The organism is Aminobacter niigataensis, assembly GCF_014200015.1.
In the GTDB taxonomy this organism is placed as follows: domain Bacteria; phylum Pseudomonadota; class Alphaproteobacteria; order Rhizobiales; family Rhizobiaceae; genus Aminobacter; species Aminobacter niigataensis.
The window spans coordinates 279,513-383,642 of the sequence record NZ_JACHOT010000005.1 but is presented as its reverse complement, the minus strand read 5'-3'; the positions used below and the strand labels follow the sequence as shown (position 1 = coordinate 383,642).

The window sequence follows — 104,130 nt, the reverse complement described above, 5'->3', positions numbered from 1 at the left end:
GGTCGCCCGTTGTGACGCCGAGCGAAACGAACAGCTGCTGCAGCTTCGACACCAGGGCCGCCAGCTCGTCCCAGGACAGCCGCCGCTCGACCTTGCCTTCACCGCGAAAGACGATCGCCTCGCCGGAGCCCGATCCGCGCAACAGGTTCTCGGCGAAGTTCAGCCTGGCATCGGGAAAGAAGGCAGCGCCCGGCATCTTGTCGCCGTCGACCAGCACGCGGCCGCCCTTGTCGCCGACGATGCCGCAGAAGTCCCAGACCAGGTCCCAGAACGCCTCGCGCTCGTCCACCGACCAGGCGTGCAGTTCGGCATAGCTGGAGAATGCACGCCCGGCGCGGGCAGACACCTCGGCCATGAACGCCGTCAACGGCGCTTCCGCGACCTGCTTGGCGGAAGGCACCCACAGCGGCGTTTCAACGGACATCGGCATCTCTCCCAGAACGGCATCTGGTTATGCATGTCGCACTGCAGCAGATCAAGGAGATGTCGAATAGCGCCATTGCGCTGTGCGCAAACGTCATCGCAAGGCCACAAAGACTTGAAATGCCGCGAGTCTCCGTTACACCCGTTGCCACAACCGCGCAGCACGGGCAGCACAAGGGCAACATGCCATCACCACTGTTCAGGCGCAGCATTTGGGCGATCGTCGGCATTGCCGTCCTGATCGCCGTGGCTGTTGCTGCCGTGCCGTTCGTCGCCTCCACCCAGATCGTCAAGGACCGCATCGCCTTTGAGATGAGCGCGTGGAGCGGCTTCCGTGTCTCGATCAACGGCACGCCCGACATTGAGATATGGCCGGTCTTCCGCGCCACGCTCACCGACGTGACACTCACAGATTGGGAAGATGAGCAGGGATCGCCGGTCATCGAGGCCGAACGCGTCGAGATCGAGCTGTCGGCATTCTCTGCCCTCAGCGGCAATGTCGACTTCTCCGATGCCCATTTCCTGCGGCCGACGGTGCGTCTGCGGCGCCTGGCGGATGGCGGCCTGGAGCTGCCCGAATCGCGCGGGGGCAGGCTGACGCGGGCGATCGAGCTTGCACGCGCTACGGTTTCCGCTAGTCCCGCTGAACCGGATCTCAGCCAGATGCCCTCGGATGAATTCGGCTCTGTCGAATTCGTCGATGGCCGAGTCGTCGCCGTTTCTGACGAGGGCGAAGACGAGCTTTTGACCGACCTCACGGGCAAGGCCAGCCTGCCGGCGCTCAACAAGGCTGGAAGCCTGACCGCCACCGCTATCTGGCGTGGCGAGCAGGCTGCACTCGAACTGTCGTCACCCCGCCCGCTGCTGCTCTTTGCCGGCGGCACCGCGCCCATCGTCGCGTCACTGAAGTCAGCGCCGGTGGAGGCGTCCTTTGACGGCGCCGCCAGCCTGTCCGGCGATGTCCATGTCGACGGCCAGGTCAAGCTTGCCGCATCCTCGCTCAGGCGGGTGCTCGAATGGTCACGCTCCGGCGTTTTGCCCGCGAGCCCGGTCGGCTCGATCTCCGTAGCTTCCAGCATCACGGGCGATCTCGATCGTCTCAAGCTCGACAGCGCCAAGGTGACGATCGATGGCAATCCCGGCATGGGGATTCTCGATCTGTCGCTGAACGGACCCGTGCCAGCGATCTCCGGCACCCTTGCATTCGACTCGCTCGACTTGATGACCTTTGCCTCGGCCTTCGCGCCGATGGCGTCGTCCAATGCCGGGACGGCCGAGATCGATACAAGCTTCGCGGAGCGTATCAACCTCGATCTCAGGCTTTCGACCAGCAAGGCAACTGCCGGTTCGATTGCGCTGTCCGAGGTCGCCGCTACGGCTCAGGTAAAGGGCGGCCTGATGGCGTTTGACATCTCTGACGCCGAAGCCTTTGGCGGTAATGTTCAGGCCGGCATTCGCTTCGATCGCAAGCCAGGCGGCACCCAGGCCGAACTGCGGCTTCTGGCATCGGACATCGATGGCGGCGCGTTCGGTACCGCCGCCGGCATGAGCCGCATCGTGCCGATCGGGCGGGGCACCGTGTCAGTCATCCTCAAGGGGCCGGGCATCAGCTGGAACACCCTGTTGCAGAATCCCAACGGCTCGATTGCCGCCACATTCGGCGCCGGCGCCATCGTCGGCCTCGATCTGCAGGCATTCCTCAAGCGTTCGTCGGAACGCGGCTTCTTCTCGCTTGACGAAGTCTCTGGCGGCACGCTGCCGGTCGATGGCGTCGAGTTGAAGGCGACGGTTGCCAACGGTGTCGCCAGGATCGACAAGGCCGAGGCGCGCACCGCTTCCAACCGCATCTGGCTGACGGGAATCGTGCCTTACGTCGGCCGCGGCTTGGCCTTGTCCGGGGCGATCGAAGCCAAGGACGCCACGGCCACCACTCCGCCGGCAATCCCGCCTGCGGCTTTCTTCGTCGGCGGATCGTGGAGCGCGCCCTTCATTTCCCCGCTCGTCGCTCCAGTGCTTGCGACGCCGTCCGGACCGACCTCGGACTAAAACAGGCTGCCCTGGTTGCCGGGTTCCTTGACCTTGCTCACCGGCTTGGCCGGCGGTCGTGGCTTGGCGTCGCCGCTGGTGGCGACGGCATTGGCCGTGCCGTCGGCAAACTCGATCGACAGTGCGGCCCCTGCGGAAATCTCGGCTGCACGCTTCAGCACCGCACCGTCGGCATCGCGCACGAGCGCAAAACCGCGCGCCAGCACCGCCTTGTGCGAAAGCGTTGCCATCAGCCGGTCTGCCTGCGAGAGCTGCGTCCGCGCGCGTTCGAGCCTGCGGCCAACGGCCAATGCGCCACGCCGTTCCAGGCTGGCAACCTGCAGGCGGCAAGCCTCCTGCCGCCTGGCCAGCGGTTCGGGCGACAGCCGTGCCCTGGTACGGTCGAAGCGGATATGCCGCTCGCGCACCAGGGAGCGCAGGGCCGCGTTGGCCCGCAGCATGTCGCGGTCGAGGTGGCGGCGGGTCTCGGCGATGCGCCGCGACAGGGTCGCCGGCGACAGTCGCACAGCTGAAAGCCGCGCGCGCTTGCGTTCGGTGGTGACCGTCAGCGCCCTGCCAAGCCGGCTGGTGGCCTCGTCGAAGCGCCTGCGGGGCAGCGCCAGCAACTGATCGGGTGTAGGCAGGGCGCGTGCCGCTGCGCGTACCGCCTGGCTGCGCCGGTCGATCATGCGCGAGACGGCGCCGCGCAGCCGCGCGCCAAGATTGGCCAGTGTCGCCTCGAGTTCGGCCTTGACCGGCACCGCAAGCTCGGCAGCACCTGTCGGGGTCGGTGCCCGCCTGTCGGCGGCAAGGTCGATCAGCGTCCAGTCGGTCTCGTGGCCGACGGCTGAAATGACGGGAATATGCGAGGCCGCCACCGCGCGGATCAGCGCCTCGTCGTTGAAGCCCCAGAGGTCTTCGAGGCTGCCGCCGCCACGCGCCACGATCAGAAGGTCAGGGCGACGGAAGTTGCCTTCTTCGGGCAGCTCGTTGAATCCGTTGACGGCCGCCGCCACCTCGGCGCCTGACGTCTCGCCCTGCACGCGCACCGGCCAGACCAGCACATGCAGCGGAAAGCGATCCTTGATGCGGTGGATGATGTCGCGGATGACAGCGCCGGTCGGAGAAGTGACGACGCCGATGACCAGCGGCATGAACGGCAGCAGCTGCTTGCGGCTGTCGTCGAACAGTCCTTCGGCGGCAAGCCTGCGCTTGCGTTCCTCCAGCAGCGCCATCAGCGCGCCGGCGCCCGCCGGCTCGAGATTGTCGATGACGATCTGGTATTTCGACGAGCCGGGGTATGTGGTCAGCTTGCCGGTGGCGATCACCTCCATCCCTTCCTCGGGACGGAATTTCAGCCGGCTCATCGTGCCTTTCCACACCACCGCCTCGATGCGGGCGCGGTCGTCCTTCAGCGAGAAATAGGCATGGCCAGACGAATGCGGCCCGCGATAGCCGGAGATTTCGCCGCGCACGCGCACATTGCCGAAGGTGTCTTCGACCGTGCGCTTCAGTGCGCCGGAGATTTCGCTGACGGTGTATTCCGCAGCGTTGGTTCGTGATTCGGTGGCAACTTCGCTCATGGCACGATTGAGGGCCGGCATGGCCCCCCCGTCAAGCACGCGGCTCAGCCTTTGCCTACCATCCCGGCATGATTTGGTTCGGCTTCAGCCGCCGGCTGCGCGTCGCCATCATCGCGGCGAAATCGAAGGAACCCGTTTCTTCCGGTGACGGTATCGAGATGTTGTCGAGGCTTTCCGAGATGTGGCGGGCAAGCGCATCGATGATCTGCGGTCGGCTGGAGTGGCCGCGCAGGATTCCTATCTTGCAGTCGGGCAGGGAGCCGAAACCGTCGGCCTCTCCCAGCACCCGCATGCCAGGCCGCAGTGCACACTCGGGCAAGACCGACACCGCAAGCCCGGCCAGCACGGCAGCCGTGATGACGGTCGCCGACCAACTGGTGAAAAGGATGCGATACCTGCGGTCACGCGCGTCGAGCATCTCGCAGGCGGTTCGCCGCCACTGGCAGTTCGGCCGGCCGAAGGCCATCGGCAGGGTCTCTTCCTCATGCACCATGTGGCTGGCCGAAGAAACCCACAGCAGCGGCTCGTTGCGCACGATCTCGGTCGGGTTGGTGCCTTCGCACTGGGTCACTAGGGCGATGTCGAGATTGCCGCGGCGGATCATGTCGGCGAGGTTGACCGTCGGCTCGCAGATGACCGACAGCTCGACGCGCGGGTTGGAGCGCGAGAAGCGCGCCATGATCTCGGGCAGGAAGCGGTCGGCATAGTCGTCGGGCACGCCGATGCGGATCGTGCCCTCGAGCGCGCGGTCGTCGAAGGCGGCAAGCGTTTCCCGGTTCAGGTGCAGCAGCCGCCGGGCATAGGAGAGCAGGCGCTCGCCTTCCTCGGTCAGCTTGTTCATGCGCCCTTCCTTTTCGAACAGCGCCTTGCCGATGCGCTCTTCGAGACGGCGCATCTGCATAGACACTGCCGACTGGGTGCGGTGGACCTCGTCGGCGGCGCGGGTGAAGCTGCCGGTGTCGACGATGGTGACGAAGGTCTGGAGCTGGTCAAGATCGAGCGGAGCGGCCATCGACGTTTCCATCATGAACTTTGATGATAAAGATTAGAAACATTCGTTGGATTAATCAATCCGCCGATGGCAATGTTTGATCGTCCACATGAGGCATGTGTATCGGAACCGGTGCGGCGGCAAGGAGCGTCGACCGGAAGGGACCCGTTTGTCCCTCAGGGAGATGACAATGACCACGCTCGACCATTGCACTGAGACGACGCATTCCGCGGCTCGACCGGTGAATGCGATGCGTATTGTCACCTATGCCGCCGATCTCATGCGCGCCTGGAAAAATCGCCGTGCGTTCTACCGCCTCGGTGAAATGACCGACACCGAACTCGCCGATGTCGGGCTCACCCGTGGCGACCTGCATGTCGCCGTCGACCTGCCGTTTGCCAGCGATCCGACCGCGCGTCTGCGCACGATCCGGCAAGCCCGCGCCGACAACATCGAGGCCATAGCCCGGCGCGTCGCCTGATCGATTTCTGCTTTCGCAGGCTCCCCACTCCCAGCCGGTCCCCGCCGGCCTTGCCTGCAGTTGCCCGGTCCTCCCAAGGACCGGGCTTTTTCTTGGGCAGGCAGTAAGGCAGCCGTCTCTGTTGCCCTACTTCCTTGTTGCCTTGATCCCCAAGTTCCCTACCGATACCTGTCCATACCCTTGCTGAACTGCTCGAAGATCGACTCGACGCCCTTCTGGTAGTCGTCGCGCTGCTGGCTGCCGGTTTCGAACATCTTGCCGAACAGGTCGTCGTATGGGTTTTTTGGCCTGCCGCTCGGGTTCGCCTGCTCTTGAGGGCGCTGGCGCGCCTGCGGCTGCGGAGCCGGTTGGGCACCGCCGCCTCCAAGCATTTCCTCGAAGATCTTGCCCAGTGGATTGTCGCCGTAGGGGCTCTGCTGCGGTGCCTGCTGGCGCGGCGCCGATTGCGGCTGTGCCTGGCCGCCGCCGAACATGTCCTTCAGCACTTTGCCGAACGGGTTGTCGAACGGGTCGGGCGCCTGCGTCTGCTGGGGCGCCTGCTGCTGCCCGCCGCCCATCATGCCGCCACCTTGGCGCATCATCTGCTCTATGATCTCGCCCAGCGGGTTGTTGCCGCCCATGCCGCTGGCCGCCTGCATCTGCCCGGTCGACTGCTTGAACAGCCCGCCCATGATCATCGATGCGATTACCGGCAGCATCTGCTTGAGCACGTCCTGGCCGATACCGGTCGCCTGCGCTGCCTGCCCGGCGACGGCTCGCGACAAGTCCTTGGACCCGAACAGGTGGCCGAGGATGCCGTTGCCTTCCTGCACCCCCTGGGGCGAGAAGGCGCGCGTGGCGTCTTCGAAATATTTGGCGTGCTGGCCGCTCGCCATGGCCTGCAGGAAGGAGCCGACGCCGTAGGGGTCGGAGGCATTGCGCTTCAGCCCCTGGCTGAAGGCGGGCATCAGCGCCTCGAGCGCCGATTGCGTTTGTTGCTGGCTGAGCCCGAATTGGCGCGCCAGTGCCTCCATGCCGTTGCCGTTCTGGGCATTGGCCAGCATTTCGAACAGTGGCAGCATGCTTTCCTCCTCAGGTCATTCGCCGGAGGAGGAGCGTAGTGCCTTTTAGCTGGAGGTTGAAGGGGCTTTCGCTGCCCTAGTAGGCATACTCCAGGAACGCCGGCTCGATCGATCCGCCCCAGCGCGTGTTGTAGGCGTTGAGCATTTCCTCGGCGCTCGTCGTGCCGCGTGCGACGACCTCGTCGAGCGTATTGAGGAAGCCGGCCTCGTCGAAGCCGTCGCGGTTCTTGCGGCCACGGTTGACCAGCCCCTGGCGCGACAGGGCAAGCACTTCGCGGCCGACTTCGCGCAACGTAGCATTGCGGAACGGTGCCGAAATGCCCTGCTCGGGCACCGTATCGCGCATCGCCCGCACGTCCTGGTAGCTCCAGTCTCGGGTGAACTCTTCCGCTGCATCGAGCGTTTCCGCATCATAGAGCAGCCCGACCCAGAAGGCCGGCAGCGCGCAGATGCGGCGCCATGGGCCGCCGTCGGCGCCGCGCATTTCGAGGAAGCGCTTCAGTCGCACGTCCGGGAACAGGGTCGACAGGTGGTTGGCCCAGTCGCCCATGGTCGGCATGCCGTCGGTGATTTCGTTGCGCGCGTCACCGGCCATGAACTGGCGGAAGGTCATGTGCGTCATGTCGTGGTAGCGGCCGTCGCGGATGACGAAATACATCGGCACGTCGAGCGCCCATTCGGCATAGTCGGCAAAGCCGAACTCGGGCGAGAAGCAGAATTCCAGCAGGCCCGAGCGCTGGTTGTCGGTGTCGCGCCAGATGTCGCCGCGCCAGCTCTGCATGCCGTTGGGCTTGCCGTCGGTGAAGGGCGAGTTGGCGAACAGCGCAGTGGAAAGCGGCTGCAGCTTCAGCGACACCTGCATCTTGCGGCGCATGTCGGCTTCGCTCTCGAAGTCGAGATTCACCTGGATGGTGCAGGTGCGGTACATCATGTCGAGGCCCTTGGTGCCGACCTTGGGCATGTAGGCGGTCATGATGTCGTAGCGCGACTTCGGCATGCGCGGCGTCTCGGCCAGCGTCCATTTCGGGCTGCCGCCGAGGCCGAGGAAGCGGATGCCCATCGGCTCGGCGATTTCGTGAACCTGCGCCAGATGTGCGTTGCCCTCGCGGCAGGTCTGGTGGATCGTCTCCAGCGGCGCGCCCGAAAGCTCGAACTGCCCGCCCGGCTCCAGCGAGATCGCACCCTGGCCGGTCGGCTCGACAAGGCCGATGATGCGGCCGGCATCGATGATCGGGTCCCAGCCGAGCTTGGTCTGCATTCCCTCCAGGATGGCGCGGATGCCGCGGTCGCCGCCATAGGGAACCGGCGCGTTGCCGTCGACATAGAAGGGAAATTTCTCGTGTTCGGTACCGATTCGCCATTTGTCGCGCGGCTTGTTGCCGGCTGCGAGATAGTCGACGAGTTCGTCCATCCCTTCGATAGGCCGGAAATCAGTGGTGTCGCGCGCCATGTATGCTTCTCCTGAAGGCGGAAGGACCGCGGGCGCTTGATGGACGATCGAGCGCTTGCCGATCAAGCGAAAAATCCTGAGCCTTCGTCAATAGATATTGAATGATTTCGCTGCACCCGCTGCGTCAAGCAAGTCCTTGTCTTGACTATCGCGCCGAAAGTGCCGCCTTGACCAGCGTCGATGCCGCTGCGCCTGCCGTTTCCATGTAGCTCGCATCGCGATTGAGCAGCACCACCGCGAAGGCACCGTCGAGCAGCAGCACGATCTGGCGGGCGAGCACCTCGGGCGACGCCGCGCCTGCTTCTGCCAGCACATCGCGCAGCCAGCCTTCGACGCGTTTCTTGTGAGCGATGCCGGTCTTGATCGCAGGATGGCCGGGCATGTCGGCAAGTTCGGCAGCCGTGCGCAGGAAACCGCAGCCTTTCCATTTCGGCTGGCGCGCGGCCCGGGCAAGATTGGTGAATATGGCCGCCACCTTCTCTGCCGGCCCGCCTTCCGCTTCTGCAAACCAGCGCTGGAACAGAGCGAGATTTGGCTGGTCGCGGCCGTCGAGATAGGCGGCGATCAACTCGTCTTTGCTGGCGAAATGGTAGTAGAGCGTGCGCTTGGTCAAGCCCGCCTTTTCGGCCACGGCATCGACGCTGACAGCCCTGATGCCGGCGCTGTAGAACAGTTTCGAGGCGGCGGTGACGATGCGTTCGCGCGTCGGAATGTCTGTCGGTTTCATCGTCTATGTATACCGACTAGTGAGTGTTTCCAAAAGGCAATTTCGCATATCCCTGCAGCAACTTGCACGCATGCGAGATTTTCCATGTCCATTGCCGTATCCGTCGCCGCCCCCAGCTCTGTCGAGATCGTCTGCGACGATGGCGTCGTGCTGCACGGCCATCTCTGGCCGCGGCCCTTCGGTTCCGGCTTCGGCACAGTCATCCTCAATCCTGCCACCGGCGTGCTGGCACGATATTATCACCGCTACGCCGCCTTTCTTGCCGGACACGGCCTCGATGTCCTGACCTACGACTACCGAGGCATTGGCGCCTCGCGGCCGGCCGACTTGCGCCGCTGCGGCTACCGATGGCGTGACTGGGGCGAACGTGATTTCGATGCCGCCCTGCGGTTCGTTTTCGCCCGCGATCCTGGCGCGCCGGTAATGGTCGTCGGCCACAGCATCGGCGGTTTCCTGCCCGGCCTCGCCAAATCTGCCCCGGTCATCACGCGCATGCTCACGGTCGGCGCCCAATATGCCTGGTGGCGCGACTATGCCGGGGACCAGCGCCTGCCGCTGTTCCTGAAATGGCATGTCGCGATGCCAGCGCTCACGGCCTTGCTGGGCTATTTCCCCGGCAAGCGCCTCGGCTGGCTGGAGGATCTTCCCTCTGGTGTGGCCAACGAATGGAGTTTTCGCCGCGCTCGCATGGAGCAGAGCCATCCCGAAGATGAGCGCGACGCTGTCCTTCGTCGCCTTGCCGCCGTTTCAGCGCCCATCCTCGCCATCGGCGTTTCGGATGACGAACTCGGCACGCCACAGGCCATCCGCCGGTCGTTGGCTTATTACTCCGGCTCCAACGCCACCCAGGTGCTGCTTTCGCCTGACGATTTCGACAAACAGGAGATCGGCCATTTCGGGCTGTTCCACAGTCGTCACGCAGCCGATTTCTGGCTCGACACGCTGCTCTGGCTGCGCGACGGCATCAATCCCTGGCCGGGCAGGGTGCTTGCCTGATTACCAGTCGCCGATTGCCGCCTGGATGACGGCCAGTGCTGCCACCGCCGCCGTGTCGGCACGCAGGATGCGCGGCCCCAGCGGAATGGCGGTCACGAAGGGCAGGGCGCGCAGCATGCGGCGCTCGTCGTCGGAGAAGCCGCCTTCAGGTCCGACCAGGAGGGCGAGCTTGCGTTCCTTGATGCCCTGCAGCGCTGCCATCGGATTGTTGGTCGAGGCATCTTCGTCGCAGAAGATCAGCCGCCGGTCCTTGTCCCAGCTGCCGAGCAACTGCTCCAGCTTCACCGCCTCGCGCACCTCGGGAATGGCCAGGATGCCGCATTGCTCGGCGGCCTCGACGGCATTGGCGCGCAGCCTCTCGATGCTCGGTTTCGCCAGCTGCGTGTGCTGCGTGATGACAGGCACTAGCGTGCCGGCACCCATCTCCACCGCCTTCTGCACGAGATAGTCGAGGCGGCCCACCTTCAGCGGCGCAAAGCAGTAGACGAGGTCCGGACGCTCCGGCTGCGGCCGCTGCAATTCCAGCACCTCGAGCTGCACCGCCTTCTTGGTGCGGCCGGTAATCTTCGCCGTCCATTCGCCGTGGCGGCCGTTGAAGAGCAGCACTTCCGCGCCTTCGCCGAGGCGAAGCACATGGGCGAGGTAGTGGCTCTGCTGCGGATCGGCATCGAAGGCCGCGCCGGAGGAGAGGTCATCGGGCATGAACAGCCGTTGCATCTTGTAGTTTGCGCGCATGGCCGAGCAATGCGGCAGGCCGTGGCGGTGGTCAAGGGGCAGCTGCGTGGCCTCTGGATATCCATGTTTGTTCATGTTATGTTCATCCTTTGCCGGGGGGCGGAGATGGCGATCTTTCGTGTCGTTGCTGCATGCCTTTTGTTGGCGGGTTGCGGTGCGCAGCTCGCCGCCGCCTACGGCATTCCAATCGTGCCAGCAGGGCAGAAGGAGCAGGTGTCCAAGAACATTTCGGCTGAACAGGATCCGCACACGGGCTTGATCAAAGTCTCGGGGCCGCTGATTTTTCATGACCGGAACCTGCTTGGAAACACCTACCTGATCCGCAGCTGGATCGATCCGAAGGGGCAGTCCGTAAACGACGACTTCCAGATCCTTGTCACCGGTCGATACCCGAAGCGCGTCTATCTCAAGCAGGCCTATGCCGATGGCGAAAAGGTAAGCACGATAGCAATCGATCGCGAGCGCGTCAGTTGCGCCGACTTCTGCATCATCAAGGAAGTAATTGGCCTCAACCTCACAGAAGACGAGATGGCGCGCCGCGCCGCGACCGGCATGTCCTTCAAGATCCTCGGTCGTCGCGCATCGCTGGTCATGACCATCCCGCCTGCCTATTTCGCGGCGCTGCTCGATGCCCATCGTGCCGCTCGCAGCGGACCTATGCCCCTGCCAAAAGCAACTCCGCGCTCGGGTGCCAGTCCGGCCGGTAGCCCTGATGCAACACGGCCAGCGTCGTCGCCGGCGTGATGATGCACATTTCGGCATCGGCCAGTTCGTAAAAGCCGAAGGCCGCGTCGTAGCCGCCGAAGCTCCAGCGCAGCGCCTTGCCGTCGTGCACCGCATAGTCCGAGGCCCCGTCCGAGAACATCGCCCCATAGGGCAGCAGCCGCAGCCCTTGCCGGTCTACTTCGACCGGCTTGCCGCCCGAGGCCAGCCTTTCCCGATGCAGCCGCCCGTCGATCTCGCCGACTTTCGGGTCTTCGGCGCCGAAGGCGCTGGCATAGGCTGCGCTGAAGGCCTGGGCGCGCGCGCGACGGCAATAGAAGCAGGGGCGGTGCCCGGCCGCCAGCGCCGTCACCTCGTCGAGGAAGAACAGCTCGGTCCAACCGGGCTTGCCACCGGGCCGGTTGCGCCCCATCGGCACGCGCCGGACGTCCTTGAACTCAAGCGCGCAGGTGATCCACGCCTTGGTCGCCCAGCGTTTATTCAGCAAGCTCTTTGTCTCGGGATCATGGACGATGCCGCGATTGCCGGTGAACAGGCCGCGCGCCGTGTCAGCATGGATCTCGCCGAATGGGTCGACCCGGTTCTGCAGTGGCATAGCTGTTCCTTCTTGGCTGCGTCGCGCGCCTCATGATAGGGCTCGCCGCAGCGTTGTCACTGTGCTGCTGAAAGGCTGAAATGCGCGTTCTTGTCGTCCAGAATTTTGCCAACACCGGCCTTGGCCAGGTCGGAGCCGCACTCGTCGAGGTCGGTGCCGAGATCGACCAGTGCAATGCCTATCTCGGCGACGCCCTGCCGGCCGATGCGGCAGGCCACAACGCCATGGTGATCCTCGGCGGCGGCCAGAATGCGCGCGACGACGCCCATTCCCCATATTTCCCGGCCTTGCTCGAGCTCGCTCGCGAATTTGTCGAACGGGACAAGGCGGTGCTCGGCATCTGCCTCGGCGGTCAGCTGATGGCGCGCGCCTTCGGCGGCCACAACCGCATCGGCGGCTCCACCGAATTCGGCTGGCACGGAATCACCCTGACCGAAGAGGCCCAGGACGACCTGGTTTTCAGCGATCTTCCCCAGCGATTCCCGATCTTCCAGTGGCACGACGATACCTTCACCTTGCCCGAGGATGCCGTGCGGCTTGCCGGCAGTTCGGTCACCGGCAACCAGGCTTTTCGCATTGGCCGCGCCGGCTATGGCATCCAGTTCCACTTCGAAGCCGACCGGCCGATGGTTCGCGACTGGAGCGAGGCCTTTGCCGAGACGATTGCTCAACGGCATCCCGATTGGCATCAGCGCCTCGACAGCGAGGCTGAGCTTCACGGCCCCGAGGCAGATGCCGTCGGCCTGGCACTGGCGCGGTCCTGGGTCGCCGCGATCTGACCGGTCGCGCCCCGCGTTTTCGTGACATTTTTGGCACGTCGAACAAAATCCGCCGGGGATAGTCATTTGCCTGCTGGATTGTGCCCCAAAGCCTTTCTAAAGACAGCTCCGCGCCAGTTGGCGATGGTATCGCGAATGAACCATCTCTGAGTGCCGCGCGACACAAGCCCGATACAGAACCACCCTAGAAGCACGGCCGTGAAGCCGCGCCTCGACGGCTTCGCTTAAACTTTTCGGAAACTTATTCGTAACTCTGCTCATGCAGAATGCAGGAAGCTCAACCTGAGATGACTCCCTTGAAAGCAGCGCTCCTGTCCTTCGCCATGCTGTCGGCAATCGTGCTCGGCGGCTTTGGGATCTATGCCGCCGATGCCGCGGCCGACCACCACGCCGTCGACGGCTACGGCGTCACCGCCTCCCGCTGAAGCCGGGCTTTTCCACTGAAAACAGACGTTTTTCCGCGCCCTCGATGAGGAGCGCGGTCAGCACGCCTGAATAGAACACGCCGGTGTCGATGTTGACCCGGTTGGCCAGCACCTCGGGCTCCGCCTGCGGTGTGTGCCCGTGCACCACCACCTTCGGGTGTAGTCCGGGATGGTTCAGGAACTGGTTGCGGATCCAGATGAGATCCTGCGGATCCTGCTGGTCGAGGGGAATGCCGGGTCGGATGCCGGCATGGCAGAAGAAGAAATCGCCGAAGGACGCCGAATAGGGCAGCGCGCGCAGGAAGCGCAGATGGCTGTCGGGCACTGCGGTTACGAGTTGGACGTGGCTTTGCCTGAGCCCCGACGCATCGCTCATGTTTAATCCGACGCCATAGGAGCGGGCCGTCTCTTGTCCGCCATGCCGGGCAAACAGCCCGTCCGCATCGGGCTTGGCAAGAAAATCGAGAAATCCGGTGTCGTGGTTGCCGGTCAAGACGATGTTGCGGCTGTCGCGCGCCATGGCCGCGAGGAGGTACTCGATCACGCCCCGGCTGTCGGGCCCGCGGTCCACCAGGTCGCCGAGATGGACGATGCGCCAGTCGCTGGGCTTGTCGCGCTCGATCTCCGCCGCGATCCGCCCATGCATTTCGGTGAGCAGGTCCAGATGCCCGTGAATGTCGCCGATGGCGTAGACCCGGATGCCCTCGGGGCCCCGGGCGTCGAGGAAATGCACGCCGGTCATGGCTTCCGGCCCGTCTCGGCGCTGTCGGTCCGCTGCCGCAGCCGCAGGCGCGAAATGCGCTGCCAGTCGCCGCTGCGCTCGGCCTCGGCCATGGCGCGCTCGAGATAGGTGATGTGGTCCATCGCCGCCTTGCGCGCGCCGGCCGGATCGCCAGCCACCACCGCGCGATGGATCGCCTTGTGCTGTTCGAGCAGCACGTCGCGCGTCCCGCTCACAGTGAACACCACAAGGCGGTTGTTGAACACGCCGTCCGACAACAGCCGGTAGCAGGAGCGCAGCGTGTGCAGCAGGATGATGTTGTGGGCGCATTCGCCCACCGCATGGTGGAACTCGACGTCGATTTCCGCTTCCTCTGTAGGGTCGGCGCGGGTATGTGCCGCCTCCATCCGCGCCATGATGCCGTCGAGCAGGGCGAGGTCCTCCGATGTCGCCCGCCGCGCCGCATACTCGGCCGCTAGTCCTTCCATCTCCCTGCGGTATTCAAGGTAGTCGGCCGCCGCCTTGCGGTGGTTGACGATCAATTCCATCACCGGCTTCGAAAACACCTGGCCGATGACATCGGCGACATGTGTGCCGCCGCCATGCCGTGTGACCATCAAGCCGCGCGCTTCGAGCGCCTTCAGCGCGTCGCGCAGGATCGGCCGCGACACGTCGAACTGCTTGGCCATCTCGCGTTCGCCGGGCAGCCGGTCGCCGGCGCGCAGCACGCCCTCGAGAATAAGGCTCTCGATCTGCTGCACCACCTCGTCGGCGGTTCGCGAATGCTCGATCCTGGAAAAGATGTCGCTCAAGGTCGTGTCCGGAGCCGTTGTCGGTCTGCAAGGATAGGTGCCCAGCCGCCAACTGGTCAAATTAATTATCCAATCCGTCGCATTCGTGCAGTCTCGATCACGCTCACCTTTATCAGCTTGGCCTAAAGTTCACGTTTGCCTGTTGCATTGAATTTCCCTAGAGGCTCGAAGCTTGGGCATCGAGGGAGCCATCTGTGACAGTCGATCCGTCGTCACTCGAATTCCTGCCGCGTTCCACCGGCAGCGTGATGGGATTCCCGGCGCATGAGGGCCGTCCCGGCGCTCTTGGCGAGGTGCATTCCAGGCCGCACCCGCTGGTCGAGAACCCGCGCGTGCTGGTCCAGCTCTCCTTCATGACCGAGGGCGGCTCGAGCGTCGACCACGCGGTGCTTTCCGAACTGTCGCGACGGTTGGGTATCGCCTCGCCCGATCGCCAGGCTCGCCACCACGCCATGAAGTGGGGGCAGGGCTCGCTGCGCTGGGAGCGGCACACCGAATTCTCGACCTATCTCTGGGAGGGGCCGCTGTCCGACAGCGGCCGGTCGCAGGAGGATTCGCCCTTCGGCAACGGTTTCAGCCCGCCCGGCACGGTCATTTCGGGCATCCGGCTGGAGATCCGCAAGTGGACCCCGGCCACCGAAAAGCTGATCGCCGGCTTCGATCCCACCAGCCTGTGCTATTCCATCGTCGAGAACGGTGCTGCCGCCATCGTCACCGACTTCCGCCAGGATGGCGACGGGCTGACACGCATCCTGATCCTCGATCGCGGTCTCACGCCGGCCCGTACCGGCGCACTGTCGCAGCGCCTGATCGACATCGAGACCTATCGCACGCTGGCCATGCTCGGCCTGCCGATGGCGCTGTCGCTTTCGAGCCGCGTCCGCCGCATCGAAGACCGGCTTGCCCAGGCGACCCGCGAGATGAAGGCGACCGAGACGCGCGACAGCCAGGCCTTGCTTGCCGATCTCACCGAGCTTGCCGCCGAGCTCGAGGCCGATGCTGCCTCCAGCCTCTATCGCTTCGGCGCCAGCCGCGCTTACGACGGCATCGTGCGCGAGCGCCTCGAGGCGCTCGAAGAGGAGGTTGTCGCCGGCTACGACACCTGGGCCGGCTTTCTCAAGCGCCGAGTCGCACCCGCCATGCGCACCTGCCGGTCGGTCGAGGAGCGCCAGGCCAACCTGTCGCGCAAGCTGACCCGTGCCACCACGCTCCTGCGCACCTGGGTCGATGTCGAGGTCGAGAGGCAGAACCGCGACCTGCTCGCCTCCATGAACAACCGCGCCCGCCTGCAATTGCGCCTGCAGCAGACGGTCGAGGGCCTGTCGGTTGCCGCAGTTTCCTATTATGTCGTCGGCCTGATCGGCTATGTCGCCAAGGGCGCCTCGACGGTGGACCATTTCTTCGCCCCGGAAGTCGTCACTGCAGCCTCGGTGCCGCTGGCGATCCTGCTTGTCTGGTGGGGTGTGCGACGCGTGCGCCGCGCCCACGAAGAGCCCAAGACAGCCCCGGGCGAGTAATTTTCCAATCGTGGCCTGCCCGAACGGGCAGCGCCTTCCCACCAGCGTCAGATTGACGCTGCGTGAGGTCGTTTGCTGGGCCGATCGGACCTCGACCTTCTTCCAATTTGCATCAGTTGGGCTTCACTGGTAAAAGCTTTTTACCAGTTGGCGACCGCAGGTGACCGATGTCCGGCATATCTATGCCCAAGCCCGATGCCGCAACCCTTGGCCGGCGCGACGAGATCGTCGCCGACATGCGCATCATCGTGCCGGGCGAAGGCGTGGTCGACGCGGTCAATGAGATGCGGGCGTTCGAGAGCGACGGCCTGACCGCCTATCGCCAACTGCCCATGGTCGTCGTCCTCCCCGAAACGGTGGCGCAGGTGTCGCGCCTGCTCAAATACTGCAACGATCGCAACATTCGCGTCGTGCCGCGCGGCTCGGGCACCTCCTTGTCAGGCGGTGCGTTGCCGCTCGAAGATGCCGTGCTCCTGGTCATGAGCCGGTTCAACCGCATCATCGAAATCGACTATCCCAACCGTGTCGTTGTCGCCCAGCCCGGTGTCACCAATCTCGGCATCACCACCGCCGTCGAACTGGACGGCTTTTATTATGCGCCCGACCCGTCCTCGCAGATCGCCTGTTCCATTGGCGGCAACGTCGCCGAGAATTCCGGCGGCGTGCACTGCCTGAAATACGGCCTCACCGCCAACAATGTGCTCGGCATCGAAATGGTGCTGATGAACGGCGAGGTCGTGCGTCTCGGCGGCAAGCATCTCGACGCCGAAGGCTACGACCTGCTTGGCATCATGACCGGCTCGGAAGGGCTGCTCGGCGTCGTCACCGAGGTCACCGTCCGCATCCTCAAGAAGCCGGAGACGGCGCGCGCGCTGCTGATCGGTTTCCCCACCAGCGAGCAGGGCGGCCAGTGCGTCGCCGACATCATCGGCGCCGGCATCATTCCCGGCGGCATGGAGATGATGGACCGGCCGGCGATCCACGCTGCCGAGGACTTCGTCCATGCCGGCTATCCGCTCGATGTCGAAGCGCTGTTGATCGTCGAGCTCGACGGGCCGGGCGTCGAGGTCGACCACCTGATCGGCCTGGTCGAGGCGATCGCCAACCGCAACGGCGCCACCACCTGCCGCATCTCGGCAAGCGAGCAGGAGCGGCTAACTTTCTGGGCCGGCCGCAAGGCGGCATTCCCGGCCGTCGGCCGCATCTCCCCCGATTATTACTGCATGGACGGCACCATCCCGCGCAAGGAACTGCCGCGCGTGCTCGCCGGCATGCGCGAGCTGTCGGAACAGTACGGCCTCGGTGTCGCCAATGTCTTCCACGCCGGCGACGGCAATCTGCACCCGCTCATCCTCTACGACGCCAACAAGCCGGGCGAACTCGAAAAGGCCGAGGCGTTTGGCTCGGACATCCTGCGACTGTGCGTCAAGGTCGGCGGCGTCTTGACCGGCGAGCACGGCGTCGGCGTCGAAAAACGCGACCTGATGCCCGAAATGTTCAACGAGATCGATCTCGACCAGCAGATGCGGGTCAAATGCGCCTTCGATCCCAACCACCTGCTCAATCCCGGCAAGGTGTTCCCGCAACTGCGCCGCTGCGCCGAACTCGGCCGCATGCACGTCCACCGTGGGCAGGTGGCGTTCCCCGACATTCCGAGGTTCTGATGCTTTTGAAGCAGGCGACCCTTGAAGGTATTAGGCGCGGCGACATCACGCTCGCCTTCCGCCGCTGGCAGCGGCCCACGGTCAAGGCCGGCACCGGCCTGCGCACGGCCGTTGGCGTGGTCCGTATCGGCGTGGTCGAGGTAGTAGATGAAGCCACGTTGTCCGAGGCGGACGCCCGTGCCGCCGGCTACAATGATCTTGGCGCGCTGACTGCCGATCTGCGCGACGGCGCCGATCGTACCCTCTACCGCATTTCCTTCGATGGCATCGAGGCTGACGCCCGGTTGTCGCTGCGCGAGGCGGTCGACCTCAGCGATGCCGACTGGCATGCGCTCGCCGTCCGCTTCGAAAGATGGGACAGCACCGCGCCGGGATATTTCCCGTCGATCCTGCGTCTGATTGGGCAAAATCCTGAGGTAGCGGCCGCTGTGCTGGCTGAACGCCTCGGCGTCGAGAAGCTCAAATTCAAGCAGGACGTCCGCAAGCTCAAGGAGTTCGGCCTGACCGAAAGCCTCGACGTCGGCTACCGCCTCTCGCCGCGCGGCACAGCCGCCCTCGAAAAGCTCCGGGAGCATCGGCTGTGATGGGCGCGCAGGATTTTGCGGGCTCGCAGGACTTGGGTTCCTCGCCCCCGCAAAGCGTAATGCAATTGCGTGCGCTTGCACTGAATGGTCCGGCCTGCGCTGTACCCCCACCCCTAACCCCTCCCCACAAGGGGGAGGGGGACCGCTGGGCCATTGGTTTCACCAAAACCGTCGAACGTTGGCTGAGGATGTCCGTGCCGAAAAGTTCCCCTCCCCCTTGTGGGGTGGGGTTAGGGGTGGGGGTGATTTCTTATGCGATTGCCTTGTGCCTTGCGGGGGCGAGGAACCCAAGGTTTTCCAGGTCATGACCACCTTCACGCCCACCACCTCAGCCGAAGTGCTCAGCGCCGTCCAATGGGCGCTGGCGGAAGAAGCGCCGCTCGAAATTCTCGGCCATGGTTCCAAACGCGCCATCGGCCGTCCGCTGCAGTGCGAGCATACGCTCGATCTGTCGCAGCTGTCCGGCGTCACGCTCTACGAACCCGCCGAACTGGTGCTGTCGGCCAGATCAGGCACGCCGCTTGCCGAGATCGAAGCACTGCTTGCCCAAAACGGCCAGCGGTTCGACTTTGAGCCCATGGATTACGGTCCGCTGCTGGGGCAGACGCCCGGGCGCGGCACCATCGGCGGCACGCTCGCCGCCAACCTCGCCGGCCCGCGCCGCCTCAAGGCAGGCGCCGCCAGGGACCATATTCTTGGCATTCATGCCGTCTCAGGCCGCGGCGAGGCCTTCAAGTCGGGCGGCCGCGTCGTCAAGAACGTCACCGGATATGACCTGTCCAAGGCCATGGCCGCATCGTGGGGCACGCTGGCCGTTCTCACCGACGTCACCTTCAAGGTGCTGCCCGCAGCGGAAACCGAGACCACGCTCGCCATCCGCGGCCTGCTCGACGACAACGCCACGGCCGCGATGGCCCTCGCCATAGGGTCGAGTGCCGAGGTCTCGTCCGCAGCCCATCTGCCCGAACGCATGGCCGCGCGTGTCACAGGCGGCAGCCTCGGCGGTGATCCCGCAACGCTGCTGCGCGTCGAGGGTTTCGGTCCGTCGGTCGCCTACCGCCTCGAACAGCTGAAACAGCTGCTTGGCAATGCCGGGGCGATCGAGGAGATTTCGGGCGAAGCATCGGCAGCACTGTGGCGCGACATGCGCGATGTCAGGCCATTCGCCGATGGCTCCGACAAGCCCGTCTGGCGCGTATCGATGCCGCCGGCGGATGCCCACAACATGGTGCTGGCCCTGCGCATGCAGGCAGCAGCCGACGCCTTCTACGACTGGCAGGGCGGCCTCGTCTGGCTGCGCATGGAGGGCGAGCCCGAAGCCGATCTGTTGCGTATGCTGATCAGGAAATTCGGAGGCGGCCACGCCACGCTGGTCCGCGCCCCGGCCGCCTGGCGCGCCGCTGTTCCGGTCTTCGAGCCGCAGCCTGCAGCATTGGCGGCACTTTCGGCCCGGCTGAAGGCCGAGTTCGACCCGAAGAACATCTTCAATCCTGGCCGCATGGTGCCCGGCTCCGGACCTGCTACCCTGACGGGTGCAACAGAGGGAAAAACACCATGAGCGACACACCTCCGCCCACGACACCGCGCCAGACCGACCGCTGGCTCGACCCCGGCCAGACCAATGTCCAGGTCATCTATATCCTCTACCTCGCTGGGCTGGTGATCGGCATCAGCGGCATAGTCGGCATTGTCCTGGCCTACATGAACCGCGGCAAGGCTGGCGGTTTCGTCGAGAGCCACTACACCTGGCTCATCCGCACCTTCTGGATTGGCCTGCTCTACGCGCTGGTATCCATTGTGCTGATGATGGTCTTCATCGGCTTCATCCTGATGTTCGCCGTCGCCGTCTGGTTCATCGTCCGCTGCATCGTCGGCCTTCAGGCATTGGGACGAGGCGAGCCGATCAAGAACCCCGACAGCTGGCTGATCTGAGAAAGCTCAAAACGCCGTGCAGACCAATTTCACCGCCGCCCAGCTTGCCGATCCGCATGTCGCAGAATCGGAGAAGATCCTGCGCAAATGCGTGCATTGCGGCTTCTGCACGGCGACCTGCCCGACCTATGTCACGCTCGGCAACGAGTTGGATTCGCCGCGCGGCCGCATCTACCTGATCAAGGACATGCTGGAAAACGGCCGGCCGGCCGACAAGGAAATCGTCACCCACATCGACCGCTGCCTGTCCTGCCTCGCCTGCATGACCACCTGTCCGTCGGGCGTGAACTACATGCACCTTGTCGACCACGCCCGCGCCCATATCGAAAAGACCTATCGCCGCCCTTTGATGAACCGGCTGACGCGCGGCGTGCTGGCCGCCGTGCTGCCATATCCCGGGCGGTTCCGCGCGGCGTTGCAACTGGCCCGGCTCGGCCGGCCCTTCGCCAACGTGTTCGACAGGGTGCCGGCGCTGAAACCGTTCGCCGCGATGCTCCGGCTCGCGCCCGCCTCGGTGCCAGCCGCGTCGGCCATGGCGACACCAGGCAGCCATGCCGCGAAAGGCACGAAACTTGGCCGCGTCGCCATCCTCACCGGCTGTGCCCAGCCGGTGCTCGAGCCCGGCATCAACGAGGCGACGGTGTCGCTGCTCACCCGGCTCGGCATCGAGGTCGTGGTGCCGAAGGGCGAGGGCTGCTGCGGCGCGCTCGTTCATCACATGGGACGCGAGGAGGCGGCGCTTGCCTCGGCGCGGCAGAATGTCGACGCCTGGACCCGCGAGATCGACAGTGGCGGCCTCGACGCCATCGTCATCACCGCTTCGGGTTGCGGCACGACGATCAAGGATTACGGTTTCATGCTCAGGCTCGACCCGGCCTATGCCGAAAAGGCAGCGCGGGTATCGGCGCTGGCCAAGGACGTCACCGAATATCTGGCGACCCTGGATCTGCCCGAGCCCCAGCGCAAGCCGGGCCTGACCGTCGCTTATCACTCGGCCTGCTCGATGCAGCACGGCCAGAAGATCACCCGCCAGCCCAAGGACCTGCTGTCGCGCGCCGGCTTTGTCGTCAAGGAGCCGCGCGAGGGGCATCTGTGTTGCGGTTCGGCCGGCACCTACAACATCATGCAGCCGGAGATCTCGGCGCGTCTGCGCGACCGCAAGGTCAAAAACATCGAGGCCACGGGTGCAGCGCTGGTCGCCACCGGCAATATCGGCTGCATCACCCAGATCGCCTCGGCGGCAAGACTGCCGGTGGTCCACACCGTCAAATTGCTCGACTGGGCCTATGGCGGCGACAAGCCGGCCGGGCTTGAGTGACCTGAAAGCCTCATCTCGCGCCAATCCGCTCTGCGCGCGCCGCGAGCAGGCAGGGCGCTGATTGAAACTTTGGCATGGAACATGCAAGGGTCCGGCGCGTTGCAAGCCTTCAATCACATGGAATGCCGATGTCGAAATTCACCCGCCGCAATCTTCTGGCATTGGCCGCAACCGGTGTCGCATCGGCTGCCCTTTCGGCATGCTCGACGACGCGCAGCGAGCGCGTGGCCGAACCGGCGTTTCCCGTGGCGCCGCCACCGCCCACCTTGCGCAATGACCCGTCCTTCACCGAGCCGCAGATGATGTATGCGCCGGTCATCGACAATGGCTATGACATTCCGGGCGTGCCGTTCAAGAAGATCGATCCGCGCTATTATCGCCAGGTCGTGGCCGACCCCACCGGCGAGGCGCCAGGCACCGTCGTCATCGATACCGCAGCCCACTTCCTCTATCTGGTCAGCGACAATGGCGAGGCCATTCGCTATGGCGTCGGCCTCGGCCGCGCCGGCTTCGAATGGGCCGGCCGCGGCGTCATCGAATGGAAGCAGACCTGGCCGCGCTGGTTCCCGCCTAACGAGATGATCGACCGCCAGCCGGAACTGGAAAAGTACCGTGCCCGCCAGATTCCCGGCAAGAACGAGTGGGAAGGCGGCATGCAGCCGGGCATCCAGAATCCGCTCGGCGCGCGTGCGCTCTACATCTTCCAGGATGGCAAGGACACGCTCTACCGCCTGCACGGCTCGCCGGAATGGGCCTCGATCGGCAAGTCCGTCTCGTCGGGCTGCGTGCGGCTGATCAACCAGGACATCATGGATCTTTACGACCGCGTGCCCGATGGCACGCCGATCGTTGTCACCAGCGGCCTGCAGATGGTTGCCAACCCCGCGACGCCGCAGGTCCAGGACGGCACCTGGAGGCTCTAGCGCGCCGTCGCTGGAGCCGGGTCGTCTACTCCGCCGCCAGCGTCGCTTCGGCCGTGCCGAACGTAGCGCGATAGACCGCACGCTGGCGGTTCAGCGCCACCATCGTGTTGCGCAGCAGGATCGCCACCGTCACCGGCCCGACGCCACCCGGCACCGGCGTGATCCATGATGCCACTTCCTTGACGCTCTCGGTGTCGACGTCGCCGACGATGCGGCTCGACCCGTCCGGCAGCGTTTCGGCATTGATGCCGATGTCGATGACAGCCGCACCCGGCTTGACCATGTCGGCCTTGATCAGCCGCGGTTTGCCCACCGCTACGAACAGCGCGTCGGCGCGGCGCGCATGGGCGGCCAACGAGCGTGTCATGTGGTGGCAGACCGTCACCGTCGCGCCTTCGCTCATCAGCAGGAAGGCGATCGGCTTGCCAACGATCTCGGAATGGCCGACGACCACGACCTCCAGGCCCTTGAGGTCGAGCCCGGTGGCCTTGAGCAGTTCCACCGAGGCAGCCGCCGTGCAGGGCGCGAGTTCGAGCTGGTTGTAGACGATGTTGCCGATCGAGGCCGGGTGCATGCCCTCGACGTCCTTCAGCGGATGCACCGCAGCCTGGATCGCCTTGATCGGAATGTGCGGCGGCACCGGCCGCTGGATGATGATGCCGGTGATACGCGGATCGGCGTTCATGCCGTGGATGGCTGCTTCGAGTTCGCCCGCCGTCAGCTCGGCCGGAAAGGGACGTTCTTCGAAGTCGATGCCGGCGAGTTCGGCCTTGGCGCGCTGGTTGCGGACATAGACATCGACCGCGGCGACGTCGCCGACGGTGATCGAAACGAGTTTCGGGCGGAAGCCTTCCTCGGTTGCCTTCTGCGCGGCAGCGCGCACTTCGGCGATGATACGGGCGGCCACGGGGCCGCCTTTCAGATAGCGGTTGTCATCGAGCGGCGGCATTCTTCTTCCTTCGGCGGTCGTCGATCCAGGATAGCCCCCGGATACGTCGGTACGCCTGGGGGAGGGTCGATCAGGTCAATTTTCATCCATGATAAACATTTTTTCCCAAGAGATCGAGCCGGAGAAGGCCAATTCGATCCCGAAAAGCGAAAAGGACAGCGCGATCTTCCGCCGCGCTGCCCTTCTGCTCGGGAGCCAGGCCTTTCGACCGGGCTCCGCCCCCGTAATCGAAAATTACCTGACGATGACCTTGGTGCCGACCGCGACCCGCTCGTAAAGGTCCATCACGTCCTCGTTGCGCATGCGGATGCAGCCTGAAGACACGGCGCCGCCGATGGTCCAGGGCTGGTTGGTGCCGTGGATACGGTAGAGCGTCGAACCGAGATAGAGCGCGCGTGCGCCGAGCGGGTTTTCCGGTCCGCCGACCATCATTGCCGGCAGCACGCGGCCCTTGGCGCGCTCGCGGGCGATCATCTCCGCAGGCGGGCGCCAGTCCGGCCATTCGCGCTTCGACGTCACCTTGTGCGTGCCCGACCATTCGAAGCCCGGCTTGCCGGTGCCGACGCCGTAGCGCCGCGCCTGGCCGTCGGCCTGCACGTGGTAGAGGAAGTTCTCATTGGTATCGATGATGATGGTGCCTGGCTTCTCGCCGCCATCATAGGCGACCATCTGCGGCAGGTAGATCGGGTTGATCTGCGGCTTGACGGTGCGCTTTTCCGGCGCGCGCAGCGCTGCGGTCTGTACCTGGGCAGCCTTGGGCTGGCGCGGCTGGGCGCTGCGCTGCTGCTGTACGGTGCGCTGCTGGACCTTGGGCGGCGCCTGCCTTGCCCGCGGTTGGACAGCCTGGCGCCGCTGCTGCCGCGGCATCGCCTCGGCCGGGCTGCGGCCGAGCTGCAGCACCCAGGGTGCGGAAAGGTCGGGGCTCACCACCACCGGTGGCCGCTCGGCGTAGCGGTCATAGGCAAGGGCCGGCGAAGCCAGCTCGGCCAGCAATGCGGCCGTTGCCAAAAGCATCAGACGTTTCTTCATGGACGCACTCTCAACACGTTCGTCGCTGCCGGGCAGGGCGATCCGTTCCCGGTTCCGGGTCATGTTGTCTTCGCGCCCCCACCGAAACGTGAATCGGGTTGCTTAAAATGCGCGTTTGTCAGGAAACCTTTTGGTGTGGTTACCGGCCGGTTCAGGAGTCTGGTAAAGCACGGGTAAATCAGCACTTCTCGCTGTTAACGAACGGATTTGAGATGGAAGAGAAAAAGACAGGCCTTATGCTGGGTGCAGACGGGGCGACCCGCTGCTTCTGGCCGGGCACGTTGCCCGACTACCTGCATTACCATGACAACGAGTGGGGTCGGCCGGTCACCGACGAGATCAGGCTGTTCGAGAAGATCTGCCTGGAGGGTTTCCAGTCCGGCCTGTCGTGGCTCACCATCCTGCGCAAGCGCGACAATTTCCGCGAGGCGTTTTCCGGCTTCGATTTCGACAAGGTCGCCGAATATGGCGAGACCGACATCGAGCGCCTGCTCGGCAATCCCGGCATCGTCCGCCACCGCGGCAAGATCGTCTCGACCATCAACAATGCCCGCCGCGCCCGCGAATTGGCCGACGAGGCCGGTTCGCTTGCGGCATGGTTCTGGAAGTTCGAGCCCGGCGCGGATGAGCGCCCTGAAGTGGTCGACTATCCCACGCTGATCGCCAACCCGACGACGCCGACCTCGACGCGGATATCGAAGGAGCTGAAGAAGCGCGGCTGGAGCTTTGTCGGCCCGACCACCGTCTACGCCTTCATGCAGGCGATGGGGCTGGTCAATGACCATATCGAAGGCTGCATGTGCCGCCCGAAGATCGAGGCCGAGCGGAAGGCGTTCAAGCGGCCGGTGTGAGGCCTTCCCTTCTCCCACAAGGGGAGAAGGGAGCAACACTCACCGCTCATACCGGCCCTTGTATCCGCTGCCGGCGATGTCCCAGACCAGCGCCCGGCCGGAGACCGTCAGCACCAGCCCGCCGAAACCGCGATCTTCCGGCGTGTGCCGCCGCGAGGCTGACGATCGTCCGGCGGGGATCACCTCGACGGTTCCGCCGCGCTTCACCCAGCAGCCCTTGCCGTACTGGTCGTTGGCGCCATAGGCGAGCATGAACTCGAAGCTGCCGTCCGGCCTGAGCAGCAGTTCGGAGCCGACCTCCATCACGCCGTTGAGATAATAGTGGCCGGCCAGCTTTGCATCGCCGGGCTTGCAACCGCCGCCGGCCAACGCGCCGCCGCTCGTGGTGCAGGCGGCAAGCACCAGCGCGCTCATGGCGGCGAGGGTCGCAATCGTCTTCGGCACCGGCGTCGCTTTCCAGGGGCGCATCGGCATCAGGCGCTCGTGCCCGTCAACAGCAGGCTGGCCGCGATGGCGCCCACCGTCGCCAGTGCCGGGTACAGCACCAGGACACAGGTCATCAGCGCGTCGCGTGCGGTCGCAGGCTTCCTGGCTGCGGGCTTTTCCGGCCCTGCTGGACGCAGCCGGGCCGACGTCTTGTCGATTTCTCCAGTGTTGCTGGACATGGCAGTCGTTCCATCGTTCGGTTGCGGCGGCTTATCGGGCGCGGCTGTTTCGGCACGATGTCGGCGCGCGGCCGCTTTGTTTCGGCCTTGCCGGTTGCGGCGCGCGCCAAACGCTTGCCGCTCCACCCCATTTCGGTTACGAAACGCCGCGCCGTGATCGCGGCCCAAAATTTCTGGAAAAGTGCGGAATTCGACCATGGCCGACAAATCGGAAAAGATGAAAGCGCGGCTGCCGCGCGGCTTCGTCGACCGCAGCGCGGACGACATCCGGGTCGTCGAGAAGATGATGGCGAAGATCCGCGAGGTCTACGAGCTCTACGGTTTTGAGCCGGTCGATCAGCCGCTGATCGAATACACCGACGCGCTCGGCAAATTCCTTCCCGACCAGGACCGTCCCAACGAGGGCGTGTTCTCGTTCCAGGACGACGACGAGCAGTGGCTGTCGCTGCGCTACGACCTGACCGCGCCGATGGCGCGCTTCGTCGCCGAGAATTTCGAGAAGCTGCCCAAGCCCTACCGCAGCTACCGTTCCGGCTGGGTGTTCCGCAACGAGAAGCCCGGTCCCGGCCGCTTCCGCCAGTTCATGCAGTTCGATGCCGACACCGTCGGCACGCCGGGCGTCGCGGCGGACGCCGAGATGACCATGATGATGGCCGATGTCATGGAAGCGCTCGGCATCAAGCGCGGCGACTACGTTATCCGCGTCAACAACCGCAAGGTGCTCGACGGCGTTCTCGAGGCCATTGGCCTCGGCGGCGACGACAACGCCAACCGCCGGCTGACCGTGCTGCGCGCCATCGACAAGCTCGACAAGTTTGGGCCCGAGGGCGTCAAGCTCTTGCTCGGCAAGGGCCGCTGGGACGGCGGCCAGGAAGGCGAGGGCGACTTCACCAAGGGCGCCGGCCTGGACGATGCGGCGATTAACACCGTTATTGCCTTCACTGAAGCCGGTGCTGCCGATTCCGACACCACGGCTGAGAACCTCAAGGCCATCGTTTCGGGCAATGTTCGTGGCACTGAAGGCGTGGAAGAACTGGCCCAGATCGGCGCGCTCGCTGCTGCGGCCGGCTATGACGACGGCCGTATCAAGATCGACCCCTCTGTCGTGCGCGGCCTCGAGTATTACACCGGTCCCGTCTACGAAGCTGAGCTGCTCGCCGAAATCCCCAATGACGAGGGCCAGGTCGTGCGCTTCGGCTCCGTCGGCGGCGGCGGTCGTTACGACGGTCTCGTCTCGCGCTTCCGCGGCGAGCCCGTGCCGGCCACCGGCTTCTCCATCGGTGTGTCGCGCCTGATGACGGCGCTGAAGAACCTCGGCAAGCTCGACACATCGGACGTGATCGCGCCCGTGGTCGTGCTGGTCATGGACAAGGACACCGAAAGCCTCGGCCGCTACCAGAAGATGGTCGCCGACCTCCGCCGCGCCGGCGTGCGCGCCGAGATGTATCTCGGCGGTTCAGGCATGAAGGCCCAGATCAAATATGCCGACCGCAGGGGCTCGGGCGTCGTCGTCATCCAGGGTGGCGACGAGCGCGCCAATGGCCAGGTCCAGATCAAGGACCTGATCGAGGGCGCCCGCATGTCGGCCGAAATCACCGACAATGCCGAGTGGCGCGCCGCGCGTCCGGCCCAGATCACCGTGTCGGAAGTCGACCTCGTCGCTGAGGTCAAGAAGATCCTCGCCGCGCAGGCGGAAGAGCGGGCGAAGCTGTAAGGCCATGAACGCGCGTTATCCGGCCATCGCGTCCGATATCCTCAAGCTCTTCGCCGCGCGGGGGGCCGATGCGGTCGACGTTCCGGTGCTGCAGCCGGCCGATCCGTTCCTCGACATGGCCGGCGAGGACCTGCGCCGACGCATCTTCCTGACCGAAAGCGAGACCGGCGCGTCGCTCTGCCTGCGGCCGGAATTCACCATTCCTGTCTGCCTCGACCACATCCACACCCAGTCCGGCACGCCGCGCCGCTATTCCTATCTCGGCGAGGTGTTCCGCCAGCGCCGCGAGGGCGGCAGCGAGTTTTTCCAGGCCGGTGTCGAGGATCTCGGCGACACCGACACGGCGGCAGCCGACGCGCGCTCGGTAGCAGACGCGCATGCGCTTCTGTCGCTTTGCCTGCCCGGCCATGACCTCACCGTCACGCTCGGCGACCAGGCGATCTTCGAGGCGGTGCTGGCAGCGCTTGGCCTGCCGCGCGGCTGGCGCATGCGCCTTGCCCGCGCTTTCGGCTCGGCCGAGCTTCTGGCGGCTGCCCTTGGCGATCTCGCGGCCCCCACGCGCACATCGGCGCTTGCCGAACCGGTCGCCTCGCTGGTTGCATCGGGCGACCATGACGCACTTGCCGCCCATATCGCCGCCGGCATGGAGCAGGCCGGCCTGTCGCCCTCGGCCGGCCGCACGCCCAACGACATCGCCCGCCGCCTGATCGAAAAGGCCGAACTGCGCAGCGTTCGCCTGTCCAGCGACGCCTTCGAGGCGCTGGAACGGTTCCTGGCGATCCATGTCTCGCTCGACGAGGCTCCCGCGGCCCTCAAGGAGTTCGCTGCCGGCGCAGGGCTCACGCTCGGTGCCGCCTTGGACAATTTCGCCGCCCGCGCCAAGGCTGTCGCCGGCCATGGCCTTGCTGCCGGTTCGGTGCGCTATGACGCCGCCTTTGGCCGTCCGCTCGACTATTACACCGGCCTGGTGTTCGAGATTTCCGGGCCCGATGCCGAACGCCCGCTGGCCGGTGGCGGCCGCTACGACCGGCTGCTGACGCTGCTCGGCGCCGGCAAGCCCATTCCGGGCGTCGGCTTCTCCGTCTGGCTCGACCGCATCGAAGCCTTGAGGGAGGCGCGCTGATGGCCATCTCGATCGCACTTCCCTCCAAGGGACGGCTCAAGGAGCAGGCGCTCGACGTGCTGGCCAAGGCCGGTTTTGTCGTCAACCTGCCCGATGACGACCGCCGCTACCGTGCTTCGATCGAGGGCAGGGCGGATATCGAGATCGCCTTCCTGTCGGCCTCGGAGATTTCGGGCGAGATTGGGCAGGGCAATGTCGATCTCGGCATCACCGGCGAGGATCTCATCCGCGAAAATCTCGCCGATTGGGAGAGCAAGGCCGAGATCGTCGCGCGCCTGGGCTTCGGCCACGCCGATGTCGTCGTCGCCGTGCCCGACATCTGGCTCGACGTCGATACCATGGCCGACCTCGATGATGTCGCCGCCGATTTCCGCCAGCGCCACGGCCGTCGCCTGCGCATCGCCACCAAATACTGGCGGCTGACGCAGCAGTTCTTTTCCCAGATGCACGGCATCCAGGTCTACCGCATCGTCGAAAGCCTGGGCGCCACCGAAGGCGCGCCTGCTGCGGGTTCCGCCGACGTCATCGTCGACATCACCTCGACCGGCTCGACCTTGCGCGCCAATCACCTCAAGATCTTGTCGGACGGCGTCATCCTGCGATCGCAGGCCTGCCTGGTGCAGTCGCGCAAGGCGCGCGGCGCCGCCGACGCGGCGACGCTTGCCGGGTTCAATGCTGCAATAGCGGCTGCAGTCCGCGGATAATCCGCGCAAGCTCCAGGCATTCATTGTGCCTGGGGCTGTTGCGGCGCCAGGCAAGGCAGATGCGCCGTTCCGGCACCGGTTCGGCGAAGGGCACGATCTTCAGGTCGCGCTGGTCGTGCGCCGGCCCTGCCGCCATCGCCGGGATGAGCGTCACCCCCAGCCCATGAGCAACCATCTGCAGCAGCGTGGTCAGGCTGGTCGCGCCATAGTTGGCCATTGCCACCGGCTTGACGCTGCCGCACACCGCCAGCGCTTGTTCGCGCAGGCAGTGGCCTTCCTCCAGCAGCATCAGCCGTTCGAGTGCCGGGCTTTCCGGCGGCACCGGTGGCGAGACGAAGTCAGGGTCGTCGGCGGGCACGGCAAGATAAAAGCGGTCCGAAAACAGCTCCTGTGTCGTCAGCCCGGAATAGTCGAGCGGCAGGGCGGCAACGAAGGCGTCGATACGCCCGTTCAGCGCCTCCTCGGCAAGCGAGCCGGTGATCGCCTCGCGCAGTTCCAGCCGGAGCTTTGGATATTCGCGTTTCAGCGCCGGCAGGATGTGCGGCAAAAGATAGGGCGCGACGGTCGGGATGACGCCGAGCCGCAACCGCCCCTCCATCGCCAGCCTGCCGCGACGGGCTGTCGTCTCGACCTCGCGGATCTGGGCCAGGATGTTTTCGATGCGCGGCTGTAGCTCGAGCGCATCCTCGGTCATCCGCACCGCCTTGCCGCCGCGCTCGAACAGGATGCATCCGAGCCTTTCCTCCATCTCGGCGATCTGCGCCGAGAGCGCCGGCTGGCTGACCCCGGCGAACTCGGCTGCCCGGCCGAAATGCAGCATCTGGGCCAATGCCGCGAAATATTCCATCTGTCGGATTGTCAGGCGTATCATAATCAAAGGTTATCAAGATTGTTTGAAAAGGCAATTTGGCTTTATCAAAATCCGATCCTAGACTGGAATGGTACCAATGAGGCGGCGCACCCTGTTGCGCTGCCCAGGACCGTCTAGCGAGTTGAAGCCACGAGGGAGGCGCAAGCCATGACAAGACCGACGATGACCACCAGTGCGGGCGCGCCGGTATCGGACAATCGCAATTCCATCACTGCCGGCGAATGCCGCCCGGCCCTGCTGTAGAGCTGCCAACTCATCAAGAGGCGGACCCAGGTCCGCAAGCACCTACGCAAAGACGTTTCGGAGAGAAAAATGGACGCAAAGACCGACGAAAACAGCGCGGGCAAATGCCCCGTCGCGCACACCACTGCCGGCAGGACCAATCGTGACTGGTGGCCGAACCAACTGGATCTCAAGGTCCTCCACCAGCACTCCAGCCTGTCCGATCCGATGGGCGAGGCGTTCGATTATGCCAAGGAGTTCGAGAGCCTCGACCTCGATGCCGTGATCAAGGACCTCACTGCCCTGATGACGGATTCGCAGGACTGGTGGCCGGCCGACTTCGGACACTACGGGCCGCTGTTCATCCGCATGGCCTGGCACAGCGCCGGCACCTACCGCATCGGCGACGGCCGCGGTGGCGCGGGCGCCGGACAACAGCGCTTCGCGCCGCTCAACAGCTGGCCGGACAACGTAAATCTCGACAAGGCCCGCCGCCTTCTGTGGCCGGTCAAGCAGAAATATGGCCGCAAGATCTCCTGGGCCGACCTGATGATTCTCGCCGGCAACGTCGCGCTGGAATCGATGGGCTTCAAGACCTTCGGCTTCGCCGGCGGCCGCGCCGATGTCTGGGAGCCTGAAGAGGACATCTACTGGGGCTCCGAAGGCAAGTGGCTGGCCGACGAGCGCTACAGCGGCGACCGCGATCTCTCCAACCCGCTCGCGGCCGTCCAGATGGGCCTGATCTATGTGAATCCGGAAGGGCCGAACGGCACCCCGGATCCGCTTGCATCGGCGCGCGACATCCGCGAGACCTTCGCGCGCATGGCGATGGACGACGAGGAAACGGTTGCCCTCATCGCCGGCGGCCACACCTTCGGCAAGACCCATGGCGCCGGCGATGCGGCCAATGTGGGCGCCGAACCGGAAGCGGCCGACATCGAGCAGCAGGGCCTCGGCTGGAAGAACAGCTTCGGCACCGGCAAGGGCGGCGACGCCATCGGCAGCGGCCTGGAAGTCACCTGGACCACGACGCCGACGAAATGGAGCGGCAACTTCTTCTGGAACCTGCTCGGCTACGAATGGGAGCTGACCAAGAGCCCGGCCGGTGCCCATCAGTGGACCCCCAAGCACGGCATGGGCGCCGGTACGGTGCCGGATGCGCACGACAAGTCCAAGCGTCACGCGCCCTCGATGCTGACCAGCGACATCGCGCTGCGGGCTGATCCCGCCTACGAAAAGATTTCGAGGCGCTTCTTCGAGAACCCGGACCAGTTCGCCGACGCCTTCGCCCGCGCCTGGTTCAAGCTCACCCACCGCGACATGGGCCCGATCGCACGCTATCTCGGTCCGCTCGTCCCCAAGGAAGAGCTGATCTGGCAGGACCCCATTCCCGCGGTCGACCATGTCCTGGTCGATGAGCAGGACATTGCCGCCCTGAAGGACAAGATTCTCGCCGCGGTACCCTCGGTGTCGCAGCTTGTTTCGACGGCCTGGGCATCGGCCTCGACGTTCCGTGGCTCCGACAAGCGCGGCGGCGCCAACGGCGCGCGCATCCGCCTTGCGCCGCAGAAGGACTGGGAAGTCAACCAGCCGGCGCAACTGGCCTCTGTTCTGGAAAAGCTCGAGGCGATCCAGCAGGAGTTCAACGCTTCGCAATCGGGCAACAAGAAGGTGTCGCTTGCCGACCTGATCGTTCTCGGCGGCGGTGCCGCAATCGAGAAAGCCGCCAGGGATGCCGGCCAGGAGGTGAAGGTGCCCTTCGCACCGGGCCGCATGGACGCCTCGCAGGAGCAGACTGACGTCGAATCCTTCGCGCCGCTCGAGCCGTCCGCCGACGGCTTCCGCAACTATCTCCGGGGCAGGCAGCGCCTGACCTCAGAGGAAAACCTGATCGATCGGGCGCAACTGCTGGCACTGTCGGCACCCGAGATGACGGTGCTGGTCGGCGGCCTGCGCGTGCTCGGCGCCAATGCTGCAGAGTCCGCGCACGGCGTCTTCACCGCGCGGCCCGGAACCCTGACCAACGACTTCTTCGTCAACCTGCTCGACATGGGCACGGAGTGGAAGGCGGTTTCGGATGCCAGGGACGTGTTCGAAGGGCGCGACCGCAACACGAACGAGGTCAAGTGGTATGCCACCCGCGTCGACCTGATCTTCGGTTCGCACTCGCAGTTGCGCGCGCTGGCCGAAGTCTACGGCAGTGCGGACGCCCAGGCGAAGTTCTCCAGGGATTTCGTGGCGGCATGGACCAAGGTGATGAATGCCGACCGCTTCGACCTCGTGCAGACGCTGAAGGCGGCGTAATAACCACTCGCGACAACCGATAGGGCAGGCGCGGAGCGATCCGCGCCTGTTTTGTTTTGCGGCTGGCCTTTGAGGTGCAAAGATTTTGCTCTGTGAGCGGCGGCCAGTGCTTGTGCAATTCGTCCCGGCTGTTTAGCTAGGCCCTATACGGGTCAACCGAAGACGGATCACCGAACATGCGACTTGGCGGAAGGCTGGCAGCAGCCATCGAAGTACTCGACGATATCGAGAGGCGGCATCGTCCCGCCGCCGATGCACTCAAAGACTGGGGACTTTCCCATCGTTTCGCCGGCGCTGGCGATCGTGCGGCCATTGGCAACATCGTTTATGACGCGCTGCGCCGCAAGCGCTCCGCCGGCTGGCTGCTTGGCGACGAGACCTCGCGCGCATTGGGCTTCGGCGCGCTCCTGCTCGAATGGGACCAGTCGGCCGAAGCGCTCAACCAGACGCTCGATGGCGACAAGTTCGCGCCCGAAGCGCTGAGCACCGCGGAGCTGGCCGCCATAGCCGAGCGCAAGCTCACTGATGCGCCCGATGCCGTCCGCGCTGACAGTCCCGACTGGTGTGCGCCGCTTCTCGAACGCGCTTTCGGCACCGACTGGGTGGAGGAGGGCGCCGCCCTTGCCGCCCGTCCGCCGCTGGATATCCGCGTCAACACGCTGAAGGCCGACCGCGACCGCGTCATCGCCGAACTCGAAGGCACCCAGGCCGCGCCGATGGCGCTCGCACCGCATGGCGTGCGCATCCCGCCGATCGACGGCAGCGGCCGCCACCCCAACGTCCAGGCCGAGCCGGCCTTCCAGAAGGGCTGGTTCGAGATCCAGGACGAGGGCTCGCAGCTAGCGGCCGAACTTGCCGGCGCAACCCCTGGCATGCAGGTGCTCGACTTCTGCGCCGGCGCCGGCGGCAAGACGCTGGCGTTGTCGGCGGCGATGGAGAACCGCGGCCAGATTTTCGCCCACGATTCGGAAAAGTCGCGCCTTGCGCCGATGTTCGATCGCCTGCGCCGCTCCGACAACCGCAACGTTCAGGTCGTCACCAAGCCGTCCGAATTGTCGGGTCTCACCGGCCATATGGATCTGGTGCTGATCGACGCGCCCTGCACCGGCAGCGGCACTTGGCGCCGCCGGCCAGATGCCAAGTGGCGTCTCACCCAGCGCCAGCTTGATGTCCGCAAGGCCGAGCAGTCGGCTATCCTCGACGCCGCCAGCGCCTATGTGAAGCCGGGCGGTCTCCTCGTCTACATCACCTGCTCGGTATTCGACGAGGAAAACGCCGACCAGGTCGACGCCTTTTTTCAGCGCGACAACGGCTTTGCGGCCATCGATCACCGCGCGCTGTGGCAGGCCCGTTTCCCCGGCCGCGACGATGCCGTGCGCCTTGGCGCGCAGGGCCTGTCGCTGACGCCGGCCAGGAGCGGCACCGACGGCTTCTATTTCGCCGCCATGCGCCGCAAGGGCTGACGGCGAAGTTCAAATCGCCTCAACCATTGACGATCCGGACTTGTCCTCCAGTTGAGAGCGGGGCGGCGCATCAGGCCGTCCTCTTGTTCTGGAGGTTCGATGAGCAGACTTCTCACCCTGCTTGCATTTGTCGTCGTCGTGCTCGGCGGCGGCACGCTGATCGGCTACGTGACGCTGCCGGGCGACTGGTATGCCGGACTGGCCAAGCCGTTCTTCAATCCGCCCAACTGGATTTTCGGCCCTGTCTGGTCGGTGCTTTACATCCTCGTGGCCATCGCTGGCTGGCGCGTCTGGCAGCGCGATCCCTGGGGTGGCGCCATGCGGTTGTGGATCGCTCAGCTCGTGCTCAATTTCCTGTGGTCGCCGACTTTCTTCGGCCTGCAGCAGCCCGGCCTGGCTTTGCTGGTCATCGTAGCGCTTCTCGGCGCCATCTCGGGTTTCATGGTGCTTGCGAGCAGAAAGGACGGCATTGCCGCCTGGCTGTTTGCGCCCTATGCCGCCTGGGTTGCCTTCGCCACGCTGCTCAATGCATCGATCTGGTGGCTCAACTGACGTTTGCGCTGCAGCATTTGCGATTGCCTGCATTTGCCTGCTTTGCGATAAGCAAGGCGAGAGGAACATCTAACATGGCAGCCAAGATCGTACCCACACCCGACTATGACGAGCGCGTCAGGGCCTCGTTCGCGCGTCAGAGCGCGATGCGGACCATCGGCGCCGAACTCACGCTCGTTACCCCCGGCATCATCGAGATCGAGATGCCGTTTTCGGATCAGTTGACCCAGCAGCACGGCTTTCTTCATGCCGGCATCCTCTCGACCGCGCTTGATTCTGCCTGCGGCTACGCGGCCTTTTCGCTGTTCCCGGAAAGCACCAGCGTCCTGACCATCGAGTTCAAGGTCAATCTCCTGGCCCCCGGCAAGGGCGAGCGTTTCCTGTTCCGCGGCTCGGTCACCAAGCCCGGCCGCACCATCGTCGTCGCCGACGGCCAGGCCTATGCTATCGCCGCCGATGGCGAGGCCAGGCTGATCGCCACCATGACCGGCACCATGATGGCCATTGCCGGCCGCGACGGCATCGAGGGGTAGACCATGCCGGGCATGACGCAATTTGCCGGCCGCAATGTGCTGTTCGTCATGGCGGCAGATGCCGAATACGGCCCGCACCTGCAAAAGCTGTTCACGCCGCTGATGACCGGCATTGGCCCGGTCGAGGCAGGCGTCAGGGTAGGCGCTGAACTTGCGCTGCTCGCCGCCTCCAACTATCTGCCCGATCTCGTCGTCTGCCTTGGTTCCGCAGGCAGCCGCCGGCTCGATCACACCGAGGTCTATCAGGTGACTTCGGTCTGTTATCGCGACATGGACGCATCGGCCCTCGGTTTCGAGAAGGGCAGGACACCGTTTCTCGACCTTCCCGCGACCCTGGACCTGCCGTTGCGCATCCCCGATGTGAGGCAGGCCAGCCTGTCGACCGGCAGCACCATCATTTCAGGTGCCGCCTACGACGCCATCCCGGAAGACATGGTCGACATGGAGACTTTTGCCGTGCTGCGCGCCTGCCAGATCTTCGGCGTCCCGCTCATCGGCCTGCGCGGCATTTCCGATGGCGCAAACGACATCAGCCATGTCGACGACTGGACCGAATATCTCCATGTCGTCGATGAGAAGTTGGCCCATGCTGTCCATCTTCTCGGCCAGGCGATCCAGAGCGGCACTCTCAAGCTTTAGCCGCCGGCCATGCGGCGCTGCGCTCTTTTGTCATAAGTTTTGCCCCGACGTTTGATGTATGCGGCGCACAGTCGTGCACACTCATCGACACTGACGCGCTTCCTCGATCCGGGTTCTTGCTCGGACCGGGCGGGCGCGACAGCGCCGAAGCGTGCGCGCTTTTTCAGGAGTAGCCTACGAAATGATGATCATCCGCATATCCAAGACCGCCGCTGTTGCCGCAACCGCGCTGTTTTCAACGCTTGTCGCCTTCGGCAATCTGACCGACTACGGCACCAACTTCGCTTTCGTGCAGCATGTGATGAGCATGGACACGATCTTCCCGGATGCGGCCATCAAGTACCGCGCCATCACCAATCCCGCACTTCACAACCTGTTTTACTTCCTGATCATCGCCGCTGAATCGCTGACCGCCATCCTGTGCTGGATCGGCGCCTATCGCCTCGCCACCAACCTTCGCAATGACGCACGCAGCTTCAACGCCTCCAAGACGCTGTCGATTGCCGGCCTGACGCTTGGCTTCCTGGTATGGCAGGTCGGCTTCATGTCGGTCGGCGGCGAATGGTTCGGCATGTGGATGTCGAAGACGTGGAACGGCGTCCCCGACGCCTTCCGCTTCTTCATCACCATTCTGCTGGTGCTTGTCTTTGTTGCCCAGCGCGACGAAGAACTCGCCTGACGAGATTTGGATGGTCGCCCCTTGGGCGGCCATCCTTGCCTACCGCGCCGCGCGCGGCAGCCCCTTGGCATTGCCGAAAAGGATGCCGGCAAGCCTCACCCTGACATCGCGATCCTGGTTCACATAGGTGATTGATCCTGCCTCGTGGTCGAGCGTCCAGCGGCCGACAGCCCCATTGTCCCAGTCGACCACGTAGCCGCCCTCGGCGAGCGCCCAGCTTCCCTTCCGCGTTTCCCCGTCGTCGAGCAGCATGTGCGCCCTGTTGCCGGTTTCGAAATAGACGTAGGCCTCCTTGCCGTTGCGGTCGAGCACATGGGTCGTGCCTGCTATCAACACCCTCAGCGAGGCCTGGTCGAGAATTGCCATGTTCGGTTCCTTCCACTATCAAGGTAGTCAAGCATCTTGACGATATGCATGATTGGAAAAATGGTCAAGCTACTTGACGAAAAAGACGCCAAGGCATTGCCCGACCATATCGGCTGGCGCCTGTGGCAAGCGAGCCGCGCCTGGAAGGCTGAGTTTGCCGAGGCGATGCGCGCGGCCGGCCATGGCTGGTTCAGCGAAGGCCGAGCCGGACTGCTCGGCCACATACCCCGCCGCGGCACCAGGCAGGCGGCGCTGATCGAACGCATGGGGATCTCCAAGCAGGCGGTGCAGCAATTGCTCGACGGCCTGGAGGCCGAAGGTGTCATCGAACGCACGCCCGACCCGGAGGACAAGCGTGGCAAGTTTGTGCGCTACACGTCAAAGGGGCTGGCTGCACTCGACGACGGCGACCATATCAAGATCGACATCGAGAAGCGCTACCGCGAGCGTCTGGGCGAGGGGTCTTTCGAGGCGTTGATGGCGGCCCTGCGCGGGCTTGCCGAACCGCAGGCGAGCTGATTGGCAGCCGGCCTTGGCCGGCCATTGCGCTCCCTGCCTGCCAGCCATGCAATCCAGCCCATTGCACAGACTCGAATCTTTCTTTAAACGCCCGCCATGAAGAACTCCGAGCACCCCGAAACCGTCCTCATCATCGACTTCGGCAGCCAGGTGACGCAGCTCATCGCGCGTCGCGTCCGCGAGGCCGGGGTCTATTCCGAGATCGTTCCCTTCCAGTCGGCCGCCGAGGCCTTCAAGCGGATCAGCCCCAAGGCGGTGATCCTCTCGGGCAGCCCGCACTCCACGGTCGACATCGGCAGCCCGCGCGCTCCTGACGCCGTCTTCGAGGCCGGCATCCCGGTGCTCGGCATCTGCTACGGCGAGCAGACCATGTGCGCCCAGCTCGGCGGCAAGGTCGAAGCCGGCCACCATCGCGAATTCGGCCGCGCCTATCTCGAGATCGAAGACGAAAGTGCTTTGTTCGACGGCGTCTGGGCCAAGGGTACTCGCCATCAGGTGTGGATGAGCCATGGCGACCGCGTCACTGCCATCCCCGCCGGCTTCCGCGTCATCGGCACCTCCAACGGCGCACCCTTTGCCGCCATCGCCGACGAGGCCCGCAAGTTCTATGCCGTGCAGTTCCACCCCGAAGTGGTACACACCCCCGACGGGGCCAAGCTGCTGCGCAATTTCGTCCACAAGATCGCCGGCATCGAGAGCGACTGGACCATGCGCGCCTACCGCGAGCATGCGGTCGAGGCGATCCGCAAGCAGGTCGGCGACAAGAAGGTCATCTGCGCGCTTTCGGGCGGCGTCGATTCCTCGGTCGCGGCACTGCTCATCCACGAGGCGGTCGGCGACCAGCTCACCTGCATCCTCGTCGACCATGGCCTGATGCGGAAGAACGAGGCGGCCGACGTCGTCGCCATGTTCCGCGAGCATTACAATTTGCCGCTGATCCTGGTCGATGCCGCCGATCGCTTCATCGACGCGCTCGAAGGCGAGTCTGACCCGGAAAAGAAGCGCAAGACCATCGGCCGCCTGTTCATCGAGGTATTCGAGGAAGAGGCCAAGAAGCTCGGCGGCGCCGATTTCCTCGCCCAGGGCACGCTCTATCCCGACGTCATCGAAAGCGTGTCCTTCACCGGCGGCCCTTCGGTTACCATCAAGTCGCACCACAATGTCGGCGGCCTGCCCGACCGCATGAACATGAAGCTGGTCGAGCCGCTGCGCGAGCTGTTCAAGGACGAGGTCCGCGTGCTTGGCAAGGAACTCGGCCTGCCCGACAGCTTCATCGGTCGCCATCCGTTCCCCGGACCGGGCCTCGCCATCCGCTGCCCCGGCGGCATCAGCCGCGAAAAGCTCGAAATCCTGCGCCAGGCTGACGCCATCTATCTCGACGAGATCCGCAAGGCCGGCCTCTACGATGCCATCTGGCAGGCCTTCGCCGTGCTGCTGCCGGTCCAGACCGTCGGCGTCATGGGCGACGGCCGCACCTACGAGTTCGTTTGCGCCCTGCGCGCGGTGACGTCGGTCGACGGCATGACCGCCGACTTCTACCACTACGACATGAATTTCCTCGGCGCCGCCGCCACCCGTATCATCAACGAGGTCCGCGGCATCAACCGCGTCGTCTACGACGTGACGTCGAAGCCGCCCGGCACGATCGAGTGGGAGTGATTCAGACCCATCCGGGCGTATCCAAAAATACACCAGGCTGCGATCTAACTAATTGAAATAAAAAATAAATCCTGTCTCTGCCTGTCGAGAGCAATCGATAGGCAGCTGACGGACCTGTCGTACGTTCTGACGGACCTCCTCCATATTGCTCTCCCCGGTTTTCGAAAGTACCGTCACAGGAAAAGAGATCGTGACGGTACTTTTTGACAACTAACGCATTGAATTAAAATACGTTTGTCCGCCACTAGCCTCTGAAATACCCTGACGGTACTTTCCGGTGGAAATGCTCGCATGTTGACGGACGTTCCCCTTAAGTCATTGAGACCAAAAGACAAAGTTTACAAAGTGGCGGACCGTGACGGCATGTATGTTCGCGTCATGCCTAGCGGCGCAATCTCCTTTCGCCTGGATTACAGGATCAATGGTCGGCGCGAGACGATCTATCTCGGCAGGTACGGCCGAGATGGAATCTCACTTGCGAAAGCGCGCGAGCTTTGTCTCGATGCCCGGCGGGCGGTTCGCGAGGGGCGTTCTCCGGCGCTGGAAAAATAGCGCGACAAGCGGCGCTTGAAGGAAGCGAGCTTTGGTGAGTTCGGCGCGAAGTGGCTGGAGGGCGCGCTTATGGCGGAGAGCACGCGCGCTATGCGCCGCTCAATCTTCGAGCGTGATCTGTTGCCGGTCTGGCGAATCCGCCTGCTCACCGAAATACGTCAGACGATCTGCGGGCGCATTGCGCAAAGATTGTCGAGCGCGGGGCGCCGGCAACCGCAATCCACGTTCGAGATACCCTCAAGCAGATTTATGGCTTTGCCATACTGCACGGGGAGAAGGTCTCCAACCCCGCGGACGATGTTGGCCCCGCTTCAATCGCCCATTTCGTACCACGCGATCGTTCGCTGTCGCCGGCCGAGATTCGAGCGATGTTGAAGACCCTGGAGAAGATCGCAACCCTTCCAACCATACGGTTAGGGATGAAGCTCTTTCTGTTGACCATGGTTCGAAAGAGCGAGCTGCAGGATGCGACTTGGGATGAGGTCGATTTCGGGAACGCCGTCTGGTCGATCCCGAAGGAGCGCATGAAACGGTCCAAGGCGTACAACGTGTACCTGTCGCGTCAGATGCTCGACATCTTCATCGCGCTGAAGACCTGCGCCGGCAATTCCCGCTATGTCTTGCCATCCGGCTATGATGCTGACGCGCCAATGTCGCGGGCCACCTTTAACCGGGTCACCTACCTGGTCGTCGAGCAAGCGTGCCCTTTTCCTGGCATAGAGGGAACGGCCTGGTGTCGTCGGTTAGGGTGACGAGATGGGGCTGGACGGAGGTGCCGCCGGCACTTGAGCCGGTGCCGCACAGCAGTTGGTACAGGTGACCGACATGGCCGCCGCGCCGTTCGAGGCGGACACCATCGCCGGCCTTGATGAAAATGGCATCTTCCTCGTCTTCGGAGCGACGCATGAGTGTGGACAGCGGAACCCCAAGTGCGCGGGACAGTGATTGCAGCTTTACCAGAGCCGCCGATATCGTACCATTTTCGATTTTGGAAAGCATACTTGGCGAGATATCCGCTGTGCTTGCCAGTTCGATTGCGCTAACGCCATGGTGCTTCCGATGGAAGCGGATCTCCCTGCCGATTGCCACCTGAAGCCTGGCCTTTGATGGAAAAGCGACAGGCGGGTCCTGGTGAGGTGATGCAGCCGCCACGCCATTTGAGACGGATCGCGGTTCGGACGACATTGAGCGAGGCTGTGGCTTGTGGCTTGTCATGCCGGCCCTGCGCCGTTCAATTTCCATACAGATCTGAGTAGGTCTGGCGCATCAACGCTTTCTGAACTTTACCCATGGCATTGCGTGGCAGGTCGTCGACGAACAATACCCTCTTTGGCAGCTTGAATTTGGCCAGGCGTGACTGAAGATGGGCAAGGATGGCGGCTTCGGTTGGAGGCGTTCCATTGCTCGCCACGACAATTGCGGTGACGCCTTCGCCGAAATCTCTGTGTGGGATGCCGATGACGGCAGATTCGACAACGCCTTCAATCAGATCGATTTCGGTCTCGATCTCTTTTGGGTAGACGTTGAATCCCCCGGTAATGATCAGGTCCTTACCACGGCCCACGATCGACACGTAACCGTTGTCATCAATGCGGCCGAGGTCGCCGGTGATGAAGAAGCCGTCGGCACGCATTTCCTCTGCCGTCTTCTCCGGCATCCGCCAATAGCCCTTGAAGACGTTTGGACCGCGTATCTCGATCATGCCGATCTCGCCGACTGGCAAGGGAGACGAATTGGCCGGGTCGGTGATGCGAATGTCGACATCAGGCAGCGGCTTGCCGACGGTTCCGGCAATCCGAGGTCCGTCATAGGGGTTCGACGAATTCATGTTCGTCTCGGTCATGCCGTAGCGCTCGAGGATGGCATGGCCGGTACGAGCGGCGAACTCTGCGTGCGTCTCGGCGAGCAGGGGAGCGGAGCCGGAGATAAACAGCCGCATGTGCGTCGTCGCCTTGCGGGTCAAGCCAGGGTGCTGCAGCAGACGTGTGTAGAAGGTCGGCACGCCCATCATCGTGGTCGCCTGTGGCATCAGCCGCAGTGCCTCTTCGGCATCGAATTTCGGGCGGAACAGCATGGTGCCGCCCGACAGCAAGAGCGTGTTGGTGGCCGTGAATAGGCCGTGCGTGTGGTAGACTGGCAGGGCGTGGAGCAGCGTGTCTGCCTCGGTAAAGTGCCAGGTCTCGACGAGGGCAAGCGCGTTCGACGCAAGATTGCCATGGGTAAGCATTGCACCCTTCGACCTTCCGGTCGTACCGGAGGTGTAAAGAATGGCGACAAGATCATCCCATCCAAGGCTGACATCGCGGAAGGCGCCATTCTGTTGGTTGGCAGCCTCCATCAGCGTGCCGTCTCCCGCCACACCCAACGAAAGCAACATCGCTCCCTTGTGCACGGCGAGGTCTACCAATTGGGATATGCGTTGCGGCGCGACGACGATGAGCTTGGGCTCGGCGTCGTCGACGAAATATTCGATCTCGGCCAGCGTGTAGGCCGTGTTGAGCGGCAGGAAAATCGCACCGGCACGCGCGCAGGCAAGAAAGAGCGCGATGACTTCAGGGCTCTTCTCCACCTGAACGGCAATCCGGTCGCCTTTGCGGACGCCGGCGTCAACGAGCGTCTGTGCAATTCTGCCGGAAACCTTCCAGAACTCGGCAAAGCTGAAATTGCGGCCGTCGGCGTTCTGGATGAAGGTCTTGTCGAGCGTGCTTATGCGGGCGCGCACGAGTTCGGGGAGCGAGTTGATCGACGGGTTCTCTTGATAGCGCCAGCTCATGGTTCGGTGTGGTTCCTCCTAGAAATGTGAAATCGGCTGCCGCGCCGGACGTTCGGAAGCCAGCAACTTGAGCACGGCTTTCGAGGCCGCGACCTCGCCCTTGTTGGCAAAGGCTTCGTGGTTGGCCTCGATCGACGGCAGATCGTAGAGATAATTCACCATCATGCCGTGCGATTGCTTGAGGCCCTTGGGCGACAGGTCGGCACTGGCGTTCAAACGCTCCAGGCGAGCACCGTTCCCCAGGTGAAAACGCGCGACCGGGTCGAGCGGTCGCGCAGCGGCATCTTTCGCGGCGGCGAGATAGGTGGCTGCCGCTTGAGTCAGCACGGGGGCCAATGTCTCGACAATGTCCGCATCGCCGTGCCAGTCCGGTTCGTCGAGCAATTGGAAGAGTTTCGCCTCGTCGGGGCTTGCTTGCTGGCGGTAGCTCGAAAGCCATTCCGCGAAGCCGGGAATGGGCGACAGTGTCACGAAAGTGCGCAAGTTGGGCAAGTCTCGGAGAAGGTCTTCGACCACCTGCTTGATCAGGAAGCTGCCAAACGAGATTCCTTTGAGGCCGACCTGCGTGTTAGAGATGGAATAGAAGACCGCGGTGTCGGCCTCCGCCTGATTGAGGGGCGAACGGTCCCCGGCGAGCAAACCGTCGACGCTGCCGGGCATGCCGGAAGTGAGCGCGACCTCGACGAAGATCAGCGGCTCGTCCGGCATCTGCGGATGGACGAAGGCGAAGCAGCGTCGGTCCGTGGGCTGTAGTCGGCGTCTCAAGTCGTCCCAGCCGTGAATTTCATGGACAGCCTCGTAGCGGATGATTTTCTCCAGGATCGACGCGGGTGAGGACCAGTCGATACGCGTCATCATCAGGAAGCCGCGATTGAACCACGAACTGAACAGGTGGACAAAGTCTCGATCCACCACCTCCAGTTCGGGTGCTTGTCGCAGATGCCGAACGAGCTCGGCGCGCATCGCGACCAGCGCAGCAGTTCCGCCGGGCGCCAGGTTGATGCGCCGAAACAACTCCTGCCTCAGCGGTTCGGCTGCGGTCGCCAGGTGTGAGGCGGCCTCCGCGGTGTGGCCGGAACGCCAGGTTTCGACGGCTGCTTCGAGACGCTTTTGGTCCGGGCCGAATGCGCTCATCAAGGTTCGGAACCACTCCAGGCGTGCCTCGTTGTCCAGCCGGCGCCATGCTTTGAGCAGATCGGCGGCAAGGGCCACGCCCGAGGCTTCGCCGCGGCTCGATATCAGCTTTTGTGCCAAGCCTGCGATGCCCTCCGCCGGCAGTGCCGCTTGCGATTGAGGTCGCCACAACAGACGTCGGCCGCGTTGGGCGATACCGTTGAACAACTCCCCGAAAAAGACGCTTTCTCGATCAAATGCGCGCATATCGACCTGTCTTCCTCCTGCCGGCGCTGTCCTGCTTGCAAAAAAAGCTGGTTGCTGTCGTTGCGATCTGATGCTTATATATTAGATATCGTATCCGTATTTTGAATATGGCGCGATTGTCGAATCGATGCAAGTCCAAGCTGAAGGAAGTCGCCATGGAACGCCGTATGTCATTCATGACGCAGATGGAGGTCGGGGAGGCGATCACTGCCAAGCGGGCGGTTATCCTACCCACGGGCGCCACGGAGGCGCACGGGCCTCATATGCCTACCGACACCGATACACACCAGGCCGATCATATTGCGGGGCTTTTGGCCGAGCGTATCGACGCCCTTGTAGCGCCGCCCGTTGCCTACGGTATTTCAAAGACCTTTGAATACTTTCCCGGCACCATCTCGCTGTCGATTCCGACCTACCAGGCAATGTTGTTCGAGGTCGGAGCGGCCCTTGTCCGCCAGGGTTTCGAGCATCTGATCATCCTGAATGGCAATCGTCCGAATGGAACGGCCAACGATGCGGTGGCTCGGCATCTGGTCGACGAACTGGATGCCAGCCACAACTTCAAAGTCTCGGCGGTCAGTTATTGGGAGCCTGCTGCGGCCAAGATCAACGCACTGCGCAAGTCAGTCCCGGGCGGCATGGGACACGGATGTGAGTTCGAAGCCTCTTTTCAGCTCGCAACGCGGCCGAATGTCGTCAAGATGGAGCGGCTTGCGGGCGCATACTACGGTCCGGTGGGGTGGGATCTCGTTGCGCCGACCAACCCGACGCGAACCTACTCACGCCGTCCCAGGCCAGAAGCAGGACACGCAGCGATATTCGGTGACCCGACGTTGGCCTCGGCCGAGGCCGGCGAGGTGTTCATCGACACTGTGGTCGATGCACTGGCAGAAACATTCAACGCACTGCAGGCGTCCTACGAGGAACGGAAATAGAGGCTCGCAGGGTGGATCAGAGGCTGTGCAATTGTGGCGCAGTCGCTCGGTCCAACCCTCCGATCGGCTTGTTTCGTCGTCATCCTTGGCCAGGGTGCCAGCCAAGGTCGATGCTGATCGAATGGGTAGCCTGTAGGAGCTTGTCGTTGAGATCGTCGAGACGCTTGCTGTTCTTGGCGAGGGTCTTTCTGAAGACAAAGGAGATACAAGCAATGGTGCGACCGTTGGCATCGCGGATCGGCGCGGCAATCGAGCCTGTGAAAGGTTGCACATCGCCTATGGTCAGCGACAGGCCTTCGTGGCGGATTTGCTCCAGCACCGTTCGCAGGCGGGCCGGGTCGGTAATGGTGTCTGGCGTCAGGCGCTCGAGATCCCGCTGCAGGTATTCCTCAATAAATTGCGGATCCTCATTTGCCAGCAGCACCTGGCCCTTGGAGCCGCAATGCAGCGGGAAATGGTAGCCGTAGTGGGCCTTGGTGATGTCCTCGTCGACACGCTGGTGCGAATAGATCGCCACCGAGTGCCAGCCAATGCGTTCTGCGACCTGCATGGCGATGCCTTCCTCGCCCTCGAGGCGCGCCAGGTAAGGCATGGCAACCCTCAAGATGCGGTGATTGGCGAGATAGGCGGATCCGATATGCCAAAGCCGAGGTCCGATCTCGTAGCGGTTGGTCTCCGGGTCGCGGCGGAGGAACTGCGCCTTTTCCAGCTGGATGATCGTGCGGTGCACTGTCGCCCACGGCAGGTTGAGACTGCGCGTCACATCAACGACGCGTCCCGGCGAGGTCGCAAGGAAATCAAGGACGGCGAAGGAGCGCGCCATCCCGCGCAGCGGATCTTCGGCGCTGTCTTCTTCGCCATTTTTCAGGTCGTTGTTCTTCGCCAATTTCTTGGTCGGTGTCACATCGGGCGAATTGCGAGGAGAATTGCTCACTTGGGAAGGCCGCTTTACGTTGAAGACACCCGCATACATAGGCAATAAAGTCTGTCCACTCAATGGATGCGATATTGAATATATGAAAGCAAGCCATAGAGGGGATTTGCGATGACCGACGCTCCTTGGACGTGGACCGCGGTGGCGGCTGTGGAGCGATTGAAGAAGGGAGAGATAACGCCCAGCGAACTGCTTGCGAGCACGCGTCAGCGGGTGGAAGCAGTCGACCCCATGGTCAATGCGCTGCCCACGCTCTGCTTCGATCGCGCAGAACGTTTCGCGGAACGGCTCGAGGAATTGCCCGTCGCCGATCGGGGACGGTTCGCCGGTCTGCCGTGGCCGATCAAGGACTCTGCCGCCGTCTCGGGGGTGCGCACCACTTGGGGGTCGCTCGCCTTTGCCGATCACATTCCGGAGATGTCGGACTATATTGTCGAGGCGATAGAGGCCGAAGGTGGGATCATCTTTGCCAAATCGAATACGCCCGAATTCGAAGCCGGCGCCAACACCTTCAATGAGGTTTTCGGTCGAACGCTGAACCCTTGGGACTTGTCGCGCTCAGCGGGTGGTTCTTCAGGTGGAGCCGCGGTCGCCGTCGCTACTGGCATGGCCTTCGTGGCGCAAGGATCGGATTTTGCATGTTCCCTGCGGTATCCAGCCGCCTTTTGCAATGTGGTGGGTTTGCGGCCCACGCCTGGCGTCGTGCCGCAGGGCCCAAGTCGGTTGCCCGGGCAGGTGTTGTCGGTCATGGGGCCGGTGGGACGCACTGTCGATGATGTGGCCCTGGCCCTGGACGGGATGGCTCGCTTCGATCCACGCGATCCGCTGTCACGGCCGTGCGGCGCCACGTCATTCCTGGCGGCGGCACAAGCGGCCCGCCTGCCCGCCCGAGCAGCGTTCAGCATGACCATCGGCATGGCGGCGGTGGATCGTGCCGTTCAGGCGACCGTCGGCCAGGCGCTGGACAAGCTGGTGGCTTCAGGACTGCGGGTCGACGAAGCCTGCCCGGAACTTGCCGCCAGCGATCCGGCCTTTCGCACCTTGCGCGCATTCCAGTTCGCTGCCCTGCGCCGCGATGTGCTGGAGCGGCACCGCGAGAAGCTGAAACCGGAGGTGATCTGGAACATCGAACAGGGGCTGAAGCTGACGGCACAGGAACTCGCTGGCGCGGAGGCGGACAGGGCCCGCGTGCGCCTGGCAATGCTGGAGTTTCTCGATCGCTACGGCGTGCTGATCACCCCGACGGCGCCGGTCGAACCGTTCCCAGTAGAACAGCGCTATGTCGAGCAAATAGATGGCCAAAAGCTGGCGACCTATCTCGACTGGCTTGTGTTGGGCTACGCCATCACCGTCTGCGGCTGTCCCGCGATCTCGATTCCCTGCGGCCGAACCCCCGCCGGGCTTCCGGTCGGCCTGCAGCTTGTCGGCAAGCCTCATGGCGAGGCGGAACTTGTTGCGGCAGCTGCCTGGTGCGAGAGCGTGCTCGGACAATCCCTGATCCGCCCGATCGATCCGATGGAGCAAGCATGACGCATGTAGGACGTGGCGCACGACTGGAGCCAGTGCTTCTGTTGTTTGCGGCGGGCATCTGCATCGGCTCGATCTTTCCCCTGGGCAAGATTGCGGTGGCCGGGGGCATACCTTCTCTCGTCTATGTTGGAGCTACCGCCGCCGGGGCAGGCGCAGTGCTAGCCGCAATCGCCCGGCTGGCTGGCCATTCGTTGCGACCCGACCGGGCTACCCTGAGCTACGCTGCGACTGCAGGGCTGCTGACCTTTGCCATTCCCTGGACCGCCGTCGTGACGGTGATGCCCCATCTTGGAGCTGGCATCCCGGCGATAATCCAGTCGCTGGCACCGATCGCCACGCTCGCCATCGTTTACGTACTGGCGCTGGAAAAGCCGAACCTGCCGCGCCTGGCTGGTCTCGGGATCGGCATGGTCGGTACGCTGGTCATCCTTTTCGCACGCAATGGCGGCGATGCTGCCCATGCTCCGTTCTATTGGTACCTGGCTGCCTTGATCACGCCGTTGGTGCTGGCGGCAGGTAATGTCTACCGCACAACGCACTGGCCGAAAGGGAAGAACCCGCTGCCGCTTGCGGCATGGACCCTTGTCGCTGCGGCGCTTGGCATAGCAGTCACGCTGTTGCTGCTCATAGCAATGTCGGCGATGCCAGATGTTGGCGCTGGCTTCGCAAACGGCTGGCATCTCATAGCGATACAATGCGTTGCCACCGGCGTTGGATACGGTCTTTTCTTCCGCCTTCAGCAGGTCGGCGGGCCGGTCTATGTCAGCCAGATGAGCTACGTGAACACCGCCGTCGGCGTCGGCTTCGGCGTTCTGCTTTTTGCTGAGAGCCTGTCGCTCTGGATATGGCTGGCGCTCGCATTGATCGTGATCGGCGTCTTGCTTGTGAATCGCGTGGGAGACGCCGCCAGACCCTGACAATTCAAGGAAAATGCAATTGCGATGACGGTCTGTCGCAATTGCTGTTGACATCGCGGACTATCGCTATTTAGGATGCAGTATCCAGATTGTGGATAGAGGAAAGCTCAGGAAATGAGCACTCCACACTGTCTGTGGGCGACGAGGGGTTGCCAAACATGGCGTCGGTCCTTGGGCGATCACTGTCCAGGGCAAGGGGCTAAAACATAACGGGAGGTAGCATGAAGCCACCGCTGTTCGAGTATCGCGCGCCTCGTTCGCTGAAGGACGCGATAGCTTTGCTGGCTGGCGATTCCGGCGCGATGGTGCTTGCTGGTGGGCAAAGCCTGATCCCGGCGTTGAACATGCGGCTCGCCAGTCCCAGCCGCCTTGTCGACATTCAACACATCGAAGGCCTCAAGGGCATCTCGGTGCAGGATGGGCGGATCGTCGTGAAGGCGATGACGCGGCATCGCCAACTCGAATTGAGCGAAGCGGCGCATCGTGCCAATCCGCTGATCCGCGAAGCGATGGCGCATGTGGCGCATGTGCCTATTCGCAACCGCGGAACGGTGGTCGGCAGCCTGTGCCATGCCGACGCTGCCGCCGAGATGCCGATGGTGCTGCTGGCAACCGATGGCAGCGTCGTTGCCGAGGGCCCGCGTGGTCGCCGCGAGATCGCTGCCGAGGACTTTTTCCAATTCCACATGACGACGACACGCGAGCCGGACGAGATCATCACCGAGGCGCGCTTCTCGGTGCTGCCCGCTGGTGCCGGCTGGGCCTTCGAGGAATTCACGCGCCGCCATGGCGACTATGCGATCGCGGCTGTGGCTGCGATCGTGGATCGTACCTCCGGTCACGTCTCGCTTGCCGCCTGCGGTATCTCCTCAAGGCCGGTGCGTTTGAGGCAGTCGGAGGAAATAATAGCCAAGGGCGGCCTGGTGCCGGATGTTCTGAAGGCTGCCGGCGAGGCTGCAAAGGAGGCGGTCACCGCCCCGGATGACATGCATGCCAGCACCGATTACCGCCGCCATCTGCTGGCGGGGCTGGTGAGGCGCGCGGTCGAAAAGGCCGCATCGAGGACGAAGTAGAGGAAATGCAGATGAACCGCGGAACGATCAGGCCGAAACCACAGGCAATTTCCATCGATCCCAAGGTGGCGGTCAATCTGAGCGTCAATGGCGAGACGGTTTCGGCAGAGGTGAGCGTGCGCATGCTGCTGTCTGATTTTCTGCGCCACGAGCTCGGCCTGACTGGCACACATGTCGGTTGCGAGCATGGCGTCTGCGGTGCCTGTACCGTGATCATCGACGGGGTCGCCGCGCGGTCCTGCCTGACCTTCGCCGTCCAGGCCGAAGGTACCAACGTTCGCACCATCGAGTCCGTTGCCGACGATGATGGCAGCCTGCATCCCCTGCAGGAGGCGTTCCGAAACTGCCACGCCCTGCAGTGCGGCTACTGCACGCCCGGCATGATCATGAACATCCTGAGCAATCTCGAATCCGACATGCCGATGGACCTCTCCGAGGAGGGCATCCGCGTCATGCTCTCAGGAAACCTCTGCCGCTGCACCGGCTATCAGAACATCGTCGCCGCCGTTCGTCAGGCGGCGGATGCACTGGCCTCTCGATAGGGATCGAAACCATGTCCACTCGAGCTTTCGGATCCCGTATCCAACGCAACATCGACCCCCAGCTGCTGCGCGGCGAAGGGTCGTTCGTCGACGATATTCCGCTGGCAAACGCTCTTCATGTGGCATTCGTGCGGAGCCCGTTCGCCCGTGCCCGGATTAACTCGATCGACGTGACGGCGGCGTGCACGCATCCAGGCGTTGCGGCGGTCTACACCTGCGACAACATTGGCGACCTCGATCTGGAATTGCCGCTGCTCATTCCGCATTCATCTATGACGGACGCTCGCACCCAGCGTCCGCTGGCGCGGGGCGATGTCTATTACGTCGGTCAGACCGTGGCGATGGTCGTTGCGGTGGACCGCTACACTGCAGAGGATGCGGCGGCGCTCGTCGATGTGGACTACGATCCGCTGGAGGTCGAAATAGACCTCGAAAAGGCAATCCTGGACGGCTCGCCGCTGGTCCATCCAACGCACCCGAACAACATCGCGGCTCATCTCGTGCAGGTGTCGGGAAACCCCGATCGGGCGATTGCCGAGGCCGAGCACGTCACAAGAGTGAGGGTCCAGGTGGACCGCTCCACGGCAGCGGCCATGGAATGCCGCGCGGTTGCCGCCATATTCGACCGGGTTACCGGCGAACTGACCGTCTGGGATGGAACACAGGCACCCTTGTCGGTGCGTGGCGGCCTGGCCTCGATCCTCAATATCGATGAGGACAAGGTGCGCGTGATTGCTCCCAACGTCGGCGGCGGCTTCGGCCAGAAGGTGCTCTTGTTCTATCCGGACGAGTTGCTGGTGCCGTTTGCCGCACGACATCTGGGACGTCCGGTAAAGTATATCGAGGACCGGCGCGAGAACTTTGTCGGCTCGACCCAGGAACGAACGCAGATCCACACCATCGAGCTCTATGCCAAGAAGACTGGCGAGGTCTTGGCCCTGCGCGACAGCTTCCTGCACGACACCGGCGCCTTCATTCCCTATGGCATTGCGGTGGCTCAGGTCGCATCGACCTCCATCGCCGGCCCGTACCGCATCCCCAATATCTGGGTCGAATTCAAGGCGGTATATACTCCAACCGTGCCGGTCACGCCCTACCGCGGCTGCGGACGCCCGCATGCCTGTTTCGCCATTGAGCGGGCGATGGACCAGCTTGCCGACGATCTCGGGCTTGACCGCTTCGAGATCCGGCGCCGCAACCTGATCGGCGACGACGAATTCCCCAAATTGCGCGAGGGGCTGCTGTTTGCCGACGGTCTGCCGGTCAGCCTCGACAGCGGCCAGTATCACAAGGCGCTGGAGATGCTCCACGACAAGCTCGACGTCGCCAATTTCGCAGCCGAACAACAAAAGGCGCGCGAGGCGGGCAGGCATCTCGGGCTCGGTATGGCCTTCTACGTGGAGGGCACCGGTCTCGGCCCCTATGAGGGCGGCCACATCAAGATCCACCCGATCACCGGCAAGGTGTATGTCAATACGGGCCTCACTTCTCAGGGACAGGGCCACGATACGGTGTTCGCACAGATCGTGTCGGACCAGCTCGGCGTGAAGGTGGAGGACGTCATCCTCGTCGAGGGCGACACCAAGGCGTTCGACTGGGGCGTCGCTACTTTCGCCAGTCGCGCCGCGGTGGTGTCGGGCAATGCCATCCACAAGTCGGCTTTGATCGTCCGCAACAAGACGCTCACGGCGGCCGCCAACATGCTCGAGGCCAGCGCGGATGACATTGAGCTACGCGACGGCGCAGCCTGGGTGAAAGGCACCGATCGCCAAGTGTCGCTGGCGGCAGTGGCGACGGCAACCAACCCGTTGCGTTATGCCTTCAATGAATCGGCCAAGGCTGCAACCCAGTTCGCCCCTGCCAGTCGCCACGATGGTCCCGCGCTTGGCGAGGGCCAGGCCCCGGGCCTCGAGGCAACGGACTACTACAGCCCGCCCTGCGCTACCTGGGCCTATGGAGTTCACGGTGCAATCCTTGAGGTTGATCCGGAAATCTGCTCGGTCAAGGTTCGGCGCTATGTGTGCATCCACGACTGCGGCAACATGATCAATCCGATGATCGTGGAGGGCCAGGTGATGGGCGGGATTGCCCAGGGGATCGGCGGCGCAATGTACGAGCGCATCGAGTTCGACACCGATGGCAACATGATCAACGCCAACTTCGTCGACTTCCTGGTGCCTTACGCAACTGAAGTACCGCAGGTCGAGATTCTGCATCTCGAAACGCCTTCGCCGCTCAATCCGCTAGGCGTGAAGGGGGTCGGAGAGGCAGGGTGCATCCCGGTCGGGGCTGTGATCGCCTCCGGAATCGATGACGCGCTACGGCCGTTTGGTGCAGCCCCGTTCCAACACATCCCAATCACGCCGAGCATGATCTACGCCGCCGTGACCGGCGGTTGATGCCCGCCCGTCGGGTGGGCGTCCGGAAATGCGCATCAATTGATTGACCAACAGGGAGACCAAGATGAAAGTGCATGTGGACATGGACAAATGCATCTGCTCCGGCATGTGCATCACCATTGCGCCCAGCCTGTTCGATCTGGATAAGGCCGGCCGCCTCGTCGTCATCAAGAGCTGCAAGCTCAGCGATACCGAACAAAAGGAAGCCCAGGACGCGGCAATGTGTTGCCCCGTCGAAGCCATCGAGCTCTTGCAGCACGAGGAACCGGCAATCGCCTAGCAGCTTAGCCTAGCAACCAACAAGCATCACCGGATTGCACTGGCAGCTCACGCTGCAACGGATTTGCTCGCCCTGCGGGCAGACAAACAAGAACGCCTAGAAGGCGTCATCTGGACGGCAGAGCCAAAAAGAGGAGAACGAGCATGGCTGTTACCAAACTCAAGCCCGTCGCCAGCATGCGTGCGAACGAACTGGATGTCGAGGGCGAAGCGCGTGTCTACCGATCGCTTCGCCATTTCTGGCATGTGGTTGCATACTCGCACGAGGTGACGGAAAAGCCGATCGGCTTTACCTTGTGCGATCAGGACATCGTCATCGTCCGCATGCGAGGCGAAATTTCGGTATTCGACGATCTTTGTCCGCACCGCGGAACGCGGCTGTCGCTCGGCAGCGTGAAAGAGACGAAAGACGGAAACTGCCGGCTGGAATGCCCCTACCACGGTTGGCAGTTTGACTCGAGCGGCGATCTGAAGCTTGCCCCTCAGCGGCCCGATCTGGCCGGGCACTTGCGTGCCAGCGTCCGCAAGTACCAGTCCGTCGAAAAGTACGGCATGGTCTGGGTCTGCCTCGAAGACAAGCCTCACTACCCGCTGCCCGAGTTTCATCTCTGGGACGACCCGTCCTTCCACTATGTCGCGGTGCCGTCCGAAGACTGGGCCTGCAGCGCGCCGCGGCGCGTCGAGAACTACACGGACTATTCGCACTTCGCCATTCTGCACGATGGTTTTCTCGGCGATGCAACTGTACCGGAGGTTCCGGCTCACGAAGTCTGGCGCAACGAAAACAAGCTCGAGAACAAGCAAGGTGAGGGTGCGTGGGTGCGTGTGCCCATCGACACGGCAGCCTGGGGTGGGAAGGAAATGCCGACCGATCCCTACATCCGGTTCCTGGTCGATTGGCGCGTGTTCATGCCTTTGACCTGCGTCTTGAACATCCTGTTCCAGGATGGAAACCGCTACAACCTGATCTTCCATCCAACGCCCATGAACGCGAAGAAGATTCGCAATTTCACGGTCGCGACGCGTGACTTTGGCGATCCGGCGCAGAAGGACACCGAACTCGCCGGGTTCGTCAAGTTTATCTACGACCAGGACAAAGCGGTCGTTGAATCGCAGCGGCCCGAAGAACTGCCGGAAGATCTGACTGTCGAGATGCACGTCAAGGGCGTCGACAAATACTCGGTCGAGTATCGCCGATGGCTCCTCGAACTGTCCAACCAACTGGCCAGGTAGGCCCCAGGGTGCAGGCGGCCGAAATGTTCCGTGAGTATTTCGGCTGCCTTCTAGCTGACTGAACTGACCTTCGGGTCACCGACAGGATTGAGCCGCCCAGCCCTTGGCTTCCAGTGCCGAGGCGGGCGCAAGGGCAAGTTGTGCCATGACACATGCAAGCGTTCGCCATCCTCCCCACCACCGCCGGCGTGTCGCTATCGCCGGCGGTGGCTTGGCCGGCTTGCGTGCTGCCGAAGAGTTGCGGCGCCAGGGTTTCGACGGCTCGATCAAGATGGTCACGGCCGAAGCAGTAGCACCCTACGACCGGCCGCAACTGTCCAAGAGCCTGCTCGTCGGGACCACCTCCGTCGAAAAGGCCATCTACCGCGATGCCGAATATTACAACAATCTGAGCATAGATTTGTTGCTGGAGCATCGGGTCGGCAGTCTCGATCTTCGCGAGCGTTGCTTGAAGACCAGCCGTGGGTCCGTTGATTTCGATGATCTGGTCATTTGTACCGGCGCCGCGCCGCGTCGTTTGGGTGGCATCGCGGATATGGCCGGCGTCCATGAACTGAGGACGCTCGACGATGGCGTCGCAATTCGAGACGCCTTCGGAAAAGCACCCCGTGTGGTTGTCGTCGGGGCAGGGTTCATAGGGTCCGAAGTGGCGGCAAGCGCCAGGAAGCTGGGTCTGGACGTTACGATCGTCGAGGCTTCGCCGGCGCCGCTGGCGCGCGCGCTTGGCAACGACATGGGTCTCGCATGCGCCGGGCTTCATGCCGACCACGGAACCAGGCTCCTCCGGGGCGTGTCGATCGAATCCGTCGAAGGTCACGGGCGCGTGGAACGGGTCCGGCTTACGGACGGGACGACGATTGATTGCGATCTCCTGGTGGTTGGCATCGGCGTTGCCCCGACAGTGGATTGGCTGGCCGGCTCTGGGCTGCCCATCGACAATGGCACGGTCTGCGATGCCACGCTCTCGACACCGGCCAAAGGCGTCTACGCGGCCGGCGACGTTGCGTCCTGGCCGAATGAACTGTTTGGCCTGCGCATGCGCGGCGAGCAATGGACCAACGCCGTGGAGCAGGGCCGGCACGTCGCGCGCAACATACTCGCCGACGCCGAGGAGCAGCGGCCATTCCACGGAAGCAACTATTTCTGGTCGGATCAATACGGCGTGCGCATTCAGTTTGCCGGTATCACCGCAGCCGATGAAATCCGCATCGTCGAGGGTTCGGTTGCCGAGCGCAGGTTCCTGGCTTGGTACAGGCGCGGTGATCGCTTGGTCGGTGCACTGGCTATGAACGAGGCAAAGAGCCTGATGCTCAGCAAGACGCTAATCGAGCACCGCGCCAATTGGAACGAAGCCCTGACCGCCTTCGAGAAAGCCACGGCATCGTAGGTTCCGCGCGCTCGCAGGGCGGCGCATCCCAAACAAGTCAAGTTTTGTTCAATCGGTCTGATGGAGGATCCGATGGTTGGAAGATATTGCAAATCGCTTACTTTGGGTGCCGTTGCTTTGGCGGCCGCAACCTCGATGGCAGACGCTGCCTTCAAGCTTTCCGGCCCTGCGAAAATCGCGCTGGTCATTTTCACGAACAAGAACGATGGCGGCTGGTCGCAAGCGTTGGACGAGGCGCGACAGCGAATGGAGAAGGAGATGGGCGTCTCCATTCCCGTCATCGAAAATGTACCGGAGAACGCTACCGCGGTCCGTCCAGCAGTCGAGCTGCTGATCCAGCGTGGCTACAACGTCATCATCGGCTCGGCCTTTGGCTATTCCGATACGTTCAAGGAACTCGCGGCGAAATACCCTGAAGTCGCCTTCTTGAATCCGGCAGGAACAACCAACGGTCCGAACCTCGAAAGCTTCTACGGTCGAACTTACGAGAGCCAGTATCTGTGCGGCATGGCGGCGGCCGGTGCATCGAAGAGCGGGAAGCTGGGCTTCGTTGCGGCCAATCCCTTCGGCCTGGTGAACTGGACGGTCAACGCATATGCAATGGGTGCCCGCCAGGTCAATCCGAATGCGACGGTGACCGTGGTCTTTACAGGCGCCTGGAACGATCCGGTCAAGGAGCGTGCCGCCGCTGAAGCGCTTACCGAGCAAGGCATCGACGTCATCGGCCAGCATGTCGACACGCCTGCGGTGCAACTTGTGGCGCAGGAAAAGGGCATCTACAGCACCGGCCACCATCGCGACCTGGCGGAATTCGCGCCGAAGGCGACGCAGTGTTCCTCCGTCTGGGTGTGGGACCGCTTCCTGGTCCCAGAAATCAAGAAGATCGAAGCCGGTAATTGGGAGCCTGGCCCCTACGGCGCGTTCCTGTCGATCAAGGAAGGCGGGACCGATGTCTCTTGCTGCGGCGATGCGGTGGCACAGGCGGTGGCCGACAAGGTCGTGGCCGCCCGCCAGGCCATCGTCGATGGCAAGCTGCAGGTCTACGCCGGACCGCTCAAAGACCGCGACGGCAAGGAACGTGTTCCCGCCGGTGCCGTCCTGAGCGACGCCGACCTCTGGGCGATGGACTGGTATGTGCCGGGAGTTGTCAGCCAGCAGTGAAGCGCAGCCGCGGCGGTCAGCGCCGCGGCTCTCCTCTGAAGTCGTTGTATCGAGGTTGCAATCATGATGGCGATGGAACTCTCCGGCGTGTCAAAGTCCTTCGATGGCTTCCATGCGCTGTCAGCCGCTTCGTTGACGGTCGCCGCCGGCGAGGTTCACGCCTTGTTGGGTGAAAACGGAGCCGGCAAGTCATCGCTGATGAATGTCGCTGCCGGCCTCTACCAACCGGACGAAGGACGCATCTGCATCGAAGGTCGCGACGTTCTGATCGACGGCCCGATTGCCGCCAAGCGGCTGGGCATCGGCATGGTGCATCAGCACTACAAGCTGGTGAAGGCGTTTAGTGCGCTTGAGAACGTGCTTCTTGCATGTGGGAAGGGGCGTTATGGCAAGAGCATTGCCGATGTCGAGGCATCGATCCGACGCCAAAGCGCAGCAATCGGATTCGAGGTCGACCTGAAGCGTCCTGTCGGCGCGCTTTCGGTCGCCGAACAGCAGCGGGTGGAGATTCTCAAGGTGCTGGTAGAGGGCGCGCGCATCCTCATCCTCGACGAGCCAAGCGCGGTGCTGACGGACAAGGAAGCCGAGGCATTGCTCGGGGTGATACGGCAACTGGCCGCTCGGGGGGCTGCGGTCGTCCTGGTGACCCACAAACTGGCAGAAGTGCAGCGTTTTGCCGACCGCGTGACTGTCATGCGCGGCGGCCGCACCGTCGCTTCTGTCGATCCGAAGTCGCGCTCGATTGCCGACCTGACAGCTTTGATTGTCGGCGAAGTCCAGACAGAGGTGCGCAAGCCGGCCGCAGCGCCGGGCGCGCCAATCTTGAAACTCACGGGTGTTGCCGGCTTGCGCGCCGACGGCCACCGCGCGCTCGCCGATGCAAGCTTCGAATTGCGCCGGGGCGAAATCTACGGCATCGCGGGTGTCGGCGGCAACGGACAGTCCGAGCTCGCCGAGATATTGATGGGCGTGCTTCGCCCTGCGGCAGGCAGTATCGAATTTGACGGGGTCGGCGAGATCGGTGGAGACGGCGCCCGTCGCCGCCGCGAGCTCGGGGTCGTTTCGATACCCGCCGATCGCCAGGCATATGCACTTGCCGGCGACCTTTCTGTCACCGACAACTACGCAGTTCACGGCATTCGTTCGCATCGGTTCGGCGGTTGGGCACGGGTCGACGGTCGTACCGCGCAAGCCGCAACCGCTGCAGCAGTGGCCGCATTCGAAGTCAACGGCGTTCAGGGGCCGCGTCAGAAGACGGCCCTGCTGTCTGGCGGAAATGCCCAAAAGCTGGTCATCGCGCGAGAATTCGCAACGCAGCCTCAGGTTGTCGTCGTGCACAGTCCAAGCCGTGGCCTCGATGTGCGCGCCACAGCGGCGGTTCACCGGAGATTGTGCGATGCGCGCGACAACGGCGCGGCCGTTTTGCTGATCAGCGAGGACCTCGACGAAATCTTGCTCCTGGCGGACCGCATCGGGGTGATGAGCCGCGGAAGGATTGTCCGGGAATTTGCCGCGCCAGTCGACCGTCAGGCGGTGGGAATGGCGATGGTGCACCATGACTGACATTGATCACAACATTCCGGCCGCGCTTCCGGCCGTTAACAACTCCGAATTGCGGGCCAAACGGCAAGGCTTCGGCCGCTTCAATCTTGAAGTTCGCCAGCATGCGTCGGCCTGGTATCAGGTGGTAGCGCTGGCTGGTGGTGTCGGCGCAGGACTTTTCATTGCCGCTCTGATCCTCGTTGCGTCCGGCGTCGGCTTCTCCGACCTCGCCAACGAGTTCATCTTTTCGATCTTTTCTACGCCGCGCAGCCTGTCGGATGTGCTGACACAAGCTGCGCCGCTGCTCATCGTCGGGCTGGCTGCAGCCGTGGCGTTCCGGGTGCGCTTCTGGAATATTGGTATCGAGGGGCAGATGATCCTCGGTTCGATTGCAGCAACAGGGGTAGCCATTGGTAATATCGGCCCTGCGCCGCTACGTGTCGCAACGATGTTCATCGCTGCGGCTTTGGGTGGCATGCTTTGGATGCTGATACCTGCGCTGCTGCGCATCAGGCACGGCGTCAACGAGATCATTTCGACGCTGTTGCTCAACTACGTGGCATTCAACCTTTTGTTGCACCTTCTCTATGGTTCCTGGAAAGATCCCAAGAGCGGCTTTCCGAATTCGGAGCAATACGAGGCGGTTGAGCGGCTGGCGACGGTAGGGTGGGAGAGCCTCACCTATGCATTGCCATTGGCGCTAATCTTGACCGCAGTGATCTGGTGGCTGCTGAACGTCAGTCGTTACGGCTATTTCACCCGCGTCGTCCAGGCCAATCCACGCATGGCTGCGGCGATGGGTCTGCCGGTCATCGCAGTCACGATGGGTGCCGCACTTCTGTCAGGTGCGCTCGCAGGCGTCGCAGGTTTTGCCATCAGCGCTGGTGTCGAATACCGCATGACGCAAGGTTTTTTTGTTGGCTACGGCTTCTCGGGGATTTTGATCGCATTCCTCGCGCGCAACAATCCGCTTGGCGCCGTGTTGGTGGCACTATGCGTGGCGACATTGTTCATCGCCAGCCAAAGCCTTCAGGTCTTCTATCAAATCCCCGGTTCGGTCGTCCAACTCGTTCAGGCCGTGGTGGTAATCTGCGTCGCGGCGTCTGAATTCTTCATACGCTATCGCATTCGCCGCATTCACAGGGGATCGTGATGGTTGACTTCTTCATCAACTGGGCAGCCAACGTTCCTGCGTTTGCCGTACCCTTCGCACTGGCCGCACTGGGTCTGATCGTCACCGAGAAATCCGGCGTCCTTTCGTTAGGCGCCGAGGGGTACTTGCTTATGGGCGCGCTAGCGGCGGCGGGGGCCTCCGTGGTGATAGGTGACCATTCGTTGGTAGCGTTCGCGGTGGGCGCATTGGCGGCGGCGGCTTTGTCACTGGTGTTCGCGCTGATGGCGGTGACGCTGAGAGCAAATCAGGTGGTGGCCGGCCTGGTCATGGTTTTTCTGGCGCAAGGTCTGACCGGATTGATTGGAACCCAGCAGGGATGGACCAATCGACCTATCGCCGGTCTCGATCGGATTCCGCTCGGCCCGCTCGCCGACATTCCTGTACTTGGTCCGATCCTGTTCCGTCAGGACATGCTGGTATATTTGACGTTGCCGATCTTCTTCGCTGTAGCATATCTGCTTTCGCATACGATGGTTGGGCTCCGGCTGCGAGCCGTCGGTGACGCCCCCGAAGCAGCTGATGCCGCAGGGACGAGCGTCACGATCTACCGCTATGGCGCGATCATCGCGGGCGCAGCGATCGTCGGCCTGGCAGGGGCCTATCTCTCGGTCGGGGTTGCCAAGATGTGGGTAGAAGGCATGTCAGGCGGTCGTGGGTGGATCGCGGTCGCGCTGGTGATTTTTGCACGTTGGCAGCCATGGCGGGCACTCGCCGGCGCCGTCTTGTTTGGCGGTATCGAGGCGTTGATCCCGCGCGTTGCGGCCGTTGGCCTGCAGGTGCCGCAGTACTTCATGCTGATGGCGCCTTACATCGTCACCCTAGCGGTGATGGTCTACGCGAACCTGAACAAGTCTACGGAAAGGCGATTTGATGAGCCTCGCGGGCTCGGACAGCCATATCTGCGGGAAGAGCGGCGGTAGCCGGACTTTGTTGCAGGCCGGTCGCGCGTGTTTGTTGGCATAACCGCCTGAAAGCCCCTTTCGACACCCCAATACGCTATATCCGAATAGAAGCGATAATATCCATATTCTGGTGAAAGTCGCTTGATCTGAGGGTCGCTTTCTGCAACATATGAATGCAATATCTATTATATGGATACGGAGGAGAACCAAATGGGCCTGCGAATTGCTATCGACACGGGCGGTACCTTTACCGATGTGGTTGCGATCAACGAAGCGACGGGGCAAATCACTGCGGTGAAAACGCCTTCGACGCCGGCCGATCCGAGTGTCGGTCTGCTGAACGGCGTCCGTCGCGTCCTCGAGGAAACAGGGTCCAAGCACGAAGACCTGCAGATGCTGCTGCATGGTTCGACGGTGGCGACCAATGCCGTGCTCGAGCATAAGTTTGACGGACTGGGGCTGATCGTGACGCGCGGGTTCCGTCACATGATCGAGATCGCCCGCCAGTCGGTTCCCGACGGCTATGGAAACTCCTTCTTCTGGGTCAAGCCGCCGCGTCTGGTGCCGCTTCATCTGGTCCGCGAAGTCGGCGGTCGCATGAACTTTTCGGGCGAGGAGTTGGAAGCTCTCGACGAAGCCGAGACGCTGGAGGCCGTGCGCGAGTTGATTGAGGACGGAGTGACTTGCATTGGCGTTTGCCTACTGCATGCCTACGCCAACGACGCTCACGAGCAGCGCATCGGCGCGCTGATCAAGGAGCATTTTCCCGATGTCTTCTTCTCGTTGTCGTCGGTGGTGCTGCCCGAATACCGCGAATACGAACGCGCCATGACGACACTCATCGATGTGCTGGTGAAACCCTATTGCAAGACTTACCTGCAGAATGCGGCCGATCGCATTCGCTCGCAGTCGGGCGATATTCCGTTTCTGATCATGCAGTCGAACGGCGGCGTGGTGAAGCACTCCACGGCCGGCGAGAAGCCAGTGACGATGCTGCTTTCGGGGCCAGCGGCCGGTATCCTTGGCTCGATCCACATGGCGCATCTCGCAGGCTACAAGGACATCCTCACGGTCGATGTCGGCGGCACCTCGACCGATGTCGCGATCATCGAGAACTACACTCCCATGTATACCTCGGCCTCGATGGTTGAGAGCTATCCGGTCAAGACGCCGATGCTCGACATCGTCACCGTCGGTTCCGGCGGCGGTTCGATTGCCTGGGTCGATCCCTATGGCCAATTGAAGGTTGGACCGAAGAGTGCTGGCGCGGACCCGGGCCCGATTTGCTACGGCAAGGGCGGCACAAAGCCGACCGTGACCGATGCTGCGATTTCACTCGGGCGCTTGCCGGCGGCGCTGATCGGTGGGGCGATCAAGCTCGATGCCGATGCGGCACGTGAGGCCTACAGGAAACTGGGCGCTGAGTTCGGCATGTCGGCAGAAGAGGTCGCCGCCGGCGCCCTCGAAATTGCTGCCGTCAACCAGGTGTTCGGTATCCGCCAGGTGACGACGACCCGCGGCCGCGATCCGGGTGCTTACGCCATGGTGGCCTTCGGTGGCGCCGGTGGGCTGTTCGCCGCAGAAGTGGCCGACTTCCTCGACGTGCGCACCATCGTGTCGCCGCCAAACCCGGGCAATCTCTGCGCCTTCGGCTTGCATGTCTCCGACGTGCGCCGCGACTACATACGCACGATGGTGCGCCGGCAGTCGACTGCCGATCCTGCCGAGATCTTGGCCGCTTGGGATGATTTGGTGCGTGGCGGTGTTGCAGATATCTCGGCCGAAGGTATCGCCAGGGACAAGATTGAGATCCGCCGCATAGCCGACGTGCGCTATTTCGGAGAAGGGCATGAGGTGCAGGTCGATATTCCCTCCGATGTCAGTGGGGAGGCGGCGATTGCCCATCTGTTCAAGGATTTCCACCGCGTTCACGATCAGACTTTCGGCTTTCACTACGAAGGCGAACAGGACGTCGAGGTGGTCAATCTGCGGGTCCAGGCGGTCGGCATTCAGCATCGCCCAAACCTCAAGCCGGACACGGTGACCCGCGATGCCGCCAAGCCATTCGGCTACCGGATGGCTTACTGGCGCGCCACCGGCTGGGTGGACTGCCCTCTCTACAATCGGACGGAACTCGCCGTCGGGCAGCAGATAGCCGGTCCGGTGATCGTCGAGGAATACGGCTCCACCGTTGTCGTGCCGGCGCAATGGAGCGTGCGGGCCGACGTCTACGGTAACCTTATTCTGGACAAGAACGCCTAAGCGGAGGACACCCCCATGCTTGACAAGACAAAGCGCACGACCCTCGGCCCGATCGAGCTCGAGGTGATCCACGGCACCATCCGAGCCGCGGAACTGGAAATCGAGGCGGCGGTGGAGCGCACGGCGCGCTCGCCGATGATCCGCGACCAGCACGACTATCGTGTTGCACTGTTCGACGCCAAAGGCCGCAAGCTGACAGGCCGGTCCTATTCTGCGATTGTCGAGCCGGTGTTCGAATATTTTGGTGCCGACAACATCCATCCTGGTGACGTCTTCTTCTGGAACGATCCGTACAATTCCTGCGGCGGTATCGGACACGTGCCTGACCTCTGCACGACCGTGCCGATTTTCCACGGCGAACGGCTCATCGGCTTCAGCCAGGTGTTCGGCCATCACGACGACATCGGCGGTGCTGTGCCGGGCAGTCTTCCAGTGCACGCCACCGACAGCTGGATGGAAGGCGTCCTGATTCCGCCTATCAAGCTCTATGACCGGGGCAAACTCAACGAGGCGGCATTCAAGATCATCGTGCGCAATTCGCGTTTGTCGGATCACCTGGCAGGCGACCTTGACGCCGAAATTGGTGCAGCAAAGCTTGGTTCCCGGCGCATTGTTACCCTTGCGGAGCGTTATGGTGTCGACACGCTGGAAGCTGCTTTCGACCAGATCTTGAAGAACACCGCAGAAGTCTTCCGCCGCGAAATCCTCCCGCGCATCAAGGATGGCGAGTATCATTTCGAAGACTACATCGAGGCGGACGGTGTCGAAGAATCCCGGCTGCACGCCCTACGCATCAAGATGATCAAGACCCCGGAAAAGATCGTCCTCGACTTTACCGGAACGGACCCTGAGGCGAAGGGCCCGATCAATTGGTCGCTTGACGAAATGGAAGGCCGCTACTTCCGGAAATGGTTGGCGCCAACGCTGCGCTCGTTGGCCTCTTCGCCCGAGCGGGCGGCGGAGATCGACTCCAATGAAGGAGTGCTCGACGTTATCGACGTGGTGTTCCCCGAAAAGGGGACGCTGATCACGCCGACCTTCGGGAAGCCGACGGGCATGCGTTTCTTTCTGATGCTGCGTACGCTTGGCTCATTTGCAGCGTGCCTTTCCAAGGCGACGGAGGGCAAGATGCCGGCGGACCACGAGACGATCCGTATCTGGGGCGTCACCGGCGGCAACAAGCAGGACGACTTCTTCCTCTTCCGCGAGGTGCTGGGCGGAGGCAGTCCGGGCCGACCCTGGGCCGATGGCTCGGACGTCGTCCATATCGTGCCCAATTCGAAGAACCTGCCGGCGGAGTTTTCCGAGACGCGCTATCCTATCCTGGTCGAGCGGCTTGGCCTGAAGCAGGGATCGGGCGGCCCCGGCTACCATCGTGGCGGCTTCGGCTATGACAAGCGCATCAAGATGCTGGAGGACTGTCGGCTGATCTCCAACGCCGACCGGTCGCTGCTTGGCTGCTACGGTGTCAACGGTGGCAAGGCTGGCGCCAGCTATCAAGTATCGGTCAGCGAAACTGACGGCAGCGAGACGGTCCATCCAGGGATGTGCGACACTGTTACCGTACCGGTTGGTGCCTCGATCACCATCGTGACGACCGGCGGTGGCGGCTGGGGCGATCCGTTGCAGCGCCCGGTCGAAAAAGTGATCGAAGATGTCCAGTGCGGGCTCGTGTCGCCGGAGTCGGCGCGGGACGATTACGGAGTAGAGCTCGCAGGATCCGGTCGCAAGTGGGCGGCTGATGCGGCAGCTACGGCGGCACGGCGCGGCAAGTTGGCGAAGGAGCGCGGCACGCCCCCCATGTTCGATCGTGGGCAATATTTCGACGATCTCAAGGTCGCCGGAAAGATCAGCCGGCCGGAAGGATGGACCGATCCGGATGCCGGCTGGTACGCAAGACCGGTGGCGTGATTTGGTCCACATGACAAGGGGAGTGAGGCATGAAGATCAGTCAATCCTTCGAAGTGGCACGACCCCTTCCTGCAGTCTGGGAATTGTTCCAGGACGTTCCCGCCGTTGCATCTTGCATGCCCGGCGCGGAGCTTACTGAGAACAAGGGGGACGGCCTTTACGCCGGTCGGGTTGGCATAAAGCTTGGCCCGTTTGGTGCTTCCTTCGAGGGCGAGGCCCAAGTGACTGTGGATCCCGCCAGCTTCGTTGGCCGCGCCGAAGGACGCGGTGTAGATAAGAAGGGCGGCAGCCGCTCCAAGCTGGTGATGGATTACCGGCTCAGCGAGGCCGGATCCGCAACTCTTGTCAACATCGACGCAGACATTCAACTGGCGGGGCCTATTGCTCAGTTCGGCCGGACCGGCATCATCACCGAGACGGCGAACGTATTGATTGGGCAGTTCGTCAAGAATGTGGAGGCCCGCCTGTCAGGTGAAGCTTCAGACGTGCCTTCCCAGTCGAACGAGATCAGCGCCCTGAAAGTGGCCGGTATGGTCGTCAAGTCCTACTTCAAGCGATCCGGCTCCTGAAGCAACTCGATCACTGGCGGCCCTTCCGTCAGGGCGGGGCCGCTTCCTGCACGAAAGTCCATCCTGTTCTGACCTGGCGTCTTGTGTCTCCCGGCCCACGGCAGCGGTCAGCCGGGCCCGCCAGCCGAAGCATGTCCCGGCAATGGAGGAGAACATGATATCCTTGCATCCCGCCATCGACCATGGTGTCAAGTCGGGAACGGGCAGCTTTGCCGGCGGAAACCTTGTCCGTGGCTGCGCCGACCGGCCTGTGAAGGTGAAGATCACGGGCGACGTTGCCCACAATCATGCCTGCGGCTGCACGAAATGCTGGAAGCCTGCGGGAGCGGCCTTTTCCATCGTCGCGGTTACAGCGCACGAAAACGTCGAGGTTCTTGAGAACGGCGACAAGCTTGCCGTGGTCGACCCGACAGCACTGATCCAACGGCATGCCTGCAAGGCATGCGGGGTCCACATGTACGGACCTGTCGAGCGCGATCATCCGTTCAAAGGACTCGATTTCATTCACCCCGAGAGGTTTCGGGAGGGAGGCTGGTCCGAACCCGGATTCGCAGCTTTCGTCTCTTCGGTCATCGAAGCTGGTGTCGATCCGTCGGCGATGGAAGGAATTCGCGCCAGGCTCAACGGACTCGGCCTCGTACCGTACGACTGCCTATCGCCGGCGTTGATGGATTACATCGCAACCTGTACGGCCAAGAAGAATGGGGCATTTGGGCTAAGCGCCTGGGAGCTGCAAGTGACCGCATCGGTCCCGGATAGGTGCCGACGCCGTTCGTACTGAAGCCCCCAGTGTCGAGCGTACCCTGCGCGGCCTGTAGCCGACTGAACAATGGCAGTGACTGCGTTTATGGAGACGATGTCGCTGCCGGCGATCTGGGCGCGGCATGGAGACAAGGCAAAACGGCATGAAGTTCGGTTCCGTTCCGGTCTCAGAAGCAGAAGGTGCGGTACTCGCCCACGCCACTACCGCCGGTGAGGTGCGCTACCGCAAGGGGCATGTGCTCGTCGCCGACGACATCGCTGCCCTGCAAGCTGCGGGGCTCGGGGAGATCGCTGTCGTCGTGCTCGAGCCAGGCGATCTTGGCGAAGACGAGGCTGCCGGGGCGATCGCAGCGGCCATGCGCCATTTTCATGTCGAGGTAAAATCAGCCGCGACGGGCCGCGTCAATCTGCATGCGAGGGATGCGGGCCTTTTCACCGTCGAAGCTGCTCTGGTCAACGCCATCAATTCGGTCCACCCATCGATCACTGTCGCCACTCTCGCGAACCATGCAGTGGTCGAGAAGGACCAGATGGTCGCGACTGTGAAGATTATCCCTTTTGCGGTTGCCGGCGCACTCGTGCGCAGGGTCATGGCCTTGTGCCACGAACGCGATATCTGCGCTGTGAAGCCTTTCACTGCGAAGCGGGTCGGCCTGATTCAGACGGTGTTGCCGAGTGTAAAATGGAGCGTGCTCGACAAGACCGTGCGCGTCACCGGACAGCGTCTTGCGCGATCCGGTAGCCAGATGAGTGCCGAGTATCGTACGCCGCATGAAACGGCGGCGGTAGCCGAGGCTGCCAAGTCGCTCGCCAGCGATCATGACCTGATCGTCATTTTCGGTGCGTCGGCGCTTGCCGATTTCGACGACGTCATCCCGGCGGCGATCCGCGCGGCCGGCGGCACAGTCGTCCGTTCCGGAATGCCCGTCGACCCTGGCAATCTGTTGGTGCTTGGCCATATCGGCAAGACTGCCGTGATCGGTGCGCCCGGCTGTGCCCGAAGCCCCAAGGAAAACGGTTTCGACTGGGTTCTCGACCGACTGACGGCGGGGCTCGAGGTGACGGCGGCCGACATTGGCAGTATGGGCGTGGGCGGCTTGCTGATGGAAATCCCTACGCGCCCGCATCCACGTGAAACCGCAGTTCTTTCTGCGGTGATGGAGGGGGCGACGGCGACAGCCTCGCTCATATGATGCGGTTGGTACACCGTAGGTTGCAGGGATACACCGAGAAAGACGCTGTGTCCTATGTCGTTTGCAAGCTCGATCAGCCGGTTGCGCGAAGCGGCGAAGATGTCGAACTGCTGGAGGCCGGCGATACCAAGCTTCAACGTAAGGGCCCTAGTCCGTAGTGGCCGGTGTTGGAGTCCTGATGCGCGACGCGGATCTCCAGTAGGCTTAACGAGATAGAAGTGGAGCCTGCTCGCCGAAAGTCCGGTTCCCGCGGCGATTTCCTTCAGGGGCAGGGGCGGCCTGCATTGACTAGGAAGTCGATGACCCGAAACCCGATTTCGATGGACTGGATAGCCTGTCGAGATCCCTTTTTCGAACCGCTTTCACGACCGAATGGTCGACGCCATCGTCGGGTGACCGAAACCAAACCATGCATGCTGACGCCGGCTGCAAGGGACGCCGGCGTAGGCATGCGATCTGGTAAGAGGACTATGCCAGGTAGGATTTCAGGATCGACGCACCCAGCGTATATTTCGGGTCCACCATGTTGCCCAGCCTGACGCGGCCGACTTGCGTCAAAAGCATGTAGGCATCAAGCTCCGTGAACTTGTAGTCTGCGGCCATCCAGCGAACCAGTTCGCGATAGGCGATGCGGGCGGCGTCTTCCATCGGACGGCCCGAACCAATCGTCATGATGACCTTTTCGTTCTCAAGCCGCACCCACTTGAAGTTCCAGTTCTTGATAAGGTCGACCTGGACGGTGGTGACAGTGGGGTGTTCGATGGCGACGCCGCAAAGTTCGCCATCCCCCTGGTTTGCATGGCAATCACCCAGATAGAGCAGGCCGCCGGGGGCGTTGACGGGCAGATAGATCACGGCGCCCGGCGCCACGTCGGGCAAATCCATGTTGCCGCCATAATAGTCCGGCTGCAGCGCCGAAATTGCCTCGATCTCTGGAGATGTACCGATAGTACCGATGAAGGGCTCGTAGGGAATGGTGATCTTGTCGCTCCAGGTCACACCCTTGACGGCGTCGATGTGAACCTTCTTGACCCGTTCGGGCAGTGGCGCATTGAGGATGGCGGTATCCCCCGTGCCGACGAGGCCGCCGAATTCCGGGATAAGACATGTGGTGCCGGAGGGTTGACTGCCGCGCGGGCGGATCTCCTTGATATATACGGCCAGGCAGTCGCCTTTCTCCGCCCCGTTCACATAGATCGGACCGTTCTGCGGGTTCAGGTAGGGGAAGTTGAGTATCTGACTCGGTACATCGGACTCGCTCTTGATAGCCCCTTCGAAGGCGTCATGGGTTTCGACGGAAACCTCTGAACCCGGGTCGATCCGAAGGACCGGTTCGACATAGGGACCATAGACGTAGTGGTACTTTCCTTGGTCGGCCTCTGTCATGCTGTGGACGCTGTTGACCTTACCCTTGGCAACACCGCGCCTGGTCATGATCGAATTTTGAAGCCAGGACATCTGGTTTTCTCCTTGTTAGTCTCGGCGCCTACACGGCCAAGTGCTTCCTGATGGTGTCGCGGTCCTCAAGCTCCCGCGGGGTCACATGGGCGACGATGCGCCCCTTGTCCATGACGTAGCAGCGCTGGGCGAGGGCCTTGATCATGTCGAGGTTCTGCTCGACGAACATGATCGTCATGCCGCTTTCCTGGTTCAGTTGCTTTATGATCCGGCCGATATCCTGCACGATGGACGGCTGGATGCCTTCGGACGGTTCATCAAGCAGCAAAAGTTGCGGCGATCCGACGAGCACTCGCCCGATGGCAAGTTGCTGTTGCTGGCCGCCGGACATGGTTCCGGCCTGCTGGGTGGCTCTTTCCTGCAGGATCGGGAAAAGGTTGTAGATGCGCTCGTAGACATCGGGAGCGATGCGCTCGCGCATGGACTCGCCAACCTGGAGGTTCTCCCGCACCGACATGCGTGGAAAGACGTCGCGTCCTTGCGGGACGTAGCCAATACCAAGCCGTGCGCGGCGAAACGGCGTAAGCCCGGTTAGCTCTGTCGAGCCTAGCTGTATCGTCCCTGCCATGCTGTCGACCAGTCCGATCAGGGATTTCATCAAGGTGGATTTGCCGACACCGTTGCGTCCGATCACAGCGACGATCTCACCTTTGGAAACGCTGAGATCGATCCCTTGCAGGACGGGTTTGCCCCCGTAGCCGGCCCGAAGTCCCTTTATGTTGAGCAAGGTCTCAGTCATGGCTCTGCCCCAGATAGATTGCGGCAACCCGCTCGTCCGCGACGATTTCGTCGATAGTGCCTTCGGCAAAGATGCGCCCGAAATGCAGCACGGAGACTCGGTCGGCCACCTGCCGGACGAAGGCCATGTCATGCTCGACAGCGAGCACGGTCATGCCTTGAGCGTTGAGTTGCTTGACGATCTCACCGGTCATGAAGGTCTCCTCGGGAGACATGCCCGCCGTTGGCTCATCCAGCAGGAGAAGTTTTGGCTTCAGGCTGATGGCCATCCCAATCTCGAGCCACTGCTTGAGGCCATGGCTGAGATTGCCGGCTTGCTGGTCGGCGACTTCCCTGAGCTGCAGAAAATCGAGCAGCCTTTCAACTTCGGCATTGAGGTCTAAGGAATCCAGCCTGTGCTGCAAGGCGATCTGCAGGTTCTGTTGCGCACTAAGCGCGCCAAAGATGCCCGGCACCTGGAACTTGACACTCATGCCTCGATTGATGCGCTGGAACGATTTCAGGCGGGTGATGTCTTGGCCGTCAAAGACAATCGTTCCGCTCGACGGCTGGTGCTCTCCCAAAAGCAACCGGAAGAAGGTGCTCTTACCGGCCCCGTTCGGGCCGATCAGGCAATGTATCTTGCCGGGCTCAAGGGAGAAGCTGACATCGGCGGTGACGTGCAGGCCGCCGAAGTGCTTGTTGAGGTTGTGTGTCTGCAGCAAGGCCATGGCTCATTTGCCCCCGTTCTTTCGGTCAAGCAGGGAACCAAGCAGGATGCCGGCATTGGCGATGAGGCCTTTGGGCGCCAGAAGAACCGTGAAGACGAGCAGCAGGCCCATCACGACAAGCGCGTATTGGCTGCCATAGATAGTCAGCGCCTGGAACGCCGAAAGCACGACCAGCGTCCCGATCAGGGTTGCGGTGATATCCGACCGGCCACCAACGGCAACCCATATGATCGGCAAGGCCGCGGCGGTGATGCTCATGTTGGATGGCGTGATGTATTGGCCCCAACTCGTATAGAGGACGCCGCTCAAGCCGGCGAGGGCGGCGCCGATAACGAACCCGCCCAGCTGGTATTTGCGGATGTCGTAACCGAGCATTTCGGCGCGTTGTGGGTTTTCGCGCAGCGCTACGAGGATGTTGCCGAACTTCGAGTTAACGAGAATGCGCAGGCCGAGATAGACGACTACCAGAAGGCAGAGCACGAGATAGTAGAGGCCGATATCGGGGTAGAGGGAAATCTCTCCGCCGAACCATGGCAGTGTGAGCGGCGGCATTCCGCTCATGCCATTGAAGCCGTTGAGGCGTGCCGAGCCGATCGTCCATTGCGGGCCGGCGGTCTGGGCCATGAAGCGCTCCAAAGCCAGGGTTACCGACAGCGTGACGATGCCTAGGAATATACCGCTGATCCGGCCGAAGAAGAGGAAGTAGCCGAGGACGGCGGCAAACAATGCCGCGATGGCAATCGCGATCAGCACCGAAAGCAAACCGAACCCGTAGGCGGTTCCGAAGTTGATGGTGAGGATGCCGTAGCTGTAGCCTGCAACGCCGAAGAAGGCGGTCTGGCCGAAGGACAGTGACCCGCCATAACCCCAGATCAGGCTGAGGCCAAGCGCCATGAACGTCCAGTTGAGGAAGTAGATGTTGTTGCCGACATCGTAGCCGTCGGCGAACAGCGGATAGGCGAGAGCGAAGGCCAGGACGACCACGAAGGCGCTCCAGAACGCGGGGCCGCGGCCCATGGTCTGCGGCCCTTCCAGCCGCTTGAAAATCCGTGACAAAGTCATGGTTGCTTACGCCCGATCTTTCAGGATGAAGCCCGTGATACCCTTCGGCAGCAGGCGGATGACGAGGATGACCGCAAGGAGAAGACCGATCTGCCCAGCCAGTTGACCTTGCCAGGAAGTCAGTGAGGCCTTGACGACCGCGAGCAATGCGGCTGCAGGCGCGGTGCCGAGGAACACGTCCGCGCCACCGACAACGACCGTAACGAAGGCTTCCATGATGAAGGTCGTCCCCATGGTCGGGATCATCGTCATGGTAGGCGCGTAGATGCCTCCAGTCAGGCCGGCCAGTGCCGCGCCGATGCCGAAGGTAAAAGCATAGACACGGTTGGTGTCGACGCCGAGAGCGTTGGCCATGTGAGGTGCTTGTATGGTGGCACGCGCGAGGACGCCGAAGCGCGTCTTGTTGAACACGAGATAGAGCAGGAGCAACACCGCCAGTGCTGTCGCAATCAGGACCAGCCGGTAATAGGAGAACGACAGGGCGCCCACCATGAAACTGCCCAGCGGGGTTCCGACGCCGCGCATGGTCGGACCGAAAAGGATCAGCGTGCCTTGCGAGGCAATCAGGCTGACGCCCCAGGTTGCGAGGATGGAATCGAGCGGACGGGCATAGAGCCTGCGCACGACAACGCGTTCGATGATCATGCCGACAAGACCGGCGAAAAGGCTCCCGCATAGGATCGCCAGCGGCAACGGAAGACCCCAGTTGACCGCGAAGACGGTCATATAGGCCCCGCACATGATGAACTCGCCATGCGCGAGATTGATGACGCCCATCATGCCGAAAATGACAGCGAGGCCACAGGCAGAAAGGACCAGAAACGCGAAGGCGTCGCCGAATTGATAGGCCGACGACACGATTGCTGTCACGAATTCCATGAGGCGCTCCGATTGGGCAGGCAGGCGATGGACCAGGCGGGCGCACGAGATCGCGCCCGTCTGGATTTTGGGTCGTTACTGCTTGGACGGAGGGTTGGACGGCGTGTACTGCGCGTCGGGATCGGCCTTAGTCAGATCGCAGCCGGCATCGCCCAGCCAGTATGGCTTGATGTTGTCCCAAACCTTGGGGAAGGAGATGGAGTGACCGTCGCCCACCTTTGCGAGGAAGATGGTGTGCGACATGTGCTGGCTCTTCGGATCGAGGCAGACATTGCCGGACGGGCCGTCGAAGCAGACATCACCCTGGGCGAGCACTTTGCGCAGATCCTCGCGCTTGGTCGAGCCATTCGCACGCTCGACCATCTGCTTGTAGAGGTTCATCGCGATGTACGAGTTCGCCGCTTCCTGGTTCACGTAGGGTTCGTTTGGGAACTTGGCGTGAAATTTCTCAAGGAAAGCCTTACTGGCCGGCGTGTCGACTTCCTCGATATAGTTGGTCGTCACATACATGTTTGCCAGGCTGGGCGGTGTGAAGCGCTTGTGCTCGTAGCCCTGGCCTACGTTGACCGACGATGCCATTGGTAAGCCGAGATTGGCAGAAGCTGCTTGTTCATAGTAAGAAGCTTGGGCGGCTCCGACGAGCAGGGTGACGACAAATCCCGGTTTGGCGGTCTGGATGTTCTGGATCGTCTGAGAGAACTGCGAAACGCCGAGCGGGATAAACTCCTCACCCACCATTTCACCGCCGTTTTCTTTGACGATGTTGCGGACCCATTCGGCCGAGATCTGGCCAAAATTGTAGTCGGCAGCGATGGTGTAGACGCGCTTGCCGTACTTCTCCATCATCCATGGAATAAGTGTTGAGAACTGCTGCTCAGGCACCGCACCGGTAACGATCATGTTGGCGTCGCACACGCCGCCTTCGTACTGATTGTTGTAGAAGGCGAGCCCGTCGAACTGGTTCACGATCGGCCGGTAGGCTTCACGCGAAGCCGACGAGAAGCCAGCAAACACAACATCGACTTTGTCGCGCTGGAGCACGCGGCGCATAAACTCCTGATATCTGTTGTTGTCGGACTGGGTATCGTAGACGACCAGTTCGATCTGGCGCCCTGCGATACCGCCGGCCTTGTTGATCTCTTCGGTTGCGAGTTCGATTGCGTGAACCTTGCCGATCGTCGCGGCAGCAAAGTCGCCCGACTGATCTTCGAGCACACCGATCTTGATGGGGTCGGCCGCAAAGGCCGTCCCAGATAGGGCGAGGGCGCAAGCCAGCGTCCCTGCCTGTAACCATGTTACAGTCATTTCGTTTCTCCTCCGTTTAGCGTTTCTTGGCGTAGGTCTTGTTTGTCCCGACGTGTATTTGGGGTTCATCCGATTCGGGACCGTTGGCCTGGATGAACGTTTCGCAAAAATCCTCAAGGCTCTGGCGAGCGCGCATGCTCTCCCGGCGCAGATGGTCGTAGGCCGCGGCGTAGTCGTTTCCCGTGCGCTGCATTACGATCAAGACGGCCTGGACGAGGCTCTTTCGCAAAAGTCGGCGCCGCTCGTGTTCTTCCACCCTGTCGGCGAGATAGCGGCGACGGCGGAATTCGTTGATGCCGACGAATAGCGCTGAATAGACTGCAGCCCTGTGGACGGGCTTGCGTAAAGTGGCTGTAGCTCCCACCTGCATCAGCGAGCGAAGCCGGCTGGGCGCTTCTACACCGATGATGCCGATGACTGGCAGGCATCGGCTTGGCTCCAGGGCACCGGTTTCGACGGCTAGATTGAGGTCGGAATCGATGAACAGCACATCCTTTTCGCCTGGATCGATCTGTAGCTTGCCGTCGCCAAATTCGGCCATGCCGAATGAGATGCCGAGCTTGGACAGCATGTCCTGAAGCTGCTCTACAGCCGCCGGCTGTTCCGTGGCGATAGTGGCCCGGTAGCCGACGAAGTTCTGGATGATCCGGGGTTCGCTCATTTGACCGCCCTCAGCTGCGGGACGCTGTTGCGGATCGCGTAGCGGGGGGTAGTTTTCACCAGATAGGGGTCGGGCCAAACGGGGTGGTTCGCCTCCCACAGGATTTCGAACTGGCCGGCGGAATTCGATTTGCCGATGCGCGGGGTGAGGAAGGCGTGGTTGGTGAGACCGTCTATGCTGACGGTGCCTTGCGGGGCATCGACCGTCAGGCTCGAGAGCGCCTTGCGCACTGCGTCCACATCGTCGGACCCCGCAGCCGCGATAGCCGCCGCAAGCATCTTGACCGCGACGTAGGACGCTTCCGCGTCCGCCGATGCAGCCGAGTCTGGCCAGCGCTCCCGGTAAGCCGATGTAAAGCGGCGGTTGGCCGGTGTATCGATGGATGAGAAATAGACACTGGAACTGATGTGGCCGTCCATTGCCAACGCCCCGATTTCCCCCAGTTCGGGTTCGGAGAGACTGCAACTGACCACAGGCATTTCCGCGGGCTGGTCGATGCCGCGTTCCTTGCAGGCAGTACGAAAGCCTTGGAAGAAATGATAGGCGCTCGTTCCGATCAAGGTGTTGAAAATGAAGTCCGGCTTCGCATCGATGATGGAAGCAATCGTTTTCGACAGATCGGTGTCGCCGACGGCCGTGTATCGCTCGGCCATCACTGTTCCGCCAGCCGCGGACAAGGCCTCGCGCAGGATACGGTTATTTTCCCACGCCCAGATGTAGTTCGACCCGATGCAATAGGCCCGCTTGCCCATGTTCGCGAGCAGGAACTCGATTAGCGGGATGATATGCTGATTAGGCGCAGCTCCGGTATAGACGACGTTCGACGAGCTTTCGAACCCCTCGTAATGCGAAGGGTACCAAAGCAGTGCATCGTACTTCTCGAAAAGGGGTATGACGTCCTTGCGGCTCGATGACGTGTAGCAACCGACGACATGTCGAACACCGTGCTTGCTGAGCAGGTCCGAGCTCCAATTGCCATATTGTTCGAAAGAGCCGGCCGGATCGGCAACGATCGGGGTGATGATGAAGGGATAGTCGTCCTGGGATGCGCGGATTTCATCAAACGCGAGCATTGCGCCATTGAACATGGAACGCGACACCACCCCGTATGAGCCGCTTTGCGAAAACAGCACGCCAATTTGGTATTGCGCTTTTGCCATGACCTCCCTCAAAGCAAAAAGGTGCCCGACAGTTGGCACTGTGGGCACTCTTGCCATCAATATGTCATGAAATTTTTGCGCCGCTCGGGCTCATCTGCCCAGCGCGCTTTAATAGTTGAATACAAACGTGCGGCTTGTCAACCTCGGGCTAAACATTATTCGGAAACGCTGAGGCCACCACTAAATTCTTCAGAGGGTGTTTGGAAGTCAGCCAGTAGCGAGCCGATGATAGCGTTCGAGCCTGGAAAAGCTGCGCTCTAAGATACAGAGCGATCCGATGATCTTGAGGGCGAGCTTGACGATCTCCGGTGCCAACCTTGCTGCTTCTCCTGAGCGTGGGCATGTTATTTGCACCTATGCCCGGCGTCGGCGATAGCACCTACTGATCGCAGGAAGGATCGCTTCAAGGCACTCGTCGCTGTCGATGACCTAGCATTTTCGAAGAGCGTTTTGGGTGCCCCTAGGGCTTCAGCATCGATGTTTTTTGACGAGTCGACAATCGCACAATCCTGTCGTGGAGTTTCCTTTGCCCTGGACGAATACGACGTGGCCGAGAGGATGTCGCGCGCTATCCCCGGACGGGCTTCGCAGGTCGAGATCGTGAGGGCAGCTTCCGCACGAGCAGTTTTCGGGCGCGCTACCGCGACGGCTGCGTACTGCGCTGCAACTACCTCTCCGAGGGGCGGTCGGAAATCGACATAACAGATCTGCTGTCGGAGAGCCCGAACCATCGACAGGAAAACTGGTCGGAGCTGTCGAAAGGGCGCTCTTCGACATTGACGGTACTTTTGCTTTTGTACGCCGGATTGGTACATTCTGGGCCGATCAAAAAAATGCCGATTGGTGCCGATAGGCGTCAAATGTCCACCGCAAGATCCCGAATTGCCCGCAACTGGCCCAGGACCGGCGACGCCGCTTTGACTTATTGGCGACGGCTTTGCGTGAGGTCGGCGTCGTTGGCCGTGATCTGGCCCACCAGTTCGGCAACCCCTTCGCCGCGCTGGCCGGAAGTTACCCGGTCGGCTGTTTCTTTGAGGGATGGCAGTGCATTCGCCACCGCGACGCCGTAACCCGCGGCTCGCAGGAACGCATCGTCGTTCTCAGCATCGCCGATGGCCACGACGTTGTGCGGCGAAAGATCAAGTTCCTCCAGCGCGGCCGCAAGCCCGGTTGCCTTGTTGACACCGCTTGGCAACACCATGACAGCGCCCTTGTTGAAGATGATCTCCAGTTCGAGCCCCAGCCTGCGGATTTCATCCAGGACGATTGTCTCGTTGGGAACCAGCGTGGCGACGATGGAATCGCCGACATAGAGCGGAGCCACGCCACGCGACTTCAGACGGTCGACGAATTCTTGAGGCGGAGCGGGGGCCAACAGCCGCTTTACTTTCGTCCCCGGCGTGTAGAGCAGCCCTCCGTTCTCGGCGACGATCTTGTCGAATATGTCGTGCCCGGGGAATACCCTTGCCAGGTCAGGCAGTTCGCGCCCGGTTACGAGGACCAGCTTTCGGCCGGTTTTCTTGAAATCCTCCAATGCCTTGAAGGTAGCATCAGAGACCAGCCCATGCTCGGCAAGGGTCTCGTCATAGTCGGTTGCGAGGGCAAGCACATACATCATCGGTTCTCCGCTCCAGACTTCAATCTGCTTGGCGGACGATCGTTCCACCATTGAGTGGGAACGACGCGTCCGCAGACATGCTTTGGCATGGTGGACGGGAACCATTGGGGGCTTGCGCGGTTCACCCTTGGGACGACTATCAGGAATGACGGAATGAAGATCGCGCACATCGCGCCGCTCTACGAAAGCGTGCCCCCACGGCTCTACGGCGGGACTGAGAGGATCATCGCGTATCTGGTCGACGGCCTGGTTGAGCGGGGGCACCAGGTGACGCTGTTTGCCAGCGCCGATGCTGAGACCCGGGCCGAGCTCTTTCCGGTTCGCCATCAGGCGCTCAGGCTCGACGCCAATCCGCTGACTTCACCAACAGCCGCCCATTTGTCGATGCTGCACCAGGTGAAACAGCATGCCGACGAATTCGACCTGCTTCATTTCCATCTCAGCCATTTTGTCCACTTTCCGTTTTTCGAGGATTTTCCCGAGCGAACGGTGACGACGCCACATGGCCGTCTCGATTATGCGGACCTTCCGGCTGCGTACGGCAGATGGCCGCAATTCCCGATGATCTCCATTTCCGACCGGCAGCGGCAGCCCCTGAAAGAAGCAAACTGGATCGCCACGGTCCAGCATGGCCTTCCGCTCGACCTCTATCGTCCGGTCGCTGGCGAGCCGATGGGCTACCTTGCCTTTCTCGGCCGTTTGTCGCGCGATAAGCGGCCGGACCGGGCCATTGAAATTGCCCGCCGCAGCGGTTTGAAGCTGAAGATCGCGGCAAAGATCGGGGACGACGATCGCCCCTATTTCCATGAAATGATCGAGCCGATGATCGATGGCGAGCAGGTCGAGTACATTGGAGAGATTGGAGAGGACGGCAAGGCCGAGTTTCTCGGCAATGCCGCGGCATTGCTGTTTCCAATCGATTGGCCGGAGCCATTCGGCCTGGTCGTGATCGAAGCCATGGCCTTCGGCACACCGGTGATCGCCTGGGACAATGGCGCGATGTCCGAAATCGTCGACGAAGGCGTGACAGGCCACATCGTGCGGTCGATCGAGGAGGCCGTCGCGGCCGTTGGCCGTTTGCCCGAACTCGACCGAAGAACCGTTCGCCAGACCTTCGAAGCCAGGTTCTCGGCCGATCGCATGGTTCGTGAGTACGAGGCGGCCTATGTCCAGCTCATGGAGGCGTTGCCGCGCTGAAGCCCGGGGCGTCTCGAACCGCTCCAAGACAAGGAGGGAGCAGGCATTTGGCCAAGCTCGACGAACGTCATCTCGATCCAGCTGTTGCCCTGGCAATGCTCGGCGACGCGGCACCACGCAATCCTCATCGCCAGTTTGCGTTGAAACACAGCGATTGTTTCATCGTTACCGATGACTACGGCGACATACGGGGACGGGGGGATGGGCTTTTCCGGGACGATACCCGCGTGCTTTCGCTGTTCCGGCTGTTGATCGGCGACACGGAGCCATCGCTGCTCGGCGCCTCCCTCAGCCAGGACAACATCGTCTTCACCGCAAACCTGACCAACTTGCCGCTGACGCCTGACAAGGGCGCGCCAACGCCACAGGGGGTCATCCATATCGAGAGGTCGCGACTGCTGTGGGACGACCGGATGTATGAGCGCATCCGCCTGTCCAACTATAGCGCCCACGATGTCGAGCTTCCCCTTTCGGTGCGCTTCGAAGCGGATTTTCGCGACATGTTCGAAGTCCGAGGTTCGACCCGCACCAAACGGGGCAAGGCCTTCGACATCGAACTCGGGCCCGACCATGTCCAAATGCGCTATGAGGGGTTGGACGAGCTCGTACGGCAATCAACGATTTCGTTCTCCGATCGGCCATTTGCCCTGACCCCCGATCGCGCCGATTTCCGGTTGAATCTGCTGCGCCGTGACAGCCTGTCCCTGTTCATTGAGGTCGGGGTCGATCACCTGGGGACTCCGAGCCGCGAGCGCCATCGGGCAGCTGCCGCCAAGGCGCGCTGGCGAATGCGGGGCAAGCGGCGTCATGGTGCCAACGTTCACAGTTCCGGCCGTGTGTTCAACGATTGGTTGTCGCGCGCCCGTGCGGATATCGCGCTCCTGACCACCGACCTTCCGACGGGCCCTTATCCCTATGCCGGCATTCCCTGGTTCTCCACTGCGTTCGGGCGTGACGGGGTGATCTCGGCTTTGCAAATGCTGTGGCTAAATCCTGGGCTTGCCCGCGGCGTCCTTTCGTTTCTCGCACAGCATCAGGCGACCGAGACGTCGATGTTCAGCGATTCACAGCCCGGCAAGATCATGCATGAGACCCGCAAGGGCGAAATGGCTGTGCTGCGCGAGCTGCCTTTCGGCAGGTATTACGGTGGGGTCGATACCACGCCGCTCTACATCTATCTTGCGACCGCATATGCGAAGCGCACGGGCGATCTCTCCTTCATCGACCTGCTATGGCCTTCGCTGAACGCCGCCGCAGCCTGGATGGAAAACGCAAGCCAGCAAGACCCATACGGGTTCGTGAGTTATGCGCGCGCGGCCGAGACCGGCCTCGCCAATCAGGGCTGGAAAGACAGCTTCGATGCCGTCTTTCACGCCGATGGCCGTATTCCGAAGGGACCAATCGCGCTGGTGGAAGTCCAGGGCTATGCATATGCGGCGTATGGGGGATTGGCCGAGCTTGCTGCCTTGAAGGGTGAAGACGCGAAAGCTGCACACTGGCAAGCCTGTGCTGAAGCCATGCGCATCTCCGTCGAACGCCATTTCTGGATGGAAGATCGAAATTTCTACGCTCTCGCCATCGACGGTGAGGGAAAGCCCTGCCAGGTGCGGGCATCGAACGCCGGTCATCTCCTCTATGTTGGTCTGCCTTCGCCCGAGCGGGCGCAATTGGTCACCGACCAGTTGCTGAGTGCTGCCTTTCATACGGGCTGGGGGGTCAGGACGCTGCCGGATGATGAGTTGCCGTTCAATCCGATGTCCTATCACAACGGCTCGATCTGGCCGCACGACACCGCCATCTGCGCGGCAGGCCTGGCACGCTACGGCGCCCGCGACAGCGTCGTTCGTCTGATGAGCGGTACGTTCGAGGCCGCCGTTCACTTCAACATGCGCCTGCCGGAATTGTTCTGCGGCTTTACCCGGTCGCCCAGCGAGGCTCCGGTGGCATATCCCGTCGCCTGTCTGCCGCAGGCGTGGTCATCCGGATCGGTGTTTATGCTGATGCAAGCCAGCCTGGGCCTCGAGATCGACGGGTTCGCTGCCGAGATTCACGTAACGCGTCCGCGCCTGCCCATCGGCATCGACCAGGTCTCGATCCGCCGCCTGAGCGTGGGCAACGTGGCGGTGGATCTCCATTTCCAGAGGGTCGGCGATCGGGTCGTGGCCTATCTCGACCCGCGCCATGAGGGACTGGCGCCGCTGATCGTGCGTTCCTGATCGCGTCGATTTTCGGAACCCATTCACCGCGAGGGAGTTCGAACAATCAGGGTCGCAATAACTCGCGACCCGTGAAAGCAGGCAATCCCCCTTATGACCGCTGAGAACTTCTCTTCTGAACTGGACATCGGCCTCTGGGCCGTGGTGGCTCTGAGCCTCTTGTTGTCGATCGCCGCAGCCTGCCTTGCGGCAGTGGCCATGCGCCGAGGGCTTCTTTCCGGCAATCCGCCTGTTCCCGAACAACTCGGCTATTCCACGGAAATGCCCAAACAGATCCTTCCGGAATTTGAGCAGAACAACCGGGTTGCCGACAGTCCGCTGGCCAGTTGGACACCCGAAGCGATGCGGCTTGTCATCGACAAGGAGCTTCCCGACGCTCAAATCATTCTCGTCTCCAATCGCGAGCCCTACATCCACAATCTCAGGGACGGCAAGATAGACCTCGTCGTGCCGGCGAGCGGGCTGGTTTCGGCCCTGGAGCCCGTGATGCGCGCCTGCGCAGGGACCTGGATTGCTCACGGCGGCGGTACGGCCGATCGAATGGTGGTGGATGACGATAACCGAATTCGGGTGCCGCCTGACAAGCCTGCCTACACGTTGAGCCGGGTGTGGCTCAGCGAGGAGGAACAGCAGGGCTATTACCTGGGGTTCGCCAATGACGGCCTTTGGCCGCTTTGTCACATCGTCTTCACGCGGCCGGTTTTCCGGGAATCGGACTGGGAGCAGTACAAGGCGGTCAATCAGAAGTTTGCCGACCGCGTGTGCGAAGAAGCGCGACGGCCCGACCCGATTGTGCTGATCCAGGATTACCATTTGGCGCTGCTGCCGCGCATGGTGCGGCAGCAGTTGCCGGACGCCACGATCATAATGTTCTGGCATATTCCATGGCCGAACTCGGAAGTGTTCAGCATCTGTCCATGGAAGGAAGAGATTCTGGACGGGTTGCTGGGCAGCTCGATCGTCGGTTTTCATATTCAGTTCCATTGCAACAACTTCATTGAAAGCATCGATCGATTTCTGGAAAGCCGGATTGAACGAGAGCACTCCGCGATAACGTTCGGTGGACAAACCACGCTGGTTCACCCGTACCCGATCTCCATCGATTGGCCGCCATCGGTGCTGGAGTCCCAGCCTCCTGTTGCCGAATGCCGCGCCAAGATATTCGAGACCCTGGGCTTGCCCGAAGACATGCGGCTGTTGGTCGGGGTCGAGCGCATGGATTACACCAAGGGCATCATCGACCGCTTCCTGGCATTGGAACAACTGTTTGAACGGCATCCCGAATGGATAGGCAAGCTGGTGTTCCTGCAGATCGCCGCGCCGAGCCGGGGAACGCTCCCGGCATATGGTCAGCTGCATCGCGAGTGCCTGGATTTCGTCGAGGACTTCAACCGCCGGTTTGGCAATGAGGGCTATTCACCCATCGTCCTGATGGACGAGCACCACAATCAGGGCGACATCTACACCGTCTATCGCGCCGCCGATGTCTGCGTGGTGAGCAGCCTGCACGACGGCATGAACCTTGTTGCCAAGGAGTTCGTGGCAGCGCGCGATGATGAACAGGGCGTGCTTATCCTCAGCACATTTGCTGGCGCGTCCCGGGAACTGCTCGATGCGCTGATCGTCAACCCCTACGATCCAACCGCCATGGGCGAGACGATCTACCGCGCCGTCTCCATGCCGGAGCAGGAGCAGGCGGCGCGCATGATGCGCATGCGCGAAGTTGTAAGCTCCAACAATGTCTATCGATGGGCGGGCACCATTCTCCAGGACGCCGCGCGTATTCGAAAGCGCAGCAGGGTGGTGGACCCGGTCCCGGACACCAAGCCGGAAAGACGGCTCGCCCGCACGATGGCTCAGGTGTTCGGCCGTCGCAGGCACCCGACCATGCACCGTACCGGATGAGGCGGGTGGAGGTTTGGCAGGCGTTTCCTCAAGCCCTGCGCGTCTGCGCTACGTCAACGACGAGGAGCCGGGCATCTCGCGGCGCCCGGCCGGCAAGGGCTTCTCATATCGTTGTGCTGCCGGACGGGCTGCGGGTCGGGCCGATCTGGAGCGAATTCGCGGCCTGGCCATCCCTCCTGCGTGGACTGACGTTTGGATCTGTGCCGATGCACTGGGCCATATCCAGGCAACCGGTCGGGACCAGCGCGGACGCAAGCAGTACCGCTACCATCCGCGCTGGACTGAGCGCCGCGATGAGGCAAAGTTCTCGAGGCTCGGCGATTTTGCCCGGACACTTCCCCGGCTGAGGCGCAAAGTGAATGCGGACCTGGGCAAACGAAAGCTGTCGCGGGAAAAGGTTGTCGCCGCCATCGTCTGGCTCCTGGACAACACCTTGATCCGGGTCGGGAGTCCTCAATATGCTCGGGAAAATGGCAGTTTCGGCCTGACCACCTTGCGCGGCCGTCATGTCGACGTCAGCGGATCGACCCTGCGCTTTGCCTTCAAAGGCAAATCCGGCAAGCAATGGCGGTTGCAACTCGTTGACCGCCGGATGGCCGGGCTGGTCCGGCGAATACAGGAATTGCCCGGGCAGCACCTGTTCCAATATATCGACGACGATGGCGAACGATCACGCGTGACCTCCGACGACGTGAATGACTACATCCGCGCTGCGTGCGGCCCGGATTTCAGTTCCAAGGATTTCAGGACCTGGGGTGGAACGGTGCGTGCGCTGGCGCTGTTCGGCGATATCGAGCTTCCTGACAGCCTGCCAGCCAGGCAACGCCTGTGCAATCAGGTCATCGATGAAGTCGCAAGCAGGCTCGGCAATACCCGCACGGTTTGCCGGAACGGGTATATTCATCCCGCAATCTTAGAGCGGTGGTCGGACGGGGAGCTTGGGACGCGACGTCACGGGTCCCGAAGAACGCGCAGTACGTGGCTCGATGTCGATGAAGCCAGAACGCTCGCCTGGCTTTCGGCCTTGTAGCTCCCCTGCGATTGCTCGCTTCGATCTCTCCCATCGCAGCCAACGGGTGCCGCCGTCACGCCACCCGCTCGATGTCGCGGCGCAGCACGATCAGCGTCGTCAGGTCCTGCACGCTCTGGTGCGTGGCGATGATGTCGCGCAGCGTGTTCAGCCTGTCGATCGACGGCACCTCGACCTCGACGATCAGGTCGAGCTGGCCGGTAATCGACGACACCCGCCGCACTTCAGAATAGCGCGCCAGCTGGTCGAGCACGCCCATCGAAGGCGTGCTGACCAGCGTCACCAGCAGGAAGGCCGAGACCAGGTTGGTGTCCATCTGGCCGATATCGGCGCGATAGCCGCGGATGACGCCGCTTTTCTCCAGCGCCGCAACCCGTTCGCTGGTCGCACTTCGCGATAGGCCGATGCGCCCCGCCAGCGTCTTGAGCGGGATGCGCGCTTCCTTCGACAGGATGCCCAGAATGTCCCTGTCCTTGGCGTCGAGTTCCTTCATCGTCTGGTTCCGATCCGCGCCGTTAAAGTGCCGGTCAATGCAGTCATTATGCCGGTATAACCGACGCTTTGCCGGATGCCCGATTTTTCGGCCCGTGCCAAGCTCCGATCGCAGCAAATCCGGATAGCCAATGACTGACGTGACTTACCCCGCGCCGCAATTCTCGCTGGACCAGGCAAAGGCCTTGGCCGCGAGCCACTTCGGCGTCGCAGGCAGGACGAGTTCGCTCGACAGCGAGCGCGACCAGAATTTCAAGCTGACGGCGGCGGAAGGGTCCCTTTGGATTCTCAAGATCGTCAACGCCAGCGAGCCGGCCAGCGAAAGCGAGTTCCAGGTGGCATTGCTCGATCATCTGGCGCGCACCGGCGCCGATGTCGCGGTGCCGCGCCTCCGGCTGACGCAAGACGGCGCAGCACTCGCCCATGCCACGGGCGTTGCCGGCGAGCAGCATGCCCTGCGGCTGGTGTCGTGGCTGCCCGGGATGCCGCTGGCCGAAGCCGCGCGCACGCCTGAACTCCTGGGCAATCTCGGCGCAGCACTTGGCCGGCTCGACCGCGCCCTGCAAGGCTTCATCCATCCCGGCGCCTTGCGCAGCTTCGACTGGGACATCAGGCAGGCCGGTGCCGCGCGTGGGCGGCTGCGTCACGTCGACGATGCCGAAGACCGTGCCTTGCTCGGACGGTTGCTCGACCGCTTCGATGCCGAGGTCGCGCCGCGCCTGGCGAGCTTGCGCGCCCAGGTCATCCACAACGACGCCAACGACTGGAATGTGCTCGTCGACGACAACGACAACAGCCGCATCGCCGGCATCATCGATTTCGGCGACGCGCTATTTTCCCCCGTCATCGCCGAGGTGGCGGTCGCCTGCGCCTATTCGATCCTCGATGTCGAGGATCCGATCGGTGCCGCAGCTCAGCTCGCCGCCGGCTTCCACGTCGAGTATCCGCTGCGCGAGGAAGAGATCGACCTTTTGTTCGACCTCATCGCCATGCGCCTGGTCATCTCGGTGTCGCTGTCGGCGCAGCGCAAGGCCCAGGTCGGCGACAATCCCTACCTGGCGATCTCGGAGGCCCCAGCCTGGCGGTTGCTTCGCCGGCTCGATGCCATGAACCGGCGTTTCGCCACCGCGATCCTGCGCCATGCCTGCGGCTTCGACGCCGCGCCCGGTGCGTCCGACATCACCCGCTGGATCGCTGACAATCGCAAGTCACTGGCGCCGATCCTCGAGCGTCATCCGGCAACGCTGGCCAAGGCGCTTGTGCCCTATGGCGATCCGGCCCATCCGATGACGGTCACCTCGGCCGGCCGGGAGCCGGACAAGGCCACCGCCTGGTGGGACGCCTATTGTGCTGAGAACGGTATCGCGCTTGGCATCGGCCCGTGGGGCGAGGCGCGCACCGTCTATACCTCCGACATCTTCTGGTCGCGCTTCGTCGAGGGCGCCCGCCGCGTGCATCACCTCGGCCTCGACCTGTTCATGCCGGCCGGCACCAGGGTCTACACGCCGCTCGCGGCTACCGTGAAAAGCGTCGAGATCGAGGAGGACCCGCTCGGCTATGGCTGCCTGATCGCCCTCGAGCATTCGCCCGAGGGCTGCCCGCCCTTCGTCACGCTTTGGGGCCACATGGCGCATGAGGCCATGGCACGCCTGAAGCCAGGGCAAGAGCTCGCGGCCGGCGCGCTGGTCGGCGAAATGGGCGCGCCCGCCGAGAACGGCGGCTGGGCACCGCATTTGCATTTCCAGATCTCGACCGACCCCGATCTTGCCGCCCGCGACATCCTCGGCGTCGGCGAGGCGCGTTATCTCGACGTCTGGGCCGAGCTGTTCCCCGATGCGGCAACCCTTGCCGGCATCCCGCCCGAGACCTTCCAGCGCGACGGCCGGACACGTCCTGAAATCGTCGCCGCGCGGAAAACCTCGCTGCTGCCCAACCTGTCGATCTCCTATTCCGAGCCGATCAAGTTCGTGCGCGGCGAGGGCGCCTGGCTGATCGACGATCGCGGCCGCGCCTATCTCGACTGCTTCAACAATGTCTGCCACCTCGGCCACGCCCACCCCGATGTCGTCGAGGCGATCGCCACCCAGGCGGCAAGGCTCAACACCAACACGCGTTACCTGCACGACGCCATCGTCACCTATGCCGAGCGGCTGACTGCGACCCTGCCCGATGGTCTTTCGGTTGCCTCCTTCGCCTGCTCTGGCAGCGAGGCCAACAGCCTCGCTCTGCGCATGTCGCGCACCTTAACCGGCCGCAATGACGCGGTCGTGCTCGACTGGGCTTACCACGGCACCACCCAAGAGTTGATCGACCTCAGCCCCTACAAATACAAGCGCAAGGGCGGCAAGGGTCGGCCGGCACACGTGTTCGAGGCAACCATTCCCGACAGCTACCGCGCGCCGTCTGACTGGCCGGTGGAAGAGCATGCCAGGCGTTTCGCCGAAAGTATCGCCGAGCAGATCGAGGCGATGCGCAAGGAAGGGCGGGCTCCTGCCTTCTTCATCGCCGAATCCATCCCCAGCGTCGCCGGCCAGGTTTTTCTCCCCGAGGGCTATCTGAAGGAAGTCTACGCCATGGTCCGCGCCGCCGGCGGCATCTGCATCGCCGACGAGGTGCAGGTCGGCTTCGGTCGCGTCGGCAGCCACTGGTGGGCCTTCGAGACGCAAGGCGTTACCCCCGACATCGTCACCATGGGCAAGCCCATCGGCAACGGCCACCCCATGTCGGCGCTGGTCACCACGCGCGACATCGCCGACCGCTTCGACAACGGCATGGAGTATTTCAACACCTTCGGCGGCAACCCGGTGTCCTGTGCCGCGGGCCTCGCCGTGCTCGACGTCATCGAGCGCGGCCGCCTGCGTGACAATGCCGCCGACGTCGGCGCCTATCTCGTCGAGCGGTTCAAGGACATGCAGAGGCGCTACGAGGTCATCGGCGACGTCAGGGGCATGGGCCTGTTCCTCGGCATCGAGCTGGTTACCGACCGCAGGACGAAGGAGCCGGCCACCGCATTCGCCCGCAAGGTCAATGACGGCGCCCGCGCCCGTGGCGTGCTCATCGGCACCGAAGGCCCGCACGACAACGTGCTCAAGATGCGCCCGCCGATGATCTTCAGCCGGCGCGATGCCGATCATCTGGTCGGCGTTCTCGAAGAAACCTTCGCCGCGGTGGAAGCCGAAGGCACATAGCAGCAGGCCCGCGCGACGGCCTCGCGCGGAGGGACTTAACGACAGGGGATTTCACGAACTTCCGGCGCCCTGCGCCGGCGGCACGAAGAGGCTTTGCCTCGAAACAAGGGAGGAAGAACCATGAAACATCATCTCGCAGCACTTCTGCTCGGCACGGCCGCCCTCGCCACGCCGGCCAAGGCCGACACGCTCGACATCGTCAAGCAGCGTGGCACCGTCACCTGCGGCGTCAGCCAGGGTGTCGCCGGCTTCTCGGCGCCCGACGACGCCGGCAAGTGGTCGGGCTTCGACATCGACGTCTGCCGCGCCGTGGCCGCCGCCGTGCTCGGCGACGCCGACAAGGTCAGCTACGTGCCGCTGTCCACGAAGGAGCGCTTCACCGCGGTCCAGTCCGGCACAGTCGATCTGCTCTCGCGCCAGACCACCTGGACCCTGTCGCGCGACTCGAGCCTCGGCCTTCGTTTCGCCGGCACTGCCTATTATGACGGCCAGGGCTTCATGGTGCGCAAGGATCTCGGCGTCGACAGCGCGCTCAAGCTCGACGGGGCCACGGTCTGCACCGAACAGGGCACCACGACCGAGCAGAACGTCGCCGACTATTTCAGCGCCAACAAGCTGAAATACGAGCCGGTCGTCATCGATTCCGCCGACGGTATCATCAAGGCCTTCGATACCGGCCGCTGCGACGTCTACACCACCGATGCCTCTGCCCTCTATGCCCAGCGCCTGAAGCTCACCGACCCGGCCAACTACACTGTGCTGCCGGAAATCATCTCGAAGGAGCCGCTCGGACCGGCCGTACGCCAGGGCGACGACAAGTGGTTCAGCATCGTCCGCTGGACGCTGTTTGCGCTGATCGAGGCGGAAGAACTCGGCATCACCAAGGACAATGCCGAAGCCGGTCTTACCTCGGCCAATCCCGCCATCAAGCGTTTCCTTGGTGCCGAAGGCGACAGCGGCCAGCAGCTCGGCCTCGACCCGCGCTGGGCCTACAATGTCGTCTCCAAGGTCGGCAATTACGGCGAGATCTTCGAGCGCAATCTCGGCCAGTCGAGCGACCTCAAGATCGACCGCGGCATCAACGCCCAGTGGAACGCCGGCGGCCTGATGTACGCCCCGCCGGTGCGCTGAGGTTTCACCACATGGGGTCGCGCTCCGGCGCGGCCCCGCCTATTCTGGCGCCCGCGAATCCCCGGCCCGATGGCCAGCTTCGAAGGTGTCAGATGAGCATTGCCGACCGCATCCGCGTCCAGGACGTCAAAACTCTCTCGGACGACTGGTACGTGCTGAAGAAGACCACCTTCGCCTATCGCCGCGGCGACGGCGAATGGCAGACCCAGAGCCGCGAGACCTACGATCGCGGCAACGGCGCCACCATCCTGCTCTACGATCCCGCGCGCCGCACCGTGGTGCTGGTCAAGCAGTTCCGCTACCCGGCCTTCGTCAGCGGCTACGACGACATGCTGATCGAGACACCCGCCGGACTGCTCGACGATGCCGCCCCCGAAGAGCGCATTCGCGCCGAGGTCGAGGAAGAAACCGGCTTCCGTATCCACCATGTCCGCCGCGTCTTCGAAGCCTTCATGAGTCCCGGCGCCGTGACCGAGAAGATCTACTTCTTCGTCGGCGAGTACGAGCCGTCCGATCGTGTGTCCGCCGGCGGTGGTCATGCGGGCGAGGGCGAGGACATCGAGGTGCTGGAAATCGGCATCGACGAGGCGCTGGCCATGGTCGCCGACGGCCGCATCTGCGATGGCAAGACCATCATGCTGCTGCAATACGCAGCACTCCACTTGCTGCGCGGAGCCTAGGAGCCATGTCCGGCATCGCCCGCGAACTCGGCATTTCTTTCGGCGCGTCGCTCACCGGCCCGCTCAACGCCATCACCGACGTGCCTGGCGTTTTGGTCGGCCACCGCACCATCCGCTCGGGAGACCTCAACACCGGCGTCACCGCCATCCTGCCCCACGGCGGCAACCTCTACCGCAAGAAGGTGCTGGCCGCCTGCGACATCATCAACGGCTTCGGCAAGAGCGCCGGCCTGATGCAGGTCGAGGAGCTGGGCACGCTCGAAACGCCTGTCCTGCTCGCAAACACCTTCGGCGTCGGCACCTGCGCCAATGCCTTGATCCGCGCGGCGATTGCCGAAAATCCCGACATCGGCCGCGAGACGGTGACGGTCAATCCCGTGGTCATGGAGTGCAATGACGGCTATCTCAGCGACATCCAGGCGCTTGCCGCCACCGAGGATGACGCCCGCGCCGCGCTGGCCGCAGCCGCGTCAGGCCCCGTCGCCGAGGGCAATGTCGGCGCCGGCACCGGCATGAGCTGCTTCGGCTTCAAGGGCGGCATCGGCACAGCCTCGCGCCGCATCGAGCTCGGCGGTCGCGACCATCATCTCGGCGTGCTGGTCCTCACCAATTTCGGCCGCGCTGGCGACCTCATCCTGCCCGACGGCCGCCGCCCCGATCCGCGTTCCAAGGTGGAGCCGGACAAGGGCTCGGTCATCGTCATCCTCGCCACCGACATCGCCATGGAACACCGCCAGCTCAAGCGCGTCGTCCGCCGCTGCGGTGCTGGCCTTGCCAGGCTTGGCGCCTATTGGGGACATGGCAGCGGCGACATCGCGCTCGGCTTCTCGACAGCGCGGATCGTCGACCACGACGAGCGCGCCGATTTCCTCGCCATCTCAGCCCTCAACGAAAACCGCATCGACCGCCTGTTCCGCGCTGCAGCCGAAGCGACCGAGGAAGCCGTGGTGAACTCCATGTGTGCAGCTGAAGCCATGCAAGGCTGGGCCGGGCATTTCCGGCCATCCCTGGCCGATTGGCTGCGCTCACAGAGCTAGCCTAGAGCGGCTGCCGCGCATTGCGCCAGAAGTCCTGCGGCTCGTCCAGCAGATGGCTGAGCCCCACGCGCTCGAAGGCGAGTGCCGCCTGTTCCGCCGCGTCGGCCAGGATGTCGTCGGCATCGAGATGGTCGGTCTTGCGGCCGCGCATCAGCACCTTGCCGTTGACGATGACGGTGTCGACGTCGGCCGCGTTGGCGAAATGGGCGATGCGCGTCACCGGCATGACCGGCGGGTAGAGATGCGGCTTGTACATGTCGACCAGCACGATGTCGGCCTTCTTGCCTGTTTCCAGCGAGCCGAGTTCGCTCTCCAGTCCCATTGCCTTTGCAGCGTCGATGGTCGCCATCTCCAGCGTCTTGCCCGGTGGCAGATAGGCCGGGTCGCGGAAATGGCGGCGATGATAGTGCATGCACTGCGCCATGTGGCGGAACATGTCGTAGCCGCGGTCGGGCGCAGCCGCATCCGATCCGAGGCAGACATTGATGCCAGCCTCGATCAGTTCCGGCACCGGGCAGCGGCCATAGACCGACATGATGGCGCTCGGGTTGTGGATGATCGACGCACCCGTCTCCTTCAACGCGGCGAAATCGTCCTCGGTAAGGTCGACGCTGTGGCCCAGCAGTGCGAACTCACCGAGGACGCCAAGATCGCGCGCCAGCGCGATCGAGCCGTCGCGGTGGCCGTCCTGGGTGAACAGCACGCCCTTGCGACGGCGCAGATCCATGACCGCTTCGCCCATTTCGATGACCTGCCGGCGGGCGTCGGCATCCGCCATCTGGGCGGCATAGTAGACCGGCATCACCAGGCAGACGCCGGTGCCGCGGCCAAGCAAATCGTTCCAGCGCTCGATCAGGATCTCGCTGACCTCCAGTTGGCGTTCGAACGACACCGTCACGTCCTTCGACTGCCCGGTCTCCGAAAAATGGCGATAGCTGCGCGGGAACGGCGGTCGGCCGGGGCCCACCGCCATGAAGGTGCGCAGGCCGGATTCGGCTGTCGCCCCGCTATGGGCGTCGCCGAAGGCCGGATCGTCGGTGCGGTAGATGTCGGCGCCGCCACCCAGCAGCGTCATCGCAGTGGTGATGCCGCCGCGCAGCCGTTCGAGCTGGGTCATCCTCGCCTCGGCACGCCAGAATGCGGGCGTCGAGCCGCGCGCATAGATCTCCTCGCAGGCTTCGAACCAGGTGTCGACGCCGGCACCGGCATTGCGCACCAGCCCGTGGCCGGCGTGGGAATGGCTGTCGATCAGCCCCGGCATCGCCACCATGCCGGTGCCGTCGATGATTTCCCTTGCGTCGGCCGGCGCGGCATCGCCTGCGCTGCCGATGGCGCTGATGCGGTCGCCGGTGACCGTCAGCCAGCCGCCCTCGATCACCCGGCGATCCCGGTCGACGGTCACGATGGTTACGTTGCGCACGAGGATGTCTGGCTGCGCCATGTCTTCTGCTTTCCAATTTTGGCCCGCTCAGAGGCCGAGAATGTCTTCCAGGTCGCGCGCGGCGACGCGGTCGCTTTCCAGGTCGAGCTGGTTTTCGATATGGGCGAGATGGTGGTGCATGACGGCCAGCGCCTTCCTGGCGTCGCGCGCGGTGATGCTGGCGACGATGTCCGCGTGCTCGTCGGGGCCGCAATTCAGCACGTCCTTCTGCTGGTACATCGCCATGATCAGCGACGTCCGCGAGACAAGGTCGCGCAGGAGGCTGGCCAGGATCTGCGACTGCGCCAGTTCGGCGATCAGCATGTGGAACGCGCCCGACAGCCGGATGGCGCCGGCAACGTCGCCGCTTTGGTGGGCCTTGCGCTCGGCCTCGACATGTTGGCTGAGCCGCTCGATGCCGCCGGCGTCGATCGTCGCGCACAGCCGCTCGACCAGTCGCTCCTCGATGGTGCGGCGGGCGAAGAAGACATCGCGTGCCTCTTCGATCGATGGTTTGGATACAAAAGCGCCACGGTTTGGAACCAATGTGATCAGACCGTCGCGCGCCAGATTCTGCAATACATGGCGGATACGCGCCCGGCTGGCGCTGAAGATGTCGGCGAGTTGCTCTTCCTTCAGCCGTGTGCCGGGGCCGACCTGCCGTTCGGCAATCGCGTTCCAGATTTTCTCGTAAATCTCTTGATCGGTGGCATGTCGCTTGCCCGCTTCAGCGTCCATCCAATCCTCCTCCCGCCGGGTCCGATGTGCGACCCGCAGCCTATTCAAACCCAAAAACGCCGCAAGTCAACAAATTTGTCGACATAGATTGTTGACAATAATTGGATACGATGTCAGCGTTAAATGGATGGAGCCCAAAGGCGCCCTGCAAACGTGAAGGCGCGGGTCCACTGGTTCTGTAACGGGAGGAGTTCAATGAAGAAGTTCCTGCTCGCGGCCACCGCCGCGGCTCTGGTCCAGCTTGGCATGATGGGCAACGCGAGCGCAGCCGAGCTGCGTTATGCTGCGGCCGGCGACATCTACGGGCTCGACCCGGATTCGATGACCGACAGCTTCTCGAACAATTTCCTACAGCACATCTACGAGCCGCTGGTCCGCTACAACAAGGAACTGAAGATCGAGCCGGCGCTGGCCCTGTCCTGGGAAGTCGTCAAGCCCGACGTCGTCCGCTACAAGCTGCGCCAGGGCGTCAAGTTCCATGATGGTGCCGATTTCGGTGCCGACGACGTCATCATGTCGCTGATGCGCGCCGTCGACGAGAATTCGCCGATCAAGGGCAACTTGCCGGCGCTCAAGTCGGTCGAGAAGGTCGACGACTACACCGTCGACCTGCACCTCGCCGGCCCGACGCCGCTGCTTAACAACTATCTCACCAACATCGCCGTCTTCGATGCCGGCTGGCTGGAGAAGAACAATGCGGTCAAGCCGATCAACGCCGAGCTCGGCCAGGAAGGCTACACCTCGACCCATGCCAACGGCACCGGTCCGTTCAAGCTCGAAAGCCGCCGCCCCGATGCCCAGACCGTTCTGGTCGTCAACGAAGGCTGGTGGGACAAGCCGCAGCACAACCTGACCAAGGTTATCTTCACCCCGATCGCCTCCGACGCCACCCGCGTCGCAGCGCTGCTCTCGGGCGAGGTCGACATCATCACGCCGTCGCCGCTGCAGGATGCCAAGCGCATCGCCTCGAACCCCGGCACCAAGGTTCTGGAAAATCCGGGCCTGCGCACCATCATGATGAACTTCAACATGCGCGATAAGCTCGTCGACGGAAACGTCGAAGGCAATCCGTTCAAGGATGCACGTGTTCGCAAGGCCGTCTACCAGGCCATCAACATGGATCTGGTCCGCGACAAGATCATGCGCGGCAAGTCGCGCGTCTCCGGCATGCAGATCGCGCCCGAGGTGCCTGGCTTCGACGCCAAGCTCAACGAGCGTTTCCCCTATGATCCGGCGGCCGCCAAGGCGCTGCTGGCCGAGGCCGGCTATGCCGACGGCTTCCAGTTCAACATGAACTGCCCCAACGATGCCTACGTCAACGACGAGGAAGTCTGCCAGGCGATGACGGCGATGCTGGCCCAGGTCGGCCTCAACGCCAAGCTTGTCACCGAGGCACGCACCCTGCACTTCAAGAAGGCGCAGGAAGGCCAGACCGACATGTTCATGATCGGCTGGGCGACGCTGCCGATGCTCGACGGCTTCTCCGTGCTGTCGGCCATGCTGCACTCGCCCGAGGAGAAGCTCGGCACCTGGAACCCCGGCGGCTACAAGAACGCCAAGGTCGACGAACTGGTCAAGAAGATCGACGTCGAACTCGACGAGGCCAAGCGCCGCGCGATGATGGTCGAGGCCTTCGGCATCACCGAGCAGGAAGTCGCCTGGCTGCCGCTGCACCAACAGCCGCTGTCATGGGCAGTGCGCGACAACGTCGAGGTGGTCCAGACCGCCGACGACCTGCTCCGCCTCTGGTACGTCAACGTCAAGTAAGTCGAACCGGGCCCCTGTCCATCTAGGGCAGGGGCTTTCGCTACCGGCAAGCCCGCCCCCACGAAGCGGGCCTACCTCCAAGGGAGCTGCGACGATGTTCGTATTCCTCGTCCGCCGTCTGCTGCAGGCCGTCATGGTCATGCTTGCCGTGGCGTTCATCGCCTTCCTGATGTTCCGTTTCCTCGGCGACCCGGTCAACAACATCGTCAGCCAGGATGCCACCCAGGTCCAGCGTGAGGAGGTGCGTCAGCGCCTGCGTCTCGACGACCCGCTGGTCCTCCAGTACGGCCGTTTCGTCGTCAATGCCGCCAAGGGCGATTTCGGCGTCTCCTACCGCAACAGCCGTCCGGTCAGCGCGCTGCTCGCCGAACGCTTCCCGGCCACAGCCGAACTGGTGCTGGTCGCCGCCATGCTGTCGCTGGTGCTCGGTATTCCGCTTGGCATCTACACCGCGCTCAAGCCCCGTGGGGTGCTCAGCCAGGGCCTGCAGATCATGTCGCTGATCGGCATTTCGCTGCCTACCTTCGTCACCGGCATCCTGCTCATCCTGGTGTTCTCGGTCTGGCTCGGCTGGCTGCCGTCCTTCGGCCGCGGCGACGTCATCGACGTCGGCTGGTGGTCGACGGGCTTCCTCACCGCCTCCGGCCTCAAGGCGCTGATCCTGCCGTCCTTCATGCTGTGCCTGTTCCAGCTGACGCTGATCATGCGGCTGGTGCGCGCCGAGATGCTGGAGGTACTGCGCGCCGACTACATCAAGTTCGCCAAGGCGCGCGGGCTGAAGAGCCGCGCCATTCATTTCCGCCATGCGCTCAAGAACACGCTGATCCCCGTCGTCACCATCTTCGGGCTTCAGCTCGGTGGCCTCATTGCCTTCGCCATCATCACCGAGACGGTGTTCCAGTGGCCGGGCATGGGCGCGCTGTTCATCCAGGCCGTCAACTTCACCGACGTGCCGGTCATGGCAGCCTATCTCGTCATGGTCTCGCTGATCTTCGTCATCATCAACACCAGCGTCGACCTTCTCTACAACGTCATCGATCCGCGCCTTCGCACCGATCCGACCCGGGCCTCCGGGAAGGGCGCCTGACGGGAACCCATGACCATGAGTGATACCTCCTTCACCGGGCGCTTGCGCAGTTTCGCCGACAGCGACCTATTCTACAGCTTCCGCCGTTCCAGGACGACGGTCATCGCCGCTGTCGCGCTGGCGCTGCTGTTTTTCGGCGCGATCTTCGCGCCGGTGATCGCGCCCTTTGATCCGTTCGACATCGCCCACCTCAACCTGCTCGACAGCGAACTGCCGCCGGCCTGGATGGAAGGTTCCAACCCGGCCTACATCCTCGGCACCGACACCCAGGCGCGCGACGTGCTGTCGTCGATCCTCTACGGCCTGCGCATCTCGCTCTTCGTCGGCTTCGCCTCGGTCATCCTCGCTGCCGTGCTCGGCGTCTTCCTCGGTCTGGTCGGCGGCTTCGTCGGCGGCATCGTCGATGCCGTCATCATGCGCGTCGCCGATGTTCTACTGAGCTTCCCGGCGATCCTCGTCGCACTGCTTATCAACGGTGTCATGCGTGGCATCCTCCCCGCCAACCAGCACGAGAGCGCGGCCATCCTCGTTCTCGTGCTGGCCATCGGGCTCACCAACTGGGTGCAATACGCCCGCACCGTGCGCGGCTCGACGCTGGTCGAGCGCCAGCGCGAATACGTCCAGGCAGCCCGCACCATCGGCGTCGGCCGCCTGCGCATCATGCTCACCCACATCCTGCCCAACGTGCTCGGCCCGGTGCTGGTCATCGCCACCATCAATCTAGGCATGGCCGTGCTGACGGAAGCGACCTTGTCGTTCCTCGGCGTCGGCATGCCGGCGACCCAGCCTTCGCTCGGCACGCTCATCCGCGTCGGCAACGAGTACCTGTTCTCCGGCATCTGGTGGGTCGTCATCTTCCCGTCGGCAACGCTCGCCGTGCTGGTCCTCGCCGTCAACCTGATCGGCGACTGGCTGCGCGACGCCCTCAATCCGAAGCTGAGGTAAGGCCATGGCCCTGCTCGAAGTCGAAAATCTGAAAGTCGAGTTCCCCACCCGCAAGGGCGTGCTCACCGCCGTCGACAACGTCTCCTTCAACGTCGAACAGGGCGAGATCCTCGGCGTCGTCGGCGAGTCCGGCGCCGGCAAGTCGATGACCGGCGCTGCCGTCATCGGCCTGCTCGAACCGCCCGGCCGCATCGGCGGCGGCCAGATCCGTCTCGACGGCAAGCGCATCGACAATTTGTCGCCCGACGAGATGCGCAAGATCCGTGGCCGCCACATCGGCGCGATCTTCCAGGACCCGCTGACCAGCCTCAACCCGCTGTTCACTGTCGGCGAGCAACTGGTCGAGACGATCCGCACGCATTTGCCGATGTCCGCAGCGGAAGCCAAGAAGCGCGCCATCGGCTGGCTCGCCGAGGTCGGCATCCCGGCGCCCGACAGGCGCTTCGACCAGTACCCGCACCAGTTCTCCGGCGGCATGCGCCAGCGCGTGGTCATCGCCCTGGCACTCTGCGCCGAGCCGCGGCTGATCATCGCCGACGAGCCGACGACCGCGCTCGACGTTTCGGTTCAGGCACAGATCATCGCGCTGCTCAAGCGGGTCTGCCGCGAGCGCAATGCGGCCGCGATCCTTGTCACCCACGACATGGGCGTCATCGCCGAGACCGCCGACCGTGTCGCGGTGATGTATGCCGGACGCCTCGCCGAGATCGGCCCGGTCGCGCATGTGCTGCAGAAGCCGAGCCATCCCTATACGGCCGGCCTGATGGGTTCGATCCCGCGCGTCGGTCCGCGTCCAGAACGGCTGATCCAGATCGAGGGCTCTATGCCGCGCCTGACCGACATCCCGAGCGGCTGCGCCTTCAATCCGCGCTGCCCCAAGGTCTTCGCCGAATGCCACCGTGTAAGGCCCGAACTGCGCCAGCTCGCCGACGGTGCCGCCGCCTGCCTGCTCTATGAAGGGGTGACGCCATGAACGCCGCACCGATTGCCAAGACCGGCGCGCCGCTGCTCCAGGTCAAGGGCCTGAAGAAGCACTTCGCCATGGCCAAGCCTTTTCTCAACCGGCTGCTGGAGGGCGGCGAGCAGCAGACAGTCAAGGCCGTCGACGGCCTCGACCTCGAGATCCCGCGCGGCCAGACGCTGAGCCTGGTCGGCGAGTCCGGCTGCGGCAAGTCCACCGTTGCCCGCCTGATCATGGGCCTGTCCAATCCCTCCGGCGGCTCCATCCTGTTCGACGGCGCCGACATCTCCCGCGCCCCGGCGGGCCAGCCGGCGGACATCCGCCGCCGCATGCAAATGATCTTTCAGGATCCCTATGCCAGCCTCAACCCGCGCTGGCGGGTCGCCGACATCATTGCCGAGCCGCTGCGCACCTACGGCATGTGCGCCTCGCGCCAGGAGGAACGCCGCGAGGTCGACCGCCTGCTCGAATTCGTCGGCCTCAACGCCAAGGATGGCGACAAGTTTCCGCACGAATTCTCCGGCGGCCAGCGCCAGCGCATCTCGATCGCGCGGGCGATTTCCACCAAGCCGGAGTTCCTCGTCTGCGACGAGCCGACCTCGGCGCTCGACGTCTCGGTCCAGGCGCAGATCCTCAACCTGATGCGCGCGATGCAGCGCGAGCTCGGCCTGACCTATTTGTTCATCAGCCACGATCTGGCGGTGGTCAATTTCATGTCCGACTGGATCGGCGTCATGTATCTCGGCCGCCTCGTCGAGGTCTCGCCCGCGGCCGAACTGTTCGCCAATCCGCAGCATCCCTATACGAGGCTGCTGCTCGACACGATCCCCGACCTCGGCATGTCCAAGCGCGACCGCCAGCCGGCCGCCGGCGAGGTGCCCAATCCGATCAACCCGCCGCCGGGCTGCCACTTCCATCCGCGCTGCGTGCTCGCCAACGAGCGGTGCCGGAGTGAGGCGCCGGTGCTTCGCATGTATGATGGCGGCGTGCGCGCCTCTTGCCATGCGGTCGAGGAAGGGCGCGGTGTCGAACCGATCATGGCACAGGCAAGTGCCGCCCACCCGCTGCAGGCTGCGGTCTGAGGGAGAAAAAATGGATTTCGATTTCGCCGAGCTGCCCGAAAACGACCGCTACCGGCTGCTGTGCAGCTTCGTTGGGCCGCGTCCCATAGCGCTGGTCACCACCATCGACGAGCACGGCTGCAACAATGCCGCGCCGATGAGCTTCTTCAACGTGTTCTCGCACGAGCCGCCGTTGCTCATCCTCGGCATGCAGACCCGCCCCGACGGCACCGCCAAGGATACCGTCGCCAACATCAGGCGCTCGGGCGAGTTCGTCGTCCACATGGTCGACATGGCGATCGCCAACGAGATGATCGTTACCGGCATCAACTTCCCCAGCGACGTCGACGAGATCGAGTTGGCCGGGCTGACCAGCACCCCGTCGGTCAAGGTCGCGGCCCCTCGCATCGAGGAATCGCCCTGCGCCATGGAATGCCGGGTGTCGCAGATCCTCGACTATGGCCGCCGCACCATCGTCATTGGCGAGGTGGTGCAGATGTATGTCCGCGACGAATGCCTCGACGAGCGTGGCCGCTACGTCCGACCGGAGGTCTACCAGCCGATCGCCCGGCTGCATGCCGACAACTACATCGTCGCCGACAACCAGTTCGTGCTCAAGCGTCCGGCCGAGCTTCTCCACCACGAGGAAGCCGCCGGCTATGCCGTATCGAAGCCGGAAAAGGTCGCCGGCTGACCCTGGGAATGCGCCGGGCGTCCGCGCCCGGCTCCACTGAAATTCGAGAATGCAGCGGTGCTGAAATGACAGAACTCCTCCTCAAGAACGTCCGGCCCTTCGGTGGTGCTGCGACCGACATCCTCATCCGCGACGGCCGCATAGTCCGCATCGGCAAGGCCGACGCCTCGGCTGCCGAGGTCGAGGACGGCGGCGGCGCGATCGCCATTCCCGGCCTGATCGAGGCGCATGCCCATCTCGACAAGTCGCTGTGGGGCATGGGTTGGCATGTCCATCAGGCCGGCCCGGCTCTTGAGGACAAGATCTCGACCGAGCGCCGCCTGCGCCGCGAACTCAACATCGATCCCGCCCGCCAGTCGGCGCGCCAGGTGGCGCTCGCCGCCTCGCACGGCACCACCGCCATCCGCAGCCATGTCGACATCGACACCGACCAGAAGCTGTGGTGCTTCGAGGGCGTGGCCGCCACGCGCGAACGCTTCCGCGATGTCATGGACATCGAGATCGTCGCCTTCCCGCAGTCGGGCCTGATGATCCGCCCCGGCACGCTGGAGCTGATGGACGAAGCCCTTGCCAATGGCGCCGATGTCGTCGGCGGCCTCGACCCCTGCGGCATCGACCGCGACCCCAAGGGCCAGCTCGACGCCATCTTCGGCCTCGCCGAGAAGCACGGCAAGCCGATCGACATCCACCTCCACGAAGCCGACGACCTCGGCGCCTTCTCGATGGAGATGATCATCGAACGGACCCGCGCGCTCGGCATGCAGGGCAAGGTCACCATCAGCCATGCCTTCTGCCTCGGCATGACCGACCGCGCCCGCGCCGCTTCGCTCACCGAGCAGTTGGCGCATCAGGACATCGCCATTGCCACCACGGCGCCTGCATCGCGTCCCGTGCCCATGGCGGCCGAGCTGCGCCGTGCCGGCGTGCGTCTCTGCGCCGGCTCCGACGGTATCCGAGACACCTGGGGTCCCTACGGCAATCTCGACATGCTGGAGCGCGCGCTGTTCATCGGCCTGCGCAACAACTTCCGCAACGACGCCGACGTCGAATACGCCCTGCATATCTGCACCCAGGGCGGCGCCGACGTCATGGAGCTCGCCGACTACGGCCTGCGCGAAGGCGCCTTCGCCGACATCGTCCTGCTCGATGCCGAGACCGTGCCGGAAGCCGTTGCCGCCCGTCCGAAGCGCAAGCTGGTGCTCAAGCGCGGCAAGCCGGTGGCGCGCGATGGCCAAGCCCTTTTCACTGTCGAATGAGAATTTGAAATGACCGAACCTTTGCTTCTCACCGCCCGCTGGGTCGTCGGCCATGTCGACGGCCGCCACGCGCTCTATCCCAATGGCGAAGTCGTTGTATCAGGCGACCGCGTGCTCTTCGTCGGCCACGGCTATGAGGGCCCCGTCGCTCGCCGCATCGACTATGGCAACGCCCTCATCGGCCCGGGCTTCGTCGATCTCGACGCGCTGTCCGACCTCGACACCACCGTGCTCGGCTACGACAACCAGCCAGCGGTCAAGAAGGGCCGCATCTGGCCCGAAACCTACATGGAAAGCGGCCCCTTCGAGATGTACTCGGAGGAAGAGCTGGCGTTCCAGAAGCGCTACGCCTTCTCCAGGCTGATCCGCTCCGGCATCACCACCGCGCTGCCCATCGCCTCGCTGTTCTATCGCCAGTGGGGCGAAACGACAGGCGAGTTCAGCGCTGCCGCCGAAGCCGCGCGCGACCTCGGCCTGCGCGTCTATCTCGGCCCAGCCTACCGCTCGGGCAACAGCTTCGTCCGCCGCGACGGCACAATCGACTACCATTTCGACGAGGAACGCGGCCTCGACGGTCTCGCCGATGCGGTTGATTTTTGCCGCAAGTTCGAGGGCCAGGCTAATGGCCTGATCCGCACCATGCTCGCCCCCGACCGCATCGAGACCTGCACGCCCGAACTCTTGAAGGCCTCAGCGGCCGCGGCCGAGGCGCTCGACGTGCCGATCCGCCTGCATTGCTGCCAGTCGCCGTTCGAGTACCAGAGCGTGCTCAAGCTGCGCGGCATGAGCCCGGCCGAATGGCTCGAAAGCCTGGGCTTCCTGTCGCCGCGCGCGATCCTGCCCCACGGCACCCATGTCAGTGGCCGCAACGGCATCGACCGGCCGGGCAGGGACCTAGAGATCCTGCGCGACGGCGGCGGCACCATCGCCCATTGCCCGCTGGTCTCGGCCCGCCACGGCAACGCGCTCCAGTCCTTCCGCAAGTACCGCGACATGGGCATCCGCATCGGTCTCGGCACCGACACCTACCCGCCGGACATGTTCCTCAACATGCAGGTCGGCATGATGCTCTGCCGCATCGAGGAAGGCGGTACTGACGGCTGCCGTTCCGAGGATTATTATGATGCCGCCACCCTTGGCGGTGCCGACGCGCTCAACCGTCCCGACCTCGGCCGCCTGCAGGCCGGCTCCGCCGCCGACCTGATCGTCGTCGATTTCGACGACCCGTTCATGGGCCAGACCATCGACCCGATCCAGACGCTGATGCTCAACGCCTCGGCCCGGTCGGTCTCGACCGTGATGATCGCCGGCCGCTTCGTCATGGAGAATGGCGTCATCCCGGGTGTCGACGACCGTGAATATCGCAAGCGCGCGCAGACGCAGTTCGACGGCGTCATCGCCAAGTACCCGCTGCGCACCTTCAGCCATCCGCCGGTCGAGGAAATCTTCTCGTCGAGCTACCCGACCCACCGCAAGGCGTAAGCCCCCGACGCCTTGCACGGAAAGGGCGCCACCACGCGGTGGCGCCCTTTTTGTTTGCAAGCAGAGTTTGGAGCCTGCCGGGCTCTGCAAGGTCGCCCTTTGTCATCAGGCATGCGCCGTGATTTGACATGCAGGCATTTACCTGCATATTGTCTCTCACATGAGTGAGACCGATGAACGCTGACGACGTTTTCAAGGCACTGGCCGACCCGACACGCAGGAGGCTGCTTGACCTTCTCTACGAGAAGAACGGGCAGACGCTCGGCCAGCTTTGCGAAAATCTTGAGATGGCCCGCCAGTCCGCCACGCAGCACCTCGGGATTCTGGAGGCGGCCAATCTGGTGAGCACGGTCAGGCGTGGCCGGGAAAAGCTGCATTTCATCAACCCCGTGCCGTTGCACGAAGTCTACGAACGTTGGGTGCGGAAATTCGAACGTCAGCGGCTCAGCTTGCTGCACGATCTGAAGAAGGAACTCGAAGGAGAGTGACGATGACCAAAGAGAAGACCAGCTTTGTTTACGTGACCTACATTCTCTCGACACCCGCAAAGGTGTTCGAGGCCATAACGAAACCGGACGTCGCCAGGCGCTACTGGGGCCACGAGAACGTCTCCGACTGGAACCCCGGTTCGAAATGGGAACATGTCCGCGCCAATGACGAGCGGACCGTCGAACTCGTCGGCAACGTCATCGATGTCTCGCCACCGACCCGTCTCGTCATCAGTTGGGCGAACGCCTCGCAGGCCGCCGATCCGGCAAGCCACAGCAGGGTTACGTTCGATATTGACGAATATGAGGGCATGGTTCGGCTGACCGTCAGCCATGACGAACTCGAAGCCGGCAGCGGGATGGCGAACGGCATCAGCAAGGGCTGGCCGATCGTGCTCTCCAGCCTCAAATCCTTCCTCGAAACCGGCCGCGCCCTCGACGTGTTTGCCAAGCCGAAGGCGGCCTGAAGGGGAATGACAATGACCAAGCGCTATACCGGCGGGTGCGCGTGCGGCGCGATCCGTTATGAAACGAGCAGCACGCCCGTCTTCGAAAACCACTGCCAATGCCGCGATTGCCAGCAGCGAAGCGGCACCGGGCATGGATCATATCTCAGCTTCGCCCGGCAGGCCGATGTCACGGTCACGGGCGAAGCGAAAACCTGGCGGGTAACGGCCGACAGTGGCAACGAAAAGATCCACGCTTTCTGCCCGACCTGTGGCACGCCGGTCTACCTGACATTCGTCGCGATGCCGGAGCTGATCGCGATCCATGCGGCCAGCCTCGACGACCCGGGCCAATTCAAACCGCATGCGGTCACATACGGCATCCGCGCCAATGCCTGGGACACGATGGATGCGTCGTTGCAGACATTCGAGCGAATGCCGCGTTGATGAGGAAGCGGTCCGACCTCGCCTAGTGCGCTGCGGTTTCGACCAGCGGCTGCGAATCCGTGTCGACGCTGACCACCACCGACATGCCGGGCGCCAGCCTGTCGGCCATCGCCTGGCCCGGATCGATGCCGATGCGCACCGGCAGGCGCTGCGCCACCTTGGTGAAGTTGCCGGTGGCGTTGTCGGGCCGCAGCACGCTGAATTCCGAACCCGTCGCCGGGGCAAAGCGCTCGACATGGCCGTCGAGGCGGGCATGACCCAGCGCATCGACAGTGAATGTCACCGGCTGGCCCACCTTCATGCCGCCAAGCTGGGTTTCCTTGAAGTTGGCGACCACCCAGATGCGCTTCGGCACCAGCGCCATCAGCTGCGTGCCAGGCGCCACATACTGCCCGAGCCGGGCGCCGACCTCGCCGAGCCGGCCGTCCTCGGGTGCCACGATGCGCGTGTTCTTGAGATCGATCTCGGCGAGATGCACGGTCGCCTCCGCGCCCGAGACCGCTGCCTCCAATGACTGCCGGCTGACGATGGTCGCCTGCAGGTCCTGCCGCGACACCTCGAGTGCCGCTTCCGCCTGGCTGTGGGCGGCACGTGCCTGCTCGAGCGCGGTGCGCGACTTGTCGGCCTCGCTCAGCGTCGACACGCCGCGCGCCAGCAGCGGTTCGATCCGGCCCCAGCTCGCCAGGGCGTTGTCATAGGCGACCTTGGCCGAAGCCACCTGCGCTTCGGCCGACGTGACGCGCGCCTCGGCCGAGTGCCGCTGCTGCTCGGAATTTGCCAGTGCCGCCTGCTGCGATGCCAGCGTCGCACGCGCCTGTTCCAGCTTCTGGACAAAGATGCGGTCGTCGATCCGGACCAGCAGCTGCCCTGCCTTGACGTCCTGGAAATCCTGCACCGCGACTTCGGCGATCGTGCCCGACAGCTGCGGCGCCAGGATGGTCGGCTGGCCGCGCACATAGGCGTTTTCGGTGATCTCGACCGCGCTCTTGAACGGCGGCAGGTGCCAGACATAGAGGATCAGCGTCAGCCCGGCGATGCCGAGGACGATGGCCAGGATGGTGCTGGCGGACCGGAGGAGGTGAAGGCTTTTCGATAGCATGGCGGTTCACGCGGTGGCTGGGAGTGCAGGGGTGGCTGCCCGGTTGCGGAAAGCCACGATGGCGATGTGGATGAGAAGCAGGACCAGCGACGTCAGCGCGATCACCGTGATCAGCAGGAACGCGTCGTTGTAGGCGAGCACATACGCCTCGCGCGTCGCCTGCTGCGACAGGAGCTGCAGGCCTTCGGCGCTGAGCAAGCCCTTGTCGGTGATGACGCGGGAATAGGCGCCGCCGAGCTGGGCCACGCGCTGCGCCACCAGCGGATCGGTCAGCGCAATGTGCTCGACCAGCACATTGTGGTGGAATTGCTCGCGGCTGGTGACGAAGGTGGTGAACACCGCCGAGCCCAGCAGTCCGCCCAGGCTTTGGGTGGTCAGGAACACGATGATGAAGCTGAGGATGTAGTTCGGCCCCTTCTTCAGCGCCGACATCAGGCCGCTCTTCATCGCCGGCGGCAGGATCAGCGCCCCGGCAAAGGCAATCAGTGCCTGGCTGTAGAACACCTGCTCCGGCCGCGTCAGGTTGGTGGCGCGGCTGTCCATGTAGGCGCCGATGGCGATCAGGATCAGCGCCGCGATGTGGATGCGCTCCTCCTTGCCGTGCTTCATCAGCGTCGCACAGGTCAGCCCGCCGGCAATCGATGCAACCAGGATCACCCAATAGACCGACCGCGTCTGTTCGTTGCTGAGGCCGAGCGCCTGGAACAGGCTGGAGGCGCCCAGCGTCTGCTCGGAAAGCACCAGGCGGAACATCAGCAGTACGCCGGTGAAATGCAGGATCGGCGGGCTCGCCAGCCAGCGTATGTCGAGCAGCGGGTTCTTGCGGTTGAGCTCGATGACGGCTGCAATGGTGATGCACACCACCGCCAGCGCCAGAAGCGCCCCGATCCACGGCGCTTCCAGCCACCAGTAGAGCCGCCCGAGCACCAGCACGATCGCCGTCGCGCCGAAGCCTGTGGCGATCAGCAAATAGCTGATCACGTCAAGCTTCTCGATCACCTTGGCGCGCGGCTGCGGTGCCAGCGGCAAGGCATAGACCAGGGCGAAGGCGATCA

96 protein-coding genes and 3 pseudogenes (1 of these 99 cut by a window edge) are annotated in these 104,130 nt (G+C 63.3%); 65 read left to right on the top strand and 34 right to left on the bottom strand.

Annotated features, from left to right (window positions below; translation table 11 throughout):
* Positions 1-424, bottom strand: a 424-nt coding sequence (locus GGQ99_RS19200; protein WP_281380073.1) for an acetyl-coenzyme A synthetase N-terminal domain-containing protein, incomplete at its 3' end; no start/stop codon positions are given.
* 182 nt (positions 425-606) lie between these two features.
* Here GGQ99_RS19200 and GGQ99_RS19195 point away from each other — a divergent pair.
* On the top strand, positions 607-2,469 hold the full coding sequence (locus GGQ99_RS19195) for an AsmA family protein (protein ID WP_183263748.1): 1,863 nt from the start codon (positions 607-609) through the stop codon (positions 2,467-2,469).
* Here GGQ99_RS19195 and xseA read toward each other — a convergent pair.
* Together xseA and GGQ99_RS19185 are read right to left on the bottom strand one after the other, a co-directional pair.
* Positions 2,466-4,031, bottom strand: a complete 1,566-nt coding sequence (gene xseA / locus GGQ99_RS19190; protein WP_183263774.1) for an exodeoxyribonuclease VII large subunit — start codon at positions 4,029-4,031, stop codon at positions 2,466-2,468. The genes GGQ99_RS19195 and xseA overlap by 4 nt on opposite strands.
* Before the next feature lie 55 nt (positions 4,032-4,086).
* A complete protein-coding gene (locus GGQ99_RS19185; RefSeq protein WP_108610025.1) occupies positions 4,087-5,043 on the bottom strand; it encodes a LysR substrate-binding domain-containing protein in 957 nt (318 codons plus the stop codon).
* Positions 5,044-5,212: 169 nt separating this feature from the next.
* Here GGQ99_RS19185 and GGQ99_RS19180 point away from each other — a divergent pair, with 169 nt between their 5' ends.
* Positions 5,213-5,503 carry a DUF1127 domain-containing protein gene (locus tag GGQ99_RS19180; protein ID WP_183263747.1) on the top strand — a complete coding sequence of 97 codons (291 nt, stop codon included), beginning with the start codon at positions 5,213-5,215 and terminating at the stop codon, positions 5,501-5,503.
* A 158-nt stretch (positions 5,504-5,661) separates the two neighbouring features.
* On the opposite strand, the gene GGQ99_RS19175 is transcribed toward GGQ99_RS19180, so the two are convergent.
* The 3 genes from GGQ99_RS19175 to GGQ99_RS19165 all read right to left on the bottom strand — a co-directional run bounded on the left by GGQ99_RS19175 (position 5,662) and on the right by GGQ99_RS19165 (position 8,741).
* Positions 5,662-6,564, bottom strand: a complete 903-nt coding sequence (locus tag GGQ99_RS19175) for a DUF937 domain-containing protein (protein ID WP_183263746.1) — start codon at positions 6,562-6,564, stop codon at positions 5,662-5,664.
* 76 nt (positions 6,565-6,640) lie between these two features.
* Positions 6,641-8,014 (bottom strand): glutamate--cysteine ligase, encoded by a 1,374-nt coding sequence (locus GGQ99_RS19170; RefSeq protein ID WP_183263745.1) that lies wholly within the window; start codon positions 8,012-8,014, stop codon positions 6,641-6,643.
* 145 nt (positions 8,015-8,159) lie between these two features.
* Positions 8,160-8,741 (bottom strand): TetR/AcrR family transcriptional regulator, encoded by a 582-nt coding sequence (locus tag GGQ99_RS19165; RefSeq protein WP_183263744.1) that lies wholly within the window; start codon positions 8,739-8,741, stop codon positions 8,160-8,162.
* An 84-nt stretch (positions 8,742-8,825) separates the two neighbouring features.
* Here GGQ99_RS19165 and GGQ99_RS19160 point away from each other — a divergent pair, with 84 nt between their 5' ends.
* Positions 8,826-9,737: an alpha/beta hydrolase family protein gene (locus GGQ99_RS19160; RefSeq protein ID WP_183263743.1), complete on the top strand. Its 912-nt coding sequence runs from the start codon at positions 8,826-8,828 to the stop codon at positions 9,735-9,737.
* On the opposite strand, the gene GGQ99_RS19155 is transcribed toward GGQ99_RS19160, so the two are convergent.
* Positions 9,738-10,472, bottom strand: coding sequence for a 16S rRNA (uracil(1498)-N(3))-methyltransferase (locus tag GGQ99_RS19155; RefSeq protein WP_183263742.1), 735 nt, complete (start codon positions 10,470-10,472; stop codon positions 9,738-9,740). It lies immediately after the preceding gene.
* Between the two features lie 21 nt (positions 10,473-10,493).
* Here GGQ99_RS19155 and GGQ99_RS19150 point away from each other — a divergent pair, with 21 nt between their 5' ends.
* Positions 10,494-11,216, top strand: coding sequence for a hypothetical protein (locus GGQ99_RS19150; protein WP_183263741.1), 723 nt, complete (start codon positions 10,494-10,496; stop codon positions 11,214-11,216).
* Here GGQ99_RS19150 and GGQ99_RS19145 read toward each other — a convergent pair.
* On the bottom strand, positions 11,128-11,790 hold the full coding sequence (locus GGQ99_RS19145) for a hypothetical protein (RefSeq protein ID WP_183263740.1): 663 nt from the start codon (positions 11,788-11,790) through the stop codon (positions 11,128-11,130). The two genes, GGQ99_RS19150 and GGQ99_RS19145, sit on opposite strands and share 89 nt — an antisense overlap.
* An 80-nt stretch (positions 11,791-11,870) precedes the next feature.
* Between GGQ99_RS19145 and GGQ99_RS19140 the strand changes: the two genes are divergently transcribed.
* Together GGQ99_RS19140 and GGQ99_RS19135 are read left to right on the top strand one after the other, a co-directional pair.
* A complete protein-coding gene (locus GGQ99_RS19140; RefSeq protein WP_183263739.1) occupies positions 11,871-12,569 on the top strand; it encodes a type 1 glutamine amidotransferase in 699 nt (232 codons plus the stop codon).
* A gap of 287 nt (positions 12,570-12,856) precedes the next feature.
* Positions 12,857-12,994, top strand: coding sequence for a hypothetical protein (locus GGQ99_RS19135; RefSeq protein ID WP_162244938.1), 138 nt, complete (start codon positions 12,857-12,859; stop codon positions 12,992-12,994).
* Here the strand turns inward: GGQ99_RS19135 and GGQ99_RS19130 are convergent.
* Both GGQ99_RS19130 and GGQ99_RS19125 read right to left on the bottom strand, forming a co-directional pair.
* Complete coding sequence (locus GGQ99_RS19130) at positions 12,978-13,736, bottom strand: metallophosphoesterase family protein (RefSeq protein ID WP_183263738.1); 759 nt, start codon at positions 13,734-13,736, stop codon at positions 12,978-12,980. The two genes, GGQ99_RS19135 and GGQ99_RS19130, sit on opposite strands and share 17 nt — an antisense overlap.
* Positions 13,733-14,527: an FCD domain-containing protein gene (locus tag GGQ99_RS19125; RefSeq protein WP_183263737.1), complete on the bottom strand. Its 795-nt coding sequence runs from the start codon at positions 14,525-14,527 to the stop codon at positions 13,733-13,735. Before GGQ99_RS19125 ends, GGQ99_RS19130 begins: the two co-directional genes overlap by 4 nt.
* A 194-nt stretch (positions 14,528-14,721) precedes the next feature.
* Here GGQ99_RS19125 and GGQ99_RS19120 point away from each other — a divergent pair, with 194 nt between their 5' ends.
* From GGQ99_RS19120 to GGQ99_RS19090, 7 genes are all read left to right on the top strand, one after another.
* Entirely contained in the window at positions 14,722-16,044 is a 1,323-nt protein-coding gene (locus GGQ99_RS19120; RefSeq protein WP_108609120.1) for a DUF3422 family protein, read from the top strand.
* Positions 16,045-16,211: 167 nt separating this feature from the next.
* Complete coding sequence (locus GGQ99_RS19115; protein WP_183263736.1) at positions 16,212-17,708, top strand: FAD-linked oxidase C-terminal domain-containing protein; 1,497 nt, start codon at positions 16,212-16,214, stop codon at positions 17,706-17,708.
* Positions 17,708-18,292 carry a helix-turn-helix domain-containing protein gene (locus tag GGQ99_RS19110; RefSeq protein WP_183263735.1) on the top strand — a complete coding sequence of 195 codons (585 nt, stop codon included), beginning with the start codon at positions 17,708-17,710 and terminating at the stop codon, positions 18,290-18,292. Before GGQ99_RS19115 ends, GGQ99_RS19110 begins: the two co-directional genes overlap by 1 nt.
* Positions 18,293-18,596: 304 nt before the next feature.
* A complete protein-coding gene (glcE, locus tag GGQ99_RS19105; RefSeq protein WP_183263734.1) occupies positions 18,597-19,850 on the top strand; it encodes a glycolate oxidase subunit GlcE in 1,254 nt (417 codons plus the stop codon).
* Entirely contained in the window at positions 19,847-20,224 is a 378-nt protein-coding gene (locus GGQ99_RS19100; RefSeq protein ID WP_108609116.1) for a DUF4870 family protein, read from the top strand. Before glcE ends, GGQ99_RS19100 begins: the two co-directional genes overlap by 4 nt.
* Positions 20,225-20,240: 16 nt before the next feature.
* Entirely contained in the window at positions 20,241-21,542 is a 1,302-nt protein-coding gene (glcF, locus tag GGQ99_RS19095) for a glycolate oxidase subunit GlcF (protein WP_183263733.1), read from the top strand.
* Between the two features lie 128 nt (positions 21,543-21,670).
* A complete protein-coding gene (locus tag GGQ99_RS19090; RefSeq protein WP_108610022.1) occupies positions 21,671-22,465 on the top strand; it encodes a L,D-transpeptidase in 795 nt (264 codons plus the stop codon).
* Positions 22,466-22,490: 25 nt separating this feature from the next.
* On the opposite strand, the gene GGQ99_RS19085 is transcribed toward GGQ99_RS19090, so the two are convergent.
* Positions 22,491-23,414: a bifunctional 5,10-methylenetetrahydrofolate dehydrogenase/5,10-methenyltetrahydrofolate cyclohydrolase gene (locus GGQ99_RS19085; RefSeq protein ID WP_183263732.1), complete on the bottom strand. Its 924-nt coding sequence runs from the start codon at positions 23,412-23,414 to the stop codon at positions 22,491-22,493.
* A 234-nt stretch (positions 23,415-23,648) separates the two neighbouring features.
* On the bottom strand, positions 23,649-24,443 hold the full coding sequence (locus GGQ99_RS19080; RefSeq protein WP_183263731.1) for a L,D-transpeptidase: 795 nt from the start codon (positions 24,441-24,443) through the stop codon (positions 23,649-23,651).
* A 212-nt stretch (positions 24,444-24,655) separates the two neighbouring features.
* On the opposite strand from GGQ99_RS19080, the gene GGQ99_RS19075 reads away from it, so the two are divergent.
* Positions 24,656-25,294, top strand: a complete 639-nt coding sequence (locus tag GGQ99_RS19075) for a DNA-3-methyladenine glycosylase I (protein ID WP_183263730.1) — start codon at positions 24,656-24,658, stop codon at positions 25,292-25,294.
* Between the two features lie 39 nt (positions 25,295-25,333).
* Here the strand turns inward: GGQ99_RS19075 and GGQ99_RS19070 are convergent, their stop codons facing one another.
* Together GGQ99_RS19070 and GGQ99_RS26180 are read right to left on the bottom strand one after the other, a co-directional pair.
* Positions 25,334-25,768, bottom strand: a complete 435-nt coding sequence (locus GGQ99_RS19070; protein WP_246389656.1) for a hypothetical protein — start codon at positions 25,766-25,768, stop codon at positions 25,334-25,336.
* Complete coding sequence (locus GGQ99_RS26180; protein ID WP_246389655.1) at positions 25,768-26,157, bottom strand: hypothetical protein; 390 nt, start codon at positions 26,155-26,157, stop codon at positions 25,768-25,770. Before GGQ99_RS26180 ends, GGQ99_RS19070 begins: the two co-directional genes overlap by 1 nt.
* Between GGQ99_RS26180 and hisS the strand changes: the two genes are divergently transcribed.
* From hisS to hisG, 3 genes are read left to right on the top strand one after another with little or no spacing between them, the layout of a single operon-like run.
* Positions 26,156-27,673, top strand: coding sequence for a histidine--tRNA ligase (gene hisS / locus GGQ99_RS19060; RefSeq protein WP_183263729.1), 1,518 nt, complete (start codon positions 26,156-26,158; stop codon positions 27,671-27,673). The genes GGQ99_RS26180 and hisS overlap by 2 nt on opposite strands.
* A 4-nt stretch (positions 27,674-27,677) precedes the next feature.
* Positions 27,678-28,796 carry an ATP phosphoribosyltransferase regulatory subunit gene (locus GGQ99_RS19055; protein WP_183263728.1) on the top strand — a complete coding sequence of 373 codons (1,119 nt, stop codon included), beginning with the start codon at positions 27,678-27,680 and terminating at the stop codon, positions 28,794-28,796.
* A complete protein-coding gene (hisG, locus tag GGQ99_RS19050; protein WP_108609108.1) occupies positions 28,796-29,500 on the top strand; it encodes an ATP phosphoribosyltransferase in 705 nt (234 codons plus the stop codon). The genes GGQ99_RS19055 and hisG overlap by 1 nt, the downstream gene beginning before the upstream one ends.
* On the opposite strand, the gene GGQ99_RS19045 is transcribed toward hisG, so the two are convergent.
* Complete coding sequence (locus GGQ99_RS19045; protein WP_108609107.1) at positions 29,466-30,371, bottom strand: hydrogen peroxide-inducible genes activator; 906 nt, start codon at positions 30,369-30,371, stop codon at positions 29,466-29,468. The genes hisG and GGQ99_RS19045 overlap by 35 nt on opposite strands.
* A gap of 147 nt (positions 30,372-30,518) precedes the next feature.
* On the opposite strand from GGQ99_RS19045, the gene GGQ99_RS26175 reads away from it, so the two are divergent.
* The 7 genes from GGQ99_RS26175 to GGQ99_RS19015 all read left to right on the top strand — a co-directional run bounded on the left by GGQ99_RS26175 (position 30,519) and on the right by GGQ99_RS19015 (position 36,763).
* Positions 30,519-30,614 carry a catalase gene (locus tag GGQ99_RS26175; protein WP_245439504.1) on the top strand — a complete coding sequence of 32 codons (96 nt, stop codon included), beginning with the start codon at positions 30,519-30,521 and terminating at the stop codon, positions 30,612-30,614.
* 69 nt (positions 30,615-30,683) lie between these two features.
* Positions 30,684-32,897, top strand: coding sequence for a catalase/peroxidase HPI (gene katG / locus GGQ99_RS19040; protein ID WP_183263727.1), 2,214 nt, complete (start codon positions 30,684-30,686; stop codon positions 32,895-32,897).
* 176 nt (positions 32,898-33,073) lie between these two features.
* Positions 33,074-34,360: an RsmB/NOP family class I SAM-dependent RNA methyltransferase gene (locus GGQ99_RS19035; RefSeq protein WP_183263726.1), complete on the top strand. Its 1,287-nt coding sequence runs from the start codon at positions 33,074-33,076 to the stop codon at positions 34,358-34,360.
* A 99-nt stretch (positions 34,361-34,459) separates the two neighbouring features.
* Positions 34,460-34,912, top strand: a complete 453-nt coding sequence (locus GGQ99_RS19030; protein WP_183263725.1) for a TspO/MBR family protein — start codon at positions 34,460-34,462, stop codon at positions 34,910-34,912.
* Positions 34,913-34,986: 74 nt separating this feature from the next.
* The gene (locus tag GGQ99_RS19025; RefSeq protein ID WP_108609103.1) at positions 34,987-35,445 is read left to right on the top strand and encodes a PaaI family thioesterase; all 459 of its coding nucleotides are present in this window, start codon (positions 34,987-34,989) and stop codon (positions 35,443-35,445) included.
* A gap of 3 nt (positions 35,446-35,448) precedes the next feature.
* Entirely contained in the window at positions 35,449-36,084 is a 636-nt protein-coding gene (locus tag GGQ99_RS19020) for a 5'-methylthioadenosine/S-adenosylhomocysteine nucleosidase (protein ID WP_183263724.1), read from the top strand.
* A gap of 181 nt (positions 36,085-36,265) precedes the next feature.
* The gene (locus GGQ99_RS19015) at positions 36,266-36,763 is read left to right on the top strand and encodes a DUF2165 family protein (protein ID WP_108609101.1); all 498 of its coding nucleotides are present in this window, start codon (positions 36,266-36,268) and stop codon (positions 36,761-36,763) included.
* Positions 36,764-36,802: 39 nt separating this feature from the next.
* Here the strand turns inward: GGQ99_RS19015 and GGQ99_RS19010 are convergent, their stop codons facing one another.
* Positions 36,803-37,129, bottom strand: coding sequence for a hypothetical protein (locus GGQ99_RS19010; protein WP_183263723.1), 327 nt, complete (start codon positions 37,127-37,129; stop codon positions 36,803-36,805).
* A 60-nt stretch (positions 37,130-37,189) separates the two neighbouring features.
* Between GGQ99_RS19010 and GGQ99_RS19005 the strand changes: the two genes are divergently transcribed.
* The 4 genes and pseudogenes from GGQ99_RS19005 to GGQ99_RS26315 all read left to right on the top strand — a co-directional run bounded on the left by GGQ99_RS19005 (position 37,190) and on the right by GGQ99_RS26315 (position 40,804).
* Positions 37,190-37,648 carry a MarR family winged helix-turn-helix transcriptional regulator gene (locus tag GGQ99_RS19005; RefSeq protein ID WP_183263722.1) on the top strand — a complete coding sequence of 153 codons (459 nt, stop codon included), beginning with the start codon at positions 37,190-37,192 and terminating at the stop codon, positions 37,646-37,648.
* Between the two features lie 96 nt (positions 37,649-37,744).
* A complete protein-coding gene (gene guaA, locus GGQ99_RS19000) occupies positions 37,745-39,307 on the top strand; it encodes a glutamine-hydrolyzing GMP synthase (protein WP_183263721.1) in 1,563 nt (520 codons plus the stop codon).
* A gap of 291 nt (positions 39,308-39,598) precedes the next feature.
* Positions 39,599-40,560: pseudogene (locus GGQ99_RS18995) on the top strand (tyrosine-type recombinase/integrase); the annotation flags it as partial.
* A gap of 115 nt (positions 40,561-40,675) precedes the next feature.
* Complete coding sequence (locus tag GGQ99_RS26315) at positions 40,676-40,804, top strand: hypothetical protein (protein ID WP_281380072.1); 129 nt, start codon at positions 40,676-40,678, stop codon at positions 40,802-40,804.
* A gap of 24 nt (positions 40,805-40,828) precedes the next feature.
* On the opposite strand, the pseudogene GGQ99_RS26440 reads toward GGQ99_RS26315, so the two are convergent.
* The 3 genes and pseudogenes from GGQ99_RS26440 to GGQ99_RS18980 all read right to left on the bottom strand — a co-directional run.
* Positions 40,829-41,044, bottom strand: a pseudogene (locus tag GGQ99_RS26440) (helix-turn-helix domain-containing protein); the annotation flags it as partial.
* Positions 41,045-41,090: 46 nt separating this feature from the next.
* Positions 41,091-42,632 carry a malonate--CoA ligase gene (locus GGQ99_RS18985; RefSeq protein WP_183263719.1) on the bottom strand — a complete coding sequence of 514 codons (1,542 nt, stop codon included), beginning with the start codon at positions 42,630-42,632 and terminating at the stop codon, positions 41,091-41,093.
* An 18-nt stretch (positions 42,633-42,650) separates the two neighbouring features.
* A complete protein-coding gene (locus GGQ99_RS18980; protein WP_183263718.1) occupies positions 42,651-44,012 on the bottom strand; it encodes a malonyl-CoA decarboxylase in 1,362 nt (453 codons plus the stop codon).
* A gap of 155 nt (positions 44,013-44,167) precedes the next feature.
* On the opposite strand from GGQ99_RS18980, the gene GGQ99_RS18975 reads away from it, so the two are divergent.
* Positions 44,168-44,947 carry a creatininase family protein gene (locus tag GGQ99_RS18975; protein ID WP_183263717.1) on the top strand — a complete coding sequence of 260 codons (780 nt, stop codon included), beginning with the start codon at positions 44,168-44,170 and terminating at the stop codon, positions 44,945-44,947.
* Positions 44,948-45,026: 79 nt separating this feature from the next.
* Here GGQ99_RS18975 and GGQ99_RS18970 read toward each other — a convergent pair whose 3' ends face one another.
* Complete coding sequence (locus GGQ99_RS18970) at positions 45,027-45,920, bottom strand: IclR family transcriptional regulator (protein ID WP_183263716.1); 894 nt, start codon at positions 45,918-45,920, stop codon at positions 45,027-45,029.
* 72 nt (positions 45,921-45,992) lie between these two features.
* On the opposite strand from GGQ99_RS18970, the gene GGQ99_RS18965 reads away from it, so the two are divergent.
* The 17 genes from GGQ99_RS18965 (at position 45,993) to GGQ99_RS18885 (ending at position 66,717) form a co-directional block, all read left to right on the top strand.
* Positions 45,993-47,411, top strand: coding sequence for an amidase (locus GGQ99_RS18965; RefSeq protein ID WP_183263715.1), 1,419 nt, complete (start codon positions 45,993-45,995; stop codon positions 47,409-47,411).
* Positions 47,408-48,328, top strand: coding sequence for a DMT family transporter (locus GGQ99_RS18960; protein WP_183263714.1), 921 nt, complete (start codon positions 47,408-47,410; stop codon positions 48,326-48,328). The genes GGQ99_RS18965 and GGQ99_RS18960 overlap by 4 nt, the downstream gene beginning before the upstream one ends.
* 221 nt (positions 48,329-48,549) lie before the next feature.
* Positions 48,550-49,401 carry an FAD binding domain-containing protein gene (locus tag GGQ99_RS18955; RefSeq protein WP_183263713.1) on the top strand — a complete coding sequence of 284 codons (852 nt, stop codon included), beginning with the start codon at positions 48,550-48,552 and terminating at the stop codon, positions 49,399-49,401.
* An 11-nt stretch (positions 49,402-49,412) separates the two neighbouring features.
* The gene (locus GGQ99_RS18950) at positions 49,413-49,943 is read left to right on the top strand and encodes a (2Fe-2S)-binding protein (protein WP_183263712.1); all 531 of its coding nucleotides are present in this window, start codon (positions 49,413-49,415) and stop codon (positions 49,941-49,943) included.
* Positions 49,944-49,954: 11 nt separating this feature from the next.
* Positions 49,955-52,342, top strand: a complete 2,388-nt coding sequence (gene cutA, locus GGQ99_RS18945; protein WP_183263711.1) for an aerobic carbon-monoxide dehydrogenase large subunit — start codon at positions 49,955-49,957, stop codon at positions 52,340-52,342.
* 64 nt (positions 52,343-52,406) lie between these two features.
* A complete protein-coding gene (locus tag GGQ99_RS18940; RefSeq protein ID WP_183263710.1) occupies positions 52,407-52,622 on the top strand; it encodes a ferredoxin in 216 nt (71 codons plus the stop codon).
* Between the two features lie 143 nt (positions 52,623-52,765).
* On the top strand, positions 52,766-53,854 hold the full coding sequence (locus GGQ99_RS18935) for a Rieske 2Fe-2S domain-containing protein (RefSeq protein WP_183263709.1): 1,089 nt from the start codon (positions 52,766-52,768) through the stop codon (positions 53,852-53,854).
* Positions 53,855-53,999: 145 nt separating this feature from the next.
* Positions 54,000-55,241, top strand: coding sequence for an NAD(P)/FAD-dependent oxidoreductase (locus GGQ99_RS18930; protein WP_183263771.1), 1,242 nt, complete (start codon positions 54,000-54,002; stop codon positions 55,239-55,241).
* 135 nt (positions 55,242-55,376) lie between these two features.
* Complete coding sequence (locus GGQ99_RS18925) at positions 55,377-56,402, top strand: BMP family ABC transporter substrate-binding protein (protein ID WP_246389654.1); 1,026 nt, start codon at positions 55,377-55,379, stop codon at positions 56,400-56,402.
* Positions 56,403-56,465: 63 nt separating this feature from the next.
* Positions 56,466-57,965 (top strand): ABC transporter ATP-binding protein, encoded by a 1,500-nt coding sequence (locus GGQ99_RS18920; RefSeq protein ID WP_183263707.1) that lies wholly within the window; start codon positions 56,466-56,468, stop codon positions 57,963-57,965.
* The gene (locus GGQ99_RS18915; RefSeq protein ID WP_183263706.1) at positions 57,958-59,097 is read left to right on the top strand and encodes an ABC transporter permease; all 1,140 of its coding nucleotides are present in this window, start codon (positions 57,958-57,960) and stop codon (positions 59,095-59,097) included. The genes GGQ99_RS18920 and GGQ99_RS18915 overlap by 8 nt, the downstream gene beginning before the upstream one ends.
* Positions 59,097-60,038 (top strand): ABC transporter permease, encoded by a 942-nt coding sequence (locus tag GGQ99_RS18910; protein ID WP_183263705.1) that lies wholly within the window; start codon positions 59,097-59,099, stop codon positions 60,036-60,038. Before GGQ99_RS18915 ends, GGQ99_RS18910 begins: the two co-directional genes overlap by 1 nt.
* Before the next feature lie 192 nt (positions 60,039-60,230).
* Complete coding sequence (locus tag GGQ99_RS18905; protein WP_183263704.1) at positions 60,231-62,282, top strand: hydantoinase/oxoprolinase family protein; 2,052 nt, start codon at positions 60,231-60,233, stop codon at positions 62,280-62,282.
* A gap of 15 nt (positions 62,283-62,297) precedes the next feature.
* The gene (locus tag GGQ99_RS18900; protein ID WP_183263703.1) at positions 62,298-64,193 is read left to right on the top strand and encodes a hydantoinase B/oxoprolinase family protein; all 1,896 of its coding nucleotides are present in this window, start codon (positions 62,298-62,300) and stop codon (positions 64,191-64,193) included.
* A gap of 29 nt (positions 64,194-64,222) precedes the next feature.
* Complete coding sequence (locus tag GGQ99_RS18895) at positions 64,223-64,762, top strand: SRPBCC family protein (protein ID WP_183263702.1); 540 nt, start codon at positions 64,223-64,225, stop codon at positions 64,760-64,762.
* 154 nt (positions 64,763-64,916) lie between these two features.
* Positions 64,917-65,543: an S-(hydroxymethyl)glutathione synthase gene (gfa, locus tag GGQ99_RS18890; protein ID WP_246389653.1), complete on the top strand. Its 627-nt coding sequence runs from the start codon at positions 64,917-64,919 to the stop codon at positions 65,541-65,543.
* A gap of 124 nt (positions 65,544-65,667) precedes the next feature.
* The gene (locus GGQ99_RS18885) at positions 65,668-66,717 is read left to right on the top strand and encodes a molybdopterin-binding protein (protein ID WP_183263700.1); all 1,050 of its coding nucleotides are present in this window, start codon (positions 65,668-65,670) and stop codon (positions 66,715-66,717) included.
* 468 nt (positions 66,718-67,185) lie between these two features.
* Here the strand turns inward: GGQ99_RS18885 and GGQ99_RS18880 are convergent, their stop codons facing one another.
* From GGQ99_RS18880 to GGQ99_RS18840, 9 genes and pseudogenes are all read right to left on the bottom strand, one after another.
* A complete protein-coding gene (locus GGQ99_RS18880) occupies positions 67,186-68,175 on the bottom strand; it encodes an acetamidase/formamidase family protein (protein WP_183263699.1) in 990 nt (329 codons plus the stop codon).
* 28 nt (positions 68,176-68,203) lie between these two features.
* Positions 68,204-68,914 carry an urea ABC transporter ATP-binding subunit UrtE gene (urtE, locus tag GGQ99_RS18875; protein WP_183263698.1) on the bottom strand — a complete coding sequence of 237 codons (711 nt, stop codon included), beginning with the start codon at positions 68,912-68,914 and terminating at the stop codon, positions 68,204-68,206.
* Entirely contained in the window at positions 68,907-69,623 is a 717-nt protein-coding gene (locus GGQ99_RS18870; protein ID WP_183263697.1) for an ABC transporter ATP-binding protein, read from the bottom strand. The genes urtE and GGQ99_RS18870 overlap by 8 nt, the downstream gene beginning before the upstream one ends.
* Before the next feature lie 3 nt (positions 69,624-69,626).
* Positions 69,627-70,685: a branched-chain amino acid ABC transporter permease gene (locus GGQ99_RS18865; protein ID WP_183263696.1), complete on the bottom strand. Its 1,059-nt coding sequence runs from the start codon at positions 70,683-70,685 to the stop codon at positions 69,627-69,629.
* A 6-nt stretch (positions 70,686-70,691) separates the two neighbouring features.
* Positions 70,692-71,564 carry an ABC transporter permease subunit gene (locus GGQ99_RS18860; protein ID WP_183263695.1) on the bottom strand — a complete coding sequence of 291 codons (873 nt, stop codon included), beginning with the start codon at positions 71,562-71,564 and terminating at the stop codon, positions 70,692-70,694.
* A gap of 75 nt (positions 71,565-71,639) precedes the next feature.
* Positions 71,640-72,869, bottom strand: a complete 1,230-nt coding sequence (locus GGQ99_RS18855; protein ID WP_183263770.1) for an urea ABC transporter substrate-binding protein — start codon at positions 72,867-72,869, stop codon at positions 71,640-71,642.
* A gap of 16 nt (positions 72,870-72,885) precedes the next feature.
* Positions 72,886-73,440 (bottom strand): ANTAR domain-containing response regulator, encoded by a 555-nt coding sequence (locus GGQ99_RS18850; protein ID WP_246389652.1) that lies wholly within the window; start codon positions 73,438-73,440, stop codon positions 72,886-72,888.
* Positions 73,441-73,526: 86 nt separating this feature from the next.
* Positions 73,527-74,690 (bottom strand): transporter substrate-binding domain-containing protein, encoded by a 1,164-nt coding sequence (locus GGQ99_RS18845; RefSeq protein ID WP_183263693.1) that lies wholly within the window; start codon positions 74,688-74,690, stop codon positions 73,527-73,529.
* Positions 74,691-75,618: 928 nt separating this feature from the next.
* A pseudogene (locus GGQ99_RS18840) lies at positions 75,619-76,305 on the bottom strand (HAD family hydrolase); the annotation flags it as partial.
* 156 nt (positions 76,306-76,461) lie between these two features.
* Between GGQ99_RS18840 and GGQ99_RS18835 the strand changes: the two are divergent.
* The 4 genes from GGQ99_RS18835 (at position 76,462) to GGQ99_RS18820 (ending at position 82,656) form a co-directional block, all read left to right on the top strand.
* A complete protein-coding gene (locus GGQ99_RS18835; RefSeq protein ID WP_183263692.1) occupies positions 76,462-77,505 on the top strand; it encodes a glycosyltransferase family 4 protein in 1,044 nt (347 codons plus the stop codon).
* A gap of 47 nt (positions 77,506-77,552) precedes the next feature.
* On the top strand, positions 77,553-79,721 hold the full coding sequence (locus GGQ99_RS18830; protein ID WP_183263691.1) for an amylo-alpha-1,6-glucosidase: 2,169 nt from the start codon (positions 77,553-77,555) through the stop codon (positions 79,719-79,721).
* A 93-nt stretch (positions 79,722-79,814) separates the two neighbouring features.
* Complete coding sequence (locus tag GGQ99_RS18825; RefSeq protein WP_183263690.1) at positions 79,815-81,626, top strand: alpha,alpha-trehalose-phosphate synthase (UDP-forming); 1,812 nt, start codon at positions 79,815-79,817, stop codon at positions 81,624-81,626.
* A 13-nt stretch (positions 81,627-81,639) separates the two neighbouring features.
* Positions 81,640-82,656: a DNA topoisomerase IB gene (locus tag GGQ99_RS18820; protein ID WP_183263775.1), complete on the top strand. Its 1,017-nt coding sequence runs from the start codon at positions 81,640-81,642 to the stop codon at positions 82,654-82,656.
* Between the two features lie 55 nt (positions 82,657-82,711).
* Here the strand turns inward: GGQ99_RS18820 and GGQ99_RS18815 are convergent, their stop codons facing one another.
* Positions 82,712-83,149, bottom strand: a complete 438-nt coding sequence (locus GGQ99_RS18815; protein ID WP_108609028.1) for an Lrp/AsnC family transcriptional regulator — start codon at positions 83,147-83,149, stop codon at positions 82,712-82,714.
* A gap of 130 nt (positions 83,150-83,279) precedes the next feature.
* On the opposite strand from GGQ99_RS18815, the gene GGQ99_RS18810 reads away from it, so the two are divergent.
* The 4 genes from GGQ99_RS18810 (at position 83,280) to GGQ99_RS18795 (ending at position 89,184) form a co-directional block, all read left to right on the top strand.
* Positions 83,280-86,336, top strand: coding sequence for an aminotransferase class III-fold pyridoxal phosphate-dependent enzyme (locus GGQ99_RS18810; RefSeq protein ID WP_183263689.1), 3,057 nt, complete (start codon positions 83,280-83,282; stop codon positions 86,334-86,336).
* Positions 86,337-86,456: 120 nt separating this feature from the next.
* Positions 86,457-87,467, top strand: a complete 1,011-nt coding sequence (locus tag GGQ99_RS18805) for an amino acid ABC transporter substrate-binding protein (RefSeq protein ID WP_108609026.1) — start codon at positions 86,457-86,459, stop codon at positions 87,465-87,467.
* A 92-nt stretch (positions 87,468-87,559) separates the two neighbouring features.
* Positions 87,560-88,147 (top strand): NUDIX domain-containing protein, encoded by a 588-nt coding sequence (locus GGQ99_RS18800; protein ID WP_183263688.1) that lies wholly within the window; start codon positions 87,560-87,562, stop codon positions 88,145-88,147.
* A gap of 5 nt (positions 88,148-88,152) precedes the next feature.
* The gene (locus GGQ99_RS18795) at positions 88,153-89,184 is read left to right on the top strand and encodes a DmpA family aminopeptidase (protein ID WP_183263687.1); all 1,032 of its coding nucleotides are present in this window, start codon (positions 88,153-88,155) and stop codon (positions 89,182-89,184) included.
* 1 nt (position 89,185) lies between these two features.
* On the opposite strand, the gene GGQ99_RS18790 is transcribed toward GGQ99_RS18795, so the two are convergent.
* Together GGQ99_RS18790 and GGQ99_RS18785 are read right to left on the bottom strand one after the other, a co-directional pair.
* Positions 89,186-90,625 carry an amidohydrolase family protein gene (locus tag GGQ99_RS18790; RefSeq protein ID WP_183263686.1) on the bottom strand — a complete coding sequence of 480 codons (1,440 nt, stop codon included), beginning with the start codon at positions 90,623-90,625 and terminating at the stop codon, positions 89,186-89,188.
* 27 nt (positions 90,626-90,652) lie between these two features.
* Complete coding sequence (locus GGQ99_RS18785) at positions 90,653-91,342, bottom strand: GntR family transcriptional regulator (protein WP_183263685.1); 690 nt, start codon at positions 91,340-91,342, stop codon at positions 90,653-90,655.
* A 195-nt stretch (positions 91,343-91,537) separates the two neighbouring features.
* Between GGQ99_RS18785 and GGQ99_RS18780 the strand changes: the two genes are divergently transcribed.
* The 11 genes from GGQ99_RS18780 (at position 91,538) to GGQ99_RS18730 (ending at position 101,976) form a co-directional block, all read left to right on the top strand.
* Positions 91,538-93,109, top strand: a complete 1,572-nt coding sequence (locus GGQ99_RS18780; protein WP_183263684.1) for an ABC transporter substrate-binding protein — start codon at positions 91,538-91,540, stop codon at positions 93,107-93,109.
* 94 nt (positions 93,110-93,203) lie between these two features.
* The gene (locus GGQ99_RS18775) at positions 93,204-94,196 is read left to right on the top strand and encodes an ABC transporter permease (protein ID WP_108609020.1); all 993 of its coding nucleotides are present in this window, start codon (positions 93,204-93,206) and stop codon (positions 94,194-94,196) included.
* A 9-nt stretch (positions 94,197-94,205) separates the two neighbouring features.
* On the top strand, positions 94,206-95,141 hold the full coding sequence (locus GGQ99_RS18770) for an ABC transporter permease (RefSeq protein ID WP_183263683.1): 936 nt from the start codon (positions 94,206-94,208) through the stop codon (positions 95,139-95,141).
* Positions 95,142-95,145: 4 nt separating this feature from the next.
* A complete protein-coding gene (locus tag GGQ99_RS18765; protein ID WP_183263682.1) occupies positions 95,146-96,114 on the top strand; it encodes an ABC transporter ATP-binding protein in 969 nt (322 codons plus the stop codon).
* Complete coding sequence (locus tag GGQ99_RS18760; RefSeq protein WP_183263681.1) at positions 96,111-97,184, top strand: ABC transporter ATP-binding protein; 1,074 nt, start codon at positions 96,111-96,113, stop codon at positions 97,182-97,184. Before GGQ99_RS18765 ends, GGQ99_RS18760 begins: the two co-directional genes overlap by 4 nt.
* 10 nt (positions 97,185-97,194) lie before the next feature.
* Complete coding sequence (locus GGQ99_RS18755; RefSeq protein ID WP_108609016.1) at positions 97,195-97,857, top strand: flavin reductase family protein; 663 nt, start codon at positions 97,195-97,197, stop codon at positions 97,855-97,857.
* Between the two features lie 65 nt (positions 97,858-97,922).
* Positions 97,923-99,113 (top strand): amidohydrolase family protein, encoded by a 1,191-nt coding sequence (locus GGQ99_RS18750; RefSeq protein WP_183263680.1) that lies wholly within the window; start codon positions 97,923-97,925, stop codon positions 99,111-99,113.
* Positions 99,114-99,122: 9 nt separating this feature from the next.
* Positions 99,123-100,595 (top strand): amidohydrolase family protein, encoded by a 1,473-nt coding sequence (locus tag GGQ99_RS18745; protein ID WP_108609014.1) that lies wholly within the window; start codon positions 99,123-99,125, stop codon positions 100,593-100,595.
* Between the two features lie 173 nt (positions 100,596-100,768).
* On the top strand, positions 100,769-101,083 hold the full coding sequence (locus tag GGQ99_RS18740; protein WP_108609013.1) for an ArsR/SmtB family transcription factor: 315 nt from the start codon (positions 100,769-100,771) through the stop codon (positions 101,081-101,083).
* A 2-nt stretch (positions 101,084-101,085) separates the two neighbouring features.
* Positions 101,086-101,550, top strand: coding sequence for an SRPBCC family protein (locus tag GGQ99_RS18735; protein ID WP_108609012.1), 465 nt, complete (start codon positions 101,086-101,088; stop codon positions 101,548-101,550).
* 12 nt (positions 101,551-101,562) lie between these two features.
* Entirely contained in the window at positions 101,563-101,976 is a 414-nt protein-coding gene (locus GGQ99_RS18730; protein ID WP_183263679.1) for a GFA family protein, read from the top strand.
* 22 nt (positions 101,977-101,998) lie between these two features.
* On the opposite strand, the gene GGQ99_RS18725 is transcribed toward GGQ99_RS18730, so the two are convergent.
* Both GGQ99_RS18725 and GGQ99_RS18720 read right to left on the bottom strand, forming a co-directional pair.
* On the bottom strand, positions 101,999-103,075 hold the full coding sequence (locus GGQ99_RS18725; RefSeq protein WP_183263678.1) for an HlyD family secretion protein: 1,077 nt from the start codon (positions 103,073-103,075) through the stop codon (positions 101,999-102,001).
* Between the two features lie 6 nt (positions 103,076-103,081).
* Positions 103,082-104,130, bottom strand: partial view of an MFS transporter gene (locus GGQ99_RS18720; protein ID WP_183263768.1) — the 3' portion only. Its footprint extends 508 nt past the window's final position; only the last 1,049 of its 1,557 coding nucleotides appear in the window; the start codon falls outside the window, past its right edge; the stop codon is at positions 103,082-103,084.

Excerpts from the sequence above, each read along its gene's own strand:
- GGQ99_RS18985 (WP_183263719.1), bottom strand. The coding sequence starts at position 42,632 with ATGAGCTGGCGCTATCAAGAGAACCCGTCGATCAACTCGCTCCCCGAA.
- GGQ99_RS18960 (WP_183263714.1), top strand. The coding sequence starts at position 47,408 with ATGACGCATGTAGGACGTGGCGCACGACTGGAGCCAGTGCTTCTGTTG.
- GGQ99_RS19175 (WP_183263746.1), bottom strand. The coding sequence starts at position 6,564 with ATGCTGCCACTGTTCGAAATGCTGGCCAATGCCCAGAACGGCAACGGC.
- GGQ99_RS18870 (WP_183263697.1), bottom strand. The coding sequence starts at position 69,623 with ATGGCCTTGCTGCAGACACACAACCTCAACAAGCACTTCGGCGGCCTG.
- GGQ99_RS19170 (WP_183263745.1), bottom strand. The coding sequence starts at position 8,014 with ATGGCGCGCGACACCACTGATTTCCGGCCTATCGAAGGGATGGACGAA.
- GGQ99_RS18865 (WP_183263696.1), bottom strand. The coding sequence starts at position 70,685 with ATGACTTTGTCACGGATTTTCAAGCGGCTGGAAGGGCCGCAGACCATG.
- GGQ99_RS19160 (WP_183263743.1), top strand. The coding sequence starts at position 8,826 with ATGTCCATTGCCGTATCCGTCGCCGCCCCCAGCTCTGTCGAGATCGTC.
- GGQ99_RS19080 (WP_183263731.1), bottom strand. The coding sequence starts at position 24,443 with ATGAAGAAACGTCTGATGCTTTTGGCAACGGCCGCATTGCTGGCCGAG.
- GGQ99_RS19005 (WP_183263722.1), top strand. The coding sequence starts at position 37,190 with ATGGTCAAGCTACTTGACGAAAAAGACGCCAAGGCATTGCCCGACCAT.
- urtE (WP_183263698.1), bottom strand. The coding sequence starts at position 68,914 with ATGACTGAGACCTTGCTCAACATAAAGGGACTTCGGGCCGGCTACGGG.
- GGQ99_RS19075 (WP_183263730.1), top strand. The coding sequence starts at position 24,656 with ATGGAAGAGAAAAAGACAGGCCTTATGCTGGGTGCAGACGGGGCGACC.
- GGQ99_RS18895 (WP_183263702.1), top strand. The coding sequence starts at position 64,223 with ATGAAGATCAGTCAATCCTTCGAAGTGGCACGACCCCTTCCTGCAGTC.
- GGQ99_RS18950 (WP_183263712.1), top strand. The coding sequence starts at position 49,413 with ATGAACCGCGGAACGATCAGGCCGAAACCACAGGCAATTTCCATCGAT.
- katG (WP_183263727.1), top strand. The coding sequence starts at position 30,684 with ATGGACGCAAAGACCGACGAAAACAGCGCGGGCAAATGCCCCGTCGCG.
- GGQ99_RS18750 (WP_183263680.1), top strand. The coding sequence starts at position 97,923 with ATGACAGAACTCCTCCTCAAGAACGTCCGGCCCTTCGGTGGTGCTGCG.
- GGQ99_RS19020 (WP_183263724.1), top strand. The coding sequence starts at position 35,449 with ATGCCGGGCATGACGCAATTTGCCGGCCGCAATGTGCTGTTCGTCATG.
- GGQ99_RS19130 (WP_183263738.1), bottom strand. The coding sequence starts at position 13,736 with ATGACCGGCGTGCATTTCCTCGACGCCCGGGGCCCCGAGGGCATCCGG.
- GGQ99_RS18785 (WP_183263685.1), bottom strand. The coding sequence starts at position 91,342 with ATGGACGCTGAAGCGGGCAAGCGACATGCCACCGATCAAGAGATTTAC.
- cutA (WP_183263711.1), top strand. The coding sequence starts at position 49,955 with ATGTCCACTCGAGCTTTCGGATCCCGTATCCAACGCAACATCGACCCC.
- GGQ99_RS18935 (WP_183263709.1), top strand. The coding sequence starts at position 52,766 with ATGGCTGTTACCAAACTCAAGCCCGTCGCCAGCATGCGTGCGAACGAA.
- GGQ99_RS18740 (WP_108609013.1), top strand. The coding sequence starts at position 100,769 with ATGAACGCTGACGACGTTTTCAAGGCACTGGCCGACCCGACACGCAGG.
- GGQ99_RS19195 (WP_183263748.1), top strand. The coding sequence starts at position 607 with ATGCCATCACCACTGTTCAGGCGCAGCATTTGGGCGATCGTCGGCATT.
- GGQ99_RS19115 (WP_183263736.1), top strand. The coding sequence starts at position 16,212 with ATGTCCGGCATATCTATGCCCAAGCCCGATGCCGCAACCCTTGGCCGG.
- GGQ99_RS19035 (WP_183263726.1), top strand. The coding sequence starts at position 33,074 with ATGCGACTTGGCGGAAGGCTGGCAGCAGCCATCGAAGTACTCGACGAT.
- GGQ99_RS18745 (WP_108609014.1), top strand. The coding sequence starts at position 99,123 with ATGACCGAACCTTTGCTTCTCACCGCCCGCTGGGTCGTCGGCCATGTC.
- GGQ99_RS18765 (WP_183263682.1), top strand. The coding sequence starts at position 95,146 with ATGGCCCTGCTCGAAGTCGAAAATCTGAAAGTCGAGTTCCCCACCCGC.
- GGQ99_RS18810 (WP_183263689.1), top strand. The coding sequence starts at position 83,280 with ATGACTGACGTGACTTACCCCGCGCCGCAATTCTCGCTGGACCAGGCA.
- hisS (WP_183263729.1), top strand. The coding sequence starts at position 26,156 with ATGGCCGACAAATCGGAAAAGATGAAAGCGCGGCTGCCGCGCGGCTTC.
- GGQ99_RS18940 (WP_183263710.1), top strand. The coding sequence starts at position 52,407 with ATGAAAGTGCATGTGGACATGGACAAATGCATCTGCTCCGGCATGTGC.
- GGQ99_RS18780 (WP_183263684.1), top strand. The coding sequence starts at position 91,538 with ATGAAGAAGTTCCTGCTCGCGGCCACCGCCGCGGCTCTGGTCCAGCTT.
- guaA (WP_183263721.1), top strand. The coding sequence starts at position 37,745 with ATGAAGAACTCCGAGCACCCCGAAACCGTCCTCATCATCGACTTCGGC.
- GGQ99_RS18850 (WP_246389652.1), bottom strand. The coding sequence starts at position 73,440 with ATGCTGTCCAAGCTCGGCATCTCATTCGGCATGGCCGAATTTGGCGAC.
- GGQ99_RS19025 (WP_108609103.1), top strand. The coding sequence starts at position 34,987 with ATGGCAGCCAAGATCGTACCCACACCCGACTATGACGAGCGCGTCAGG.
- gfa (WP_246389653.1), top strand. The coding sequence starts at position 64,917 with ATGATATCCTTGCATCCCGCCATCGACCATGGTGTCAAGTCGGGAACG.
- GGQ99_RS19070 (WP_246389656.1), bottom strand. The coding sequence starts at position 25,768 with ATGCCGATGCGCCCCTGGAAAGCGACGCCGGTGCCGAAGACGATTGCG.
- GGQ99_RS18900 (WP_183263703.1), top strand. The coding sequence starts at position 62,298 with ATGCTTGACAAGACAAAGCGCACGACCCTCGGCCCGATCGAGCTCGAG.
- GGQ99_RS19140 (WP_183263739.1), top strand. The coding sequence starts at position 11,871 with ATGCGCGTTCTTGTCGTCCAGAATTTTGCCAACACCGGCCTTGGCCAG.
- GGQ99_RS19145 (WP_183263740.1), bottom strand. The coding sequence starts at position 11,790 with ATGCCACTGCAGAACCGGGTCGACCCATTCGGCGAGATCCATGCTGAC.
- GGQ99_RS18925 (WP_246389654.1), top strand. The coding sequence starts at position 55,377 with ATGGCAGACGCTGCCTTCAAGCTTTCCGGCCCTGCGAAAATCGCGCTG.
- GGQ99_RS18800 (WP_183263688.1), top strand. The coding sequence starts at position 87,560 with ATGAGCATTGCCGACCGCATCCGCGTCCAGGACGTCAAAACTCTCTCG.
- GGQ99_RS19110 (WP_183263735.1), top strand. The coding sequence starts at position 17,708 with ATGCTTTTGAAGCAGGCGACCCTTGAAGGTATTAGGCGCGGCGACATC.
- GGQ99_RS18965 (WP_183263715.1), top strand. The coding sequence starts at position 45,993 with ATGACCGACGCTCCTTGGACGTGGACCGCGGTGGCGGCTGTGGAGCGA.
- GGQ99_RS18790 (WP_183263686.1), bottom strand. The coding sequence starts at position 90,625 with ATGGCGCAGCCAGACATCCTCGTGCGCAACGTAACCATCGTGACCGTC.
- GGQ99_RS18970 (WP_183263716.1), bottom strand. The coding sequence starts at position 45,920 with ATGTATGCGGGTGTCTTCAACGTAAAGCGGCCTTCCCAAGTGAGCAAT.
- GGQ99_RS19055 (WP_183263728.1), top strand. The coding sequence starts at position 27,678 with ATGAACGCGCGTTATCCGGCCATCGCGTCCGATATCCTCAAGCTCTTC.
- GGQ99_RS18915 (WP_183263706.1), top strand. The coding sequence starts at position 57,958 with ATGACTGACATTGATCACAACATTCCGGCCGCGCTTCCGGCCGTTAAC.
- GGQ99_RS19085 (WP_183263732.1), bottom strand. The coding sequence starts at position 23,414 with ATGCCGCCGCTCGATGACAACCGCTATCTGAAAGGCGGCCCCGTGGCC.
- GGQ99_RS18805 (WP_108609026.1), top strand. The coding sequence starts at position 86,457 with ATGAAACATCATCTCGCAGCACTTCTGCTCGGCACGGCCGCCCTCGCC.
- GGQ99_RS19165 (WP_183263744.1), bottom strand. The coding sequence starts at position 8,741 with ATGAAACCGACAGACATTCCGACGCGCGAACGCATCGTCACCGCCGCC.
- GGQ99_RS26175 (WP_245439504.1), top strand. The coding sequence starts at position 30,519 with ATGACAAGACCGACGATGACCACCAGTGCGGGCGCGCCGGTATCGGAC.
- GGQ99_RS18730 (WP_183263679.1), top strand. The coding sequence starts at position 101,563 with ATGACCAAGCGCTATACCGGCGGGTGCGCGTGCGGCGCGATCCGTTAT.
- GGQ99_RS19030 (WP_183263725.1), top strand. The coding sequence starts at position 34,460 with ATGAGCAGACTTCTCACCCTGCTTGCATTTGTCGTCGTCGTGCTCGGC.
- GGQ99_RS18735 (WP_108609012.1), top strand. The coding sequence starts at position 101,086 with ATGACCAAAGAGAAGACCAGCTTTGTTTACGTGACCTACATTCTCTCG.
- GGQ99_RS19155 (WP_183263742.1), bottom strand. The coding sequence starts at position 10,472 with ATGCGCGCAAACTACAAGATGCAACGGCTGTTCATGCCCGATGACCTC.
- GGQ99_RS18975 (WP_183263717.1), top strand. The coding sequence starts at position 44,168 with ATGGAACGCCGTATGTCATTCATGACGCAGATGGAGGTCGGGGAGGCG.
- GGQ99_RS18725 (WP_183263678.1), bottom strand. The coding sequence starts at position 103,075 with ATGCTATCGAAAAGCCTTCACCTCCTCCGGTCCGCCAGCACCATCCTG.
- GGQ99_RS19100 (WP_108609116.1), top strand. The coding sequence starts at position 19,847 with ATGAGCGACACACCTCCGCCCACGACACCGCGCCAGACCGACCGCTGG.
- GGQ99_RS18825 (WP_183263690.1), top strand. The coding sequence starts at position 79,815 with ATGACCGCTGAGAACTTCTCTTCTGAACTGGACATCGGCCTCTGGGCC.
- GGQ99_RS18905 (WP_183263704.1), top strand. The coding sequence starts at position 60,231 with ATGGGCCTGCGAATTGCTATCGACACGGGCGGTACCTTTACCGATGTG.
- GGQ99_RS18860 (WP_183263695.1), bottom strand. The coding sequence starts at position 71,564 with ATGGAATTCGTGACAGCAATCGTGTCGTCGGCCTATCAATTCGGCGAC.
- GGQ99_RS19135 (WP_162244938.1), top strand. The coding sequence starts at position 12,857 with ATGACTCCCTTGAAAGCAGCGCTCCTGTCCTTCGCCATGCTGTCGGCA.
- GGQ99_RS19090 (WP_108610022.1), top strand. The coding sequence starts at position 21,671 with ATGTCGAAATTCACCCGCCGCAATCTTCTGGCATTGGCCGCAACCGGT.
- GGQ99_RS18910 (WP_183263705.1), top strand. The coding sequence starts at position 59,097 with ATGGTTGACTTCTTCATCAACTGGGCAGCCAACGTTCCTGCGTTTGCC.
- GGQ99_RS19015 (WP_108609101.1), top strand. The coding sequence starts at position 36,266 with ATGATGATCATCCGCATATCCAAGACCGCCGCTGTTGCCGCAACCGCG.
- GGQ99_RS19045 (WP_108609107.1), bottom strand. The coding sequence starts at position 30,371 with ATGATACGCCTGACAATCCGACAGATGGAATATTTCGCGGCATTGGCC.
- GGQ99_RS18770 (WP_183263683.1), top strand. The coding sequence starts at position 94,206 with ATGACCATGAGTGATACCTCCTTCACCGGGCGCTTGCGCAGTTTCGCC.
- GGQ99_RS18885 (WP_183263700.1), top strand. The coding sequence starts at position 65,668 with ATGAAGTTCGGTTCCGTTCCGGTCTCAGAAGCAGAAGGTGCGGTACTC.
- GGQ99_RS19010 (WP_183263723.1), bottom strand. The coding sequence starts at position 37,129 with ATGGCAATTCTCGACCAGGCCTCGCTGAGGGTGTTGATAGCAGGCACG.
- hisG (WP_108609108.1), top strand. The coding sequence starts at position 28,796 with ATGGCCATCTCGATCGCACTTCCCTCCAAGGGACGGCTCAAGGAGCAG.
- GGQ99_RS19180 (WP_183263747.1), top strand. The coding sequence starts at position 5,213 with ATGACCACGCTCGACCATTGCACTGAGACGACGCATTCCGCGGCTCGA.
- GGQ99_RS18980 (WP_183263718.1), bottom strand. The coding sequence starts at position 44,012 with ATGCGCGCATTTGATCGAGAAAGCGTCTTTTTCGGGGAGTTGTTCAAC.
- GGQ99_RS18955 (WP_183263713.1), top strand. The coding sequence starts at position 48,550 with ATGAAGCCACCGCTGTTCGAGTATCGCGCGCCTCGTTCGCTGAAGGAC.
- GGQ99_RS18760 (WP_183263681.1), top strand. The coding sequence starts at position 96,111 with ATGAACGCCGCACCGATTGCCAAGACCGGCGCGCCGCTGCTCCAGGTC.
- GGQ99_RS18775 (WP_108609020.1), top strand. The coding sequence starts at position 93,204 with ATGTTCGTATTCCTCGTCCGCCGTCTGCTGCAGGCCGTCATGGTCATG.
- GGQ99_RS19185 (WP_108610025.1), bottom strand. The coding sequence starts at position 5,043 with ATGGCCGCTCCGCTCGATCTTGACCAGCTCCAGACCTTCGTCACCATC.
- GGQ99_RS18880 (WP_183263699.1), bottom strand. The coding sequence starts at position 68,175 with ATGTCCTGGCTTCAAAATTCGATCATGACCAGGCGCGGTGTTGCCAAG.
- GGQ99_RS18815 (WP_108609028.1), bottom strand. The coding sequence starts at position 83,149 with ATGAAGGAACTCGACGCCAAGGACAGGGACATTCTGGGCATCCTGTCG.
- GGQ99_RS18845 (WP_183263693.1), bottom strand. The coding sequence starts at position 74,690 with ATGGCAAAAGCGCAATACCAAATTGGCGTGCTGTTTTCGCAAAGCGGC.
- GGQ99_RS26180 (WP_246389655.1), bottom strand. The coding sequence starts at position 26,157 with ATGGTCGAATTCCGCACTTTTCCAGAAATTTTGGGCCGCGATCACGGC.
- GGQ99_RS18755 (WP_108609016.1), top strand. The coding sequence starts at position 97,195 with ATGGATTTCGATTTCGCCGAGCTGCCCGAAAACGACCGCTACCGGCTG.
- GGQ99_RS18795 (WP_183263687.1), top strand. The coding sequence starts at position 88,153 with ATGTCCGGCATCGCCCGCGAACTCGGCATTTCTTTCGGCGCGTCGCTC.
- GGQ99_RS18930 (WP_183263771.1), top strand. The coding sequence starts at position 54,000 with ATGACACATGCAAGCGTTCGCCATCCTCCCCACCACCGCCGGCGTGTC.
- xseA (WP_183263774.1), bottom strand. The coding sequence starts at position 4,031 with ATGAGCGAAGTTGCCACCGAATCACGAACCAACGCTGCGGAATACACC.
- GGQ99_RS18920 (WP_183263707.1), top strand. The coding sequence starts at position 56,466 with ATGATGGCGATGGAACTCTCCGGCGTGTCAAAGTCCTTCGATGGCTTC.
- GGQ99_RS18835 (WP_183263692.1), top strand. The coding sequence starts at position 76,462 with ATGAAGATCGCGCACATCGCGCCGCTCTACGAAAGCGTGCCCCCACGG.
- GGQ99_RS18855 (WP_183263770.1), bottom strand. The coding sequence starts at position 72,869 with ATGACTGTAACATGGTTACAGGCAGGGACGCTGGCTTGCGCCCTCGCC.
- glcE (WP_183263734.1), top strand. The coding sequence starts at position 18,597 with ATGACCACCTTCACGCCCACCACCTCAGCCGAAGTGCTCAGCGCCGTC.